The organism is Paraburkholderia suaedae (assembly GCF_040812055.1).
Taxonomy (GTDB): Bacteria; Pseudomonadota; Gammaproteobacteria; order Burkholderiales; family Burkholderiaceae; genus Paraburkholderia.
The window spans coordinates 1-115343 of sequence record NZ_JBFOAH010000014.1; the positions used below are offsets into that span (position 1 = coordinate 1).

Consider the following 115343-nt stretch of genomic DNA (forward strand, 5'->3'; position numbering starts at 1 on the left):
GTACGCCTTCGCGCGCGAGCTGCGCATGGATACGCGGCGCCCCATACGTGCCGCGCGAGCTCGCATGTAGCGTGCGGATGTGCGCGAGTAGTTGCGCATCGCTACGTGTGCGCAACGCGGGCTGTCGCACCAGCCACGTGTAATAGCCACTCGTCGAGACGCCGAGCAGCCGTGCCATCATCGCAATGGGCCAGCGGGCCCGGTTCGCCTTCATGAATCCGTACCGCCCTTCGGTGGGACGGATCCCGTCTCCCTCGCGAACCAGGCTGCCGCGTGAGAGAGGATGTCGCGCTCCATCTTCAGTTGCCGGACTTCACGACGCAGCCGTGTGAGCTCCTGCCGTTCGGCTGTAGTCAGACCGTCATGCCGCACGCCTGTGTCGCGATCAGCCTGCGCCACCCAGTTGTAGATGGTCTGTGCAGTCGGCTCGAACTCCTTTTCCAGTTCCTCCGGCCTGCGTCCGGCCCTCACCAGGTCGACCATTTGCGCCCGAAATTCGGCCGGGTACGGGGTACGATGCTTGCCCATAATCGGCACCTCCTTCTCCAAAGGATAGATGTCCGTTTTTCTGGGTCAACTTCAGCTCCGACCAACAACTGTGTCTTCCCCTTATTGGCGTGCAAATTTGGAGAACGAGTGGGTTTCATTGCTTATGTTTTGCGTGCAAACGGTTTTAAAGTTGGTGCGGTTCATTAAGGAGTCCGACTTCAACGTCATTTGATGAAGCGCATCATCGAGCTGAGCGAATCAGAGAGGCATGCCTTGGAGCGTTCTTGAATCATCGACATGGAGCTATCCGCACGTGCGTGCCGCCGCAGTCCTGCTGCTGGTCAATGGATTGGGCGACCCCAGGGCCGCTGCCGCGCTGAAAACCCTATCGGCCGCCGTGCGGAGGAAATGTTCTTGTTTAATCGCGACCGGTCTTCGCTGATAAAGACCTCAGCCAGGTACTCCGCAACGCTTCAAGCCAACAGCCAAATGGGCAAGCTGCCCGGCTCTTACGGTACCCAATTCAAAATCAATTTCACTTGAACACTTGCATGACTTAAGCTAACAACCGTGGATGCGAGTATGCTCCGTCGGTATCGCGGAATTGACGATTCGCAACCGCGCCAGCTTCTCTACCGCTCGGGGCCACGTTAGTTGTAACGTTGTCGTAATTCTATTTTTTCAAGTATTTTTTGGAACTTGACAGACGACGAAGCCTCAGTCAATTTGAACTGACCAGTACTAGAAGCCAAGCGCATTGAGGCAGCGCCGGTCAAGCAGTTGAACCTGTAGCGGGCCAGCGCGCCTTTACGGATCATTGCTTTCCTATTGAGCTTCATTCCGCTGGCTTCGAGAATCGGGCCCACTTTGGAAAAGGGTTCTTCGCCCCGTTGGCCGTTTCATGCAGGTGCCAGAATTTGCGCAGCGTCGTCCCCTCCGGCTCCGCGGCGAAACGTTCCGCGTGTGCCATGCCCACATGATCCAGGTCACCTGCATGCTCGGACGTCTCATCGGCGTTCAATGGCGGCTCTGCTATACTCGTCCGACAATTGCCGTAACCTAGGCGGAGCGCGCTGTCATGAGCGTCCAGCGAATCATGCGTGTCATCAAACGGCTCTCACTCGTGGCGCTCGCGCTGTTGAGTCTCTCGTTCGCCGCGCGGACATCGGCCGACGACAATGCGACCGCGCTTAGGGCCAAGTACGACACGCTCGCGCTGCAGCTCAAGTTGAACGTGTTCCATCGCCCGATACATCTGGACTCGGAAGAAACTCAGAACACACTTAGGGGCGATATCTACGCCGTCGTCGACTATCCTTTCGCGGCCGTCAACAGTGCATTCAACGACCCCCAGAAAGGCCCCGCGAACTGGTGCGAAGTGCTGATACTGCATGAGAACACGAAGTATTGTCATGCCGCGTCAGACAGCAGCGGCCAGATCATCAGCATGAATGTCGGCAAGAAGACGGAGCAGGAGCTCAGTGACACGTTCCGCGTGCAGTTCCATTACCGTTCGGTGGTGACAGGTTCCGATTACTTCCAGGTCGAGCTGAGTGCGGCGAACGGACCGCTTAGTACCAGGGACTATCGCATCGTGCTCGAAGCCGTCGACATCGGCAACGGGCGCACCTTCCTGCACCTCAGCTATTCGTACGGATTCGGCATGGCCGGACGCATCGCGATGAAGACCTATCTCGCGACCTTGGGCAGCGGGAAAGTCGGCTTTACCAAGTCATCGAACGGCGAATACATCGGCGGGGTGCGCGGCCTCGTCGAGCGCAATACGGCGCGCTATTACCTTGCCATCGACGCATATCTGGCTTCGCTTGCCATTCCTGTCGACAAACGGGTCGATCAACGCTTTGCGACATGGTTCGATGCAACGGAGCAGTACTCGCGTCAATTGCATGAGCTCGACCGCCAACAGTATCTGGATATGAAGAAGAACGAATATGAGCGCCAACAAATAGCGCAATAGATGAACGGGGGTCCGGATGAAACATGGACCACTCGAAGATAGTCCGTGTACTCCGCTTTGAGAGCTGGTCACAATGCGGGACGAACCCGTACGGTGGCAAAGCGCTGCCTTCGCGCCAGGTTGCGGTTTGCCAGGCGTTCACGGGTAACTGCATAGCCAGCTCATTCACCACGATCGGTCCGAGGCCGGGCGTACGAAGGTGCCTCGCCTGATTCGCAAGCACTTCGACGGCACATCGCTGCCCGAACACCGAAGGCCAGACCAACGGCTTTATGAAAGCTCTCAACAGCCCGTTTCAGCCGACCAGGCGACGTGCGCGCGACTATGCCAACTTCGCCACCATGCGCACGGGCTGTTCCTGATCGCTGGCAAGCTCAACTTCCCGCCGATGTACCCGCATGCCGCGTAACGCATTCAAGGTTTCGCAGAGCCCGCAATTCTGACCGGTCTTATATGTTTCACTGGTCGGAAATTTTATGATCGGCTCCGAAACCGGAATTACATTAGCCTTACGTTTCTTGACCTGTATCGTATTTGTCGCCCACTTGAATTCTGGACATTTAATCTGGATCCCAGCGATTCTTCTCATTGCTGTGTGGGTTGCCTGATCAGGAAAGGAAATTCGAGGCTTAACCGGTTTCAGTGCGGGCGGGGCAACTGCATGCCCCGAATCCTTCAGTCAATTAACGTCTTTTAAGCATAACAAATAGGATTGCTAATGAAAATAAATCGCTCTGGCGTAATCGCTGCGGTCGTTGCAATGGTTGCGGCCTTGCCGATGGCCTCGCATGCTGCCGACGGCACCATCACCTTCAACGGCTCCATCACTGCCCAAACTTGCAGTATCAGCGGTAACGGGTCCGGCTCGTCGAACTTCAATGTGACGCTGCCGACCGTGTCCGTATCGTCGCTGACCCTCGGAGGCCAGCCTGCTGGCCGCACGCCGTTTGCCATCGCGCTCACGGGCTGCTCGCCGAATACAGGCAATGTGCACACGCTCTTTGAAGCGGGTCCGACGACCGATGCCACCACGGGCAACCTGATGTTGAACGCGGGCGGCGCTAGCAACGTCGAGATCGGTCTGCTGAACGGCTCGGACCTCTCTCCGATCAAGGTCGGCTTTGCCGATGCGTCGCAGAACTCGCAGTCGGTCGCTATCACCGGTGGCACCGCAACCCTTCCGTACTACGCCCAGTACGTGGCAACCGGCGTACCGACTGCCGGCGCCGCCAATTCGAGCGTGATGTACACGCTCGTCTATCAGTAACGCGTTGCAGAGATGTGCTGCGGAGCGAACCTCCGCCGTTCCGCGCCATTTCCGCTTTCCCGCAATTAACGACCCGCCATGACATGAAACAAACGATCAAGACTCTTCTGGCTACCGGTGTGCTCGCGCTGGGGTTGGCGAGTGCCCTGCACGTCCAGGCTTCCGTTGTCATCGCCGGCACGCGGGTCATCTACAACGCCGCGGATACCGAGCAGACCATCAAGCTGACCAACGACGGTAAATCGCCGGCCTTGACGCAGGCCTGGCTGGACAAGGGCGATCCCAAGGCTGCACCGTCTGCCATCGATCTGCCCTTTACCATCACGCCGCCGTTTGCACGCATCGATCCGGGCAAGGGACAGACCTTGCGCATTCTGTACACCGGCGAGCCGTTACCGCAGGACAAGGAATCGGTATTCTGGCTCAACGTCCTTGAAATACCGCCCAAGCCGGCTGCCAATGAAGCCGACGTCAACAAGCTGCAAATGGCGATCCGCTCGCGTATCAAGATGTTTTTCCGTCCTGTTGGCCTGAAAGGCAGCGCGGACGAAGCGCCTGCGCAGATCACGTGGCGTGTGATCAAGACCGGCAAGGGCGCCGCACTGGAAGCCCACAATCCGACGCCTTACCACGTGTCGTTCGCAGCGCTGGAACTGACAGGCGAAGGCAAGACCGCGAAGTTCGACGACGGCGGCATGGTCGGGCCAGGCGAAACCCAGGACTTCCCGCTCTCGGGCGAAGTGTTCCAGGGCGCTGACGCCAAGGTGCGCTACCGCGCCATCAACGATTTCGGCGGTCCAGCCGAAGGCGAGACCGTGCTGAACGCAGCGCCGCAAGTGAAGTAGTTCACTGGCAGTCGGCTTTGTCCGGCTGCCCATCTCTACAGGGCACTTCCCAACGAAAATGCTGCGCGAAGCGGCAGGGAGGGGGTTTTTCTGAAGCTTGGAGTCGGCGGCCGTGCACCAAAAACAATATCCTCCCTTTCCTTCACAGTTGTCGCCTGTCAGTGCGGTGGTGTCGCTGCTGTTCATCAGTGTCGGCGCGTGGGGTGCGACCTCCGGTGCGGCGGCTTCCACCCAACTGGCCGAAGTCGAATTCAGCGATCAGTTCGTTCAGCAGCCGCCAGGCGCCGCGCATGTCGACATCAGTCGCTTCAATAAGGGCAACGTGACGCTGCCGGGCGACTACCGGGTCGATCTGTATGTGAACGGCGCCTGGCTCGGCCGCTCGGAGGTACAGCTGCGCCAGGTGAGCACCGATAGCAACGACGTGCAGGCGTGCTTCGATCGCGCGCTGCTGGAACACATCGGCGTGGACCGGACGAAACTGCCGGCTGAGACGGCCGCCCGTCTGGCGACAGGCGGCAATGCCTGTCTGACGCTGCCTTCACTGATCCAGGACGCTACCGCAGCATTCGACAGCGGGGAACTGCGGCTCGATGTATCCGTGCCGCAAATAGCGCTCGCCCGCACGGCGCGCGGCTATGTCGAACCGCGCTACTGGGACGACGGCGTGCCCGCCGCCATCATGCGTTACAACGCAAGCGCGGACCATTCCGATTCCTACGGGACGAGTTCCACCGAGAGCTATGTGGGACTGAATGCCGGCATCAACATTGGACCCTGGCGGTTTCGCCATAGCGGCAGCCTGACCTCAGGTACCACGGGAGGCACCCATTACCAGAGCATACAGACCAACCTGCAGCGTTCGATCGCGCCGCTGAAGAGTCAGCTGACCATCGGCGACGCGTTCACCGATGGCGCGGTGTTCGACAGTGTCGGCTTGCGGGGCGTGCAGCTGGCCAGCGACGATCGCATGTACCCGGAGTCGCAGCGCGGCTACGCACCGATTATCCGCGGCATCGCCAACAGCAACGCGCGCGTGCAGGTTCTTCAGAACGGCAACCTCCTCTATGAAACGACGGTGGCGCCCGGGGCGTTCGAAATCAACGACCTGTACCCCACCGGCTATGGTGGCGACCTCACCGTGGTGGTCCACGAAGCCGACGGCAGCGTCCGTACTTCAAAGGTGCCGTATGCGGCCGCCGTGAACGCGCTGCGCCCCGGCGTGACGCGCTTTAATGCAGCGGTGGGTCAGTACCGCAACCCGACGGTGGGCCTCCATCCGTTGCTGTTCCAGGGCACGTTCCAGCATGGCTTCACCAATCTGATCACAGGCTATGGCGGCGTGGTCGCGACAGACGGCTACATGGCCGCGCAGTTCGGCGCCGCACTGAATACGGATTTTGGCGCCTTCGGCTTCGACATCACCCAGGCCGCCACGCGCCTGAACAATCAGCCTGACCGCAACGGCCAAAGTCTTCGCCTGAGCTACAGCAAGCTGGTCGAGCCGACCAACACCAACCTGGCGGTGGCGGCTTACCGCTACTCTAGCCGCGGTTACCTGGGACTCGCCGACGCCATGGCGTTGCGTGATCTCGATCAGCGCGACATGGGCCTTGCGGCTAACAGCATCCAGCGCGGCCGCCTGCAGATCACGGTAAATCAGGCCCTGCGCGCGGGCTATGGGTCGTTTTACCTAACGGGGTCCACGCAGAACTACTGGAACCGCAGCGGCACGGACACGCAACTGCAGGCGGGCTACAACAATAGCTACAAGCAACTGAACTACAGCCTGGCGCTCTCGCGCCAACTGGACGTGACGACGCACAAGTGGGACAACCGGGTGATGCTAACCCTTGGTATTCCACTCGGCGCGGCCCACGCGCCCTACTCGTCCACCTCGCTGCAGACCGGCGGGAAGTCGGGCACCACCGTGCAGCAAGGCGTCACAGGCACGCTCGGCGCAGACAGTGCGTTTGCATATGGTCTGAACGCGGGTCACAGCAGCGGTGGCGACGCGAGCAGCAACACCACCGCGGGCGCCAACGTCTCGTACACGTCGCCGGTCGCCACGTTCACAGGCAATGCCAGCAAGAGCAGCAACTACACGCAGGCCGGCTTTGGCGTGAGCGGCGGTGTCGTCGCGTATTCGGGTGGCGTGGCCTTCACGCCAATGATGGGCGATACGCTGGCGATCGTGGAGGCCCGGGATGCGGCCGGCGCGCGGCTGGCCAACAACACTGGCCTGCGCGTCGACCCGTGGGGTCACGCCGTCGTGTCCACCCTGAGTCCGTTCGCCAGTAACCAGATCGAGATCGATCCGAAGGGTCTTCCGCTCAATGTGGAATTGAAGTCGACTCAGCAGTCGGTCGCGCCGACCGCGGGGGCCGTGGTCCGGCTCAAGTTCGAGACGGAGAACACAAGGCGCGCCGTGATCTTGCGCATCAGGACTACCGACGGCAAACCGGTGCCGTTCGGCGCGCAGTTGACCAGCGAGCAAGGACAGAATGTCGGCACCGTCGCGCAGGCAGGGCGGGGCATTGTGCGCGGCCTGAAGAGCGACACCGGCCGCCTGCTCGTGACCTGGGGCGACGGCGCAGACGAGCATTGCGGCGTCGATTACTCGTTGCCGAAGCCGGATATGAAAAGCCGCGCTGCGTACAGCGTGGCCGATGGGGTGTGTCGATAGTGGAGCATCGCGGCGGGATATTGCAGAGCCGGTAGGTGACGGGCGGCCGAACCGGACTGCCAACATCACCTGAGAAGTACGGAACAGGTCGTTTAACGTAATTGAATGCGTCGTATGGAGATCATGATGTCGAGATTGACTGGTTTGCTTTGCCTGCTTCTGGCACTGTTGTTACCCACGACGGGATGGGCCGCGTGCACCGGCACGCCGCCGAGATTTCCTATTTACTCCCAACCTAGCGTGCCTGCCTTCGATCCGACCGTGCCGAACGGTACGATCCTGTGGTCCTCTCCCGCGCTCGCCGTTTCGTCCACCACGGGGGCTGCCTCGTGCAACCCGTTCGGTACGATACTGCAGACTGGTGTCGGCACCTATAACAGCACCTACCAGACGTTCTCCACCAATGTCCCCGGCGTGGGAATAAAGCTGATGGACGCGAGCCGTAATACGATGCCGATCAGCAGTACCGCATGGTCGAACACAACAGGCGCTTTCAATACTGGCTTTGTGTTCTTTGTCCAGATCATCAAGACTGGGCCCATTACCGCCGGTGGCTCCATCAGCGGGAATATCCTTCAGTATTCCGCACAATCGGGAACATACCCGATCTTTTACGTCTACTTCTCCGGTCCGATTGTCATCAACCCGACCATACCCACTTGCTCGGTGACAACACCGGCAGTCACGGTGCCTTTAGGCAGCGTTGCACAAAGCACGTTCACCGGTGTTGGGTCGACCTCGCAGGCGAAATCGTTCAACATCGGACTGAACTGCGCGGGCGGAGCGGCTAATGTAACGGCGAGTGTCTACACGACTCTCACTGACCAGAACAACCCTGGAAACGTGTCCAACACGCTGTCGCTCACCTCGTCCTCGACAGCCAAGGGCGTCGGGGTTCAGGTACTGAACGGCGGTACTGTCATCAGCTTCGGGCCGGATTCAGCCGTAGTAGGGAACACTAATCAGTGGGTGGCCGGTCAGACTGGCAACGGCGGCTTTATTATTCCGCTGACAGCCCGCTATGTGCAGACCGCGTCTGCCGTGACAGCCGGAACGGCAAACGCGCTCGCCACATTCACAATGGGCTATCAGTAACCTGTGCTCCTGTCTTGCCGTGCGGCACTGACGGCCGGCGTGACCGGGTTCAGAGTGATGGACTCAACGAGGCGAGCACAACAGTTCAGGGAACGATGTCGCTGTGTCACGACGCGCTGTGAGCGCTGCCTGATCCGGGCAGCCGCGCATCAAGTCGGAGAGAACACGACCGCAGCGACGTCGTCCATGTGCGTGAAGCTGCGGAAGAATCGGTACGTCGTACCTTCTATTTCCATCACGTTCATTCCCGCGCGAGTCGTGTCGAGGATTTCGTTGGCAAGCGATGCTGTCAGCGTGCCACGCCGCTTCAGGTCCGCGCGCGGGCCCGATGCGTCTCCCAGATAGAGTGTCGCGGTATCGCTTGCGTGGCGCATCACGATCAGGCTCGCGCCCGCGTCGAGCGACAACTCCAAATACTCGGCCAAAGTCAGCAACGCCTCCAGAGGAACTCGCTGGCCGGTATTCGCCCCGGATGGATGGATCATGTTTTCCTCCGTCGCGTTGAACAACTGCCTACAGTCGCAAGCCAGTAGAAGTCGCCAGATGGAATGACGCTTCGGCGCTCGGCTTCGTCGGCGGATTTCACGCGATTATGTTCCATTCGATGCTCCTCTACCGAACGCCGTGACCGCGTCGACGACGCGCGTTGCAGGAAATGGCGCCTGGCGTCGACCGCATCGGGAGTCCCACCGGAACCGCCGTGCCGCAAGACGCCATGCTGCATGATGCACTTTACGCCTCCCACGTCGTCGTCACCCGACTTCTTAACCGTCGCGCGACAGTGACGCAGCGGCAGCGGCAGCGAACGCGGGCCGAACCGAGGCGCCCCCCCTTGACGTCGTCCGACGAGAGTAAGTCCAACGACCGCGTCTAGCGTCCGAATACTTTCCAGCCGCGCAGCGTGATTGCGCGACGCTTGCGGTCGGCCTTCTGCATCCGCCAGCGGTGACCAGAATACGCTTTGACGGGCGCTATTCGCAGACGTACGCATGACAGCTTGCAACCGATCGCGCATTGCGAAGTCACGGCATTGAACGGCTCGTTTCGATCCTCTACCGGAACGCCATTTGCTATCGATGCGACGTCGACGGTTCTTCGATACAGGCGTCGACGTCGACTCTCTCAGCACAGTCGGCGGCCTTGCCCGCAAGCCGCAAATAGGCGGCGGCGAGGCGTCGAAGGTCGTCTTCGGAGGCGTCCTCGATGCCGATCAACTGATTGTTCGCGGCGCGATGCGAAGCGAGCAGCTCGTTGAGCTTCAGATGCACGGCCGCGCTGTCCTTGTTCTGGCTTTGCTGGATCAGGAAGACCATGAGGAATGTGATGATGGTCGTGCCCGTGTTGATGACGAGCTGCCAGCAATCGGAAAAGTGAAAGAGCGGCCCCGTCACGGCCCACAGGAGCACCGTCATCGCTGCAATACCGAAAGCGACCGGCGAACCGGCAACGCGGGTTACAGAGCATGCGAATGCATCGAACGCTCGCGTGACGTCGCGGGTCCCCGAGTGGCTATGGGCTAAACCGGAAGCGGCATCAGCTGCAGCGTGGGCCCCGGTGCCAAGGCTGTGTGCGTAGGCGCGGTTTTCATCTTCTCGCATTACTTGCCTCCGGTAATAAGTAGTACGGAGCTCCAACGACTAGCTAAGCCACAGCACAAATCGTGCCGAACCCCGCATGGACGCTGCCGAGGATACCGGTTTTTGAATTGCGTGAGATGGTCGGAATCCGAACGCAGCGAAGACGCAGTTCATCGCCAATCGCGACACAAATCGTCTTTCGCAGGTCTTTCGGGTTGAGCTCACCAGCACCGGATACTTAACTCAGGTACGCGGCTTGCTCCATCCGCGCTCAGCGTTTTTCCAATTCACCGCCTACTTATCGCCTCGCAAAAGGACATAACACATGCTTGCCACTCGCCCCTGCACTGCAACTTGCGTCGTCGACGGCACGCCGGTCATCCTGACCTTCTATCCCGACAAGGGCTTGTTGCGGATTGCCGATCCGTCGGGTGCGTGCATCCGGGAGACGCGCTGGCATGCGTCGTGGCGCGCGTTGCTGGATGAATTACGCGGTTACACGGAGGGTGATGGGGTCGGCCGGCAGCATATCGCCGAAGTGGTACAGCGTCTGGCCGAGCGCACAGGGCACGCGGCGACGCCGGCCGCCGCCATCACGTGAATCGAATGGCGATGGGCGCTATTCTGTCCAGCGTCGCGCTCCACTCGTGGGGGTCAGTGACCGAAATACATCCTGCACTGCGCGCCAGAAGCGCAAAGGTCGCCGTGCCGCGCGCCCCCCGATTGCGATTGCCCCGCGGCCACGCCGCCGTAAGAGGTCAGCGCCGCTTGTGCACGACCATCCATGCCGCCAGCGGGTTCGCCGTACGACATGTCTGTCGTGGCCTGCGCCGACTCGTTCGCGTCCCGTTGCATCAACTCATGGGCCGACATGCCGGCACCCGGCTGGCCGTCCGGTGCCATGGCATTGGCGGTTCTCGGCGCGAGCAGCAGCAACGCGCTCGCGACTACCATCAATAAACGTACTTTCATGTCCAGACTCCTCGAATCCGGCGCAGCAGTTCCCGTCCTCCTGAAGAATCGATCCGCGAAAAGCCAGCTCGCCCAAAACGGGCCGAGGAACAAGTCGATGCCGATGCACAACTGCCGCGAACGGATCACCGAACCAAACGAGTCTTTGACTGCCAATACTGCAACCGAGGTCGAACGACGTTCCCCATGCCAGGTTAAATCGGTCGCCGCAGGCTGGCAGCGCGAATGTCTGCTCCGCTATTCCTTTATAGTTCGCCCGTCCCGGATTTCAATCCGGGGGTCCCCGGGTGGCGAGGCGGGCTATTCCGTTCGATAAACCGCATTCGTGAAGAAAATCAGTGGTAGCGGTGCGTGCATTGCCCGCACAGTGCGTTATGATGCTGTCATAACGTAAAAAAGCGGTGAGCGCATAACACCGGCGAGAGACGGAGCGTGGACGTGAGACCGCCGTTCGCAATCCGTGCATTGTCACCTCAGTTGTTACCGTTGGGCCTCAAGGCTTATCAGCCTTTTCCGCTGTGCGGCGAATCGCTGGCTATTCACTGGCCGCCGCGGTGAGCCGGATAGGCGGCGTGATTGGGCATAAACTGTAGCGCGATTTATGGAGCAACGTTTTTAACGCGGCTCATGGATTTTCCTCCGAACGACAACCCCACCGCGGGCCGGCCCCATTCATACGGGATCGACGCACCGCAACTTTAGCTTGCAATCTGTAATTGACAGAACGCTGGACGTTTTAGAAGGACGAATATCATATGGACGAAAGGAAGCGAGATAGCATCATTGCGTATCTCCGCCATCGCATGGAAGAGTTTGGCATCAAACCGGAAGATGTCGCTGCCGCGCTGGCGTCCGAGCCGATGGCCCAAAAGGCGCAGCGCTACCGCAGCGCGACGGGCGACAGTTGGGACGGCCAGGGCGAAATGCCCCAATGGCTGAAACAGGCGATCAGCGCAGGTCAATCCATCGACCACTTCGAATTGACAGCCAAACCGGCCCCTGCGCCGCAGTCGAAAAAACACGTGGACTGGAAAAACGATCCGTTTGCGGGAAGTCCGCTTGCGCGGTCCCACAATCGCTAAGTCATCAGGCTGTCGAGCCGTTGGCTCATCAGTCAGCCCCCGCATTTTCCGGTCGCATATCGCAGGTTTCGCATGCCCCCTGACGCGCGCACGCGAGGGTCGTCGCGTGGGCCGTGCCGGCGAATCGCGTCCTTCGCAGTCAACATGGGTGCACGTCGCCGCGCCGTACGGCCGGCTTGAATAGCGCAATGACGCGTCGGCTGGCACCAACCGGTCATATGGTTAGGAATGGTCGGGGCGCCCGAATTCGCAACGGAAAACACCCATGCGATGCACTGCGGCGTCTAGCCGATATCGGTTGACGCAGCGCTCGAATGAGCGGGAGCTGAACTCAGCGACTCGTTAGCCGAGCAATGGCGCTCGTCACTCACGCGTCGCAGCTGCTGGTCCTGTCCTGTGAGGAGGCGTTCGTCGGGCCGACCGTTGCGGCACCCGTTGGATCTTCGACCAGCGGGTTGGCGGGGCCGCCAACGCCGCAGCGTGCATCGCTAGCGGGCAACACAGGGCAATCCTCGTTGCAGGCACCGCCGCCATGCCCAGGCGGATTCGCAAATTGCGGCAGCGCAATAAGCGCGCTGACCTGGCGCACGATCTGCCAGAACATTTTTTCGAACAGTCGCGCGCGCTCGTCGTCCGGCATGCCGTCCACGAGGGGATCGGCAACGCTCCAGGTGAGCAACGAAGGCGCGCCCGGAAACGCGGGCACATGATGTTCGCCGACAGATTCGTCCAGCGCGACGACCAGGTCCATTCGCGGCGCCCATTCGCCAGTAAATTCCAGCCAGCTTTTCGGGCTCAATGCGTCGCGCACCGAGATGCTCAAGCGCAATTGCGCGACCGCCAGCGGATGAACCCGCGCGGCCGGCTCCGGCCCCGCGCTAAAGGCTTCGAACCGGTGTCCGGCCAGTTCGCGCAGCAAAGCTTCGGCAATGATGCCGCACGCTGAGTTGTCGCGGCAAAGAAACAGCACCTTATATTTTCTGGTCACGCTCACCCCGCCGCCGTGTTTTCTTTTTGCTTCTGGGTGCCATTGTGCCGACCCAGTCTTGCGCACCCGTGACACTACGATGTCTTAAATAGTTACGCCACGGGAATTTTCACCAACGCTTGTCGATTCGCGCGAGCAACGCCGGGAATCGTATTCGCCGCCGCGTCTGAGGGACGGGCATCTTACATTATGCTGTCAGCCTCGGACGAGGGGCGCATAGTCCATCCACGCAATGCATCGCAGCACGTCCAGACCGGCGAATGTTCGCCCGGCCATTCCCCAGAGCGTTCCAGGCCCTAATCCGGCTCGCCGTGAGCGCGTCCCCGCCAGAGCGGCCAGCACCGCGATATTGCCAGTGTCACGCCGCCATTCACTCGGAACCCATCGCAGCCACGCGACAACCCATTTGCGCGGGCAACGCGACGCAGTATTGCGCGCAGGCCGGTTTATTGCGCCGCTGTTCGGGGTCACACTTCAAGCACCTACCTTTATGTCGGCGCACGACGCCCTTCGTCACGGACCCCTCGATGCTGAACAGAAACGCCATCAGTTCCGGCGCCTACCTCGAAAGTTTCGATTCGCTGCCCAAGGACATGCTGTGGACTCAGGCGCAGATCGACGCGTCGCTCGCGCTGACCATGCAGCAGCGTCCACATGAAGGCGACGTATGGGTGTTCGCTTACGGCTCGCTGATGTGGAATCCGATCTCGGACTTCGATAGCCGCCGCATCGCGACGCTGCACGGTTGGCATCGCAGCTTCTGTATCCGCCTGATCGCCGGGCGCGCCACGCCGCAGCAGCCGGGGCGCATGCTTTCGCTAGAACCGGGCGGCAGCACGGCCGGTGTGGCATTGCGCCTGTGCGGCGAGACGCTCGAAGAAGAATTGCGCATTCTCTGGATCCGCGAGATGGTGACGGGCGCTTATCGCCCAACGTGGGCGCCAGTCACCCTCGACGACGGCACCGAAGTCCGCGCAATCGCGTTCGTCGCCGAGCCCGCCGACTCGCAATACGAGGGCGATGCGCGCGCAGCCGCGATCGCGCCGTGCATGGCCGTCGCTGCCGGGCCCTTCGGCACCAACGCGGAGTACGCGTTCAAGCTGCAAAGTGCGTTGGCGGACTGCGGCATGCACGATCCGTATGTCGACGAGCTTGCGGGCGAGCTGGCGCGAATCATCGGCCAGCCCGCGTGAAGCGTCAGAAACGCAGACTGTTCAGAAATTGAAACCAGAGGCCGCCGAGCGCGCCGGCCGGATGCGCGTCGGCGGCGGGTTCGTCGTGGTTCGCAGGCGTCGCCTGGTTCGTGTGCTTCGCGCGCTTGCCGGGCTCGGCGTCAGTGGTGGCGTGGTTGACTGCGCCCGTGTCGGCCTGGGGCGGCATCTCGGCGTCTTCGCCCGCACCGACGGCATTGGCAGGATCGGTCGCGGGTGCTGCTTTGCCAGCCACACCCGCCTTCGCCGCCTCGCGCCGCGACGCCTGCAGCGCCGCTACGCTGTCCGCGATCTGCGCCGCCCGCCGTGGCTCGCATTGCCGCCCGAGCAGCACGCCGAACAGCACGTCGCGATTATGGCCTTCGTCGGCGAAACGGATCGCGACCGACACCATCTCCGCATACGCCGCTTCGTCGGCCGCGCGTGCCGCTGCCGCGCGCTGCGCCTGCGCCTGCTGTTGACGCTCACGCTGCGCTTCCCAGTGGCGCATCTGTTCCGCGTACACCGCGTCGTACACCTTGCGCTGCTCGGCGTCGGAGAGGATCGCGTACGCGTCCTTGATTTCCTGGAACGCGGCGTGCGCGGCCTTCTCAGCGCCGTGATTGCGGTCCGGATGCCACTTCATCGCGGCCTTGCGGTAAGCCCGCTTGATTTCTTCGTCGGTGGCGTGCGCGTGCACGCCGAGCGTTTCATATAGGGTCGTCATTGCTTGCCAGATCTCGCCGGGAATCATCGCGGACCATCGTAGCATGGGAAAAGCGGCCTTTCGTCAAGCGGCGCGCGCCAGTGCCGCTGCAACGACATAAAAAAGCCTCGCCACCGAACCCGCAAGGCCGAGTCCCATGTTAAGGCGTGCCATGGAGGAGACCTAATCATCGTAACCGGCGCCCGTCCCGCGGCCAAACAAGCGTTCGCCAAATGCTTATCGGGGGCGGCTCGATGTACTTTGCAGCGCAACGCGCCCGCACGCGGTCATTGGCGCGGTTATATGGTTAGAACCAGAAGTCGCTTAGCCCCGCGCCCGGCGGTCGTTAAGATGACAGTGAAAGCCGGTTCGTCCCGGCCCGCTCTACGCGCAGTTCCGCGCCAGCGTGCCGTGAGCCGCTACACAAGGAGTATTTCGTTGATCCGATTCGATCATCAGCGCCGGCCGCTCGTCGTCGGCATCGGCGGCACGACCCGCGCGGCTTCGTCGACCGAGCGCGCGCTCGGCTTGGCGTTGCGCGGCGCCGAGGCCGCCGGAGCGAACACGCGGTTGTTCGGCGGCACCTTTCTGCATAGCCTGCCCCACTATGCGCCGGAACAGCCCAACCGCACCAAGGAGCAGCTCCAACTGCTCGACGCGGTGCGCCACGCGGACGCGCTGATCATCGCGACGCCCGGCTACCACGGCGGCGTGTCCGCCCTCGTAAAGAACGCGCTCGACACGCTCGAAGAACTGCGCGGCGACGCGCGTCCGTATCTGGACGGCCGCGCGGTCGGCTGCATCGTAACCGCGTATGGCTGGCAGGCCGCCGGTTCCGTACTGCTCTCACTGCGCTCGATCGTCCACGCGTTGCGCGGCTGGCCGACGCCGTTCGGCGCGGGCATCAACACGCTCGAAACGCGCTTCGACGCCGCCGACACCTGCTCCGACACAAAGGTCGTCGATCAACTCGCGACCGTCGGACAGCAAGCCGCGCAATTCGCGCTGGCGTTCATTGCGCATCGGGCGTCGAGCCCGCCGTCGGCCGGCGAGCGTCTCGGTGAGGCGGAACCGGCGCGCCTGCTTCACGCGGTCTGATCGAGCGCCGCACCCGCGCACTTCTCACCGACGCTCCGCCCAACATGCGTTTGACCGCTCGGGCGGCCCACCGCGGCGGCATTCGCGCAAACCGTGCGGGACATAACAGACCGCTTGGCCGCCCCGCTGATAATGTCTCGACACAGCGAACGATACGGTCCGGGCTCCTGAAGAGCGCTCCCGAACCCCGCTGATTGCCGATTAACTCACGACGAAAGATGGGTCCGCCCGCTATGCGGCGCGCCCTACGCTTGCCCCTACTCGCCGTGATCGAACGTCCGGCGGAAGGGGTCCGCCCCGCGCACCGATTTTGTTGCAACGCACGCGGGCACACTGACAAGTCGATAACATGAACTCACCTATGCGCTACAAGGGGTACGAGGTCGCGCCGGCCGCGCAACTGCTGCCCAATGGCATGTTCGCCGCCAATCTGACCATTGAGAAAACTTCCGCGAACAACGGCAAGGCCTATTCGTTCGACGCGCTCGATTATTTCTTCGACGAAGAAAATGCGCTCGCCTACGCGTGCCGATGGGCACGCGTGTGGGTCGACAATCACCAGTGACGTGCTTCGCGTCCAACGGCGCGAGGGCGGTGCTCGTGCCGTGAAAGCGCCCCGCGTGAACCTGAAAGCAGTCGCCCGTTAGCGGCGGCTGCGTTTGTCATCGGCTTTCGGATCGCTGTGCCAGAATAGGCGGCATCATCAGTACGTCGTTTGCACGCCCCCATGTCCTACACGTCGAACGATTTTGCCGAAGCATACAGCCCATGCTCGCGGTTTTCGCGCGGCCGTTGCGCGGCTCAGGCGCGGCACGCACGCGCGCACCGCGCGCGAGCGTCTTGCTCCGGCCACCCGGCGTCTCGTTTCGGCTGAACTTGCCGTGCTGCGCGCATCGCCGACCGCACTCGCGCCGGCAACACACCCGAGAACAAGGAAACGCCGCCATGACCTGGACTGTCGATGAACAACTCGCGCTGAGCGCCACACAAGCGGTCGCTGCGATCCAGTCCGGCCATCTCACCGCCACCGACTACGTGGGCACCCTGCTCGCCCGCGCCGCCGCACTGTCGAGCCTGAATGCGCTCACCACGCTGGACCTCGCCGGCGCGCTCGCCGCCGCCGCGCGCATCGACGCGCTGCCAGCCGCGGCGAAAGCGCAAATGCCGCTTGCCGGCCTGCCGATCGTCGTAAAGGACAACATCAACACGGCAGGTTTGCAAACCTCGGCGGGCACGCCCGCTCTGGAAGGCTTCATCCCGTCGACCAACGCGCCTTCCGTGCAACGGCTCATCGATGCGGGGGCGATCGTGCTCGGCAAAGCAAACATGCACGAACTGGCGTTCGGCATCACGAGCACGAATTTCGCCACGCATGCCGGGCCGGTGCGCAACCCCTACGATCCCTCGCTGATTCCCGGCGGCTCGTCCGGCGGCACGGCGGCGGCGATCGCCGCGCGCATCGTGCCCGCGGGCCTGGGCACCGATACCGGCGGCTCGACGCGCATTCCCGCGGCGTTGACCGGCGTCGCGGGGTTCCGGCCGTCGGTCGGCAACGGCGGCGCCGAGCGGCGCTATCACGATCCTGACGCCGTGGTGCCGATCAGTCACACGCGCGACACCGTGGGGCCGATGGCGCGCACCGTCGCCGACCTCGCGCTGCTCGACGGCGTGATCACGTCGGCCGGCGCGCTACCGGTGCTCGCGCTCAACGGCCTGCGCGTCGGCCTGCCGGCGCCGCTGTGGGAAGGCCTGGAGCGCCAGGTGGATGACGTCGCGCGCGCCGCGCTGATTCGGCTCGAAGCCGCCGGCGTCGTGTTCGTGCCGGTGCCGATGAGCGAACTGGAAGAGCTCAATGCGATGGTCGGCGGCCCCGTTGCAATTCACGAAGCGCGCGACGACGTGCTGGCCTGGCTCGTCGCCAACCATGCGCCGGTCAGCACGGTGGCCGAACTGGCCGCGCGCATTGCGAGCCCCGATGTGCGCGCGATCTACGACAGCGTGCTCGCCGACGTGCTCGGTGCGCATTACGCGGCGGCGCTCAACCACTGGCGACCGCGCTTGCAGCAATACATGGCCGCGACGTTCGCCGCCGAGCGCCTCGACGCGCTGCTGTTTCCCACCACGCGCCTGACGGCGGTGCCGATCGATGACGTAAGCGGTTCGTCCACGGTTTCGATCGACGGTGCGCCACCGATCGATACGATGCAAGCGTTCGTGCGCAATACCGATCCCGCCAGCACATCCGGCATTCCCGGGCTGTCGCTGCCCGCGGGCATGAGCGCGAGCGGGTTGCCGGTGGGCCTGGAACTGGATGGGCCGCTCGGCTCCGACCGGCGGTTGCTGGCGATCGGCGTCGCGTTCGAACAGTGCCTGGGCGGGGTCCCCGCGCCGATGCTTTGACGCCGCCTGTTGCGCCCGAGCTGCCGTACCGCCTCACGCCGACAACAACTCCCTTTGACCACGCAAGCCAAAAAGTGCCGATGAGGACACCTACATCTACCCGCGCCCACGCGCAAAAGCACCCGCACAACCAGCCGCCAGACCACTCACACACGCAGCGAACTTTCATTGGCCGCGCCTTCAGTCTGGCGGTCATGTCAGTTGTCCTATGCAGTGCCGCAGCATGCGCGGACCTCGCCAAGATCGATTCGAACGCGCTGTGGAAGATCGTCGACCTACGCTGCGTGCCGTCGCAGCAGGCCACCGGCACGCCGGGCCAATGTGCCAAGGTGGATCTCGACAAACGTTACGTCGTCCTTAAGGATATTTTCGGCCGCTCGCAGTATCTGCTGATTCCGACCGACCGCATCACCGGCATTGAAAGTCCGCTCGTGCTCGCGCCGCATGCGCAGAATTACTGGGTCGACGCTTGGGACTCGCGGCATTACGTCGAGACGGCCGTCCACCGCGCGTTGCCCGACGATCAGCTCGGACTCGAAATCAACTCCGCGTATCGCCGCTCGCAAAACCAGTTGCATATCCATATCGACTGCCTGCGCCCGGACGTCAGCGCCGTACTCGCGAGTCATGCGAAGGACACGCCCGATCAATGGCGCTGGCAGACGATCGACGGCGATCGCTACCGGATCATGCGCGTGAGCTCGCTGGCCGGTGCCGGCAATCCTTTTCACGTGGTCGCGCGCGACAATCGCGGTGCCGCGGCGATGGCAACGCAGACCATCCTCGTGACGGGCGCGGGACGGGACGCGGACGCAGACGGCTGGCTGATAGTGAACAGCGGCACCGAAGTCGGCGCCGGCACCGGCTCGGCCGAAGCGCTGATGGACCACGCGTGCCGCGTGGCGGACGCCAATTGAGCCGGAGCGGCGCTCGCGTCGCGAGCTGGATGGCCTGTTCGGCGGGTGCCGGCTACCCAGGCTTGCGCGGACGTACCGGTTTCCAAATCTCGCCGCCTCCCGCGACGCTGGGCATTTGATCGCAAGTGCCGGTTCTCCCACACACCCCAACGGCGCGATTTGTCATCCTTATGGCTCGGGTGTCGTAGGGGAGTTCGCCATGCCAGTTTATCTCGATGAGGGGTTCCGGCCTTGTGTAACGGAACGCGCAACGGTCGCCTTCCGCGTGTGCCGCGACGATCGCGCGCAGATTTTCGAAGTCAGCGCGGACGCGTTGATCGCATTTTGCGGTGCTGCCAGCACGCGCAAGCGCGATTTGCTCGTCGCCTTCGAAGACGCGCAACAGGAGATTCTCTCCGTCGCCTCGCAAAAATGGACCGTGAGACCAAGCGAGCCGGTGCCGCTCGGGCTCGACGAGTTCCGTAGGGTCAGACATTAGCTATGTCAGAATCGCGCCATGACCTGGATCGCCGCCCTGCCGATGTACAACGTCACGCCCGCGCTCGACCTCGAATGGCGCGAATGGCTCGACGACGTGCTGCGCCGTGTCAAGCCGGGATGCCGCATCGTCGAACCGGACGAGGAGTTGCACGGCTTCTGGCGGCGCCCCAACCTGCTGCTTTCGCAAACGTGCGGCTACCCGCTGATGCGCGGTCTGCACGAGCAGGTCCAACTGATCGCGACACCGCGCTTCGACGCGCCGGGCTGTGAGGGCGCGCATTATTCGAGCGTGCTGGTGACGCGCGCGGACGCCCCGTTCGATACCCTCGCGGCCTTGCGCGGCGCGCGTGCCGCCTACAATCAGGAAGACTCGAATAGCGGCCTGAACGCATTCCGTCACGCGGTCGCGCCACACGCGCGCGCCGGCATGTTCTTCAGCAAAGTGCTGCATACCGGCTCGCATCTCGGCTCGATGCGAGCGGTAGTGGAGAATCGCGCCGATGTCGCCGCGGTCGATTGCGTGACCTTCGCTTTCATCGGCGACGTGATGCCGGAACTGGCTCGCCGGGTTCGCGCGATCGGCCGGACGGCGGCCTCGCCGGGTCTGCCGCTGATCGCCTCGGGCACCGTGCCGCCGGCTACGATCCGTGCGCTGCGCGAGGCACTGAACGAAACGCTCGAAATCCGCCCCGAGCGCGCAAAACGCCTGCGTTTGCAGGGCTTTTCCGTGCTGCCGCTCGCGGACTACGCGCGCATCGAGCAGCTCGAAAACGAGGCGCGCGCGGCCGGCTACGCGCGCCTGGGTTGAGCCGCGCAACCCGCCAATCTACTGCACGTCCAGCACCAGCAACTGTGCGCCGTCGGCCACCTGGTCGCCGACCGCGTACAGCACTTCCGACACAGTGCCGGCCGCCGGCGCTCCGATCGTATGCTCCATCTTCATCGCTTCCATCACGAGCAGCGGCGTGCCCTTCTCGACCACGGCGCCGGGCTCGACCAGCACCGCGATCACCTTGCCCGGCATCGGCGCGGTCAAACGGCCTTCGGCGCCTTCCGCGTCGGCCGCATGCGCGAGCAGGTTCTGCCACTCGAACGCGAGCGCTGCACCGAGGCAGAACACATGAAACGTGTCACCGTCGACGAACACGCGGCCTGTGACGCGCGCGTCGCCGAGCGTCGCGCGGAACTCGTGCGCGCCCGTGCCCTGCGACCACGAGAACGCTTCGCGCACGCCATCGTGTTCGAGCGATTGCGCGGCCCCGTCGCGCGCGAACGACACCATGAATGCGTGTTCGTTGCCGCCGCTCGTGTCACTCCCGGCGCCGCCCCGGTAGTCGCTGCTGTCGCCGACAGCGCGCCAGCCCAGCGTCTGCGTGTAGCCGCCGTTCAGACGCCAGTGCGACAGCGCGTCCCATGGCGACGCGCCGTGCGCCGTGCCGCCCTCGCGCGTGAGCAACGCGGCGCACGCGAGCGCGAGCGCTTCCTTGAAGGGCTTTTTGTGCGGCGCGAACAGCGCGTCGTGATGCCGCTCGATCAAACCGGTATCGAGATCGCCGCTGGCAAAGGGCGCGCTCGCGACGATGCGTTGCAGGAACTCGACGTTGGTATGCGGTCCGACCACCTCGCACGCATGCAGCGCACGGCTTAAGCGCGCGAGCGCTTCTTCGCGGGTGGCGCCGTGCACGATCAGCTTGGCGATCATCGGGTCGTAGAACGGCGTGATGGTGTCGCCTTCGCGCACACCGCTGTCGATGCGCACCGGCGCCTTGCGGCCCGGCTCACCGAGACCGGCGGCATCGATGGCGAACTCAACGCCTTCGGGCATACGCAGATGCTTGAGCGTACCCGTCGAGGGCAGGAAGCCGCGCGCCGGATGCTCCGCATAGATGCGCGCCTCGATTGCGTGACCGTCGAGCTTTAACTGCTGCTGGGTGAGCGGCAGCGGTTCATCGGCGGCGACGCGCAATTGCCACGCCACGAGGTCCTGGCCGGTCACCATCTCCGTGACCGGATGCTCGACCTGCAAGCGCGTGTTCATCTCCATGAAGTAGAACTCGCCGCTTCCGGTCATGATGAACTCGACCGTGCCGGCGCCGACGTAGTTCACCGCGCGCGCGGCGGCCACCGCCGCTTCGCCCATTGCGCGCTTGATCTCGGCACTCAGCCCCGGCGCCGGGGCTTCTTCGAGCACCTTCTGGTGACGCCGCTGCACCGAGCAATCGCGGTCGAACAAATACACTGCGCCACCGTGACGGTCCGCGAATACCTGAACTTCCACGTGACGCGGCCGCGTCAGATACTTTTCGATCAGCACGCGGTCGTTGCCGAAGCTGCTCGCCGCCTCGCGCTTGCACGAGGCGAGCGCGGCCGCGAAGTCCTCGCTGCGTTCAACCACCCGCATGCCCTTGCCGCCGCCACCCGCGCTGGCCTTGAGCAGCACCGGGTAGCCAATTGCATCGGCCTCGCGATGCAGCAGGTGCGGGTCCTGGTCGTCGCCGTGATAGCCGGGCACGAGCGGCACCGCGGCGGCCTGCATCAGCGCTTTCGCAGCGGCCTTCGAGCCCATCGCGGCGATCGCCGGGACCGGCGGTCCGATAAACACAATGCCGGCCGCCTCGCACGCCTTCGCGAATTCTTCGTTCTCCGACAGGAAGCCGTAGCCCGGATGCACCGCCTGCGCGCCGGTGGCGCGCGCGGCTTCGATGATGCGCCCAACCCGCAGATAACTTTCCGCCGCCGTCGAGCCGCCGATGTGCACTGCCTCGTCGCACGCGGCCACGTGTTTGGCGTTGGCGTCCGCGTCGGAATAGACGGCCACGCTCGCGATGCCGAGCCGCTTGCAGGTCGCCGCAACGCGGCATGCAATTTCACCACGGTTGGCAATGAGGATCTTGTTGAACATGAGTGTCTCGGTGAGGTGTGCTGTTCGGCGTGGTTATTCTGATCGAGGCGCTGCGCGCCGCGCAAATGAACGCGGCACGCGCGTCAGTTGCGCCAGGCCGGCGTGCGTTTTTCGAGGAACGACGCCACGCCTTCGCGCCCTTCGGCGCCCGCGCGCGTGCGCGCGATGCGCGCCGCCGTGTCTTCGATCAGTGCATCGGTCAGCTCGCGGCCAGCGATGTCCTGCACAAGCTGCTTGCACGCGCGCACCGCTTGCGGGCCGTTCGCGCAGAGCGTTTGAGCAAGTTGTTCGACCGTGGCGTCAAGCTGCTGCGCCTCGACCGCTTCGCTGACGAAGCCCAGGCGCAGCGCAGTCGCGCAATCGAATGCTTCGGCGGTGGTGAAATAGCGGCGCGACGCCTGCTCGCCCAATGCGCGGATCACGTACGGCGCGATGGTCGCCGGAATCAGTCCGAGCCGCGCCTCGGACAGGCAAAAGCGCGCGCTCTGCACGGCCACCACGATGTCGCACGCCGCGAGCAAGCCCATGCCCCCCGCGTATGCGTCACCGTTCACGCGCGCGATCACCGGCTTGTTGCAGCGATACACCGACGACAGCATGTTCGCCAGCAACATCGCGTCGGCGCGGTTCTCGTCGTCCGAGTAACCCGCCATTTTTTTCATCCAGTTCAGATCGGCGCCCGCGCAGAACGCCTTGCCGTTCGCGGCGAGCACCACCGCGCGCACGTCGTCGCGCGCATTGAGCGCCGTGAACGCCGAAGTCACTTCCGCGATCATCGTTTCGTTGAACGCATTGCGCACGTCGGGCCGATTCAGCGTGACCGTGGCCACCTGACCGGCGATTTCCAGATTCAGTGTTTGGTATTGCATAAGTCGCAGCTCCCGCGCCTCGTCGCGCATCGTCACATTCTGAACACGCCGAAACGCGTGTCTTCAAGCGGCGCGTTCATGCTCGCCGAGAGGCCCAGACCGAGCACGTCGCGCGTTTGCGCCGGGTCGATCACGCCGTCGTCCCACAAACGCGCGCTCGCGTAGTACGGGTGGCCCTGATGTTCGTACTGGTCGCGGATCGGCTGCTTGAACGCCTCTTCTTCTTCGGCGCTCCACGAGCCGCCCTTGCCTTCGATGCCGTCGCGCTTGACCGTGGCCAGCACCGAGGCCGCCTGCTCGCCGCCCATCACCGAAATGCGCGCGTTGGGCCACATCCACAAAAAACGCGGCGAATACGCGCGGCCGCACATGCCATAGTTGCCCGCGCCGAACGAGCCGCCGATGATCACCGTAAACTTGGGCACTCTGGCAGTGGCCACCGCCGTCACCATCTTCGCTCCGTTGCGGGCGATACCTTCGTTCTCGTACTTGCGGCCCACCATGAAGCCGGTGATGTTCTGCAGGAACACGAGCGGGATCTTGCGCTGGCAGCACAGCTCGATGAAGTGTGCGCCTTTGAGCGCCGACTCCGAAAACAGAATGCCATTGTTCGCGATGATGCCCACCGGATGCCCCCAAATGTGCGCGAAGCCGGTGACGAGCGTCGTGCCATAGCGCGCCTTGAATTCGTCGAAAGCGGAATCGTCGACGATGCGCGCGATCACCTCGCGGATATCGAACGGCTTGCGGGTGTCGGCGGGAATCACGCCGTACATGCTGCGCACGTCATAGCGCGGCGGCTTGGGCTCCTGCAATGCGAGCGGCGTGTCCTTCCTTCTATTCAGATTGCCGACGATGCTGCGTGCGATCGCCAGCGCATGCGCGTCGTTTTGCGCGAGATGATCGACCACGCCGGACAGACGCGTATGCACGTCGCCGCCGCCGAGGTCTTCCGCGCTGACCACTTCGCCGGTCGCGGCTTTCACGAGCGGCGGACCGCCTAGAAAAATGGTCCCTTGATTCTTCACGATGATCGACTCGTCGCTCATCGCCGGCACATAGGCGCCGCCCGCCGTACACGAGCCCATCACGACGGCGATCTGCGCAATGCCTGCCGCCGACAGATTCGCCTGGTTGTAGAAGATGCGGCCGAAGTGATCGCGATCGGGGAACACGTCGTCCTGATTCGGCAGATTCGCGCCGCCCGAGTCGACCAGATACACGCACGGCAAACGATTCTCCGCGGCGATCTCCTGGGCCCGCACGTGCTTTTTCACGGTGACCGGATAGTAAGTGCCGCCCTTGACCGTCGCGTCGTTGCACACGATCACGCACTCATGCCCGGCGATCCGGCCGATGCCGGTGATCACGCCCGCGCCCGGCGCGTCGTTGTGATACATGTTGTATGCGGCGAGTTGCGAGAACTCGAGAAACGGCGTGCCTGGATCGAGCAGTTTCTCGATACGCTCGCGCGGCAACAGTTTGCCCCGGCCGGTATGTTTGTCGCGCGCCGCCTGGCCGCCGCCCAGCGCGAGCTTCTGGACTTTCGCGCGCAGATCGGCGACCAGCGCTTCGAGCGCTGCCGCGTTGGCGCGAAAGTCGTCCGAGCGCGGGTTCAGCTTTGATTCAATTATCGGCATTCGTGCTTCCTCCTGTCGATGCCAGTTAGCGCTTTAGCGCTTACTGGCATCCCATGCTTCGCGGTCGATGCGAGTTGGCGCTTTAGCGCTTACTCCGATCCCATGCAACGCGGTCGATGCGAGTTAGCGCTTTAGCGCTTACTGGCATCCCATGCAACCTTCTGCCGCTTCTTCCAGACGCCGGCGCCCGACGCGCCCGACGCGGCCGCCCCCGGTCACCTCAAAGCGTTTCGGCAAACAACTCCCGACCGATCAGCATGCGACGAATTTCGCTCGTGCCCGCACCGATTTCATAAAGCTTCGCGTCGCGCCACAACCGCCCGACCGGATACTCGTTGATATAACCATTGCCACCGAGAATCTGAATCGCTTCGCCGGCCATCCACGTAGCCTTTTCCGCGGTATAAAGGATCACGCCCGCGCAATCCTTGCGCACCTGTCGCACGTGATCGTTGCCGAGCGTATCGAGTTGACGGCCCACCGCGTACAGATACGCGCGGCATGCCTGCAGCGTGGTGTACAGATCCGCCACCTTGCCCTGAATGAGCTGAAACTCGCCGATCGACTGCCCGAACTGCTTGCGGTCGTGGATATACGGCACGACCGCGTCCATCACCGCGACCATGATGCCGGTTGGTCCGCCCGCGAGCACTGCGCGTTCGTAGTCGAGGCCGCTCATCAGCACTTTCACGCCACCGTTCAATTGGCCGAGAATGTTCTCTTCCGGCACTTCGACGTTTTCGAACACCAGCTCACCCGTATGCGAGCCACGCATGCCGAGCTTGTCGAGCTTTTGCGCAACCGAAAAACCCTTCATGCCCTTCTCGACGATAAACGCCGTAATGCCGCGCGAATTCGCTTCAGGGTCGGTCTTCGCATAGACGACGAGCGTGTCGCAATCCGGACCGTTGGTGATCCACATCTTCGTGCCATTGAGCACATACCGGTCGCCCTTCTTCTCGGCGCGCAGCTTCATGCTGACGACATCCGAGCCCGCGTTCGGCTCGCTCATGGCGAGTGCGCCGACATGTTCGCCGGACACCAGCTTCGGCAGATATCGATGCTTTTGCGCGTCGGTGCCGTTGCGATGAATCTGGTTCACGCACAGGTTCGAATGCGCGCCGTACGACAACCCGACCGACGCGGACGCGCGCGAGATTTCTTCCATCGCGATCATATGCGCGGTGTAGCCCATGTTCGCGCCGCCGTATTCCTCGGAGACCGTCATGCCGAGCACGCCGAGGTCGCCGAACTTGCGCCACAGGTCCATCGGGAATTGGTCGGTACGGTCGATTTCCGCGGCACGCGGGGCAATTTCCTTGGCGGCGAATCCCCCGATGCTGTCACGCAGCATTTCGATTTCTTCGCCGAGCGGGAACTGCAAACCGGGCAGATTGCGCATTGCTGTGTCTCCAGAGTTCGTTGACGGCCGGTCGGCTTCGTGGGCCTCGGCAGGTCCGCGCGGGTGGTGGCGTCGTCCCGGTGGCGGTTTATACCGCCGCCGCGCTCCACCACGCGCGAGAAGTTTCAACGCGCATTTCACGCCAGATTGACGTATGCGTCAATAGGTATTTTTGAGTGTTACTCAGAAAGCGTTCAAAACTCCTCCCGACGCAGCTTTGCGGTTAAAATCGCGGTGATCAGCGCTATCTGGCCGATTGGGCTTGCTTGACGCGCTCCAGCCGCGCCACAAAACTGAACTCTACTCATATGACGGTTGCCGTGAAGGCCGAGTTACCCGCGTCGCGCCGCCAGCCAGCCGGGCGCAAATCGCAGCAACGCGTGAAGGAAATTCTTCAGGCGGGGCGCGACGTTTTCTCCGAGAAAGGCTACGAGCGCGCGACCACCGCCGAAATCGCGCAGCGCCTGGGCATTTCGGAGGCGACCGTATTCAGCTATTTCCGCGGCAAGCGCGAGCTATGCGCGCGCGTGATCGGCGACTGGTACGACGAGATCATCGGCGCAATCGAGGCGGGCTTGCCGCGCGACGGCAGCGTGCGCCAGCAGTTCGCCTTCATCGTGCGTACACACTTGCGTCTGATGCTGGTGAACGGCACCGATCTCTGCGCGCTGGTATTGTCCGAGGGACGCGCGCGTCATCACGAATTGAGCGAGGCGTTGACCGAGTTGCAGCGCAGCTATACCGCGCCGTTGATGCGCGTGTTGGCGCAAGGCCAGCAGAGCGGACAGATTCGCACCGACATGCCGCTGCGTCTATTGCGCTCGATGGTGTTCGGGCCGATGGAGCATGTGCTGTGGGACGCCACGCTGACGAAGCGGCGCATCGACATCGACGCCACCGCCGATCAGTTGATCGACGTGCTGTGGACCGCGCTCACGCCGCCGGACCTGGCGGTGAACGCGCTGCAGCGGTTCAGGGTGGAAGTGGCCGAGGCCAACCGGCGTTTCGAAGAAGCTGCGCGTCGCGCGCCGGGTGCGACGCGCGACGCGTAGCGAGCCATGTTGCACGCTGAGCCGCCAGCACGATTTCCAGCCTCTGTCGCGCGGCCGAAAAAAAGCTAATCTACCAGTTCCCCTGGCTCCTGCCAGAAAGCGAATCCACGGCAATGAAATGCGCCGGGTTGATATTGCGTCTCACCGTTACGTGCCTGGTTGTGTTAGTAGGAGTTGCCATCGTCCAGGATCGTTTTATCTACTTCCCTGAGAAGGCTGCAACCGAGGACCTCGTCTCCAGCGGACTTCGCGCCTGGCCGACACCGGAGACGTTTCGAGGCCTCGTGGCCGAGCCCGCCGGATCGGTGCGCGCCACCGTCATCGTCTTTCATGGCAATGCGGGGCATGCCGGACACCGTTCGTTCTACGCCGCAGCGCTCACGCGACTCGGGCTGCGCGTGATCCTCGCCGAATATCCAGGCTACGGACCGCGCGACGGCGTGCCGGGCGAAGACAGTCTGGTCGCTGATGCCCAACAGACCATCGCGCTCGCGCATCGGCTCTATGGCGCGCCGCTGCTCGTGATCGGCGAATCGCTCGGGGCCGCAGTGGCGGCCGCGGCCGGCTCGCGTGAACGCGATCAGACCGCCGGCTTGCTGCTTATCACGCCATGGGATCGGCTCGAGCATGTCGCCGCTTATCACTATCCGTGGTTGCCCGTGAAGTGGCTGCTGCGTGACAGATACGACAGCGCGGCTCACCTGGCGTCGTTCGGCCGCCCTGTGCTCGTCGTGGTTGCGGAGCGCGACAGCATCGTCCCGCCGCGCTTCGGCGAAGCGCTCTACAACTCGCTCGCCGAACCGAGACAACTGCTCGTGGTGAAGGCGGCAGAACATAACGACTGGATGGGCCGCGTCGACGAAACCTGGTGGCGGAAGGCGATCGGCTTCCTGCTCGCGCCTTCGCATTGAACTATGGATCGCGCTGCGTCAGTGTTCCCTCGGGCTAGATCTCCACGCGCGCGCCGACTTCGATCACACGGTTGGCCGGCAGCTTGAAGAAGGCAGCGACATTACCGACGTTATGCAGCATCACCGCGAAAAGCCGTTCGCGCCATAGCGCCATCTGGTGTCCAGGCTTCGGCACGAGTGCTGCGCGGCTCAGGAACCACGACGTCTCTAACGGCTCGAACGCGAGCCCTGCCGGCTTGCACATTGCAAGCGTCCGCGGCAGATCGACTTCATCCTTGAACCCGTAGCTCATCGTCAACTGGTAACAGCCGGGGCATAGCGGATGAATCATCACACGCTCGCTGTCGGGCACCCACGGCACCTCCTTCGTGACCACGGTCAGGAATACCACGCGTTCATGCAACACCCGGTTGTGGAGCAGGTTATTGACGAGCGCATGTGGCACAGCATCCGGGTGCGGCGTCAAAAAGATCGCAGTACCGCCCACACGCACCGGCGAGCGCTCGAGCAACGATGTCAGGTAAGGTTTGAGCGGCGTCTTGCCGGCGCGCACGCGTGCTTCGGCGGCCATCATTTCCCAGCCGCGGCCCCACGTCGCCATAATAGTGAACACCACCGCGCCGATCGCGAGCGGGAACCAGCCGCCCTCGACAATCTTCAGGAGGTTCGCGGAGAAGAACATCGCGTCGATAATGAAAAAGAACACCGTCGCGAATACGCAGAGCAGCCAGTTGTAATGCCATGCGTACCTGACCACGAAGAAAGTCAGAAACGTCGTAATCAGCATCGTGCCAGTGACGGCGATGCCGTATGCGGAGCCGAGCGCTGTCGACGAGCGAAAGCCGAGCACCGCGGCGATCACGGCGGCGAGCAGTGTCCAGTTGATGCCGGGCACGTAGATCTGGCCGATTTCCTGCTCCGACGTGTGGACGACGTTCATCCGCGGCAAAAAGGAGAGCTGCATTGCCTGCTTGGTCATCGAGTAAGTGCCGGAGATCACGGCCTGCGAGGCGATGACGGTCGAGACCGTTGCGAGCACGATCATCGGGAACACGGCCCATTGCGGGAAAAGCCGATAGAACGGGTTTGACAGCGCGCCTGGATTGACGAGCAGAAGCGCCCCTTGACCGAAGTAATTGAGCACGAGCGAAGGCAACACGACGGCGAACCATGTGACGCGAATCGGCCGCTTGCCGAAATGGCCCATGTCCGCGTAGAGCGCTTCGGCGCCTGTCAGCGACAACACCACGGCGCCGAGCGCGATGAACGCAAGCGAGCGGTGATGCATGCAAAAGCCGAGCCCTTGCAACGGATTGAGCGCGACCAGAATGACCGGCGCCCTGGCAATATTAACGAGCCCCACCAGGCCGATCACGACGAACCAGACCACCATGACCGGCCCGAAGACCGCGCCGATGCCGCTCGTGCCGCGCTTCTGCATGACGAAGAGCGCGATGAGCGCCGCCAGCGTCACCGGAATCACGTAGGTTTTCAGCGCCGGCGCCGCAACCTCCAGGCCTTCGACGGCGCTTAGCACCGAGATCGCCGGCGTGATCACGCTATCGCCGAAAAAGAGCGCGGCGCCCATCACGCCGACGACGAGCAGCGTACGGTGCAGCCGCGGCCGCGTCGCGACCGACGAAGCGGCGAGTGCGAGCAGCGCCATGATGCCGCCCTCGCCGTGGTTGCTCGCGCGCAGGATCAGCACCACGTACTTGAGCGAGACAATCACCATCAGCGACCAGAAGATCAACGAGACGATGCCGACGATATTGAATGCGTTAAGCGGCAGCCCATTGTCCGGAGCAAACACAGTCGACAGTGTGTACAGCGGACTGGTGCCGATGTCGCCATAGACGATGCCGAGCGCGGCAAGCGAGAGTGCCGGGAGGGCCGGCCGGTGCCGATCGGGCTCACCAAGCCGGTGGGCACCGGGCGTGGGGGATACGGAATGTCCCATGTCTCGCTCCTGGTTCTGTGGCGCGTCAGCGCAACGGCCGCGTGGGCCGCCGTGCCGCTGCGCGCCGTCGTTCATTGCTGTGTCAGGGCGCGATCAGGTGCCGCCTGAGTTGCCCGTCGATCGCGGCTTTGGGCGTTACGGTTAGAGGAAGTATAGGAACTGCCCGCCAAAACGCCGCGCGCGCGGTCTGCTGGCGCTCATCGCTCGAGGCAAATCGGGCCGCATTCAATCATTCGACGGATACCAGTTCGACGCGAGCCGGATTGGCGGCCGCCTGGAGCGCACCGAGACAGCGGATGATGAGCCGTCTGATGCCGCCGATGCAACAGCATCCCAACACGCGGGCAAGGCTAATGCGCCATCTGCAGATCCGCTATCGTCGCCGCCAGAAAACGCGCCGCCTCACCGCCCGTGACGACCCGATGGTCGAATGTCAAACTCAGCGGCAAGATCCGATGCACGGCGGGAACGCCCGCTGCCGCCACGACCTGCTCGTGAATGCGGCCGGCGCCGAGAATCGCGACAGTGGGCGGCACAACAATAGGCGCCGCATATTTACCGGCGATCATGCCGAAGTTCGATAGCGTGATGGTATTGCCGCGCAGTTTTTCCGGTGGAATCCGGCGTGCGCGGATGTCGGCTCGCATCCGGTCGAGCCCGCCGCGCAGATCCGCTGCATCGCGATGCGCGACGTCGCGCAACACCGGCACGAACAGGCCATCCGGCAGATCGACGGCAATACCGAGATCGATCTTCTCCAACACGTGGCGCCGCCCCGTGTGTCCTTCGAACCATGCATTGAGCCCCGGTTCGGCGCGGCATCCGGCCACCAGCGCACGGATCAGCCGGATCGTGACATCAGTATGCGGCGGCCATGCATCAATGTCGGCGTCGTCGATGACGGTCGCCGCCGCCACTTCGCTCTGCGCGCGCGCCATGTTCTGCGCCATCGCGCGCCGCACGCCACGCAGCACTTCGGGCGGACCGAGCTCGGCAAGGACCTTCGCGACGCGCTGCACGTCAGCCGCCGTGACGACACCGTCCGGCCCCGATGGCGTCACCATCGCCAGATCGATATCCAGCTTGCGCGCGAGCGCTCGCGCCGCGGGGATCGCCTTGATCACGCCGACACCCGCACCGATGCCGCCGCCAGGCGCCGGCGGCGCTTCCGGCACCACATGCTGGCCGACTTCCACGTGGCCGACCACGGTGCCGGCATCGGCTTCGTCCCCCTCTCCTTCGAATGCGGCGAGCGGCGCGCCCAGATGCACGACGTCGCCCGGCTGGCCGAACAGCTTCGCGATACGGCCGGATTGAGGCGATGGAATCTCGACGATCGCTTTCGCCGTTTCGACCGACAACAACGGTTGATCCGCGCGAACCTCCTCGCCGCTGCGCACGTGCCACTCGACGATCTCCGCTTCCTGCAGGCCTTCTCCGAGATCGGGCAGTTTGAATACTTTCATGGCTTCAGGAGGCCTCCAGAGTCTGCCTGGCCGCGGCGACGATACGCTCCGTGCCCGGCATATATTGATTCTCGAGTCTGTACAGCGGCACCACCACGTCATATCCGGTGACGCGCTGCACCGGCGCGAGCAGCGAATACAGTCCGCGCTCCGCGATATTGGCGGCAATTTCCGCGCCGAGCCCTCCGGCGCGCGAGCCTTCGTGCACGATCACACAGCGTCCGGTTTTCGCCACCGACGCGAGAATGGTGTTCATGTCGAGCGGTTTGAGCGTCGCCACGTCGATCACCTCGGCCATCACCCCTTCCTGCGCAAGCAGATCGGCTTGCGGCCTGCACGTCCTGCAATGCTCCGCCCCAACTCACGATCGTGAGGTCCGAGCCAACCCGCAACGTCAAGCAACTGTCGAGCGGCAGCGCTTCGCCGTTATCTTCCACTAGTTGCCTGAAGAGCCGGTAGAGCCGCGTCGGCTCGAAGAAGATCACGGGGTCCGGGTCGCGAATCGACGCGAGCAGCAAACCATACGCGCGCGCAGGAGACGACGGTGTCACCACACGCAGTCCGGGTATGTGGGCGAACAATGCTTCAGGGCTTTCGGAATGATGCTCCGGCGCGTGAATCCCTGCGCCGCAGGGCGCACGGATCACGAGCGGGCACGTCAGCCGTCCGCGGGTTCGATGCCGCAGCCGCGACGCGTGATTCAGAACATGATCGATGGCCGGATAGATGAATCCGCTGAACTGGATTTCCGCGACCGGCTTTAGGCCCATCGCCGCCATGCCGATCGCAGTGCCGGCGATCCCGGTTTCCGCCAAAGGCGTATCGATCACCCGCTGCGCACCGAATCGCGCCTGCAGCCCGATCGTCGCGCGGAACACGCCGCCGTTCACGCCGATATCCTCGCCGAGCAGCACGACGGCCGGATCGTGCGCCAGTTCATAGGCGAGCGCCTGATTCAGCGCTTCGACCATGTTCAGATCAGCCATGGCGGTTCCCGCCAGGCGGCGCAAATCGCTGCGCCATCGCCAGTTGCTCACGCATCGCCAGCGGCAAGCTTTCGTACAGATGATCGAACATGGCGGAGGTGTCCGGCGGCGGTATCGCCAGATATGCGTCGACGGCCTGCTCGACCTCTGCAAGACACGCGCGGCCCAGCTGCTCGTCCTGTGCCTTGTCCCAGAGGTTCGCGCGCATCAGGTAAGTTCGCAAGCGCAGCAACGGTTCGTACGCCCATTGCTTGCTGATGAGCTCGGCGTCGCGATAGCGTGTCGCGTCGTCGGCTGTCGTGTGATCGCCGAGGCGATAGCTGAGTGCTTCGATCAGCGTCGGGCCATCGCCGCGGCGAGCCTTGGCGAGCGCCGCGTGGACCACCTGGTGCACCGCGATGACATCGTTGCCGTCGACCTGCAGCCCGTCGATTCCCGCAGCGATTGCTTTTTGCGCGAGCGTTTGAGCAGCGCTCTGGCGGTTGCGTGGCACGGAGATCGCCCACTGGTTGTTATTGACGACGAGGACAAGCGGAGCCCGCCAGACACCGGCCATGTTCATGGCTTCGTAGAAATCGCCTTTGGACGTGCCGCCGTCGCCGACTATCGCCACCGCGACGCGCGGTTCATGCCGCAACTGGAACGCGTACGCCGCGCCGGCGGCATGACATACCTGCGTGCCGATCGGCACGCAGTTCGGGAAATCGTGGCGGGGCCCGCTGAAATCGCTGCCGCGTTCGTCGCCGCCCCAATACAGCAGACTTTCCGTCATCGTGACGCCGCGCAGCAATTGCGCGGCGTGATCGCGATACGAAGGAAACAGCACGTCGTCAGGCTGCATTGCGCTGGCCACGCCGACACCGATCGCCTCCTGGCCGACTGACGACGCGAAGGTGCCGAGCTTGCCGGTACGCTGCAGCGCAACCGCCTTCGTGTCGAACGCTCGTGTCAGCACCATCGCGCGGTAGAGCGGAATCAGTGCCGTCGGGTCCCGTGCAAACGCAGGCAACGGCTGAGCAGGCTCACCGTCGGGGCCAAGGTACTGCGTGTAGCCGATATGAAAACTGGCAGCCGTGGTCATGACCGCCCTCCATATTCATTCAGATATCGTATCCGTGCGGGAGTTCACGCGCATGAGCGCTACCGCACGAACACCGCTGCCCCGGGCAGTCATACCGCAGCGCGTGCGACCCCGCTTGTGGACAATATCGGCGTGCACGACAGGCTACTTGGCTCGCCTCGTGATTCAGAGGCGGCAGCTTAGGCGGGCAGAAAAACTGAACCTAATGCACGATTGTCGCGTTGCACCATTGGAGGAGGGGCGCGCGCCATCCATCGAGTTGGCGCCGTGTGGGTATTGCGGCTCCGCGTATGCCTGCCACGACCGATACCGGTACCGATACACGAGAAGCGCCTCGCACAGCCGCTTTTGTTCGCGCGCAACTTATGTCACGATAAAAGCCTCGATTCGATGTCCGTCATGACTCGCACAATGCGCGCACCGACGAACGGCTGCAGTCGCGGACAAGGTACGAAGCGTGGCGATGAACGACTTCAACGTGCCGGACACCACCTCAAGAGCTTCGAAACAGGCGGCTTGGACTTCGGCCCCGCGTCGTCTGTTGGCCCTCCTGTTCATCGCGCTGATCTTTCCACCGGGACGAGCATCCACTGTTGCTGCCGAGGAGCGCGCCATGACTCTCACGCTGACGTCGTCAGTCTTTCAACAGAACGGGGAGATTCCCCGACACCATACCTGCCAGGGCGCCGATGTTTCCCCGCCGCTCGCGTGGTCCGGCGTGCCCTCGAACGCAAAAAGCCTGGCGCTGATCGTCGACGACCCTGATGCGCCGGACCCGGCCGCACCGAAAATGACCTGGGTACATTGGGTGCTTTACAACATCCCGCCGACGACAACCGGCCTATCCGAGGGGGCTGCTGCGGGCCGATTGCCGCCCGGCACGCTGGAAGGCACCAATGACTTCGGACGCGCTGCTTACGGGGGCCCGTGCCCGCCAGTGGGACGCCACCGCTATTTCCATAAGCTGTATGCGCTCGACACCGCGCTGCCCGATCTGAAAAGCCCGAGCAAGGCGACGCTCGAAAAGGCCATGCAGGGGCACGTACTGGCGCACGCCGAACTGATCGGCACCTATCAGAAGCGGTGAGCGAAAGCGTTGTTGCATAACTACGTGTGCAAACAAGCGCGAAGCCGGATTGGGAGAGGGGCAGCGCTCGCGGCCCGACCCCTCCGTTTCCCGACGAACCACGTGTGCCGGTGTCCAACCAGGTATCAATATGATCCCCGTCGCGATCACCATCGGTACCCAGGGTAGCGCGGGGGCGTAAGCTCAACGCCGGGCGCTACCCCACTGGCACCAGTCGCGACGGTAATCCAGCCGTGCAAACAGTTTCCGGCGCGTTTGCTCCCGGTGATAGTGAGCGGCGACGAACGCTGTTGCCGTCACCAGCACGAATGACCCTACGACGATTGCCACTGCTTCACTCATCGGAACCTCCATTGCTGATGTCTCGGGGTTCACTGCAGGTGCTGCCCTCCGTTGATCGCAATGTTGGCGCCGGTCACGAAGCCCGCTTCGCGCGAGCACAGGTACAACACGAGTGCGGCAACTTCGTCCGGCTGCCCTAGCCGGCCGACCGGAATCTGCGGAATGATCTTCGTCTCGCGGATGTCCTCGGGAACCGCCATCACCATCTTCGTCGCGATATAGCCGGGCGAGATCGTATTGACAGTGACGCCCTTTTTCGCGACCTCGAGTGCCAGCGATTTCGTGAATCCATGCATGCCGGCTTTTGCCGCCGCATAGTTGGTCTGGCCGAAGCCACCCTTGGAGCCGATGATCGACGAGATGTTGATGATGCGGCCCCAGCCGCGCTCGACCATGCTCTCGCACACCGGCTTGGTCATGTTGAACACCGAATCGAGGTTGGTCCGGATAACCGCGTCCCAATTGACCTTGTCCAGTTTTTTGAAGCTCGCGTCGCGCGTGATGCCGGCGTTGTTGATCAGGATGTCGACCGGTCCGACTTCAGCTTTGATCCGCGCCATGCATTTATCGCACGAGTCGTAGTCGGCGACGTCGACTGCGTACGCACGGAACTGTCGTCCGTCGGCTTCCATGCGTGCGTGCCACTCGTTCGCACCGGTGTTTCCGGACGAATAGGTGACTACGACCGAATAACCGGCGTCATGCAACTTGATGCTGATCGCCTCGCCCAATCCACCCATCCCACCCGTTACTACCGCAATCTGCTGTGCCATCGAATCGTCCTCACAAATACCGGCGGCGTGCTCGTCCGGAGCCACACCGCCTTCAGTCAAAAACTGCGATGCCTTGAAATGCCGGATTTTTTCCTAAGTAAATAACAGGACTCCTACATACAGATTGAAACCGATAACGCGGGCGTCGCTGCCCGCGTGAGCCTTAGTGCTTCGAGCTCGCGACTACCGAAGCCGACTCGGCGGCACTTCGTTTGACGGCCTTGGACGCTGAGACCGTAACGACTTCGAGATTGGTCTCGGCCATCTCCACGGCCTGCTGACCCGTCTTCTGCAGCGATTCGCACAGCGCGGTGGTGGCGCTGATCGCGGACTTCCATGCGGCGATCGCCGCTTCGGAACCCGCCGGAGCACTCTTGGCCGCTTCTTCGATGAATTCCTGCACGCGTGCGTTATACCGTTCACACTGCGTCTGTGCCAGTTGCGCGACCTCAGCCTGCGTGGTTGACGCGATGTCGAAGAGTTGACGGCCGTATGACAGTGATTTCTCCGCGAAAGGCGCGGTGAAACCAGCTTGCAGCGTGATCCACTGCTGCGGGTCCGTTGTACCAGGCGCCTTTGTCAGGCTCTCCTGCGACTCCGCCAGCGTGGACTTGATGACCTGCAGGTTCAGTGCGAACAGTTTTTCGACGCCTTCAAAGACCTTGCCGGTCAATGCAAACAATGCGTCGAGGCCGACTTTCTGCGTCGCGGCGATTTGCTCGGGACTCGATAGAGCCATTATTGAAATTCCTCACGATTGAGTCCGCCGCGCGAAACCCCGCTCGATCGGATGTAGCACGGCGAATGGCAATGATGGATAGACCGAAGCGCAAGCACGCCTGTCAGGCAGCATACGTCGCGAATACTTCGGAAGGTCGTTACAGCAAGAGGCACTGGACATTGAAGTCCAGCACAAGCTACTTCGTTTATTTTTTTATTTGGCGCGCTCGCCGCGTGATACAGCGGCACACGCGGGAATTCCCTTAACGCCTACGCGCGACGGCCTTGAGAATGGAAGCGCCTTCGCTTGTGACACGAGGACGTGGGTGGCCCGACGCCAACCTTTCGAGCGATATGAGTTGACGCTCCAGCAGTGTGTCGAGTTCGGCGCGACCCAGTTCGATCTGATCTGGCGCGTCCTTAATCAGCATGAGGGTGGCGAATTCATGGGGACTCAGCATATCGTCTCCTCGATTTAGTTTGCGCCGCGCAAGCATTAATTACCCACTCCGCGACGGACTGGCAGCAAATATTTCCTTGCGTATGAAAGTCAAACTGCAGGAAACCTTACAAAGACGTCATCATAACCTCGGCATTATTAATTGCAATATGCAGCGCACTTTTTTGTTTCGTCTGCTTATTCACTGGCGTCAAAAGGCGCCTCGTTGTCGTTGACATACCGGGAGGAATTCGATGGACGCCTTGATGGGCGGGCCCGCGAGACCTGGACGCATTGGTGATCTCGGGTCCAAGGCCAATTAATGCCACAGCGCGGAGGTATAATTATATGTGAATGCCGTGTTTGCAGGTCAACCGGGCGTGCTTTCTGCGTGGGGCGTGTGTGACCGATACTCGAAATATGCTTATTACCACGCGCGCGAGTCGCTTGTTTCTAATTCAATGAGCATTTATTTGTCCGACTGTCGGGAGCCGTTGCGGGGCACGACTGACCTTTGTGGCGACGCGACCATCGATGAAACGCTCTGAAGTCGTCGTTGCCGCGGCGTCCGTATGGATCAAATCGGCATTAGGGAATACCTTAAGCGCCGTCCACAAAAAGGAAGCAACGCGCCCGTTTTTCACGATCGTCGTTTTAATTGGGACCGCACCTTGACCAAGGCTTGCCGCATGGAACGGGGGGCAACCACCGGCAGGACCCGCTCCCGGAAGCGGCCAATGAGGCAATGTCAGCGCGCCGCCCGTGCGTGCTACACCTTGCCGTTCCCTACCGAACTTGCCACCGTCCCCGCACCTGTCAGTGTCGCCGTCGGCGGTTAATCGCTCAGTATCCCTAACGAGTATTTGGCTTGACCTGATACCTGAACTTCGCCGGGAATGCTGCGTTGTCTTTCACATCAGCGTTAGCGCCCGGGGCCCGTTGCGCTGCGGCCTTCAAATCAGCCTGGGTTGAAAGCAATCCGGCGCGAACGTACCACGGCCCCCTGTCCTGCTGTGCATCAGGAATCTGTGCCTCGGCGAGGGTCCGCTGGCCCATCGACTTAAAGCCGTTTCGTTCCCGATTTTTGGGGAATGGAAAGCGTCTGCCGAGCGGGCGCGCGTCCGCTCTCGCGATTTCAGTTTGACTCTGCGATGCAGAAAGCCTTCGTCTTGTGTAACTCGCGACCGCAGCCGCCCCGTGCTCGCGGCCGATGCCTGAGTCCTTGAAACCGCCAAAAGCTTCATTGCCGCATCAAGCCGGTTCGCGCCGATACTTCTGACATCGGTTATCTTTTCTCTCCTCGCTCCTGCTTTTTTCGTTTTTAATTTTTACGACTTGTTGGGTGCCACACTTGGCTCACGCGGGGCTGCGCGCGAAAGTGTGCGGCAGCCTGCGCAACCCAGGCATTCTTGTAACGATAAATCTAAGAGGAAATGCCGAAATGAACGGTTTCGATACGGCGATTCAGACTTTCCTGACGCACATCGCTTTTACCTCGATCATGCTTAACCACGCGATCAGGGTAATTGCGGACCTATATACGTTCAAGGGCTTCGTGCTCGTACCCATTTTGTGGTGGATATGGTTCAAGCCCGGCCAGGACATTGGAACCGTGAAATGGTCATCGCGACGATTGCAAGCGGCCTCATGGCGCTCGCCATCGGCAGGCTTCTCGCCCATTACCTGCCATTTCGGGTACGGCCGATCTACAACCCCGAGCTGCACCTGAACTTTCCACCAGCCGGTCTGCGAGAGGCGGTGCTGCGAACCTGGAGTTCCTTTCCGAGCGACCACGCGATGCTGTGGATGTCGGTCGCGACAGGAATCTTCCTGGTGTGGCGCCGCGTCGGCGTGCTCGCGCTTTTGTACACCGCGATCTTCATATGCCTGCCGCGCATTTACCTCGGCTTGCACTATCCGACCGACATACTCGGGGGGGCGGCGATCGGGATTATCATCGCCCGGGCAATGACTCGCGACCCCGTTAGAACGCGTTTTGCAGCGCCGATTCTGCGATGGATTCACAGATTTCCCGGACCCTCCTATACGTTGGCGTTTCTCTTGTGCTTCGAATTGATCACCCAGTTCGACGAAATCCGACTGCTGGGGCAGTCGCTTTCCAAAGCACTGTGATTGCCCGTGCCCCTCGCCCATTCGCTCCGATCCAGTCTCCGCTACTATTGGCAAAACAGATGTACCGGCAACTTGCAGGTCACGCCTGGATTGTCGCAAGGTATAGCTGTTAACGTCGGCATCGACGCCGCAGCGCCGCAAGGCACATCAGAACGACGAGGAAAACTGGCTATGGCAACGCCCACAAAACCGCGCATCCGGGTTGGCATTGGAGGCTGGACCTATGCGCCCTGGCGCGGCGTCTTTTATCCGCAGGACCTCACGCAAAGCCGCGAACTCGAATACGCGAGCCGCCAGATGTCGACCATCGAAATCAACGGCACGTTCTACGGTTTGCAAAAGCCGGCGAGCTATGAGAAGTGGTATCAGGAAACGCCGGACGATTTCGTCTTCTCTCTGAAGGCGCCGCGCTACGCGACCAACCGAAAAGTGCTTGCCGATGCGGGCGAAACGATCGAACGCTTCTTCTCGAGCGGGGTGCTGCTGCTCAAACAGAAGCTCGGTCCGATCAACTGGCAATTCGCGCCGACCAAGAAATTCGATCATGAGGATTTCGAGGCTTTTCTGAAACTGCTGCCCGCGACCATCGAAGGCCAGAAGCTCAGGCATGCCGTCGAAGTGCGCAACGACACGTTCAAAACGCCGGACTTCATCGCGCTGGCACGCCAGTACAAAGTCGCGGTGGTGCTGGCCGGCGACAGCGAGTATCCGCAAATCGCCGACCTCACCGCGCCGTTCGTGTATATGCGCATCATGGGCACAACCGATAAGCAGGCCATAGGCTATTCGGCCAAAGCGCTCGACGCATGGGCCCACCGCGCGCGCCAACTGGCCGCCGGTGCGACGCCGGACGACCTCGAAACAGCCGCCGAGCCCCCGGCCAAAGCCGCTCCGCGCGACGTCTACCTGTACGTGATCAGCGGCTTCAAGGAACGCAACCCGGCTGCGGCGATGGCGCTAATCGGCAAACTCTGAGTTTGGCGCAATCCCCGGCACCTCTGGCGGATGTCATAATCGCGCCAGCGAATCGGTGCGCACCTGATGCGAATGCTGCGCGCAACGCACAGTGCAGCGGCAACGCCCGCCCGACACCGACCCCACGCAGCGTGCCCTCACCATCGAGGCGACGCCGCCGACCTAACATCACGCCCCGGAGAATATTTTGAGCGCCATCGACAATCCTTTGCACGACCAGGAAGTCGGCTCGGCCGACGCCACCCAGGACACCACGCGCATCGACGACGTGCGGATCGGCGCAGTTCGTCCGCTGATTTCCCCCGCACTGCTGCAAGACGAGTTGCCGGTGCCGCTCGCCGTGCAGACGCTCGTCGAGAAAACGCGTGTGGAAATCGCCGACGTTCTTCATGGCCGCGACGACCGGCTCGTGATGATCGCCGGTCCCTGCTCGATCCACGACCATGACCAGGCAATCGAATACGCCCGCAAACTGAAGACCGCAGCGCATACGTATCAAGACGATCTGCTGATCGTCATGCGCGTTTACTTCGAGAAGCCGCGCACGACGGTCGGCTGGAAAGGCTATATCAACGACCCGCGTCTGGACGGCAGCTTCCGCATCAACGAAGGTCTGCGGCGCGCGCGGCAATTGCTGCTCGACATCAACGGTCTGGGACTGCCAACGGCTACCGAGTTCCTCGATCTGCTCAGTCCGCAATACATCGCCGATCTGATCGCGTGGGGCGCCATTGGCGCGCGCACGACGGAAAGCCAGAGTCATCGGCAACTGGCTTCGGGCTTGAGCTGCCCGATCGGTTTCAAGAACGGCACCGACGGTGGCGTGCAGATTGCCGCCGACGCGATCGTCGCGGCGCGCGCGAGCCACGCCTTCATGGGCATGACGAAAATGGGCATGGCCGCGATCTTCGAAACGCGCGGCAACGACGACGCGCACGTGATCCTGCGCGGCGGCAAGAAGGGGCCGAACTACGACAGCGCGTCAGTGGACGCCACCTGCGCGGCGCTCCGGTCAGCAGGTCTGCGCGAACAGGTGATGATCGACTGCTCGCATGCGAACTCGGGCAAGTCGCATCTACGGCAACTGGAGGTGGTTCAGGATCTGGCCCAGCAACTATCGCAGCGCGAGCGCCGCATTATCGGCGTGATGCTCGAGAGTCATCTGGAAGAAGGCCGCCAGGACTTGAAGGCCGGGGTGCCGTTGCGACACGGCGTGTCCATCACGGATGCCTGCGTGAGCTGGGCGCAAACCGAGCCGGTGCTCGACACCCTGGCCGCCGCAACGCGCAAGCGCCGCGCTCGCTGAGCGCGCTTGACGAGCCGCTACCGCAGTCGGGGCAACCCCCGCCAAGGGGCCACCAAGGTTCAGGCACACGCGCCGCGCCAGCCGCCGATCAATGCAGCCTGCCGGCGTTGGACAGCGCGTGATGCCTCGCGCCCGATGCATGGCTCGCCGCGCGCTTCACGGCGCACGTGGATGCTCCGGCGCGAAGCGCGTTGCATTACGACGCGTTGACGGCTTCCTTGAACGCCTTCCCGGCGGTGAACTTCACCGTCTTGGCAGCCGCGATCTGGATCTCGGCACCCGTCGACGGATTGCGGCCGACGCGGGCTGCGCGCGCGCCGGTCGAGAAAGAACCGAAACCGACCAGTTGCACCGTATCGCCTCCCACCACGGCCTTGGTCACCGCTTCGACGATCGCGTCGATGGTTTGGCCGGTGGCCGCTTTGCTTTCGCCGGTCGCTGCGGCGACTGCATCAATCAGTTCCTGTTTGTTCATAGCACTTCCCGTATGGTAATCATGGAACCGGCGCCACATCTGTCGCGCCGGGACCGACACACTAACGCATAGGCGCGCGTTAGCGCAAACCTTCGGTGTAAGGCTTGTATCACCCGCCCAGAGCCAATTTGACGATTTTTCGTCGCAATCTGCCATGAAAAGCGCGCGCCGACGTGCTTTTGGCGCGGTTCACATGCTTGCATCGCATCACAATCCGTTGCAATTTCAGTGCTTTAGCGGTGATCGACGGTAATCGGACGCCATTCGTCCCACTTTATGTTCGACTGCGACGATGGCTCGTTGGCAGGCACAATGTCAGTAGAAATCGACAATTCGGCAGGAGTAAAAAATTGAAATTTGGCCGTCTTGCAACAGGTGCCGCCCTGCTTGCAGCCCTGTCCGCGGAGGCTCCAATAGCGTTCGCCGACGAGATTGCGGGCTGCGCGATCCTGGTCGGCGCGAGTTCGGCCTCGACATCGCCCGGCGGCTTTCAGATGCGCGACGGCGAACCGGTCGACCTCGTTAGCGGGGCGAAGGTGGTCCACGGCAAGCTGCTGATGTTCAGCGACGGCCCGGTGTTTCACGCCTACTGGCAACCCGACCACAGCCCCGAAAAGTACGTGCTCGCGAATGCCGGCGTGAATACCGTGCGGCTCGTTTCCACGCCGCCGCAAGGCACGCCGGCCGCAAACGGGGCACCCGGTACCGCCGTCCCGCCACAACGCGTACTGTCTTGCCCCGCGCTTTGAGCCGAAGAAAAGTGCAGGGGCCCTGCCGTGCGCAACGCAGCAACGGCCTCCACCCCCGTCTGCCCGGTCGGAGCCTCCCGCTGTCCCCTCCATTGAAACGCTTCTCAAGGTCCCCAATGCGCGGCCGATATATCAGGTTGCGTGCGCACTGCAAACGTGAAAGGAATGCGAATGGTTGGGCTAGCGACGTTAAGGAAAGCACTATCGGTTGCCGAGGGCGACCCGGAACTGGTGCGTTCGCAGGTTCAGGCATCCAGCCACCAGATACCGCTGCTTTATTTCATTCTGATCGTCAACACGACGGCCGTCGCGGTCACGCATTTGCGCAGCGCGCCGGCATGGTTATCTCTCTATGTGCCCGCCGCGCTGTGCGCGCTGTGCCTCGTGCGTTGCGCGCGATGGTGGCGCGTCCGGCATCGTGTGCTGACCTACGACAAAGCGGTGTCCGAAGTGCGCAAGGTAATCTGGATTGCCGGCATTTTCGGCGTCGCGTTCAGCGTGTGGTCGCTTCTGCTGTTTCCTTACGGCAATAGTTTCGAGCAGGCGCAGGTCGCGTTCTACATGGCGACGACGCTGGTAGGCTGCGTATTTTGCCTGATTCATCTGCGTGCGGCCGCACTGCTTCTGCTTTCAATCGTTATCCTAAGCTTTTCGGTTTTCCTCGTTTTCACGGGCTATCCGGTGTTTATCGCGATGGCGGTCGACATGACGCTGGTCGGCATCGCTCTGGCCGTCGTCATTCAGCTTTATTGCCGCACCTTTTCCGATGCGCTGCACGCGCAGCGCCAGCTGCAGGCAAGCCAGCAGAATACCCAGCGCCTCAGTGACGAGAACTTCCGGCTTGCCAGCATCGACAGTCTTACCGACCTGCCCAACCGACGCAGCTTTTTCTCGTCGCTGCGCGCCATGTCGGAGCAGGCGCTCGCCGCGGGCACGGGCTTCAATGTCGGACTGATCGATCTCGACGGCTTCAAACAGGTCAACGATGTCTACGGGCACGCGAGCGGCGATCTCGTATTGCAGGAAGTCGGCTTGCGGCTGCTCGCGCTCGCCGACCCGGGCCTGTTCTTCGCGCGTCTGGGCGGCGACGAATTCGGCGTGATCGTTCAGGACAAACGCACGAACGAGATGCTGCTTGCCGTGGGTCAGCGCATCTGCGAAACGCTTGGGCAGCCGTATCGCGTGGGCGGCAACGTCGCCAAGCTATCGGGCACGATCGGCTGGGCCGCGTTTCCCGAAGCGGGCACGACGGTCGCGCAAGTGTTCGAGCACGCCGATGCCGCGCTGTATTTCGGCAAGGAAAGCCGGCGCGGCTCGCCGGTCATCTTTTCGACCGAACACGAAACGCGCATCCGGCGTTCGAGTCTGCTGACCCAGGAGCTACGCCATGCCGAGCTCGAAGCGGAATTGTTTTTGGAGCTACAACCCATCTACAACCTGCTTACGCACCGCCCGATTGGCCTCGAAGCGCTAGGGCGCTGGCAGAACCCGCGGCTCGGCATGGTCACGCCGGAAGAATTCATTCGGATTGCCGAGCGCAGCGAACTGATTTTGCGCGTCACGGAAGTGCTGCTGTGCAAGGCCCTCAACGAAGCCGCGCGCTGGCCGCCCGAGCTGTTTCTGTCGTTCAACCTGTCCGCGATCGATATCTCCACTTCGGCGCGCGCCCGCCGTCTGATCGACATGGTCGCGACGAGCGGCGTGCCGCCGCATCGCGTGACGTTCGAGATCACGGAGACCGCCGTCACGCGCGATTTTGAACAGGCGCGCCGCTCGCTCGCGATGATCAAGCAAGCTGGCTGTCGCGTATCGCTCGACGACTTCGGTACGGGCTATTCGAGCCTGAGCTACGTGCACCGCCTGCCCTTCGATACGATCAAGATCGACCGCAGCTTCGTGACCGACGTGGACTCGAACAGCGCGTCGAAGAAGATCGTCAAGTCGGTGCTCGACCTGTGCGGGAACCTCGGGCTCGAATGCGTGGTGGAAGGGCTCGAAACGGCGCCGCAAGCCGAGGTCGTCAAGGGGCTCGGCGCGCGCGCCGTGCAGGGCTACCTGTTCAGCCCGCCCATGCGCGCGGACGCCGTGGCCGGCTACCTGCAGGGGGCTTGGGAAGACGCTTTGGCGGGGCAGACGCAGCGGTAAGCTCCCGGCGCCGGCGCAGGTCCGTGCCCATGCGGCGCTTGCCGCATATGCCGCGCCGCCGCAATGCAGCTCGCCGCGAAGCTACGATCCGGCTGTGCAAGGGCCGCTTCAGCGCGGCGTACCCGGGTACTCCAGCTTCGGATACCAGTCGCAGCCACGGCCGCCCGGCGTCATGTCTAGCACGGTCCACAGCGGCATGAGGTCCGGCGCGCCGCGCGGGTCCGATCGCGCCTAGTCCCAATTCCTGCACGTCAACGCGAGCATTCCGGTGCGCACCGATAGCCTCTACCCCATCCACCATGACAAGGTCATGATCGTCGTTGGCGCAGCGGTCCAGACCGGCTCTTTTAATTACAGGCAGGCTGCGGCGTCTCGCAATAGCGAAAATGCGCTCGTGCTCGCCAGATGCATCGCGAGCCGATCCAGTCGACGCTAACCGCGCTGCGTCGTCGCGCAGTTTCTTGAGGGATCGACGACCGAATGGGCGCCACCCGCCGCCAGGGTTTTCCCTCCTTCGCCGCACCAGAAAATATCCTAGTATCAGTGAGTTAAAACTAACTAACTCATCAATTAGTCCGGTTTCCATGGCGCAAGTCACTCGTTCCCGAATGGGTCGCCGTCCTCATCCGCAGGACTTCGACGCCCGCGAACATCTGCTCGATGTCGCGGTGGCGCTGTTCGCCGAGCGCGGTATCGCCAACACGACGGTCGCACAAATCGCGGCGGCGAGCGGCGTGACGTCCGCGATGGTGCACTACTGGTTCCAGACTCGCGAAAAGCTCCTCGACGCGTTGTTCGAGGAAAAGCTCGTCGCCGCGTTCGGCGCGATCTGGGACCCGGTCGATCCCGAACACGGCGAACCGTTCGCGCTGACGCAAGGCATCGTCAAGCGCATGTTCGACGTCACCGAAACCATGCCGTGGCTGCCGTCGCTATGGCTGCGAGAGATCGTCAACGAAGGCGGTCTGCTGCGCGAGCGCGCGTTTGCGCATATCCCCGTGCAAAAGATCGCCGCGTTTGGTCAGAACATCGCGCGCGGCTGCGCATCGGGTCAGCTGAACCCGCAGCTCGAACCGTTGCTGCTGTTCAACTCGGTGCTGGCCCTCGTGATGCTACCGCAGGCAACCGCCAGGATCTGGCAGCACCTGAATCCGCGCACCTCACTCGATCGTGCGGCGCTCGAACGCCACGTCGTCGCGCTGCTCACGCAGGGCATGAGCGCAACCACGGCGGTCAAGACCAGCGCCAAGGCCAGGACCCGGGCGACGTCCACCGCACGCCGCGCGAAAGGAAAGCCGTCATGATTGCGTCCGCCAGTTCATTCGGACGTGTCGCGTTGCTCGCACTGTGCATCGCGGGCGCGAGCTGTTCGCAGCAACCGGCGAACACGTGGCAAGGCTATGTGGAAGGCGAGTTCCTGTACCTCGCGTCTTCGCAGGCGGGACAGTTGACCGAGCTCGCGGTCTCGCGCGGGCAAACCGTCGCGCAGAGCACGCCGCTCTTCGCCCTCGAAGCGCAGAACGAAACCGACGCCGTGGCGCAGGCCAACGAGCAACTGCGCTCGGCCCGCGCCCAGCTTGCCGACCTTGGAACCGGCAAGCGTCCGCCGGAAGTCGATGTGACGCGCGCACAACTCGTACAGGCCGAAGCGGATGCCGCGCGCACAGCTTCCCAGTTCCGCCGCGATCAACAGCAATTCGGCGCGGGCGGCATCGCGCAAAGTCAGCTTGACGACTCGCGCGCGAACGCGCTGTCGAGCGCCGCGCATGTGCGCGAGCTCCAAAGCCAACTCGCCGTGTCGCGTCTGCCTGGGCGAATCGAACAGATTCGCGCGCAGCAGGCGCAAGTCGATGCGGCGCAGGCCCAACTCGGCCAGGCCCAATGGAAGCTCGATCAGAAAAGCGTGCACGCGCCGCACGCGGGCCTCGTGTTCGACACGATGTATCGCAGCGGCGAATGGGTGCCGGCGGGCAGCCCCGTCGTGCGCATGCTGCCGCCGGAGAACGTCAAGGTGCGCTTCTTCGTGCCGCAGGGCGTGGTCGGTTCGCTCGCGCCGGGCCGTCGCGTATCGATTCATTGCGACGGTTGCGCCGCCGATGTGCCGGCCGTCCTCAGCTTCATCTCGGACCAGGCGGAGTACACGCCGCCGGTGATCTTCAGCAACGAAAGCCGCGCGAAGCTCGTGTTCATGGTCGAAGCCAGACCGCAGACCGCCGACGCGCCGAAGCTGCGGCCCGGCCAGCCCGTCACGGTCACGCTGCAATGAGTGCGCCCTCGCCGCCCCCCGCCAACGCCAGCGACCCCGTGTACGCGATCGACGTGCACGGGCTGAACAAGCATTTCGGCACCAAGCACGTGGTCAACGATGTCACTATGCGCGTGCAGCGCGGCGAGATTTTCGGCTTTCTCGGCCCGAACGGGAGCGGCAAGACCACCTGCATCCGCATGATGTGCGGACTGCTGAGGCCGGACTCCGGCGGCGGCACGTGTCTCGGCTACGACATCGTGCAGGACAGCGCGCAGATCAAGCGGCGCACCGGCTATATGACGCAGCGCTTCTCCTATTGGGAAGATCTGTCGATCCGCGAAAACCTCGACTTCGTCGCGCGCATCTACGAGATGAAGAACCGCCGCGAGGCAGTGGATCGCGCGCTCGAACAGCTTGGCCTGCAAAGCCGTGAGAAGCAACTGGCCGGCGCGCTGTCGGGCGGATGGAAACAGCGTCTCGCGCTGGCCGCGTGCATGCTGCATGAACCGGAACTGCTGCTGCTCGACGAACCGACCGCGGGTGTCGACCCGAGCGCACGCCGCGACTTCTGGGAAGAGTTGCACCGCCTCGCGGCACGCGGCATCTCGGTGCTCGTCAGCACGCACTATATGGACGAAGCGGAACGCTGCCACAAGCTCGCTTATATCGCGTACGGCAAGCTGCTCGCGCAGGGCACGTCCAACGAGGTCATCGACTCGCAAGGGCTCGTGACGTGGGCCGTGTACGGCCAGAATCTCGTCGAGCTCGGCGACCGGCTGCGCCGCTCGCCCGGCGTCGAGCAGACCGTTGCGTTCGGCTCGTCGCTGCACGTGAGCGGTCCGGACACGCCCGAACTCCACGCCACGATCGACCAGCTGGCTCATTCGGACCCAGCGTTGCGGATCGAACCACAGGAAACCGGCCTCGAAGACGTGTTCATCTTCATGATGAACCGCTCTACCGACAATTACGCCACTCTTTCCGCGGGCAAAGCACCGTGAATTCCGCGCGCCGCCTTCCACGCTTTTCGCTGATGCGTTGGTGGAGCATCGTGCGCAAGGAGTTTTTGCAGCTAAAGCGCGACCGCATCACGTTTGCGATGATGATCGTGCTGCCGATCATGCAGATGGCGCTGTTCGGCTTCGCGATCAATACCGACCCGAAGCATCTGCCGACCGCGGTTCTCGCCGCCGATCACAGCGAGTTCACGCGCAGCTTCGTGACGGCGATGCGCAATTCCGAATACTTCGACATCGTGTCGACGCTGCCCGATGAAGAGTCCGGCCGCCGGGCGCTCGCGCAAGGCAAGGTGTTGTTCGTGCTGAACATTCCCGTCGGCTTCACGCGCGAGCTGGCCAAGGGCGCGCGGCCATCGCTGCTCGTCGAAGCCGACGCGACGGACCCGACCGCGGTGGGCACCGCGCTTGGCGCGCTGCCGTCGATCGCCCAGTCGGTGTTGCAGAAGGACCTTACGGGTCCGCTGTCGACGCTCGCGGTCGGCCCCGCCGCTTTCGACGTTCAATTGCACCGGCTCTACAACCCCGAAAGCCTGACCCAGTACAACGTGGTGCCCGGTCTGATGGGCGTGATCCTGACGATGACGATGGTGATGATGACGGGCCTCGCGATCACGCGCGAACGCGAGCGCGGCACGATGGAAAATCTGCTCGCCACGCCGGTGCTGCCGCTCGAAGTGATGACCGGCAAGATCGTGCCTTACGTGGCGATCGGTCTGGTGCAGGTCAGTATCATTCTCGCGGCGGCGCGCTTCGTGTTCAACGTGCCGTTCGAAGGCGGTCTGATCGCGCTGTATCTGTCCGCTCTACTGTTCGTCGCGGCCAATCTGACGATCGGCATTACGCTGTCGTCGCTCGCGCAGAACCAGCTGCAGGCGATGCAGCTGACGATGTTCTATTTTCTGCCGAACATCCTGCTGTCAGGTTTCATGTTCCCGTTTGCGGGCATGCCGAAGTGGGCGCAGTACATCGGCAACCTGTTGCCCCTCACCTACTTCAACCGGCTCGTGCGCGGCATTCTGCTCAAGGGCGTCGGTTGGGCCGACATGTGGCCGCATGTGTGGCCGCTGCTGATCTTTCTGTTCGTCGTGATGGGTATCGCCGTGAAGTTCTATCGACGCACGCTCGATTGAGGAAGGCCTGCAATGTGTTCCGCTCTTCGCTTGCGCGACGTGGTTTTTCATCGCGCGACCGGTTCGTCCCAGCGATCCGCCATGCGTCGGCTCGCCGCCTTCTGCGCAAGCGCGGGATTGTGCGCGTGTACGGTCGGCCCGGATTTCCATCGGCCCGACGCGACCAGCGTGTCGAGCTACACGGCCGCGCCGCTTGCGGCAAGCACCGTCGCAGCCGATGGTCCCGGCGGCGCCGCGCAACGCTTCGTGCCGACCGATGGGCCCGGCGACGGCTGGTGGCGTGCTTTCGGCTCGCCGACACTGAACGCGCTCGTGCAGCAGGCACTCGACGACAGCCCGACCCTCGCGCAAGCCCGCGCGAAACTCGACGAAGCGCAACAGGACTATCGCGCGCAGGCGGGCGGCACGCTATGGCCGCAAGTCGATGCAAACCTGTCGACCACGCGCGAGAGGATCGATCCCGAGGCGCTCGGCTTCGGCCAGCTGACGCAGGGCCGCGCGTTTGCGCCCTTCACGCTGTATAGCGCGCAGGTCACGGTGTCGTACACGCTCGATCTGTTCGGCGCGAATCGCCGCGCGCTCGAAGCGGTGGCCGCGCAGGTCGACTATCAGCAATACGAACTCGAAGCCGCGCGTTTGACGGTCGCGGGCAACGTCGTGACGGCGGCGATCCGGCGCGCGTCGCTTGCGCGGCAGCTCGCACTGACCGAAGCGCTGCTCGCGAACCAGATGCAGCAGCTCGATATCGCCGAACGACGCTATCACGCGGGCGGCATCTCCGAGGTCGATCTGCTGAGCCAGCGGACGCTCGTGCAGCAAACCCGTGCGACGGTGCCGCCATTGCGCACACAGCTCGCACAAACCGATCATCAGCTCGCGATCTATCTGGGACGCGCGCCGGCGGAATTGAGCGCCGCGCCCGAGCTCGCCACGCTCGACCTCGATACCCTCGTGCTACCGGCCGACCTGCCGCTGACCTTGCCGTCGACGCTCGCGCAGCAGCGGCCCGACATTCGCGCGTCCGAGGCGTTGTTGCATCAGGCGAGCGCAAATATCGGCGTCGCGACCGCTAACCTGTATCCGCGCATTACGCTGTCGGGCAGCGCGGCGACCGAACGCATCAACGTGTCCAATCTGCTGACGGGTTTCAACGTGTGGAATTTCGGCGCGGGTCTGACGCAGCCGCTGTTTCACGGCGGTGAACTGCTGGCGCGCAAGCGTTCGTCGGAGGCGGCCTACCAAGCGGCGCTCGCGATGTACAGGCAAACCGTGCTGCAGGCGCTGCAACAGGTCGCCGACGCGCTGCGCGCGCTCGATCAGGACGCGATTGCGTTGCAGGCGCTCGACGCCGCGCAGCGCAGCGCGCAACACAGCGCCGGTATCGCGAGTCAGCGTTATGCGGCGGGCGGCATCAGTCAATTGTCGCTGCTCGATACGCAGCGCCAGGAATTGCAGACCGGACTCGATCGCACCAAAGCCGCCGCGCAGCGTTATGCGGATACCGCCGCGCTGTTTCAGGCGCTCGGGGCGCGGCCGTGAGTCATCGGTTCGTCAACCTGCGCCACTACTGCTGAGCGTCATCGCAGGGCACGCAGTTCATGGATGGCGCAGCACGCCATGAACCTGCGAGCCGGAAAGCCGCGAAACTAGCAACCCCTTGACGGCCGCCTGAGCGCAAACTTAAGGGCTATCGGAGCCGTTAATGTGAGCGGCTAACGTCGGTTCGCCCGATCCCGGCTAATAGCGCACCCTACCCCGTCCCGACTTGCCCAGCCATAAAGCTCAGCGCCCAATCCCGAGAGCAGCGCATTTGCTGCTGCTTCCGACGACGCGTGATTCCGGCCACCAACCAGGTTTGTCGAAATGCGAGTCCGGTGGTTACGAGTCTGCGTTTGCCGCCATCGCAATGACACGTTGCGCCATCCGGATGTTGGCATAGTCGACCAGTTTGCCATCGACCTGAACGGCTCCACGTCCCTCGCGCTCCGCTTCAACGAGCGCCGCCACGACACGCTGAGCTTCGCATAGTTCGTCGTCGCTCGGAACAAACGCGCGGCGCGTCGCATCGATCTGGCAAGGATGAATGACCTGCTTTCCGTCGAACCCCATTGTCGCAGCCTTGGCAGCCAATGACGACGTCAAAGCGCCATCACGAAACGCTCCGCAGGGCCCATCGATTGCTCTGAGGCGGTAAGCCCGCGCCGCGACCAGGATACGTATCATCGGATAAGCCCACATATCGAGCGCCGTGCTCGAGTAATCGCCTTGCGCAGAGCGCGAAGTCAGACGGTATTCGGGATGTGAAAGCCCGATATCAACACCTTTTGCCCCAATCGATGCTGAAAAGTCGCCTACGCCAAAATGCAGCGACTCGATCAGTTCCGAATGTCCGGCGATCTGCTCGCAGTTCGCAAGCCCGAGAGCCGTCTCGATCATCACTTCGAGACCGATCGGCGTCCTCCGACGTCGGCCATGGAGGTGGATCAATCCGACGACGCTGTCCACGTCACCCGTACACTCAACCTTGGGAATGAGCAGCGTGTCTAGCCGCGGCGCGAACGTCAACAGCCGTGCCACCTCCCTTTCGATGGTCGCGCTAGCCGGCACATTGACGCGCACGCTTACAGTCTTTTTCCCCCAGTCGAGCTCGTTGATCGCCGCGATAGCGCCGAGGAGTGCGGCGTCCTTTTGAGCTTGCGGCACGGCGTCCTCCAGGTCGAGAAAGACCGCATCCGCCGCACTACGGGCAGCCGATTCGACCATCCGGCGCTGATGGGCCGGTACCGCAAGGAAGGTTCTTGTTACTCGCATGGGACTATGGTCCTTGTACGGTGGGCGGATGGGTCAGGCGATACGCAGGCGGGACGGATGCAGTCCCAGCTCGCCGAGGATGTCGTCGGTATGTTCGCCCAGGTCGGGCACGTTTTTCATCGCCGGGGACAGTCCGTCAATAATCATCGGCGGCAGGAAAACCTCAAGTGGACCCTCCGGACTCCCGATGGACGTCACCCGCCCGCGTTCGTGCAGTTGCGGGTGCGCAAGGAATTCTTCGACTGTGTTCATGCAGGCATTGGCGATGGCCGCCCGTTCCAGAAGATCCCCCAGCTCGACGCTCGTCCATTTGGCAAAGTACTGGTTGATCAATGCTTCAAGAGCGTCGCGATTGCGCACGCGATCCGGGTTGGACGCGAAGCGCGGGTCGGTGCGAATCGTCGCATCACCCAGCACTTTTTCGCAAAAGCTCCGCCACTCCCTTTCGTTCTGGATTCCGAAGAAAACCGTCTTGCCGTCGCCTGCGGTAAATGGCCCATATGGTGCGATGGTTGCGTGGCGCGCGCCGGAGCGTTCGACCGGCTTGCCGCTGTCGCGCGTGTAATATGCCGGGTAACTCATCCACTCGGCCATGGCGTCGAACAGCGAGACTTCAAATGCGGTGCCTTTGCCTGTCCGCTCGCGGCGATAGAGCGCGAGCAAAATGCCGTTTAGCGCATACATGCCGGTTGCGATATCGACGATAGACAAACCGCACTTTGCCTGATCATCGGGTGTGCCGTTGATCGACAGGAAGCCGGTTTCGCACTGAACAAGCAGGTCATAGGCCTTCTTCTTCGCATAGGGTCCCGTCGAACCGTAGCCCGAGATATCGCAGGCTATGAGGCGCGGATAGCGCTCGACGAGTGACCTGGCGTCGAGGCCAAGTCGCTTCGCGGCGCCGGGCGCGAGGTTTTGAATGAACACGTCCGCGCGTGGCAACAGTTCTTCCAGTACCTCCTGCCCGAACTCTGACTTTACGTCCAATGCCAGGCTTTCTTTTGAACGATTGGCCCAAACGAACTGACTTGACATGCCGTGCATTGCCTTGTCGTATCCGCGGGCAAAATCGCCGCTGCCGGGCCGTTCGATCTTGATGACGCGTGCGCCCCAATCGGCAAGATGCCGACTCGCGAGCGGAGCGGCGATCGCCTGTTCGAGCGATACCACGGTGATGTTATCCAGGGGAAGATTCATATCCGACGCTTTCTCAGTTGGTTGAGGACGGTCTAACGGGCTGCCTGATTGCTCGCGCCCGACTCCTTGAGAAAGTTTCCCGCAGGCGATGCGGCGTGTGAATCATCGATTTATGAATGCCGCGTTCGCAATCGAAGACTTGCGCCGGTGGTCTAACGAACCACTGAACGTAGCGAGTCGTTTCACGCAACCCGGTTCAAGGCGCGTCGCTCCAAAAAACTCGCCACGTTTTCGGAAACGGCGCGTGCAAGCGTCTCGACTGCAGATGAGCTCGCCCATGCCACATGGGGCGTCAGCAAAAGATTGTCCGGCTGACCGGTGACGAAACGATGCTGCTCGTGCGGTGGTTCCACCTGCAACACGTCAAGCGCCGCACCGGCGATGGTTTGCCTGAAAAGCGCCGCTTCAAGCGCACGTTCGTCGACGAGCGCACCGCGCGCCGTGTTAATCAGCACAGCAGTGGGACGCATCATCGAAAGCTCGCGTTCTCCGATCAGCCCTTCCGTGTCGACTGAGTAAGGGCAATGCAACGAGATCACGTCGCTGGTGGCAATCACAGTGTCAAATAAGGTGTAGCCTGGCCGCGCTTCGGTCTTGCCCTTGCGCTCGCTTAGCAGCACTTGCATACCCAGGGCTGTCGCTATTCGCATGACCTCCTTGCCGATCGCGCCCGAGCCGATCAGACCTAGCGTTGCACCGCGTATGTCGCGAATGGGCGCGCCGTGAACGCAAAACACCGGCGACGCCGTCCAGGCAGAAGACGCAGCCAACTGACTATAAGAAAGCATCTGCCTTCGCAACATGAAAATGCAGGCGATTACGTGCTCCGCAACACTCGATGCGGCATAGGCAGGCACATTGGACACCTGAATATCGTGTTCCCGGCAATAGGCCACATCTACGATGTCGTAACCGCTGGCCGCGATGCAGATGTACCTGAGGCGCGGAAGTTGCCGCAGCGTGTCCGACCGAAGCGGAACCTTATTGGTGATGGCGATGTCGGCGTCCGCCAGCGCGTCGATAAGCTCATGCTCGCGGGTGCTGGGTCGCTCCGTCCAGCGGTCGGATGGCCGGGGCCGAGGTACTGGTACAGGCAAGGTTGCGCTGTCCAGAAAGACTATATGGCTCATGTGAGTAGATATCTCCAACGTTCGGTTACGTCTGTCGCCCTTCCATCAGACCAGGGTGTGGAGATTGCAGATGGCGAACGAAATTCTGTGCGCAGCGTGGCAATGCATCGAAGTCACGGTAGCCGATCAGGGTTTCAAGCTTCGTCCATTCATCGCTGAGGGGGACGACCTTGTAGCCATAGCTTTCGTCGGGCGTTTTCACAGTGACGTCGGACATGACTGCGAGGCCGATTCCGGAGCGCACCATGGTGCGCATCGCATCGAAGCTCGTTACCTGCAAACGGACACGCAACTTGCGCTGCAAGTCTGCGGCGCACGACTGCATCATGCGGAACACCAGGCTGCCTTCGTGGAAGGCAATCAGATCGTAATCGAGCGTCTCGGCGAACGAGACTTCACTTCGGTCCGCCAGGGGATGCCGCAACGGCACCACGGCGACGAGGTTCGAACGTCTGAAAGGATGCACTATCAGTCCGGCCGTCGAGACGCCCGCCCAGAACACGCCCAGATCCGCGAGACCGTCGCGCAACGCACGAACGATGAACGGGCTGCTCCATTCTTCAAGATGAACGTCGATTTGCGGATAGGCTTCCAGGAAGGTCCGGATGGTCGGGCCAAGGAAACCGACGATCGCGGTGCTGTTGGCGAACACCCGGACTTCGCCCTTGGAGCCGTCGCCGAATTCACTCATCTGCGCGCGCATGCGGGCCATCACCAACATCATGTCCTTTGCGTGCGTCACGAGTTCGAGTCCAGCGGGCGTCGGCCGAACGCCCATGTTACGGCGTTCGAGTAATTGCACTCCGAGCGTGTCTTCCAGATCGCTAATCCGCTTACTGACGGCGGACGTCGCAATGAAGTGACGCTCCGCAGCGCGTGCAAAGTTGCGTTCTTCAACAACCGTCAGGAATATTTTTAACGTAACAAGATCAATCCGCATGCGGGGTCCATGTTGCTCCGGCAAGGCCAGAGTTGAGTGTGCAAGGCACGGCTCTGATAATCAGGCCTGGCCCACCCAACGTGTGCCCTCAGCCGTGGTTGAGAGTGATCGTCTTCAAGGTCGTAAAGCTCAACAGGCCCTCCATCCCCTTCTCGCGACCATACCCGCTTTGCTTGACACCGCCGAATGGCAACTCTATGCCGCCGCCCGCGCCGTAGCAATTGACGAACACCTGGCCCCCATGAAACGCGTGAGCAAGGCGCATCTGGCGGCCGCCGTCGCGCGTCCAGATACCTGCAACCAGGCCGAACGCGGTGTCATTCGCAAGATGAACGGCCTCTGCTTCGTCCGCAAACGGCATCGCAACCAGTACCGGGCCGAACACTTCATCCTGAGCCAGCGTGTGTTTGTGCGGTACATCACGCAATAGCACGGGCGGCTGAAAATAGCCACCCTGTGCCGCATTCTGCGCAAGCTTCCCGGTCGCCGCAACCCGGATGTTGTCGGCATCGGCCTTGGCAAGGAACGTTTTCACCCGATCGAGCTGGGTCGCGTTGATCAGCGGCCCGCAATCGTAGTTTCCTTCCGCAGGGCCGGCTGTAACCGCTTCGAAGCTGCGCGCGAGTCGTTCGATTAGCTCTTCGTAGCGCGAAGCCTGCACCAGCAAGCGGCTACCGGCGGAACACGTCTGGCCGCTGTTCTGCACAATGGCATTGCGAATGACCGGCAATGCGGCATCCAGATCGGCGTCCTCGAAGACGATTTGCGGAGACTTCCCGCCGAGTTCGAGCGTCACCGGGCAATGGTGCCTGGCCGCCGCCTGTGCGACGGCGGTGCCTGTCGCGGGAGAACCCGTAAACGAGATATGCGCGATGCCGGGATGTTCGGCGAGCGCGACGCCGGCTTCACGGCCGTAGCCCGTTACGATGTTCAGCACGCCTGCAGGTAGGCCCGCTTCGGCCGCCAGCTCGGCCAGTTTGAGATACGAGAGACAGGCGTCTTCGGCCGGCTTGACCACGCATGCGTTGCCTGCCGCCAGCGAAGCCGCGACGCTGCGTCCGAACATTGCGGCGGGATAATTCCATGGAATGATATGCCCCGTTACACCGTGCGGCTCCCGAACAGCCAACACCGTATGCCCCGGCAGAAAAGGAATGGTCTCCCCATGCAGCTTGTCGCAGGCACCCGCATAAAATTCCATGTAGCGAGCGCATGCGGTGATGTCGGCCGCAGCTTGCTTTAGCGGCTTGCCTGTGTCCTGCGATTCGATGCGCGTCAGCGTCTCGTGATTATCGAGCACGAGCTGGCCCAGTCGCGCGAGGATGCGGCCGCGCTCGACCGGACCGACACGTCGCCAGGTGGTGTCGAACGCGTTGCGCGCCGCTTTGACGGCGGCATCGATGTCGGCCGCATTGCCACGCGCAATGCGTGCAAATTCCTGGCCCGTCGACGGGTTGACCACGGCTATTGTGTCGCCGCTCGAAGAAGCCACCCATTGATCGCCAATGAAATGATGGGCTGTCGTCACGTTATTTCCCCTGTACTGAGACTTCGCGTTCCTGCCAGCGTTGGCCGGCGGCAAGAATTCCATTGTCGCTTTCGATGGGAAGCGGCGCCCAGTTGGTCGAACGCACGAAGTCGCCGCGCGGCTTTTCCACGTCACGAGGACGGTTTGCAACGCGGTTATAGGTGATGTAGGCCTGCCAGCGGTCCTCCGCCGACATATTGACGCCCGAGCCGTGGATGGTGAGGCAGTGGAACAGCACCAGCGCGCCCGCCTTGCCGACGATCGGCACCGGCGCACCGGACGTCTCGAGGATCTGCTTGATCCGATCGCGCTGTACCGCGCGTTGCGGCAACTGGTAAGCGGCCTGGCTATCGTCGTAGTAATGGTCCACGAGGCCCAATTTGTGGCTGCCGGGAATCATGTACAGCGCGCCGTGGATTTCCTGCGTATCGCTGAGCATGACCATCGCCGTCAGCATGTCGTTCTGGGGGTATCCATCGTGCACCCAGTAACCGAAGTCCTGATGCCAAAGCCAGCCTGTGCCCTCGAGCGCGGACTTGGTGTTGACCTTGGTATGGGCGATATACACCTCGTCGCTGCCAAGCGATTGCATCACCGGACGCAGCAGGCGTGGCGTGCGCGACAGTGCCCGATATTGCGGCGAGGCAACGGGTCCGTCGGTCTCGTGCACCCGAAAGATCGAACGTACCGCACCGGTGCGTTCCCGGAAGATGGAATCCGCCTCGATCGCGCACAAACGCTCGGTGTCCTCCCTGATTGCGCGCACTTCCTCACTGCTGTAGCAATTGGGAATAACGATAAATCCATCACGGTGGTAATCCGCAATCTGTTGTTTGCTCAGTTCCATCTCGTCTCCTTGTTTAGCCAAGCCAGCTACGAAGCAAGTCTAAAACAGCGGGCATCTCCTTTGGTTGTTCAATCGCGATGGCGGCGTTGCCAAGTTGAGAATGACCCCATCCCCCTGTTCTTGCATACTTGGCCTGCCCATTCGACCGAAAGCGATCAGATCCGGCCGCCGCAGACGAAAGCGTAGCGAAAAGCCGCCAACTCATTATGGAGCGAGACATGTCAATCAACACGCCAGCCGCCATGCCTTATGCGGAAGCACCGCTAGACGAGCGCAGTGTCTATTCGAAGGTATCGTGGCGACTCATCCCCTTTCTACTCATGTGCTACACAGCCGGCTACCTCGACCGGGTGAACGTCGGCTTCGCGAAGCTCCAGATGCTCGATCAGCTGAAGTTCAGCGAAACGGTCTATGGTCTCGGCGCGGGTATCTTTTTTATCGGCTATGTGATATTCGAAGTGCCTAGCAACATCGTCATGCACAAGGTCGGCGCCAGGATCTGGATCGCCCGAATCATGATCACATGGGGTCTTATTTCGGCGGCGATGGTGTTCGTTAAAACGCCGACCATGTTCTACGTCATGCGTTTCTTCCTGGGCGTAGCTGAAGCCGGCTTTTTGCCCGGTATTCTGCTCTACCTGACGTACTGGTATCCGTCGTCGCGCCGCGGACGCATCATTGCACTGTTCCTCGCTGGCATTCCCCTCGCCGGCATGCTTGGCGGCCCGCTCTCCGGTTGGATCATGCATGCATCAAGCAATGTCAGCGGATGGTCCGGATGGCAGTCGATGTTCCTGCTCGAGGCCGTGCCGTCGATACTGCTCGGCATCGCCGTGTTTTTTGTACTAGGCAACGATGTCCGCTCCGCCAAATGGCTCACAGAAGCTGAGAAGCAATTGCTCGCAGAGAACCTGGAGCGCGAGACCCCGGATGCTCAGGTGCATTCGCTGCGCGGCGCCTTCACCGACCCGCGCACGTGGATCCTGTGCGTCATGTATGCCTTCATCCTGATGGGCGAATACGGCGTTCTGTTCTGGATGCCCACGATCATCAAGGACACCGGCGTAACCGATCCGTTACAGGTCGGCTTGCTGACCGCGATTCCATACACGGCGACCGTCATTGCGATGTTTCTGGTCGGGCGGCATTCGGATCAGACACGTGAGCGCCGTTGGCATCTCGCGTTGCCTGGTGTCGTCGCGGCAATCGGCCTCGGACTCGCCGCGATGTATCCGCACAGCACCGTGATGGCCGTATGCGGACTGACGATCGGCAGTATGGGTGTCCTGTCGGTCGTCTCGCAGTTCTGGAATCTGCCGCCTGCTTTGCTTGGCGGCGTCGCAGCCGCCGCGGGCATCGCGCTCGTCAATTCTGTCGGCAACCTGGCCGGCTTCGTCAGTCCGTACATGCTCGGGTGGATCAAACAAAACACGGGCACTACGAGCATCGGCCTCTATATTCTTGCCGCAAGTATGCTCGTTGGCAGCCTGATTGTGTTCTGCTTCCCGTCGCGCCTGATTGATCGTTGAGAGCAGGCCTTTGCTGCGGCGCCAGGCCGCGCGCGCATGGCAGTCGTGACATCGTGTCTACCTTCAACGAACGCTCGAAACGGCGAGCTGACGCTGCGTCATTTCTCCCCTTCGAGCGTCGACAGTCCAGGCAATACGGGGCCGCAGCATGGAAATTGCGATTCGGGCGTCGCACCGATCGCGGCGTCCCTTTCGTCGCCGCGCGTTTGGCATACTCGGTGCTATCTTTCTTGCGTTCGACTTTCCGATTGCGCCGATTCTCCTTGGTTACGTCCTGGGTCCGATGGCAGAAGAGGACTTCCGTCGCTCTCTTCTGCTGTCGCATGGCGACCTTTCCGTATTTGTGCACAAGCCGATCAGCGCGGCATTCCTCGGCGTGTGCCTGCTACTGATACTCGGGCAGCTCGCATTGGCGCTGCGTCGAACCTGGACGAGCAGGAAGGAGCGTGAAGAAAGCAGGCTGCGGAATTCGTCGCGCGGGACCGGGCCCGCGCAAACGCACTCGTCATCTGGTGGCTGAGGCCGGGGCAATTTGGCCTGGAGGCAACCTGTATCAGACGGGAGGCCGCTTCCCTCCTCTTCATTACGCAAAGCGTCGCTATCGTCGGCGACGCTCCATCGGCGATTCGGATTGCGCTCAAGCGACGGTTTCAAAAAGAGTACGCCTGTGGGCAAGGAAGCCGAAAGGCTGCATGGGTCCAGTAGAAAGGGGCAAACCGGGCCCGTTGGACCTTCTTCGAACCCGGCTTGCAGGCGGCATCCGCCATAAACGCATGAGAAATGCCCTCATCCGCCTGGCTTCAGGACCACTTTCGTCCAGCCCTGGTCGCGCGAGTCGAAGTGCTGGTAGGCCTCCGGCGCCTTGCTCAATTCGATCTCATGCGAAACAATGAACGAGGGTTTCGCCCTGCCAGCACGGATCAAGTCCCGTAGCTGGCGGTTGTAGGCTTTGACATTGCACTGCCCGGTGGCGATATGCTGGCCCTTGAACCAGCACATTCCCCAGTCGAACGCGATCTCGCCCTTCCTGGCCAGGTCATCGGATGCGCCGGGATCCTGTGGCGTGAATACTCCGACAACACCGATGCCGCCGGTGAACTTCACCGATTGGACGAGATTGTTCATGGTCAGATTCGGAATCTCCTTTCCGGCGGGATCATGGCATTGATAACCGACGCACTCGCAGCCGACATCGGCACCCCGCCCATGGGTGAGCTCCATGACGCGATCGACCGGATTGCACTTGGAATCGTCGATGGCGACCGCGCCTATTGATTCCGCCAACTGGAGCCGGTCGGAATGGCGATCGACCACCATTACATTGCAGGCACCCTTGATCATCGCTGCATGCGCGGCCATCAGCCCGACCGGACCCGAGCCGTAGATGACGACGGCATCTCCCGGCCGCGTCCCGGCAAGCTCCGTGGCATGCCAGCCGGTCGGAAAGATATCGGCCACCATCACATAGTCGTTCTGCTTTTCCTCGGCGTCGGGAGGCAGCTTCAGGCAATTGAAATCGGCCCAAGGAACGCGCAGATATTCCGCCTGTCCGCCTTGATACGGCCCCATGTCGGCGAAGCCGAACGCTGCGCCTGCCATGCCCGGCTCAGGATTGGCGGCCAGACAGAATGCGGTCAATCCCTTTTCGCAATTGCGGCAATGGCCACAGCTGATATTAAATGGCATGCATACCCAGTCCCCGACTTTGAAACGCTCAACGGCCGGCCCTACTTCCTTGATCTGGCCGAGATTCTCATGCCCGAAAACCCTCCCCGTTTCAAAGTCGGTTCTGCCTTCGAACATATGCAGATCCGAACCGCAGATATTGGTGCTTCTAATCTGCACGATCACATCAGTCGGCCGCTCGATCTTGGGATCGGGCACGTTTTCCACGCTGACATCGCGCGGCCCTCTATAGACGACAGCTTTCATCATGTTTCTCCGGTTACACGCATGCCTGTCTGACCCGCCCCTCGATTACCGGGATCCGTGAGTCGGACCGGACAGCGTTACAAGATGACCCTCCGCTGATGCCGCCAGGCGTCGTACTGGTTCTGAACACCGGCGCGTTGCCAGACGGTCCGACCGAGTGCTAGACCGTCATTTTCGGCGTCTTTGACGTCGTCCCAGTGCTATCCTTCCAGCCGCGGAGGGTTCTCTCCATCGGATAAGCCGGCCGGTTCGCACGGGCATGCCTTGGGGCAGCAATGCATATTCCAGACGAAGGGCAATGCAGGACGCGAGGCGTATATCTGTGCAATTCCGCGCGCTTCGCGCGGCACATCGCAGTGTCCTCATTAAGCAGCAGCCCGCCCGCATCCCGCCGGTCAGATGCGTATAACCAAACAGGCCGGCAGTCGTGTGGTCGCAGACTCTGTCTGCGACATCTTTGTTTCGACTGGTCCGCTCGCAGACGGAGAAGTTGCCACGCTTGCCGGCATTCCGTCAGGGCGGCATGTTCAGGCTCCGTGCGCCGTTGTACGACGTAGCGGCGATTGCGGCGTGGTCGATGGGCATTGAGACGAAACGGCTCGCGCTCGAAACACTCCTATGCCGGGTGCGAACGGATCCGGCCGGACTTCGCGTGACCATCGACGCCGTCCGCTAGATTGACGCTTACTCTGCCATCACGGCAATCAGCCACTATTCAATAACCCGCCGCACGTCGGCGAGCGGATGCTCCCGGGTCTTCCACGGCACTCTTGTCTGCAGTTGAGACAGTCCACTCCTGCCATGTGACGAAGCGGTTTTTAGCATGGCCCGATGACATGCCGCGTTCATCGATGTCTGGGCAACGCGAAGTACTGGCGGATTGCGGCGAAGCATGAGAGAAACGCCTGCTTGCGGCGCGCGTCGCGAAAGCCGCACAGCATTCGGCAAACTCCAAACGCGCGAGCAGCAACATGAGAACGAACAGCGCAGGTTAGCGAAGCAATGTTGTCAATTCAATGGCTAAACCGCTGCCCCCACGAGCACAGTCCAGTGACAACATTCCTTCGTTTTACGTCCGGAGAGGGCATCGGGCTATATGTTCTTGCCGCGAGCATGATCGTTGACAGCTATCTCAACATAGGAAGTTGTAATGGAGCGGACCTCGCGCTCTATTTGCCAGGGGAAACAGGGGCTTACTTCGCCCAGATCTCAGCGACCGTCGGCTCCGCTAACGGCATGGATGAACGCGGCGGATATCCCCGGCAAGGCGAGGAAAGTGCTGGAAACTGACTTGAGCTTCGCTGGCATGACAGGCTTGATTCGCGTGCCAATGGAACGCGAGAGTGCCTACGGTATGCGCGTGGTTTGGATTCCGGCGCGCACGGCCGCAGGCTTAACGTCCCGCTCGGCCTGTGACCTACGACGGCAAATCCGCCAGTCGCCCGATCCACAGACCTTCCGGTGCGTTCCGCTCGAGGAAGATGTTGCTGGCGAAGTCCGGGTTGCGCTCAGGAAAGTCTTCGCGGTAGTGACCGCCGCGACTCTCACGTCTGGCAAGCGATGCCGAAGCCATCATTTCACCGACCTGGATCAGGTTCGCCAATTCGATGCCCCGCATGAGCTCAGCGGGCGTGCCGATCACCGTATCCTGAAACAACTGGTCTCGCGTCTCTCTGCACATCCGCCTGAAGGTCTGAAGCCCGGCTTCCTCGCGCACGATCAGCAAATACCGGTTGGCACTCTCCTGAATCCGTGCTTTCAGTTCGCCCACCGTGTACCTGCCCCTTCGGCGCAATTGCGTGGCGACCGTGTGATTGTCGTCCAGGGACCCGGTAGTCGCGCGGTGCGTTATCTTTTTCGCTCGTTCGGCCGCAGCGAGGCCCGCGCGGCGGCCGAAGACCTGGCACGTCAAGGCCATATTGCCGCCGAGACGGTCGGCGCCATGTGGACCCGCTGCCACCTCACCCGCAGCGAACAGACCCTTCAGATTGGACTGAGCGTTTTCGTCGATGTATAAACCGCCGTTGATCGCATGCGCGGAACAGGTGATCTGCACTCTGTCGCGATAAAGGTCGACGCCGTGCTCCTTATACCATTGGCAGGTCAGCGGCCACATCCTCGCAATGTTGCGGCTCCTGTCGGCCAGTATCGATTCGAGATCGCATCCGACGAAGTCTAGAAACACGCCGCCTTCAACGGTGCCGCGGCCATCGTTGAGTGCCTTCTGAATCGAAATTTCGACGTAGCGCGAGATGTCGCTTGAACTGAATGGAAAGTGCCGCTCTTTTTGCCGAATGACATCAGCCTGAGCGAGCCCCGCCGGCAGATAGTCAGGGACGAACGCCCTGCCATCGCGGTCGGTGAGATTCGGGTGCGCGTCCCACAGGTAGTTGCCGAACAGGTTGACAAAAGGCGTCAGCACGCTCACACCGGCCTGCATGAACTCCATGTTGACCAGTCTCGCGCCCGCGCGGTAAGCCATTGCATAGCCGTCGCCGGTGATGTCCGATGGGTAGAGGTTCTGGGCGAACAGTTGACTTGCACCGCCGGTGGTAAGAATCGTCGACTTGGCACGGATCAGCACCGGGTTCCCATCCGAATCGATCGCGTAAGCGCCGAGACATTCGCCGTCCTGCGAAAGCAGGTCGACTAGCATCAACCGGTCCATGACCTTGATACCTCGCCGGGACGCTTCAGTCCCCAGCGATTTCACGATGGGTTTGAAATGCTCATGAATCACATGCGAGCGCGGCCTGGAAGAAAAGCATGCGCGAAAAACCAGGTAGTGATCATCCTCGCGCTCGAACTTTACGCCGTACTGTTCGAGATAGCGCAGGGAGTCCTGCGCTTCGTTCGCGAGAATCGCGCTCAAGCGCGGGTCGGCCATGCCTTGAGCGGCATGCAGGATATCGGCGAGAAAAACATCAGGATTGTCGCTGGGATCCCCTGCTCCGTCCGGAACATTGAAGGCGCCTACTTCGGCTACGCTATGAAACGTAGCGCCGCTTTTGCGAAATTCGCCTTTGATCACGACCAGCACGTCAGCGCCGCTGGAGTCTGCCTCGAGCGCAGCCCGCAACGCAGCGCCACCGCTGCCAACAACGAGCACATCCGTACTGATTTCCCTGTACCTGTCACTCATGCCTGCTTCTCCTGTTTTGATCGACACGCGCGGCACGCTCTCCGCATGGACGGCTTCATCCTCGCTTCACGCAACTCCGCCTTTTGCCGCGTCCGCGGCAATGGTCTCTGCATCGTTGGCAACGCCGATTACGCCGTCCGCCAGCAACGAGTCGATCATCGGCCGGCTCATTCCCAACCCTGACAGGATGTCGATCGTGTGCGCGCCCAATCGCGGCGGCGGCGTGCGGATAGACGGGGCGCTGCCGTTGTAGCGCACCGGGTGATTGACGAGCGTCACCGGGCTGCCGGTTGCACCTTCGACTGTCTCGAAGCTCTTCAAGTGGCGCACCTGCGGATCGGCGACCACCTGTGCATAATCGTTGACGCGCGTGTGCCAGACATGATGCCGTTCGAAGAGTGGCAACCAGTGCGCCGTCGTGTCCTGCGCAAGCCGGCGCGCAAGCAGGCCTGAGATTTCCTGCTGCGCGTCGAATGCACGTATCGCGGGAATCCGTTCCTTTTCCGGTATCTCAAGGATCTGATAGATGAGGTCGAGAGGACTCAGCGACAATCCGATGAAACCGTCCGCAGTCGCGTAGATGCCGTACGGTGCGGGGAAGTACCAACCTGATACACGCCCCGCCTGTCGCACGTCGTCATGGCCGTCGCCGTTCAGGAAACACGTAAGAGACTCCTGTTGCAGATCGAGCGCAGCCGCCAGCAAGCTAACATCGACCCGGCAGCCCTCGCCCGTACGCTCACGGTTGAGCAGTGCCGTCAGGATACCGTTCGCATACAGCGCAGCGCCGTGATGATCGACAACTGACACGCCCACCGCACGCGGACCGTCGTGCCGGGTTCCCGTGATTGTCGCGATACCCGACATGGCCTGAATGATCAGGTCCTGCCCCGGCCGGCTGGCATAGGGTCCATCCGGACCGAATCCCGAGCCGGACGCATAGATGATGTCCGGCTTGACTGCCTTGAGTGCCTCGTAGCCCAATCCCAGCTGTTCCATCACGCCGGGACGGTAATTCTCGGCGACCACGTCGACTTCAGGCAGCAAGCTCATGACGATGTCGATCGCCCGCGGGTCCTTGAGATTGAGCGCCAGACTGCGCTTATTACGATTACCCATCAGAAGCAGCATCGTCTGTCCATCGATGGCGCGGTTCGCGCCGCCCCACTTGCGCTGAAATGCGCCGTCGACAGGTTCGACCGATATGACGTCGGCCCCGCAATCGGCGAGGTGCTGCACGCCCAAAGGCCCCATCAGAAAATGATTGAAGCTGAGAATGCGGATACCATTCAGCCCGTTCATGCAATCTCCGTTACGTCGTGAGTCCGGCTTACTGGTGAGGTAGACCAAGGCCCTACTGAACTCCGCGTCGGCCCTCGACATTCGACAGACCGCGGCGTGGATACCTGCATCGATGCCGGTCAGAACTAAAGGCAAGCGTTGCCCACCGCCGTCGTGAGGCGTATGCGCGACGCACCAGTGGTCAGCGCCCCTTGAAGTGCGGCGGCCGTTTTTCGACGAATGCGCGGTGGCCTTCGGCGCGATCCTCGGTCTTGAACACGTCGAGATTCGCCTGATGCTCGCACTCCAGGCCTTGTTGAAGGTTCGTCTCGAACGCATCGAGCACGGCGCGCTTGGCCAGCCGGACCGCGAGCGGCGCGCGGGCGGCGATCAGCGACGCGATCTCAACAGCGCGCGCGATGCTGCGTGCCGGCGGTACGACCTCGGTCACAAGTCCGTGGCGCTCGGCCTCGGCTGCCGTCAGCGGCTCGCCGGTGAGCACGAGCTTCATCGCCAGGGTCTTGCCGAGCACCCGCGGCAGGCGCTGGGTGGCGCCATCGCCCGGGAGCGCGCCGATGACGATTTCTCGCTGCGAGAAGGTCGCGTCGTCCGCCGCGACGACGATATCGGCCAGCATCATTAGCTCGTGGCCACCACCGATGGCAAAGCCGTTGACTGCCGCGATCAGCGGCTTCGGAAACGTTTCGATCGCCTTCCAGCTCGCGAGGCGCACCGGGTCCGCATACGCTGCGACCCCACGCGCCGCCATGTCGGCAATATCCGCCCCCGCGCTGAAGAAACGCTCGCCGCCGGTGAGCACGACAGCCCTGACGTCATCGCTGATTTCGGCTGCCGCGAGCACCCGCGCCAGTTCCGCCAGCAGCGGCACAGACAGCGCATTGCGCTTGTCGTGATGATTCAACGTGATCAACCAGACGAACTCACCTGGTTGTTCCAGCTTCAGGTACTGCAGGTCCTCGAATGCGGCCAGCGGGACCGGCGCCGCGCCGCTTCGCTCGATGTGAGCCGTGTTCATGATGAGCCTCTCGGTAATTCGATCGCTTTTCGCGTGCGAACAATCGACGCACATAGGGTCGTGGAGATTGAGCCAGTGGCGTGTAGCCGACGACGCATCGTCCTCGTGTTATTTGATTGCCAGCAGGTTCGGCAGGAAGCGTGGGATATGCGGGAAGACAATGATCAGCAGCAGGTCGACCGCCAACGCGAAGATGAACGGCAGGATCGCCCGAGTCGCTTTTTCGACGGACACGCCGCCGATGGACGCAGCCGTAAAGAGGCAAAAGCCGATCGGTGGAAGGTTGATGCCGATGGCCGAGTTGACCAGTACGATGACGCCGAACACCACTGGGTCGACATGCATCTGCACGACGAGCGGCAGGAACACAGGGATCACCACCGCGATACTCGAGATCGTTTCCAGTACCGTATGGGCTGCCAGAAGGAAGAGATTGATCAGGATCAGCAACACGAACGCGCTGGTCGTCACGGCGAGGAAGCTGTTGGCGACGTGCAGCGGGATCTGCGCCTCGATCAGATAGCGGCCGAGCACGAACGCGAGCCCGAGAAGAAACGATACCCGCGTGGTATTGATAGCCGTGCGCGTGAGTATTTCCCTGAAGTGCGACAGCTTGAGCGACTTGAAGACGAAAGCGCTCACCAGCGTCACATAGACCGCCGCGACAACGCCGGCCTCAACCGGGGTGAAGACGCCGCCGAGAATGCCGCCCAGAATGATCACAGGAGTCAGCAGTGCCAGGCTCGCCTGTCTGAACGTGGCCCACAGCCGCGCGGCGGAAAACGCTTCGACCGCCGTATAGTTCTGGCGCACGGCAGTGACGTAGTTCACGAGCATGAAGGAAACCACCACCAGCAGCATCGGCACGATCCCCGCGACGAACATCGTGCCGACCGACACGTTGGCGGTGTACGCATACACCAGCATGCTCATCGACACGGGCGACAGCAGTCCGAGCGAGCCCGCTGCCGACTGCAGCGCCACTGCGAACGCGCGTGAATAGCCCTGCTTGACCATCCCCGGAATCATGACCGAGCCGATCGCTGCGGTGTCCGCAGTCGCCGAACCGGAGAGGTCGGCGAAGAACATGCTGGCAACGATCGTCACCTGCCCGATGCCACCGCGCATGAACCCGACAAGCGCCTGCGAAAAGTCGATGATCCGGCGCGAGACGCCGCCGGCATCCATGATGGCGCCAGTCAGCATGAAGAACGGGATGGCCAGCAGGCCGACGTTATTCAGGTTCGCAAACAGTTGCTGCGGAATCACCAGCAGCGGGGTTCCATTCAGCGTCAATGCAATCGTCGCCGCAATGCCGATGCAAATGGCCACCGGTACACCCAAGCCGAGAAATCCGGCGCCTAGAGCGAGTGCCCACATGTTGATTCACCTCAGATATGTTCGGAGACGCCCTGCAACAGAGAGGGCCTCGTTTGCGCGCCGGGCGCGAGATGGGAAACCGCGATTCGCACCGCGGAATGAAAGACCAGCAGCGCGCCGCAGACGGGAATCGAGAGATACGGGTACACCATCGAGACCGGCAGAGAGGTCGCCGTTTCGGAGCCCATCAGCTCCAGCATGTCGCCGCCATACATGACGAACACCACGCCGAGCCCGAGGACGATACAGTCGGTCAGGTCCGCCAGTGCCTGCGCGAAGGCGGGCGGACAACGATCGGCCAGCACCCGCACCTCCGGATGAACCCGCAGCTTGGCTCCTGCCGCTGCACCGAGACACGTGAGCCACACGAACAGATAAGCCGCGAGCTCGTCGGACCACGACAGCGAGTTGTGCAGGACGAAGCGAAAGACCACCCCGAGGCCGCCGACGAGCACCATTGTGAGAAGCAGTCCACCGCATAGGAACAGCGTGATCTTCAGGACCAGGTCGTCGATCAGCAGCAGATTACGGGCAAGCTTTTCCATCGCACTCTCCCTTCATTTCGAAGCGACAGCGGACTTGTCGGCCGCCTCGATTTCCTGATAAAGCGCCTGGCCATCGGGAATGTCGCTGAGCAGGCTGTGGCGCGCCCTTTCGGTCGCGGCGACCCACGGCGCTGTGTTGATCCCGCTCACCTGGGTGCCGTTCTTCTTCATCGTGGCGAGCGCGTCGTCGTATTCGTGCTTGTATTCCTTCACGTCATAATCCGCGGCGACGGCGGCAGCGGCCTGAAACGCCTTCTGTTCGTCAGGCGAAAGACGCGTCCAGGCGCTCTTGCTCATTGCCAGCACGACAGGCAAGTAGTTCACATGGGTCAGGTAGTAATGCTTGGCGACATCGGAAAATTTGTCCTGAATGAACTGCTCCGGGGAGGTATCGCCGCCGTCGACCAGACCCTGCGAAAGCGCCAGAAATAACTGGTTATAAGGCAGCGGCGTCGGGTTTGCGCCCAGTGCCTTATAGCCCGCGATATAGCCGCGGCTCTGCATCACTCGCACTTTCATATCCTTCATGTCACCGAGCGAGCCGACCGGCTTTTTCGTCGTGAACAGATTGCGTTCGCCCACCGACAGCCAGGTCAGGCCGATCATGTTGGCCGCCGGCATCATGTCGAGGAACTTGCGGCCGACGGGTCCTTGCAGAACCCGGTTGGCGTCGTCGATGCTGCTGAAGAGATAAGGCGTATCGAAGATCTGCCACTGCTTGATCGTGTTGCCGATCGGCGCCTGGGCTGAAATCATGAGCTCCTGGGTACCGGTGCGCAGCGCTTGCGCCATCTGCACTTCGCCGCCGAGCTGTGACTGCGGGAAGACCTCGATCTTGACCTTGCCGTGGGTTCGCTGCGCGACCTCCTTCGCGAACACCTGGGCAGTCAGCTGGTAGTGGTTGTCTGGAGCGAGCGTGTGGCCCAGCTTCATGACGATCGGCTCGTCGGCACGGGCAACGCTTGCGACGACGACGCCTGCTGCGAGCAGCGTACCCACCATCACGGCGCGTCCTGCGCGGCGCGCGCTAAACAATGATTTCATTTCGTCTCCTTCCGTACTGGAATGTAGTTTTCACGCCGCATCAGGCCGATCCGTCTGCAGGCGCTTCAAGTATTCGCGAGTGCACGCAACGGGCGTTAGGACCGGTCGGCCGATTTCTTGTACTTTTTTACGGCGTCTTCGGTAGCAAGCGTTTCCCGGACTGTCTGGCGATTTATCCGGCGCACACGGGGGAAGACCCTTGGCGATACTGACGAAGGGCTGAGCGCGGGCTATTCGCGGGCGCCTTGCGGATCGCGTGAATACTGAAATCACTACGTGCGTGCGGTCAAAAAAGTCCAAGCATTCCTGCAAACCGTCCTAACGGTCGGCAACCCGCACTGATTAAATTTGAGTCATGCCCGCCGGCCCCAATCAACAAGGAACAGGCCGGCTTCTCAACCCACACTCACTGTCAGAACCACCATGGCCAAACGCCCGCACATGGATTGTTACGCGGTCGGCGACACTGCCGATTTCGCCAAGACCGTAACCGAATTCGATATCTACGGCTTCGCCGGGATCGTGGGCGATTTCTATGCCGTGCATTTGAACGAGGAATTCGCCAAAACCACGCGCTTCGAGAAGCGCATCGCGCAAGGATGTCTGTCGGTCGGCTTCTTATCGACTGTGATGGGCTATATGGCGCAAAAGGCGCCGAGCCCCGGTGCGGTTTCTTATCGCTACGACATCACGTTCAACGCGCCGGTATTTATCGGCGACACGGTCACTGCCCGGCTCACGCTGCGCGAGAAGGACGACGATCGCAACGTATGCGTGTTCAGAGCAGAGGTCACGCGCCAGGACGGCACGGTGGTCGCATCTGGCGATACCTATCTGAAGGTGCTGTAACACAGCGCACTGCCTTTAATCTCTCCCGCTTTTCACAGAGTCGAACATGCCGCATTGGTTAAACGAACAACACACCGCGATACGAGACGCCGTGCGCCGTTTCGCGGAAAACGAAATCGCTCCTGTCTCGGAAGAGCTTTGGGAAGCCGAAGCCTTTCCTTACGACATCTGGAAGCGTGCCGGCGAGCTCGGCTTCGCCGGCCTGCCCTATCCGGAGAGTTGGAGTGGCGGCGGTGGCGAATGGCTTTCCTATGTGATCGTGCTGGAAGAACTCGCACGAGTGGATTGCGCAATCGCCAACTCGCTCATGGCCAATTCGACGGTCGCGAGCCTGCTCTCCAACTATGGCACCGATGAGCAGAAGGACCGCTATTTGCGCCCTATCCTCGACGGCCGCAAGGTCGGCGCGATCGGATTATCCGAGCCCAACGCGGGCTCCGACGCGGCCAACATCGCGACGCGTGCAACCCTGGACGGCGACCGATGGATCATCGATGGATCAAAGACCTTCATTAGCAACTCCGGCACGGATGTGACCGGACCGGTCGTCATCGCCGCGGTAACGGGGACGCGCCCTGACGGCCGCAAGGAAATTTCCAACTTCATCGTGCCCGACGGCACCACCGGTTTCAGCTACGGGCGCAAGCTGCGCAAGATCGGCTGGCGCGCATCGAGCACCTACGAGTTGTACTTCGAGCGCTGCGCGATCCCGGCCGCCAATCTGCTCGGCGAACGCGGTGCGGGCTTGCGACAGACGCTCGCCCAGATCAGCACGGGCCGAATCCTGATCGGCGCGCTCGCGCTAGGCATCCTGCAAGGTTCGCTGGATCGGTCGATCGCGTACATGAAGGAGCGGCGCGCATTCGGCAAGCCGATCGCCGAGTTCCAGGCGCTGCAGTTCAAGATCGCCGACATGGCAGCCCACGCGCATGCCGCGCGGCTGATGCTCTACGATGCCGCCGCGCTGAAAGATGCAGGCGTTCGCTTCGATCAGCAGGCGTCGATGGCCAAGCTCTTCGCCACAGAGCGCGCGATGGAGGCGGCCCATCAGGCGTTGCAGATACATGGCGGCTACGGCGTGATGAGCGAGTACCCGGTGTCGCGCGCATTCGGCGACGCCAAGGTGCTGGAGATCGTCGAGGGGACCTCGGAGATTCAGAGAATGATCATCTCGCGAAACCTGCTTGCCTGAGCCATCAGTCAAACAGATACGGACACGCGAGGCAGGAGACAAATCATGCTGGAAGGCATCAAGGTGTTAAGTTTTACTCACTTCTTGCAGGGCCCCGCGGCCGTGCAGATGTTGGCCGACGTCGGCGCCGACGTGATCAAGATCGAACCGCCGGGCGGCGCATTCGAGCGCAGTTGGACCGGCTTCGATGCGTATGTCGAAGGGGTGAGCGTGTTCTTCCTGCTCGGCAATCGCAATCAGCGCAGCATCTCGCTGGATCTGCGCGACGAGCGCGCGAGAGAGATCGTCTGGCGGCTGATCAAGGAAGCGGATGTGCTGATCGAAAACTATCGGCCCGGCGTCCTGCAGCGCATGGGGTTCGGTTACGACGATGTCCGGGAGGTCAACCCGCGGCTCGTGTACTGCTCGTGCACCGGCTATGGGTCATCGGGACCGTATCTCAAGCGGCCGGGGCAGGACCTGTTGCTACAGGCCATCAGCGGCATGACGATGCTCTCCGGCGAGGCCGATTCCCCGCCCACGCCAGTCGGATCGGCGATCGTCGACCAGCACGCTGCGGCGTTGGCAGCCTTCGGCGTCGTCGCGGCCTTGCAGGCACGCGAACGAACCGGCAAAGGCACGCTGGTCGAAAGCAATCTGCTCAACGCGGCGCTCGATCTTCAGATCGAGCCGTTCACCTACTACCTGAACAAGGGGCCACTCTGGCCGCGCACAAACCCGCCGACCGGCAGCCGGTTCCATCCGGCGCCCTACGGGATTTACCGGACTCTCGACGGTTGGATCGCGGTTTCGCTGACGCCCACTGAGAAGCTGGCGGCGGCCTTGTGTCAGCCCACGCTCGCCGGGTTTTCGCACCCAAAGGACAATGTGCGCCGCCGCGACAAATTGAACCGCATCGTGTACGACGTGCTGACTACGCGCACGACGGCCGACTGGATGACGACCTTCGACGAGCACGACATCTGGTACGCGCCCGTGAACGATTACGATCAGGTCGAGGCCGACCCTCAAGTGGCACACAACCGCATCATCATGGAGGTCGACCATCCACAGGCCGGGCCGGTTCGTTTGCTCGCGCATCCGGTTCGATACGACGGCGCAGCACCACCGCTCACCCGTCAGCCGCCGCGCCAAGGCGAGCACACCCGCGAAGTGCTCGCCGAACTGGGCTACGAGCCGCACGAAATCAATACGCTGGTCGAAGCCGGCACGGCGCTGACCGAGCGGAGAACCGCATGAACACGCATCTGAATCAGAGCCAGGAGATGCTGCGCTTTGACGATATCGCGATTGGCCGCTGCCAGGTCCTCGTGCGTACCATTTCGGAAAGTGACGTGAACGCGTTCGGCCATCTGTCGGGTGACCTGAATCCGCTGCACATGGATCAGCACTTCGCGGCCCACACGCCGTTCGGACAGCGCGTGGCGCACGGTCTGCTGACCGCGGCGTTGGTGTCGACGACGCATACCGGGTTGACCGGTCCCGGCTTCGTCTATGTCGGGCAGGAGTTGCGCTTTCTCGGACCCGTCTTCATCGACGATACGATCAAAATCCATGTGACCGTGGTCGACAAGAAACCCGCCAAGCGCATTCTCGTGATGGACACGATGGTTCGCAATCAGGACGGCAAGCCGGTGCTGACCGGACTGTCGGCGCTGAAGGAATTGCGTTTCCGATGAGCTGACACACCTGCTGACGATCCGCACGCGAAACCCATCCTGTCCGGGTTTTCGACAACAGCCGTCACGCCGCTTTGCTAATTACAATGAGACTACTTTCGGTGCCGAACCGACGAAGGAGAAACAGCAGGCTCGACTTAGCTAAGGGGTCAACTGGCTAAGCGAGCCTGATAAGTGCGCTGGATGCAGGAGACAAATCAGATGCGTAGCGGTTGTGGTTGTGAGTTGCCGGTCTTCAAGATCGCCCACTACGAGTATGGGTCGCGAATCAAGTCGATCGATTTTCATCTCGCGCCTCTCGAAGATATGAAATCGACGTTGCCGTATCCTCATCGGCACGAGTTCTATCACATCGTCTGGGTCGAGTCGGGCAGCGGTCACCACATCATCGACTCGATTCGCTACGAGGTGCGGCCCAATACGCTGTTTTTCATGGCCCCCGGCCAGATCCACGATTTCGCGTTGTCCGAAGACACCATCGGGCACGCGATCAGTTTCTCGTCCGAATTTTTCGCGTTCAAGGTGCAGAACCGCCATTCGCAGACCGAGATTCCCGTCTACGATTTCGAGCGAATTCCGAACACGGTTTATATGAGCGACGCACAGGCTCAGGACCTTCGCCGTGTGCTCGATGGAATCAATGCGGAATACCAGGGTGAAGAGGCAGGCTACGAGGACGTGATCTGGTCATATTTGCGGGTTCTGCTAATCAAGTCCGCGCGCCTGGGCGGCGACGCCGTCACCGAGGTCAATTCGTCGCGTAGCGTGCTGTTGTCGCGACGCTTCAAGAGCCTGCTGGAAAAACATTTCACCACGATCCACGACGTCGCCCGCTACGCATGCCTGCTGAACGTCACGGAACGCGCATTGAACGATGCAACGCGCCAGGCGCTCGGCAGCACTGCGGCCAAGCTGATTCGTGAACGCGTGATGCTGGAAGCGAAGCGTCTGCTGCTGCATTCCGAGGTCAATGTGGCGGAGATCGCAACACAGCTTGCCTTCGACGACCCGGCCTACTTCAGCCGATGTTTTCGCAAGCATACGGGCCGCTCGCCCATCGACTTCCGCCGCAGCCTGGAAAAACTGAGCATCTGAAGCAGTGGCACGACACACGCCCGGTGCGAGTAGAAAAGTCCAACATAAGCCGCACTTCGTCCTAACTCTCGGAACCGCCGCACTCCTAGAATTTGCGTGTCCCCGTCACTCGGGAAACGTGAAAGCAATCAGGAGAGAAAAGGCGTGAATACTTCGTATCAAGATCAAGGGTTGTCCTCTGAACGGTCCGCCCTCTTCACCGGTATCCTCGACCGCATGGCGGCCAAAGTTGCAGAGGACGAGCCGACGCTCGGCGTCGAATTCCCTCAGATCACGGCGACCGATGGAAAGTGGGTGCTGCTTCCGGCGTCGCTGTCCGCAGGCTACAGCGGTTCAGCCTGGAGCCACGGCAACTGGTTTTGCGGGTTCTGGGTCGGACTTCTGCTGACGTCGTATTTGCACACCGGTCAGCACAAATACCTCTCGTGGGCCCGCGAGCGCATGCGCCTCGTCGCCCAGCGAGCGCAGGACCCTAACACGCACGACATCGGCTTCATCTTCGACAGCAGCGCGGTGCCCGGCTATGAAATCACCCGCGACCCGTGGTACGCGCAAATCGCAATGGAAGCCGCGGACAAATTGCGCGCCCGTCTTGTCACCACGCACAGTGGCGCCTATCTCGCTTCCTGGGGCCCGCTCGACGATCCGCGCGGACGCAGCGCCTCAGCTATCGACACGATGGCTAATCTATCGTTGCTTTACTGGGCGGCGAACCATTCCGGGGACGGCAGTTATCGCCTCGCCGCCGAAGCGCACTCCGTCATGACCGCGAAGGCGTTTATCCGCCCCGACGATTCGACTTACCACGCGGTCGAGTACGACGTGACAACCGGTGTGCGCCGGCGCGGCTACACTTTTCAGGGCGCATTCGACGAATCGGCGTGGAGTCGGGGCCAGGCGTGGGCCGTCTATGGCTACGTGAACACGGCGCGTGAAACCGGCAAGCGCGTCTGGCTGGATCTTGCAGGACGCCTGGCGGCGTACTATCTGCGCCGGCTCGATGGACGTCTGGTGCCACCGTGGGATTTCGACGCCACCGGCGCGGACGCGGAAATCAAGGACACGGCCGCAGCAGCGGTGATGGCGTCAGCGCTGATCGAGATGGGCCGTCTGCATCCCGATCCTGCCGGGGCGGTTCGCTGGCGCGAACACGGACTTGCGATGCTCGAAGCTCTGTGTCGTGACGAGTTTGCCCACGAACCTGCGCAGCGCGGACTCCTGAGGAATTCCTGCTATTCGAAGCCGCACAATGAAGGCGTCGACGGCGCGACGATGTTCGGCGATTTCTTCTTCGCCGAAGCGCTGAGTCGCGTGATGTTGCCAGGCAAGCTTCGGCCCGGCACGCAACGCGTATCGCTCGCCTGAAGCGCCCCTCCCTCGCGGTTCGCAACCCTCGCTAGCCAGTCCGTCCATGATATCGAACGAACTTCCGCATTTCGTACCTGCTGACCTACCCGATGACCTGCTGGTCGGACGCATCTGGCGAAACGCGCCGATCGACGGGCCGTCGGTCGTCGTTGTTCGTGCCGGTCAGGTCTGCGCTCGGCCCCGTCGAGAACATCGGCCACGCATTGCTCGCGCCATGCGATCTTCAGGCCATCAAGGCATGCGGCGTGACCTTTGCCGTGAGCCTGCTCGAACGGGTCATTGAAGAACAGGCTGCGGGCGACGCGACGCAAGCCGACACGGTGCGCGCGACGATCGCGCAACTGATTGGCACTGATCTCTCCAGGATTCGCCCGGGCACGCCGGCTGCCGACAGTCTGAAGCGGGAACTGGAACGGCGCGGTGCATGGTCGCAATATATGGAGGTCGGCATTGGGCCTGACGCAGAGGTGTTCACCAAGTCGCAACCGATGTCGGCAGTCGGTTACGGCGCCGACGTTGGGCTGCACCCGGCCTCCCGCTGGAACAATCCCGAACCGGAAATTGTGCTGGCGGTAAACAGCCGCGGAACGATCGTCGGTGCAACCCTCGGCAACGACGTCAATCTGCGCGACATCGAGGGGCGCAGTGCGTTGCTGCTGGGCAAAGCGAAAGACAACAACGGCTCATGCGCGATCGGTCCTTTTATCCGGCTGTTCGATGATCGCTTCACGATGGACTCGGGGCGGGCGGCCAGCGTGTCGCTCAGGATAGAAGGCGCGGACGACGGATTCATTCTCGAAGGCGTGAGCCACATGCGCGAGATCAGCCGTGACCCAGAGGAACTCGTCGCCCAGACTGCCGGCCCGCATCACCAGTATCCCGACGGCTTCATGCTGTTCCTCGGCACTCCCCCCTCGACCGCACTGCTGCCATGGTGGGCCGTTCCTGTGGCATAGCAGCCGGATCGTTTTGCGCTCACCGCGACAAGGGATGCGGCGAGTGCGCGGACGCACGCGCGCCCAGCGCTGCGGCCGCCTCATCTTCCGGCTCTGCGTACAGATCCCGCTTGAACGTCTCGGCGAGGAAAAACGCGCACACCAGGCTCAGCAACCCTGTCGCCGCGATATAGATCGAAATGGGCAGCGTCTGGCCATACGTCGCGAACAGATAGGTGGCGATCAATGGCGTCGGTCCTGACGTGATGATGCCGGCGATCTGATACGGCAGCGAAGCACCCGTATAGCGCACCCGCGTCCCGAACAGTTCCGCAAACCACGTCGATTGCACGCCGTACACCGACGCCTGGCTCAACGCGATACCGCAGACGTACGCCACGAAAATCAAGGTTGGATTGCGTGTCTCAAGCAACGGAAAGAACGCGAATCCATAGATCGCCACGAACACCGCGCCGAGCATGAAGACGGTCCGGCGTCCAATAACGTCCGACAGTTTGCCGAACAGCGGCAGCGTGATCAGTGCAAACGCGCAGCCCACAATGATGGCGTTCAGCAGCAGTCCACGCGACAAGCCGAGCCGCGTCGTTCCGTATACCAGCACGAACACGTTGATCACGTTGAAGGTGATGTCGACCGCGAAGCGCGTGCCGATCGTCAGCACGAGGTCTTTCGGATGCCGGCGCAGCAATTCGATCAGCGGCGCCTTCACGACCTGCTTGCTCGCCTTGATCTGCTCGAATACCGGCGACTCCATGACGCGCAGGCGGATGAACAGGCCGACCGCGATCAGCGCGACGCTCAGCAGAAACGGGAGGCGCCATCCCCATGAATAGAACGCGTCTGACGGGAGACTCGAGACGGCTTTGAACACCGCGGTCGAGAGCATCAGTCCGAGCGGCACGCCCAATTGGGGGAATGCGCCGAAGAAGCCACGTTTCCTGACCGGCGCCGTTTCGACCACCATCAGCACCGCGCCGCCCCATTCGCCGCCGACGCCGAGCCCTTGCAGGAAGCGCATCGCGACCAGCAGGATCGGCGCCCAGACGCCGATCGAGGCGTAAGTCGGCAGCAGGCCGATCACGAAAGTGCCCACGCCCATGATCGTCAGCGTCGCGACGAGCGTCGCCTTACGTCCGATGCGATCGCCAAAGTGCCCGAAAAACACGGCGCCGAAGGGCCGTGCGAGATAGCCGACCGCAAAACTGCCGAACGCCGCGATGGTGCCGACCATCGGATCGAACGAGGGGAAAAACAGCTTGGCGAAGACCAGCGCCGAAGCGGTGGCATAAAGAAAAAAGTCGTACCACTCGATGGCGGTCCCGACCACCGAAGCGACCAGCACACGGTTGACGGCCGAGCGGCTGATAACCGGCGCGTTGCCGGATGAAACGGGCGATATGTTCATGTCTCCTCCCTTCTCTGGGAATCTATGTTTTGAACTGCTGCGGGTCGGCGGCGTGGGTCCCCGCCCGCAGTTGCGATCAATTCACTGCGCTCACCAGTGCAGTTCCATCGGGAACTGGTCGAGCGTTTCGACGCCGCCCGAAGTTAACCGCACGATACGTTCCGTGCGCAAACCGCCGACGTTCGGCACCGTGATCGTCGCCTTCAGGGTAAAGACCATGTTTTCCTGGAGCACGGTCTTGTTGCCCGGCCCGATCCACGGCGCTTCTTCCTCCGGGTCCATGCCGGTGCCGTGACCGGTGCCATGGCCGCGCGCTTCGCTCGAGTATTGCTCGTAGTTCGATTTCACCAGCGCCTGCTGGATCACCGCGTTCAGTTCCATGGCCGCCATGCCCGGACGCGCGGCGGCCAGCCCTGCTTCAACTGCGCGCGCCGCTGCGGCGACGATCGCCATCTTTTCGGGATTCGCCGGACCGTAGGTGAAACCGCGTCCGCCATCGGCCACGTACCCACGATAACGCGCACCGATGTCGGTCATGATCAGGTCGCCCGGTTGCAGGATGCGGTCGGTGGGGCGCGCCAGGTTATAGGCCGAGCGCGGACCGGATTGCACCATCGAATCGAACGCGGTCCGGTCCGCTCCTCCCGCGAGCATCGCACGGTCAGCGATCAACGCGAGTTCACGCTCGGTGTAGGGACGGCCGTCCGCGAGCGCGTCGCGAATCGCGGCCATCGCCGAATCGGTCAAGGCGGCGGCTTTGCGCATCAGCGCGACCTCGGCCTCGCTCTTGATCGCCTTGATTTCGGCCAGCACCATCGTCGGCTCGAGCTTCAGTTCGCCGAGACCGGCGTTCAGGCGCTGCAACAGGTCCGCGGGGATATAGGCGGCGCCGGCGAGGCCGACCGTGCCGCTGCGGTGCCGCGCCGAAAATGCCTGCACCTGTTGCGTGACTTCACGCAGGCTGCGCACCTCGAACGCGGTCACGCTCGTCGCGTAATCGAAACATTGATCCGACACGAACAGCACGGGATCGCCGTCCACCGGCAGCAGCAGGATCGCGTTGGCAATGTCCGATACGCCGTCGAGCGGGCGGAATTCGGTAAAGTAGCCGATGTTCGCGCCACGCCAGCAATCGCCGAAGGCGAGCAGGCCGACCAGGCCCGCCTTGTCGAGTGCGCTGCGGACCTTGGCGACGCGGCCGAGGAACTCGTCGGTAGTGATGCCTTCCGGCGGGATGTCTGCGGTACGGATGTTCATTGCTTCTTCGTCTCCTGTGCGGCTGCATGCGGATGCTGGATGCAGCCGGTCTCGATACCCATGGTGGGAAACCGCCCGCCTTGGAATGCAGGGCGTATGCTCCATAGTAGAATCGATCGATATGCTTTTATAATGAAAAATAGCGCAAAATATATATCGATACGGAATACATGGAGACGACATCGTGACCTCGGCCAATCCTCGGGACAACGGCGCGGGGGCCATCGCGACGGGCCGCTTCGACCCCACGCGCCTCAAGACTCGCCAATTGGCCCTGATCGTTCAGCTCGACACCCACCGCTCGGTATTGCGCGCGGCGGACGCCGCGCACATGACCCAACCCGGGGCGACCAAGTTGCTGCGGGAACTGGAAGAGACTATGGGTGTGCCGTTGTTCGAGCGGCATCCGCGCGGTGTCGAGCCCACCTGGTACGGCGAAGTGCTGATCCGCCATGCGCGCAGCGTGCTGGCGGAGTTGCGGCACGCGTACGACGAAGTGTCCGCGCTCAAAGCCGGCCTGACCGGGCAGGCGATGATCGGCACCGAGGTCACGGCGGCCACCAACCTCGTGCCGCAGGCCGTGGCGCTGCTGAAGAAGCGCTTTCCGCAGATTCGCATCAACATCGAGATGGAGTTCAGCGAGGTGCTGGTGCAGCGTCTACAGGAAGGCAAGCTGGATATGATCGTCGCCCGAATCCGCAATCCGGACGATCTTGCGGAACTGCACTACGCCCCGCTCGCAGAAGCGCAGCACGCGCTGTTCGCACGCGTTGGCCACCCGCTCGTCAAGCGCAAGACTCTGAGCTGGAACGAACTGGCGCCGCAAACATGGATTCTGCCGCCCAAAGGCAACGTCATGCGCAATCAGTTCACGCAACTTTTTCTCGAAAGGCAGCTCGCGTTGCCGACGGATGTGGTCGAGAGCTCATCGCTGCCTGTCATCACGAGTCTGCTGCAGATGAGCGATATGATCGCGCCGCTTGCGCGTGAGCCGGTGCGGCCGTATTGCATTGCCGGCGCGCTCGAACCGCTCCCGTTCGAACTCGATCTGAAGCTTGGACCGGCGGGCATCGTCACCCGGCGCGGCGACAGGCTCTCGCCGGGTGCGCGGGCGATGCTGCAAGCGCTGCGCGAGGCCGCCGGATTCGACACCCAAGGCCCCGACGCCGACAGCGACTGACTTACCGCAACGGGACTCAGCGCGCGCCGTCCACCGCGACGGTTGCGCCAGGTTGTAGTAGCCATTCATGAGCCGGCTCGTTATGTACGTGCCAGGCGCGGCGCGGACCGGCCATCACATTCAGGTAGTAGAGGTCGTAGCCGTGCGCGGCGGCAACCGGGTGATAGCCGCGCGGCACCAGCACGACATGCTTGTCGTACGCCGCAAGCGTTTCGTCGAGACCGCGGTCGTCGGTATAGACGCGCTGAATCGCGAAGCCCTGAGGCGGCGAGACGCGGTGGTAATAGGTTTCCTCAAGATAGGTCTGCTGCTCGCCATCGTCGGTATCGTGCCGATGCGGCGGATAGCTCGACCAGTTGCCCGCCGGCGTCACCGATTCCACCATCAGCAAGCTCTCCGCCGGCTCGGTTTCCGGAAGGATGTGGCGCACGTGACGCAGATTGGCGCCAGCGCCGCGGGTTTCCTGCTTGACCTCGTCAGGTGCAATGAAGCGCGGCGGCAGACCGCCCTTCGCGGGCGCGGAGCAAATTCCGAGTTCGACGTCGTCCGTGGCCACGATCGTGTAGCGCGTATGCGGCGGCACGTACATGGACCACGGCGCGCCATCGAACGGCGACATCCGTGCGCCGATCTCGCGGCTCGCGAGTCCTTCGCAACCGACTATTGCGTGCCCCTTGACGAGCACGATCACGACTTCGCGATTGCCTGTATCCTGCGTGACCGTGGCGCCGACCTTCAGGTCGAAAACATCGAAGCCAACGTATTTCCAGCCGGCGCTTGCCGGCGTGATATGGATGATCTGGCCGTCTTCGGCATGCTTTGACGGTTTGACGAGCAGCTTGCTCATGTTTTCCTCCGGTTGTTCAGGACTGCTACTCGACAGAACGCGGCGGTCGCTGCGACAACGTGCATGACCTTAAGCGGTACAAGCGTTCATGGCTTTGACGACGCCTTGTGCGCGAATCGCTGCCAGATGGCGTGCGACTTGCGCGACGAAGCGCGGCTGTGCACACAGATCGCATCCGAAAATCGACTCGATTTCGAACAGTGTTTCTACCGCATCAACGGCATCCGCGTGCCAGGTCGAGCGGACCGCCTCGGTCAGCGTGTCGGCCAGGGGATCCGCGATCGCGTAGGTGCGCCCTGTCTCGTCCTGACCGCTGAGGTACGCTATCCAGCCGGCCAGCGCAAACGCAAGACGTTCGGTCGGCGCGCCGCTTTTCAAGTTGGCGCGCACGCTTTCCAGCCAGCGCTGTGGTAGTTTCTGCGAGCCGTCGGTCGCGATCTGTTGCAAGCGGTGATCTAGCGCGGTGTTGCGAAAACGCGTGAACAGTTCAGCGCGATAGCTAGCCAAAGCGGGGCGCGACAGCGTCGGCTCCACCTCGTCGCGCAACATGCTTTCGACAAAGTTCAGCACGGACGGCGCACCGATCGCCTGATCGACGGTGTCATAGCCGATCAGCGACCCGAGGTACGCGAGCACCGAGTGCGCGCCGTTCAACATCCGCAATTTGGCCTGCTCATAAGGACGCGCGTCACCCACGAGCGTCGCGCCTGCGCGCTCCCACGCCGGCCGCGGTCCCGCGAAGCGGTCCTCGATCACCCATTGCGAAAACGGCTCGGTCATCACCGGCCAGGCATCGTCGGCGCCGAGTTGCTTCGCTACGCGCGCGCGATCGGCCTCGGTGGTAAGCGGCACGATCCGATCCACCATGGTATTGGGAAATGCGCCCTCCCGCTCGATCCAGTCGGCCAGCACAGGATCCGTTTGGCGCGCGAACGCCAGCGTCAACGCGCGCATCGTATCGCCGTTGGACGGCAGGTTGTCGCACGACAGCACGGTAAACGGGCCCTGACCAGCCGCGCGGCGCAGCGCCAGCGCACGCACGACGAAACCGATCGCGCTACGCGGCGCGGCGGCCTCGCGCAGATCATGGGCGATGTCGGGATGATCGAATTGCAACGCGCCGCTGGCCGGACTGCGGCAATATCCTTTCTCTGTGATCGTCAGGCTGACGATATGGCAGCGCGGATCGGCCATCGCATCGAGCACGGCGGCGGGCGATTGCGGCGCGACCAGCGAAGCGATCAGCGCACCGACTACCTGCACCGACTCCGCGGTGCCGTCGCGCACATCTACGGCATACAGATGATCCTGCGGAGTGAGCGCCTCCGACGTGTCCGCATGTCGCAACGACACACCGACGATGCCCCAGCGGTGATCGCCCGCGCGCAACGTGTGCTCCGTGTACACGGCCTGGTGCGCGCGATGAAACGCCCCGAGGCCCAGATGGACAATGCCCGGTGCGAGGCTCGCGCGATCGTAGCCGGGAACGACGACCTCGCCAGCAGCGCTCGCCGCCAGCGAAGGCAAGGCGGCGTTACTCAGCCGCATGATCGGCCGGATGTTTGGCGAGCCCTTCCCAGATGCCGTTCAGGTAGACCGCACCCAGCGCGCGGTCGAACAGCCCATAGCCGGCGCGGCCCGTTTCGCCCCAGATCATTCGCCCATGGTCCGGCCTTGCATAGCCTTCAAAGCCGGTTTCGAAATAGGCCTTGACGATTTCCGCCATGTCGAGCGAGCCGTCGGCCGAGCGATGCGAGGTCTCATGAAAGTCGCCCGCCGCATTGGTCTGCACGTTACGCAGGTGTGCAAAATGAATCCGGCCGCGCCCGCCGAACTCGCGCACGAGTGCCGGAATATCGTTCTGCAGGTCCGCGCCCAGCGACCCCGAACACAGCGTCAGGCCATTGGCCGGATCGTCGACGATAGCCAGCACGCGCTGCAGGTCCGCACGATTCTTCACGATGCGCGGCAGCCCGAAAATCGGCCGCGGCGGATCGTCGGGGTGGATCGCCATCTTGATGCCGGCTTCTTTGGCCACCGGAATAATCGCGCGCAGGAAGTAGTCGAGATTGGCCCAGAGACCGGCTTCGTCAAGCGCTTCGTAGTCGCGCAACAGGGCTTTCAATTGCTCGGGCCGATAGCTCGCGTCCCAGCCGGGCAGCTGGATACCATGGCTGACGTCGAGCTCGCGGATCGCTTGCGTGTCGAACGCGAGCGTCGTCGATCCATCAGGCAGGGGCATTTCAAGCGAGGTGCGGGTCCAGTCGAAAACCGGCATGAAGTTGTAGCAGACCACCTTCACACCGCAGGCGCCGAGGTGACGCAGCGTCTGCCCGTAGTTGGAGATGAACGCGTCGCGCGTCGGTTTGCCGAGCTTGATGTCCTCGTGCACCGGCACGCTTTCGATCACTTCCAGCGTCAGGCCGTGAGCCTCTATCTTCTCTTTCAGCGACAGGATCCTGTCGATCGGCCACACCTCGCCCACAGGCACGTCATAGATCGCCGAGACGACCCCGACCATGCCGGGGATCTGACGGATGTAAGCGAGCGGCACGGGGTCGGTCTCGCCATACCAGCGAAAGGTCATTTTCACGTTCAGGTCTCCTCCTCACACGCTCGCCGCGCCCTCAATGACGCTGCGTATCAGTGAATGGTTTGTTCGGCCTTTCCGCGCTGGTCCAGCGCGGCGACGCGGCGTATCGACGCCGGGCGCCTGTCGGGTCCACGCGGGGGAGCAGTCAAGCCTCTGCATACTAACGACGATCGCCATGCCTTTATAATGAAGAAAAATGCTCTATGTATATGATTATGGAATACCTGAACTCGCGGCATCACCGAGGCAGCTGTCGAAGTTCCCCCCGTGCGCCCACGCGTTCCCAAGCGTCCATGTCTTCAGCACACGGCCGCACATACGGCAGTTCGTTGATCGCGCTCGAACCCCAAGCCCCCGGCAGCAGCACCACCGTCGAAGCGAGCCGCAGCGCGATCATCCCGCAGAAGCCGGCAACGACAGCATGCGCCGTGATGTTTCGCACGGCGTCGTCGCAGGCGTGCTGGGCCACCATGTACGAGCTCGTGCCGGGCCGGCATCTCAGTGGCGTGAGCAGGAGAGCGACCATGGCCGAGGAATAATGGGTCGTCGCCGATCGTTTACTGTGTCCGACGGGGATGCGGTGACGCAAGAGATGGCGTAATGAAATCCATGCTCGGCGTATTGGACCTTATTGCCGGCGTGGATTCATAAACTTGAGTGGGCCGATCCTGATTCCGGCCAGCGTGGACCCGGGCAAGGTTCCATCGCCCGACGGGCCAATCTGAATCGGCGCGGACTCTCGGAGTGAGCATCATGAACGTGCGCAGAGTGCGCCGGCTGTTGCTGGTATTGGCGGCGTCGGCCGCCGGTGGCGCCGCCATGGGCCACGGCGGTGGCGGCGGTGGTTGGGCTGGCGGCGGCGGCTTCTATCACGGCGGCGGCTGGGGTGGCGGCGCGCCCGTGGGTCACGGCGGTGGCTGGGGTGGTGGCGCGGCCCAAGGCCACGGCGGCGGCTGGGACGGCGGGCACTTCCACGACAGCCACTTCCACGACAGCCACTTCCACGACGGCCACTTCCACGACGGCCACTTCCACGGGGGCCACTTCCACGGGGGCTGCTGCCACGTGGCGGTCGGCTTCTTTTTCGGCCCGGGCTTCGTCTATGGCTATCCGTACCCGTTCTACCCCTATCCATATTCGTACTACTACCCCTACTGGCCTGTGACGGCCGGCGCATACCCGGCCGATGCGACCCAGTACATCGAGCAAGGGCAGGATGGGCAGCCGGAATCGGGCAGAGGCGTCGCGCCGCAAGCGGCCTACTACTATTACTGCGCCAGACCAGAAGGCTATTACCCTTATGTCAAGGCGTGTCCCGGCGGATGGGCGCGGGTGCCAACGGAACCGCCAGACGGTTGAGTGGGCGTCGAACGAACGACACGGGCGTTGCTTCGGGTCGCCGAGATCCTTTGCCGAGCACCTCCATTCACCACACGGCAGACGTCGAGCTGATCGGGTCCGCGAGGTGAGCGGTGCCGATCGGATGAATTGGGCTGAGCTCCATGCCCGCGTCGATCTCCGCGGCGCTCGCCACGCCCTCGGCCAGCACGAAGGACGGCTCGTTGATCATTGACACGAGGATCCTGGTTGTTCGGCGTGTGTCGATCAGTAACCGCCGCCTGAGGAATTGGTTGAACTGCTAGACGCGCCGTTGCCGCCTTGATTCATATCACCGCCCGCGGCCGCGGATCCTGAAACCGCGGCCATTCCGAGGCAAACGAGACACGCAAGAACTAGCCGAAGCCGCTTCATGGTCACTCCTCGTGGGGAAGCTCGCAGGAAATCCCGTGGAGGAATATCCAGCGAGGCATTAACCGCGCTATTACCGAAGATGCTGAACCGCCGGTGCATGGCGGACGCGTCGCGCGGTTCATCGCGAACGCAGGCGTCGACATAGTCATAAACGTGGCGCTCCGGCGCCTTATTCCCCGTGCGTAACAATGTGGTGCTGGGCCGATTCGCACTCAGGACCGCGGTTTATATCCGGACGCTCGGCGTGTGTGTGTTTGTGGCCGCAGCGATGGCTGCGGCTTTTTTTCCGAGGCTTTTAATGCAGCTCTTAATGCCGGCGCCCTTCCGCATCCACTTGGCAGGGCCTGCGCGAAAGAGGAATAGATTCCCCGACCCAATCGTTTAGATCACATACCATCCGATGGCACACTTCGATGGGAACTCGACTACACCGTCATTCGCTCTGCTGGGGCAATTCACTGGTTCGTTCGCTGGTTGCGACGCCATGTGTAATAGCGGCGATCGCGGGGCGCTACGACGCTGCATTCCGCCGCATTTGCCAGCGGTACGTGACTGCCTTGGAGGGCGTTGTCCTTGCCAGGCAACTGTGGCGTTAGACGCCAAACCACGAACATGCCATGGAAAACAAGGAAGGCGGTCAGGTCCGCAACCATCTTTACGTGCCTCAGTGCTATCTCGCGGGCTTCGCCCATAACTGGGGCAACAAATCACTGCTTTATATCGTTGACTCGACAGTCACGGAAGCCTTTTTCACGACGCTGCAAAACGTCGCGGTCGAACGTGATTTCGACTGGATCGAAACTGGCGGTGAGCATCTTCAACTTTTCGGTTCGAGCTATGCGGAGTTTGAGTCGAAACTAAGCTCCGCATTGGTCCGTACTGATGCCAAGGGGGACTTTCAGAATGACGCCGATCGCGCGATCATTCTCCGACTGGTTGCCCTGCTGGCTGTACGCAATCCGGGCCGCAGTGAGGCCATGCGTCACTTTAAGGAACAGGCAATCCGCAGGCAGATGGAAACTGCCGTTGCAAATCGTCGGCGTTGGGAATCGCAGAAAAGAAAGGCTGCCGAGGCCGGCGTCGAGGGCGCGGCAGACCTCACCTACGAGGAAATCACGGAGTTTGTGAAGCGGGGCGACTATACCATCGCAGCGCCCACGACTGGATACGTTGAACAGGAACTCAAGTCCCTGATGACGGTGTACAAGCTCCTGAATCGACGTAGCTGGTTTGTTGCGAGGGCTGCGCCTGGATCAGGTGGGTTCGCGACTTCGGATCGCCCCGTCACGCTATGCTGGGATGATAAAGAAATGGAGGGCGGATTCTACCCTCCGGGGTTGGGACTTAAAGGTACGTCAGTGTTTTGTACGCTTTCAAAAAGCCTGGTCATCCGCGGGCGATTCGATGACCGCGTTGATGCGATCGAACTGCCAGCCGATGCGGTCGCCGGTATCAATTCGCGGACAATTTTTTATGCGGACCGACGAATCTACGCGGAGAATGATAGGTTCCGGTTTTTAGACCAGCACTTTGTTATGCGCTATGGATTCGATCTATTGTCTATGTTGCTGGGACCATGATGGTGGCTGTTAAGCCTTGACTGTCACGTGGGGCTTTCCCTGCGCGAGCGGCACGCGCCAGGCTTAAGTCAAGATCGCGCGCAACGTGCATGAACGAGTCGAACCGGCGCCGAGAGCGCGGCGCGACTGTCGACAGCAAGCTGCGAACAGCCGTGTGAGACATAGACAGACTCCATTTCTGCGAAAATCCGAACGCATGGGGTGAGCCCCGAATACTTCCGCGTCCGCGCCATCAGAAGATCCCGGTGAAAGTGTACGTGATCAATAAGTCGGCGCTGGGTCCGTTTATTGCGTGTCCGTAGTTTCTTCTTCACGGACGCCGTCCCGAACGCTTAGACAACCCCGATAAATGGACGACATTGACCCACAACCTGCCGCATTCAGCTCTGTCTGGCTCAGGCTCTGGGCTGAATCCACCCAGGACTATTCGATCTTCGCCGTCTCGCCCGAAGGCATTGTCCTGACCTGGAACCCCGGCGGCGAACGCATCCAGGGCTATCGGCCTCACGAGATTATCGGACAGCCCTATTCCGTCCTCTTTTCCGAGGCGGACCGCGCTGCGGGTACCCCCGAGACAGCGCTACGGGCCGCGGCCGAGGCCGGACGATATGCCATCGAGGGCTGGCGCCTGCGCAAAGACGGGACGCCGTTCTGGGCAAACGTCGTCATAACGGCACTGCGCGACAGCCGGGGGCAGCTTATTGGATTCGGCAAGGTGATCTCCGACGTCAGTGACAAAAGGACCGCCCACGACGCGGTACTCAGAAGCGAACGGAGCTTCCGCCTGCTGGTTCAGGGTGTCACCGACTATGCCATCTTCATGCTCTCGCCCGATGGGCACATCACCAGCTGGAATTCGGGCGCACGGCGGATTAAGGGGTACACCGAAGGCGAGATCGTTGGTTCGCACTTTTCCCGGTTTTACACCCCCGAGGATGTGGCAGCGGGTGTCCCTTTCCGGGGACTAGAGACGGCCAGACGGGAGGGCCGTTTTGAGGCCGAAGGCTGGCGCGTACGGCGCGACGGTAGCCGATTTTTCGCGCACGTCATTATCGATGCCATCTATGAGGATGGACAGCTGGTGGGATTTGCAAAAGTCACGCGGGACATTACCGAGCGACGGCGGGCAGCCCAGCTACTTGAGCAAACGCGGAGCGAACTGTTCCAGGCGCAGAAGATGGAAGCGCTGGGCAAACTCACGGGCGGTGTGGCACACGACTTCAATAACGTTCTGCAGGTGCTGCGGGGCAACCTGGAGCTGCTCGAAGGCAGGCATGGCCGCGATCAATGGAGCGCCGAGCGGCTCCGTAACGCGATCGACGCAGTGGACCGCGGCGCGAAGCTCGCATCGCAGCTGCTTGCATTTGGTCGACAGCAACCTCTTGCCCCGGTCGTTGTCAATCCTGCGCGTCAGCTCCGATCGCTCGACGACCTCCTGCGACGGGCGCTGGGTGAGTCAATTGAGATCGAGTCCGTAGTGGCGGGGGGGCTGTGGAATACGATTGTCGACCCGAATCAGTTTGAAAACGTGATCCTCAACCTCGCGATCAATGCCCGCGATGCAATGCCCGATGGCGGCAAGCTCACTCTTGAGCTTTCGAATGCGACGCTCGACGACGAATACGTGTCCTCGGTTCCCGACGTCGCCGCCGGCCAGTATGTGATGCTGGCCGTCACGGACACCGGAACCGGCATGAGCCAGGAGGTGATGGCCCGCGCTTTTGATCCGTTTTTCAGCACGAAGCCCGAGGGTCGAGGTACGGGGCTGGGCCTGAGCATGGCGTACGGCTTCGTCAAGCAGAGCGGCGGGCACATCCGCCTCTACAGCGAGATCGGCGAAGGAACGACCGTCAGGATCTATCTGCCGCGTTCGTCCGGCGCGGCAGTTGAAACCAGAGCGGCCACGCCCGCCGCTTTGAAGCACGGCAACGAGACGATTCTGGTCGTGGAGGACGACCTGAAGGTTCAGTCGACGGTCGTGGAATTGCTTTCAGGCCTCGGCTATGCGGTGCTCAAGGCCAACGACGCCGAGCAGGCGCTGACCGTCGTGGCGAGCGGCGTGCACATCGATCTGCTGTTCACCGACGTGGTGATGCCAGGTGTCCTGCGCAGTCCCGAAATGGCTCGGAGGGCAGTTGCGATGTTGCCGGGGCTGAAGGTTCTTTTTACTTCCGGGTACACACAGAACGCCATTGTGCACGGCGGCCGACTGGACCCGGGTGTGGAGCTGCTGAGCAAGCCATACAGCCGTCAGCAACTCGCCGCCAAAGTGCGGCAGGTGCTCGGCCCTAGCGATAAAAAGGCGAGCGAAGCGGGCGCAGCCGGAAACCATGCGGGTAACGGGCCTGGGGCAGCCGGAAACGGGGGCGGCCTGCGCATCCTGGTCGTGGAAGACGACGCCGCGTCGCTCGAGGCAATCTGCGAACTGTTGGCGCTGGTCGGGATGCGTCCGCAGGGCGCGGCAAGTGCGGCCCAGGCGCTGAACGCGCTTGACGGAAACGACTTCGATGTCCTGCTCACCGACGTCGTCATGCCAGATATGTCAGGCACCGAGCTGGCGCGACGCGCGTTTGCCATCCGCCCGGAACTTCGGATCATTTTCGCTTCGGGAAACGCTGTCCCGGACCACGAGAGGTTCGGGTTCGAATGGTCGGCGCTGCGCAAGCCCTTTACGCTTGATCAGTTGCTTGTCGCCCTTCAACCGACCAGCAGGCGACCGGCCAGCCGTTCTGCCGGTGATGCACAGTCCGCGACGACCGACAAGGCGAGCGAAAGTACTGGTTGAGGAATCAAATGGCTGGCCTACGAATCGCCGGTCAGCTCGATGGCGTCGTGAATACGGCGGGTCCGCTCTCATCAAGAGACGTTCGCGATGCAGCCGCAAAGGACCGCTCATGGCCGGCAGTACGCGCTCGGTATCTGGTGAATTAGCGGCCGCACGGTTCCGATCGAACTGCGTCGGCATGCGGCCGATGAGGGCTTTGCCAGATCTCAGTTTGCTCGGCGATTTCCAGCGCATCGTCAACTAAAGCCCCCGTTATAGCCCTTATGCGTGAACGCCTCCGCGACCTGCGCTTTCTTTTATCACGAGCTTGAACTCGTCCACACGAACAGCCGATAATTCGTCGTTCCAGACGTAGAAAATGCTGCGCCGGTTCGATGATGTTCGATGAAATCACTGCATCGTCGCTGATTGGTGGATCGCTGCGGCAACAAGGTCAGCGACTCGCTATTCCCGGTGAACCGCGCCAGCTTCGTGATTCACAGCGCGATACATGCGGCACGTGAGGATGCGCAGTGTGTTCTGCACACCCATACTCGGGCAGGCGTAGCAGTAAGCGCGCAGAAGGCGGGAGTCCTGCCGATCTCGCAGCAATCGACCATCGTGCTGGCATCGCTCGGGTATCACGACTACGAAGGCATTGCGCTTCGCGACGACGAGAAGCCTCGCCTGGCGGCGGACCTCGGCGACGCGAGGTTCCTGATGCTGAGGAATCACGGATTGCTGACCGTGGGACTGACGATCGCCGATGCCTTCCTCGCAATGTACGGCTTCGAGACAACGTGCCAGATCCAGCTTGACGCTCTGTCAGGCGGCAGCGAGTTGACGGTGGTTGACGCTCAGATCATCGAAAGCGTAGAAGAGGCGGCACGCCATCAAACAGGAGGACTGGGCGGTATGTTCGTTTGGCCGGCTCTGCTGCGCAAGCTTGACCGCAGCGACGACAGCTATCGGACATAACGGACGCCCGATCGGCCGCTCTCTTGCACTTCAAGAAATATGGAACCACCGTCAGCGCACGCCTACAGCGCTCAATGGCGATGCACCATCCGCTACTTGCCCGGCGCCTCGGGCGTCTTTGGCACACGCCCCATCAAATAAAAGTCGTCGTTCGGCCGCATCGAAATGACGTTGGCCATGCGGTTGGACAAGCCGAAAAACGCGGTGATTGCCGCGATGTCCCACACGTCTTCGTCGCTGAAGCCGTGCTTGCGGAGCGTCTGAAAATCGGCTTCGCCGACCGAGCCCGATTCGCGGCAGACCTTGAGCGCGAAGTCGAGCATCGCCTTCTGGCGCGGACTCAGATCCGCCTTGCGATGGTTGACGGCGATCTGGTCGGCGAGCAGCGGCGCCTTCTCGTAGATGCGCAGAATCGCGCCGTGCGCGACCACGCAATACAGACACTGATTCACCGCGCTGGTCGCGACCACGATCATCTCGCGCTCGCCTTTGGTCAGGCCGCCTTCCTTCAGCATCAACGCGTCGTGGTACGCAAAGAAAGCGCGGAATTCGTCGGGGCGATGTGCCAGCGTCAGAAACACGTTCGGAACGAAGCCGGCTTTCTCCTGCACGTCGAGGATGCGCGCGCGGATATCGTCCGGCCATGCGCCAGGCTCCGGCACGGGATAGCGGCTGATGGGCTGAGCATTTGCCATGCGATGTCTCCGTTATGTCAGTGTGGGCATGAAGTTGATTGTAGCAACGGGGCCCACGCCCCGTGAGGCGTGCTGACGCCAGCCGCGCGGGGCGTTGTGCTCGACAAACGCCGACATCGACGCCGCTATCGTCTAGACTTTCTGGTCAAGGGGCGTGTGCCGGACAGCGGCGAGCGTCGGAGTCATCGCAGTGATCGAGGGAGCCATCATGTCAGACGTTTTGCGCGGCGCGCGGGCCACCGTCGTCAAAGTGCGGCCCGACCGGGAGATCGCGACGACCCAGCGGCTTCCCTACTTCGTGGGTATTTCCGCGGGCACGGCGGGCAGTACGGGCTTGTCGATGTACATGGTGGTGGTGCCGCCCGGCGGCCACGCCGAGCCGCATTTTCACGCGGACTACGAAACCGCGATTTACCAGCTCGAAGGCAGAATCGAGACCCGCTATGGGCCGGGTCTGCGCGACTCGGTCATCACGGAAGCGGGGGACTTTCTGTTCATTCCTCCGGGCGTGCCCCATCAGCCATTCAATCTCGACGACACCACCGCCGCGCGAGCGATCGTGGCGCGCAACCATGCGGACGAGCAGGAACGTGTGGTGCCGTATGACCCGGCGGTGGATGCCTGAGCTGACGGGAGGCATTGCCGCGGTTCGAATGCGCAGTTGGCTCTCGCAGTTGGCTCTCGCGGTTGGCTCTCGCAGTTGGCTCTCGCAGTTGGCTCTCGCAGTTGGCTCTCGCAGTTGGCTCTCGCAGTTGGCCCTTGCGATTGGCCCTTCAGCACGCCGCAAACCAGCCCCTGCGAACACGATGGCCAGGCGAATCTGAGCGCCACCGTCCGCGTGTGCCCATCGCTTCCACCACCCGGCAAACGTTCCGTCCCGCGCGGCCCTTCTCGCTGCGTGCTTTCCCCACTTATGCTTAAATCCGCTTTCCGAAGCGACGCGCGCACCGTTTCACTCGGCCAGCGGCTCCTGTCGTCCAGGCGCGGAACATGCGGCGTGTTCGCCAAACGCCGGTGCAGGTCCGGCGATTCGATATCCGATTTCATTGACTTCCACTGCATCTCAGGAGCGCGGTCGTGTGGCATTTTCCGGTTGCTATTCCACCCTCGCTGGTCGTATGGGCCGTCTTCATGAGCGTGCTCGTCACCCAGCTCGGCCTGCCGCTTCCGGCGGCGCCGATGCTGATCTTCGGTGGAACGATGGCCGCTATGGGACAGACCTCGTATGTCGACGTCGTAGGCGCTGCGGTCGGCGCGACGCTGATCGCCGACTCGCTGTGGTTTTTCACCGGACGCGCATATGGCCGGCGCCTTTTGAACTATCTGGTGCGCTTCTCGTTGTCGCTGGACACGACCGTTCGCGTTACGCGCAACACGTATGAACGCTACGGCGCGCCCATTCTGACCGTCGCCAAATTTCTGCCGGGCCTAGGCTTGGTCTCCGCGCCTTTGCTCGGCACGACCGCCATCAGCGTCGGCGTCTTTCTGTGGTGGGACCTGGTTGGCGCCACGTTGTGGGCCAGCGTGTGGGTGATCGGCGGCGCCGCCTTGCACCATCAGATCGTGCAACTGCTACTCCTCGTGCGACAAAACGGCGGCACGATATTCGACGCGTTCGCGGCGATCTTCGCAGCCGCGCTGCTCTACCGTTGTGTGCGCCGCTGGCAGTTTCGCCGCTGGCTCGCGCATACGCGCATCACGCCGGACCAGCTCGACGCGATGATGAAATCCGACGATCCGCCGCTGATTTTCGATGCACGTCCGCCCAGCGTGCGCGAGCAAGAGTCGCACCGGATTGCCGGTGCGCGGCGGCTGGATCTCGATTCACCGGACCCGATTCCTCCCGAGTTGCTCGAGCGGCCGATTGTCGTCTATTGCGTGTGTCCCAACGAAGCGACCGCCAAGCGCATCGTCAGCCAGCTGCATCGCAAGAATATTCACCATATCCGCGCGCTCAAGGGCGGGCTGGACGCCTGGGAGAAACGGGGCTATCCGGTCGAGCCGTTGCCGCCCGACTTCCATACCGCAATGGCGCATTTGACCGAGGATAAAGGCGGTGAAGGCGAATACACGGTGCGCGCGAGACTGGCCAAGTCGTCGCGTTGATCCGCGCGACGATGCGTGCACCAGGCGGCGACACGCTTGCGGCGCGCGTGACGGCTTCCGGCGATGCGGTCATTGGCCATTCCATGCGCACGGCCTTCCGTGCGGGCCAGTACGCATTTTGAACGCATTTTCAATATTCCAGGCAACCCATCCATCATCGCGTCGCCGGATTATTTCAGTAAAGCATTCCTAAACATAAAAATACGATGCTCATTTAAAGAGCGCGCTGATTCACCCGACACAATCGGGAAAGTCCCGATCAATCTTTTCCGAAAGGGATTGACTGCCTTATTGGCTGGTATATGCTGACTATCAGGCGGTCGTCGCGCGCGTCGCTCAACGCTTTGCAATGCAGCGAATTTAGCTCGCGCAGTTCAAGACGATCATCCCGGTGGCCTGTTTCCTGATCCTGTTGCGGATTTCGAGCAGGCCGCGCAATGCTTCAACGTCGCCAGTCGAGTGTAATCGTGAGAGTCCGAGGCCCTTTGGTGAGATGGAACCGCAGTGACGCGCATGGTTTGCGCGCTGACAGCGCCATCCCCAACGGCAGCAGCGGCAGCCTTGCGTTCCGCCGCTTCCTGTCTGTCTTCCCGATCCTGTCGCGCCGTTCGGTTCGACGTCGTAACGCCACTTCCGCACGCGCGTTCATTGCGGTGCGTACAGACGAAGTCGCTTCGCTGCTGCCGTAGCGCCTTCCACTTTTTCTCCGTTCGATTCGTCCGCGTGGCCAAGCATCCGCATTGGCGTTGGCATCAGCGCGCGCTTCGCAGCCGCACGTTCGCGTCTGCGGTGCTGTGCCGCCTGTGAACGTTCGCCCTTGGTGTGCCTGCGCCTTTGCGCCTTTGCGCTGGTGTGGTTGTGCCGTTGTGCGGCGCGGCTGCGTAGGCGGCGAATCAAGATCGAATGGCTCATTCCGTTAGCAGTCGCGGCCGCCTTGCGTTGACGACGCACGCCAGCACGATCCCGAGATCCTGCGTTTTGCGCGGCAATCGGATTGTGTCGCGCCATGATTAACTGTTTTTATATCGTGCCTTCCGACGCACGCCAACATATTTCGTTATGCGAACGAAACGCTTGATCGGCATCACCGTCGACGGTCGGCTGTTCACCGGCAGTTATTCGAAGGTTGAGCCTCGTCGCTATGCGGGCACACTGCACGACGCCGCGCGCGACGCCACATGGGCCGGCTGTGGCGCAGCATCAGCCGCGACGCATGCCCAAGCGTTACCCACGCTAAAACAGAGAGAACAATCATGCAAGACATCGACGAATTTCTGAAAAAGCACCACGTCACCGAAATCGAAGCCATCATTCCCGATATGGCCGGGATCTCGCGCGGCAAGATCATTCCGCGCAGCAAGTTCGAGTCCGGCGAGTCCATGCGCCTGCCGCAGGCGGTGATGATTCAGACCGTCACTGGGGACTATCCGGCCGACGGTTCTCTGACCGGCGTCACCGACCCGGATATGGTGTGCGTGCCCGACGCCAGCACGATCCGGATGATTCCGTGGGCGGTCGATCCCACCGCCCAGGTGATTCACGATTGCGTCCATTTCGACGGCACGCCGGTGGCCATCTCGCCGCGCCGCGTGTTGCGCCGCGTGCTCGAACTGTACGAGGCGAAGGGCCTCACGCCGGTGATCGCGCCGGAGCTGGAGTTCTACCTGGTCGACATGAACCGCGACCCCGACCTGCCGCTGCAACCGCCGATCGGCCGCACGGGTCGTGCGGAAACAGGGCGCCAGGCGTATTCGATAGAAGCCGTCAACGAATTCGATCCGCTCTTCGAAGACATCTACGAGTACTGCGAGGTTCAGGAACTGGAAGTCGACACGCTGATTCACGAAGTGGGCGCCGCGCAGATGGAAATCAACTTCATGCACGGCGATCCGTTAAAGCTCGCCGACAGCGTGTTCCTGTTCAAACGCACGGTGCGTGAAGCGGCGCTGCGCCACAAAATGTACGCAACCTTCATGGCCAAGCCGATGGAGGGCGAACCGGGCTCGGCCATGCATCTGCATCAAAGCCTCGTCGACGCAGAAACCGGCCGCAACCTGTTCACCAGCGCCGACGGCAAGCCGACTTCACTGTTCACGAGCTACATCGCCGGCTTGCAGAAGTACACGCCGGCACTCATGCCGATCTTCGCGCCGTACATCAACTCGTATCGCCGCCTGTCGCGTTTCATGGCCGCGCCGATCAACGTCGCGTGGGGATACGACAACCGCACGGTGGGCTTTCGCATTCCGCATTCGGCGCCGGCTGCGCGCCGCATCGAAAACCGCATTCCGGGCGTGGACTGCAATCCGTATCTGGCGATCGCCGCGACGCTGGCCGCGGGCTACCTTGGCATCGTGCAGCAACTCGATGCGACCGAGCCGCTGCTCAGTGACGGCTACGCATTGCCGTACCAGTTACCGCGCAATCTGGAAGAAGGCATGACGCTGATGGCCTCGTGCGAGCCGCTCGCCGAAGTTCTCGGGGACAAGTTCGTCACAGCCTACCTTGCTCTGAAAGAAACCGAATACGAGGCGTTTTTCCGAGTCATCAGTTCATGGGAACGCCGGCATTTGCTGCTGCACGTGTGAGGCGGGGTCGAAGAAAAGGCCCGGTTTCAAGACGTGATTCACCCATGCAAAAGCAAACGGGAGGCAGTATGAACTACGGAACAGAACAAACCGCATCCATTCCATCGGTGCGGCATGGCGAATCTGCGCAATCCGCCCTGAACGCGAGGCCCGCGCGCAGCACCGCCGAATACCGCTCGCTCGACGCCGCGCATCACATTCATCCGTTCTCGGATATGAACTCGCTCAATCGCGGCGGCAGCCGCGTGATCGTCAAAGCACAAGGTGTGTATCTGTGGGACTCGGAGGGCAACAAGATCATCGACGGCATGGCAGGGCTGTGGTGCGTGAACGTCGGCTATGGCCGCAAGGAACTCGCCGACGCCGCGTACCGGCAAATGCAGGAACTGCCCTACTACAACACGTTCTTCAAGACCACGCATCCGCCCGTCATCGAACTGTCGGCGTTGCTCGCGCAACTGACGCCCGAACCGTTCAATCACTTCTTCTACTGCAACAGCGGTTCGGAAGGCAACGACACAGTGCTGCGCATCGTTCACCAGTACTGGGCGTCCCAGCGCAAGCACGCGAAGAAGGTCGTGATCTCGCGGGTGAATGGCTATCATGGTTCGACCATCGCGGGCGGCACACTCGGCGGCATGCGTTACATGCACGAGCAGATGCCGTCGAAGGTCGAGAATATCGTCCATATCGACCAGCCCTACTACTTCGGCGAAGCGCAAGCCGGTCAAACGCCGGAAGAATTCGCGCTCGCTCGCGCGCAGCAACTGGAAGCGAAAATTCTCGAAATCGGCGCGGACAACGTGGCGGCGTTCATTGGCGAACCGTTTCAGGGTGCGGGCGGCGTGATCTTCCCGGCCGCCACCTATTGGCCGGAGATTCAACGCATCTGCCGCAAGTACGACATTCTGCTGGTCGCCGATGAGGTGATCGGCGGCTTCGGCCGCACCGGCGAATGGTTCGCGCATCAGCACTTCGGCTTCGAGCCGGATCTGCTGACACTGGCGAAGGGCCTGACGAGCGGCTATGTGCCGATGGGCGCGGTCGCACTGCATGAGCGTGTCGCGCGAGCGATCATCGGCAGTGGCGACTTCAATCACGGACTCACCTATTCCGGCCACCCGGTGGCAGCGGCCGTCGCGCTCGCCAATCTGACGCTTCTGCGCGACGAGAAGATCGTCGAGCGCGTGAAGAACGACACCGGCCCGTACTTCCAGAAAAAACTGCGCGACACCTTCGCCCATCACGCAATCGTCGGCGACATTTGCGGTGCGGGTCTGGTGGCCGGCCTGCAACTGGCGGAAAACCCCAACGCGCGCAAACGTTTCGCCAACGGCGGCGAAGTCGGCACGATCTGTCGCGACTTCTGCTTCAACGGCAACCTGATCATGCGCGCCACCGGCGACAGGATGCTGTTGTCGCCGCCGCTCGTGATCAGCCGGCCGGAGATCGATGAGATCGTGTCCAAAACCAAAGCCGCCATCGACGCAACCGCGCAGCACTTCGGTATTGCGTGAGCCGTGCTGACGCGTCGTCTGAAGTTATCCGGCATCTTTGCCCATCGCGGCGGCGCCTCGCGCGGCGCCGCGATGCCACCCGCGGCCGCGAACTCGAAGACCGGCCGCTTTACTATTTGCGATCGTCCACACCATACTGTCATCTTGTTCGTATCCCGCTTTCGAGGAGCCGTAGATGACCGTTCAACTCACTCGCGAATTCGCGTCCCGATTCGCCAACCTCGCGCTCGCTCACCTCACACGCGAGTATCCGAATAAACTGACCCATTCGCTCGCCGGGCCGCAGGACGTGCAAGGCCCCCGCGCGCTGCATCCCATTTTCTACGGCAGCTACGACTGGCATTCGTGCGTGCACGGCTACTGGCTGATCCTGCATTTGCTGGAGCGCTTTCCCGACCTTCCCGAAGCCGCGCGCATCGTCGCAGTGGTCGACGAGCATTTCACCGACGCCAACGTGGCGGGCGAACGTGCGTATCTCGAGCTGCCGCATAACCGGGGGTTCGAGCGGCCGTATGGCTGGGCCTGGCTGCTGGCACTCAGCGCACAACTGGCCTCGCTTACGCGCCCGGAAGCGGCGCGCTGGTCAAAAGCTTTTGCACCGCTCACCGGGATCTTCGTCGAACGCTTCGAAGAATTCTTGCCGAAGGCGACCTACCCGCTGCGCGTGGGGACGCATTTCAACATGGCCTTTGCGCTCGCTCTCGCGCTGGATTTCGCGCGGCAGACTTCGCGCGACTCGCTCGAAGCGCTGCTGGTGAATACCGCCGAGCGCTGGTTTCTGAACGACGTCGCCTGTCAGGCGTGGGAGCCCGCCGGCGACGAATTCCTGTCCCCTTCGCTGATGGAGGCCGAATTGATGCGGCGCGTGCTGCCGCCGGCGCAGTTCGTCGACTGGTTCGGACGCTTTCTGCCGGAGGTCGGCGCGAAGAAGCCGGCGACGCTATTCGAGCCGGCCACCGTGACGGACCGCAGCGACGGCAAAATCGCGCACCTGGACGGGCTGAACCTGAGCCGCGCGTGGTGCCAGCGTTCGCTCGCGCGCGCGCTGCCAGCCGGCGATATCCGCCGCACGGTGTTGTTCGAGGCGGCCGAGCATCATCTGCAAAGCGCGCTGCCCCATGTAGCCGGTGATTACATGGGCGAGCACTGGCTGGGCACGTTCGCGACGCTTGCGCTGGAGGCTTGAATAAAGCGAAGTGAAAGGCTGAACGGTTACGGCGCCGCGAGCGCGCAACGGTTGCCAGGGCAGAACCGTTTCACGCTGCCAGCGCCGCCCATTCATTCGCAGCCGATCGCGCGCCGCAACCGCACATCAGCCGGTTCGCGAACCGGCTGATGCGTCATTGCGCGATGATCTTCTTCGGCTTCGGCGGCGCTTGCATCTTGCTGTACTGGAATGCCGGCGTCGCCTTCAGTGCCGCCTTGGTGGCGCCGGCCAGATAGAAATTACCGCCGCGAATGTCGAGCGCGGCGATCGGCACCGCCACATCGTGCGATGCGACGCCGAGAAAGCCACCAGCGGCCACGATTGCCGCGGACAGCGAACCGTCGGGTGCGACCACGAGATCGACCACCGTGCCGATCTTCTCGTTCTGGTCGTTGTACACGGCCTTGTTCAGAATGCTCTTCTTCACGCTCCAGCCGCTCAGCAGCGCGTTCGACTGCTCGACTGTGACGCTCAGCGGCTGAGTGCCGGCGACTTGCGCCTGAGCGCCGATGCTGAGCGATGCCATTACTGCTACTGCGACTGGAACAACCAGCTTACCCAATGTCATATGTTTTACTCCGTTCGTGGTGGGCCTGGGAGGCACATGCTGCGCCAAGGGGAATCGTTGCGGAACCCATCATACCGACTGTACGGCACGGTTGCAGTCAAGGGGTGGTACTTCTATCGTCGCCACCGCTCGCTGGCACACAGCGGTAGAATCGCGCGAGCAATGATAGCCGTCTAAAACTGGAAGCAAAGCGTGCGAACCGAAGGTGCAAGTTTGACTGAGCTCGAACAGGGTTTCATTTTGACCCGACATTGGCGGGACACACCCGCCGGCACCGAAATCGAGTTCTGGCTGGCAACCGACCGCGGGCCCCGCCACATCCGGCTACGCCCTCAACCTTCGGTGGCATTCATTCCCGCCGAACAGCGCGAGCGCGCCGCGGCCATCCTGCGTCGCGACGCGCCGCTCGATCTGCGTCCGCTCGAACTGCGCGACTTCCAGCATCGGCCGGTGATGGGGCTTTACTGTCCGCAATACCGGCAACTGACAGGCTTCGAAAAACGCCTCAAGCAAGGCGGAGTCGACGTCTACGAGGCCGATATCTTCCCGCCCGAGCGCTACATGATGGAGCGCTTCATCACCGCGCCGGTGTACTTCGGCGGCGAGCCGCAAAGCAGCGGGCCGCTGTTGAATAGCGAGTTGAAGCCGGCCACCGGCTATCGTCCGCCGTTGAAGCTCGTCTCGCTCGACCTCGAAACCAGCGCGCACGCCGAGCTTTATTCGATTGCACTGGAAGGCTGCGGACAGCGCCAGGTCTATATGCTCGGCCCGCCAAACGGCGATGCAAGCGCACTCGACTTCGACCTCGAATACTGCGAAACCCGCGCCCAGTTGCTCGAAAAGCTCAATGTGTGGATGGAGCGGCACGACCCCGATGCGATTATCGGCTGGAATCTGGTGCAGTTCGATCTGCGCGTGCTGCAGCAGCATGCCGAGCAGTATCGCGTGCCGCTGCGCCTGGGCCGCGGCGGTGCGGCGATGGAGTGGCGCGAGCACGGTCTCACGCGCAATCACTTTTTTGCGGGCGCCGCCGGGCGCTTGATCATCGACGGGATCGAGGCGCTGCGCTCGGCGACATGGAGCTTCCCGTCGTTCAGTCTCGAATACGTGGCGCGCTCGGTGCTCGGTGAAGGCAAGTCGATCGACAACCCGTATCAGCGCATGGATGAAATCCAGCGCCGCTTCGACGAGGACAAGCCCGCGCTCGCGCAGTACAACCTGAAGGACTGCGAACTGGTTACGCGCATCTTCGCGAAGACGGAGCTGCTACCCTTTCTGCTGGAGCGCGCCACCGTCACCGGATTGCCCGCCGATCGCAGTGGCGGATCGGTCGCCGCGTTCACGCATCTGTATATGCCGCGCATGCATCGGCAAGGCTTCGTCGCGCCCAATCTCGGCGATGTACCCGGCGCCGCCAGCCCCGGCGGCTTCGTGATGGATTCGCGCCCCGGTCTGTACGATTCGGTGCTCGTGCTCGATTACAAGAGCCTGTATCCGTCGATCATCCGCACGTTTCTGATCGACCCCGTCGGTCTGGTCGAAGGCGTGCGCAACCCCGCCGACGACGCGTCGGTGCCGGGCTTTCTCGGTGCCCGCTTTTCACGCACGCGTCACTGTTTGCCGTCCATCGTCGCGCAGGTATGGCAAGGCCGCGAGGCAGCCAAACGCGAGCACGACAAGCCGCTTTCACAAGCGCTGAAGATCATCATGAACGCGTTTTACGGCGTGCTGGGTTCCACCGGTTGCCGCTTCTTCGACCCGCGGCTGGCGTCGTCGATCACGATGCGTGGCCACGAAATCATGCACACCACGCGCGAGCTGATCGAGGCGCAAGGTTACGAGGTCATCTACGGCGACACCGACTCCACCTTCGTGTGGCTGAAACACGCGCATTGCGAGCAAGAAGCCGCGTGCATCGGCCGCGCACTGGTCGAGCGAATCAACGCATGGTGGCGGCAGAATCTGCACACGCGCTTTGGGCTCGACAGCGCGCTCGAATTGCAATTTGAGCGGCACTACCGGCGCTTTTTCATGCCGACGATTCGCGGCGCCGAGGAAGGCAGCAAGAAACGCTATGCGGGACTCACCGTATTGCCGGACGGCGGCGAGGAGATCGTCTACAAAGGGCTCGAAACGGTGCGCACGGACTGGACGCCGCTCGCGCAGCAGTTCCAGCAGGAACTATACGGGCGCATTTTCAGGCAGCAGCCGTATCAGGATTACGTGCGTGGTTATGTGCGCGACACGCTCGAAGGCAAGCTCGACGATCAGCTCGTGTATCGCAAGCGCCTGCGCCGGCCACTCGGCGCCTACGAGCGCAACGTGCCGCCTCACGTACGCGCGGCGCGCGTCGCCGATGAGTTCAACCGGGCGCAGGGACGCCCGCTGCAATATCAGAACGGCGGCTGGATCAGCTACGTCATGACGGTCGCCGGTCCCGAGCCGCTGGAGACACTGCGCTCGGCGATCGACTACGAACACTATCTGACGCGACAATTGCAGCCCGTCGCCGATGCCATTTTGCCGCTGCTGCGCGATGATTTCACGACGCTGATGTCGGGGCAAAGGCAGTTGTTCTGACGCGCTGCCAGCCTGGGGGATCACGCCAATCGAGTCAGCAGCGCTCGTGGTGAGCGAGCGCCCGGGCCGGCTTCTTTAGCGGCTAGCAGGCGAGCTTCGGATCATATCGAGGTGCGGAACACGGCCACGGCGTCATTCAACTCCCGGCTCTGCGCTTCGAGCGAAACGGCGGCAGCCGATGCTTGTTCGACCAGCGCCGAATTGCTCTGCGTCATTTCCTCCATCTGGGTGACGCTCATGTTGAGGAGCTCGATGCCTGCCGTCTGTTCGCTGGAGGCGAGACTGATCTCCGTCATGATGGCGTTCACGCGCCGCACCGCCTGCACCACTTCGTCCATCGTGGCGCCGGCGCGGGCGACGAGCATGCTGCCGTCTTTGACCTTGACGGTCGAGTCGCCGATCAACTCGTTGATTTCTCTGGCCGCTGCCGCCGAGCGCTGCGCGAGGTTGCGCACCTCGGCGGCGACCACCGCGAAGCCGCGCCCCTGCTCGCCCGCGCGGGCCGCTTCGACAGCCGCGTTCAACGCCAGAATGTTGGTTTGAAACGCGATGCCTTCTATCACGCCTACGATGCCGACGATCCGGTTCGAGCTTCCCGAGATTGCATCCATTGTCGCAACGACCTGGTTCACCTCCTGACCGCCGCGCGACGCGATGTCCGACGCGCCCGTGGCAAGCTCCACGGCGCTGCGCGCATTGTCGGCGTTCTGACGGACTGTGGCTGTCAACTGTTCCATGCTGGCTGCCGCCTGCTGCAGCGACGCTGCATGTTGTTCGGTACGCGCCGACAGGTCCACGCTGCCGCCAGCGATCGCGCGCGCGTCGTGCACGATCGCTTGCGTGCTCGAGCGCACTTTCTGAACCGTCTGCACCAGGCTGTTTTGCATGTTCTTCAGCGCGTCGAGCAGATAGCCCATTTCGTTGTGGCGCTGCACGGCGATCATGCCGGTCAGGTCGCCATCGGCAATACGGCCGAAGTGGTCGACGGCCATGTTGATCGGCTGCACGATCGCCCGCGCCAGGGTTCGCTGCGCCAGCACGCCGATCAGGAGCGCAAGCGCACCGGTTACGCCGAGCGCCCACAGCATGACGCGAAACCGCGCCTCCGCCCGCTCGAAGCGCCTTTTCTCGCGTACCACCTGATAGTCCTCGAGCGCCGTCAGCGCGGCCTGATAGTCGGCGAACAGCGCGGCCGGCGCCTCGCGCTGCGTCGCGAGGAAATCGACGAGGTTGTCGTCGTCGAGCTGTTTCAGCGCGAGCTGGAACACCTGCTTGAGCAGTTGCTGGCGCCTGGCGTTTAGTGCGTCGAACAACGGCTGTTCCGTGCTGTCCGGCAAGTGCAGTGCACGGTAAGCGTCCAGTTCGCGGTTGCTCTCATCGAGCAAGACATGCAATTGCGCGATGGCAGCTTTGGCCGGTTTGCCGGCGCTGATGATCTGCTCCGTTTCGCCGAGACCGCCGCGCAGTTGCAAAAGACGTTCGGAACTGGTCTTCAGGTGCAGCAGCGACGCCGTATCGTCCTGATACATGTCGCGCAATGCAGTGCTGCTGTCGTACAGGCCGCCGATGCCGGCCACGATGACGAGCGTCAGCAGCAGCGTGTAACCCGCAATCGTCGCGGCCAACCCACCGCGGATGGTGATGTTTCTGCGCATAGGCATGAGACCCGGGCAGGCAGCGGCGACGTGCCACCTGCTGCGGGTCCGTTCCTCCGGATAGCAATGATCGAGCGGTGAAAGGAGTAATTGATCGGAAACCGACTCACAGCTTTACGGCGGGAACGCCGCCGGAGATTTGCGGCAATGCGACATTGAAATAGCGAATTGCGACAGGCGAAGGCCGTGCTCGCTTGCCGGGTTCAGCTCGGTAAGCCGGGGATGACGTCCGCAGCGGTGCTCGCGATTGGCATAGAGGACTCGGCGCTCCATTCGAACTGGCTTTATCTGGAGATCTTTTTCGAGCTCGATGCCTTTCGTGCGGAGGCCTATCAATCCGATCGCCAGCATCACGATCAGCATCGCGCACGCGATGAACACGAACACGCCGGTCTTGCCGAACTGCTTCAACACGGCCGCGCCGAAAACGGTGGCTTCTTCAGCGTAGCCTTAAAAAGCGTTGACAGACCCACTCCGACACTATATTGTGAGCTTTGAAATATTCAAGAAGCCTGATTGCTGATCATCATTTTCCGCCTCTTCTGCGCGGTACTCGCTATCCTCTCCTCTTCCTTGAAGTTTTTGTCGCTCCGCAACGGAGCCATTATTTTTATTTCAAGGAATTTTCATGGATACCGGTACTGTCAAGTGGTTCAACGATAGCAAAGGCTTTGGCTTCATTACTCCTGATGCTGGCGGCGACGATCTCTTCGCTCATTTCTCGGAAGTTCGCGGCGACGGTTTCAGGACGCTCGCAGAAAACCAGAAGGTGAGCTACGAAACAAAGCGCGGCCCGAAGGGTATGCAGGCCGCGAATATCTCGCCACAGTAATTCATTTCAAGGGCCGGTCTACCGGCCCTTTTCTTGTCTGCCTGACCAGGCTCTATTTACATTTGCTGAAATGTTTCTACATCTTGTCTTTGCGCGAGCGGGACAGGATGACTCGGCTCGGCATTTCGAAGACCTGGTCCCTCCCGCCTCTCTGAATTCCCAGCGCTGCGCCCAAGCAAAACGATTTTAAGCGACACCGAATGCTCGGTGCCGCTGGTCAACTATTCGGGAAAGAAAATGAAAAATATTGAGTATGCCGCTGCCTCATTGGCGAACCGGGGTTGCACATGACCCATTTCCCGCTTTTCGGCAAACGACTGACCTGGGCGACGGCCTTCCTGCTTATAGCGCTGACGGCAGGGTGCGATGGCGGCTCTTCGGGCACCGCTCTCGCTCCGGCAACGGGCGCGACTCAGGACGCGACCCGGCCTGCCGTAAGCTCTGCAGTGCCGTTGCCCGGCGCCACAGGCGTGGGGACGACGACACAGATCACCGCGACCTTCGGCAAAGACATGAACCCGGCAACGATCTCCTCGTCGAGCTTTACTGTAACCGGTTCGGGAGGCGCGCCGATTGCGGGCACGGTGAGTTACATCGTAGGCGCGAAAGCCGCAGTGTTCGCTCCCGCGAATCCGCTGCCTGTAGACACCGCCCTTACGGCAACGATATCCACCGCTGCGCAGGACCTGTCGGGTAACTCATTGGCGAGCAACTTTGTGTGGACGTTCACCACGGGGGCCACCCCGAACGTGACCCCTCCGACGGTATTGCTCAGCGTTCCCGCAGCGGGCGCGACAAATACCGCCCTGAACACCCACATTGCGGCTACGTTCAGCGAGGACATGGATCCTTCAACGATAACGGCGACCAGCTTCACGTTGACTGGATCAGGCGGCACACCGGTAGTGGGCACAGTGTCTTACGCAGTGGGCGCAAAAAGTGCGGTCTTCACCCCGACTGCGCCGGCGATCCTCACTGCGGGAACCGTCTACAACGCTACCGTTACGACGGCGGCCAAGGATCTTTCCGGCAATGCCCTCGCGAACAGCTTTGCATGGTCTTTCACCACGGGAAGCAGCACCAGCAAGACGCCGCCATCGATCGTGTCGACCAACCCGGCTAACTCCGCAACTGGCGTTTGCACGAATAAGTCGGTCAATGTCACTTTCAGCGAGGCAATGGACCCGTCGACCCTTAATACGGCGACTTTCACCGTCGCGGCCTCCGCCGCACCGGGCACGCCGCTGGCGGGTACCATTGCCTATAGCATCCCGGGTAACGTCGCGACCTTCACTGCATCCAGCACACTGACAGCCAATGCGAGCTATGTCGCTACGGTCACGACCGGCGCAAAGGACCTCGCAGGTAATGCCCTGGCCGCCGCTTTCGTGACCAATTTCACAACGAATTCCTCCCTGTGCACGACAGCGCCCGCTCTCGGAGGCGCCCAGCCTTTCGGCTCGTTCGGCGGTAATGCCACGGTCACGAATGCCGGACTGAATACGGTCATTCACGGCGATCTGGGTGTGAACGCCGCTTCAACGAAGATAACGGGACTGCACGACTCCGGCGGCAACGTCTTCACGGTGACGCCTGACAATAACGGTCTGGTGACCGGCCTCGTGTACACACTGACCGCACCCCCGGGTTCGGTCGCAGGAGCTGCCGTCTCGCAGGCAAGCCTGGATGCGACGAAAGCGTTCAACGCGCTCTCACCGGCCACATTGCCGGGTGGCATCAATGTGGCCGATCCGGCGCAATGTGCAAGCTGCGGCGGGGCTGGCGGCGGCGCAGACGAGCTGGCAGGCCGTACACTTCCGCCAGGCGTGTATCGTTCAGCCTCGGGCACCTTCGACATTGGCGGAGCGGGACGCACCACAGCCAATCTGACGCTGGATGCCGGCGGTGATGCCAACGCTGTGTGGGTCTTTCAGACAGCGGCAGGCACGGGCACCTTGAATGTCGGGGTGACCGGACCGGCTACACCAGCGGTGCCGATCCAGGTATTGCTGGCGAACGGCGCGCAGTCAAAGAACGTGTTCTGGTATGTCCCGGCGGGTGCTGTTATCGGCACGGGGTCCACGATGACCGGAACGATGTTGTCCAACGCATCGATCACCCTTTCGACGGTCGGAGGAATTCCGCCGACCGCGGTCGTCACGACGCTCAACGGTCGCGCGATTGCGTTGACTGCCGCGGTGACAATGGTCAACACGGTGATTAACGTTCCTGCACCATAGGCATGGCATGCCGGCGCCGCGCTTAAGAGGCTGCGCGGTAATCCGGCGGGCGTACCGATCTGGTCTGGAGGCGCGATTCTCCACGTTGTAACCCTGCGTTATTACGCTGCGCCTCCCTCCTAACTTGTGAGAGTTAGATCCATGAACAAAATAGTCCTCGCACTCGTCGTCGCCGCTGCTTCGCCCGGCACGGTGGTCCCAGCCTCTGCCGCTTCGCGTCACCACGCCTGTCACGGGGTGAGCGTGCGTCACGCACTGGCACTACCGCTGTCGCTAATCGATTCGAAAGCGTTCCAAGCAGCCTTTCAGGATGAAATAAATGAAAAACAATATCGTACCTCTGCTCATCGCCGTGATTTTGACCACCCCATCTGTTACTGCCTTTGCTCAGCAATGGCACCAGGATCCTCGAGGCGCGACTCAAGATCACGGCCATCCGGGTGATCAGAGAGATCGCGCTGATCAGGAAGGTGTGCATGCCGGGCAACACGATCACGGTTGGCACGGGAGCCAACAGGCCGATAGCCGCGACGGCGGCCCGATCCCCCATAGGGATTGGCACAGGGGCGATCGGCTGCCTGACCAGTACCGTGATCGTAACTATGTCGTCGATGACTGGCACGGACACGGGCTTCGCCAGCCTCCGCGTGGATACCATTGGGTTGGCGTCGATGGCGATTACGTGCTCGCGGCGGTGGCAACCGGCGTGATCGCCAGCATTCTGCTTTCACCGCAGCGATAACTCTCTTTCCCGGTTCGTTTGATCGACCGCGTACGGTGGTTGAGCGAGTAGTTGATCGCCTCGGCCATCTCCTACTTCTTCGACAGCTTGGCGAGCGTGCCTTTCATCCACGTTTCGATGATGGCGAGCGGACGCCCGCTTTTCTGCTGTCGCACCCGCCGCCGTTCGTCTGCTGGTATTCCGCAAATAGTGGCTGCGATGCCATATAAGCTAGCCGATCACGTCGAGCACTTCCTTCGTTGACGGGGGCAATCCGGGCGCTCAAATATTACTCTTATGAAACACGCAGCTGAGGCATGGCGTGACGTTTAAGGTTGCCCAATTAGCCATCGCCCCTTTACATAACACCTGCTCTCAGATCCACGGCCGTCCGCGAGCGGCGAAAATCGACCCACAAGGGCCAGTCGGCCAAAACTAGCGACCGACAGCTTGGCCGCGCGTAAGAGACAGTCGGACGCACGTTTATGCGGCACAGTCCCGACAATTGCCCAGTGGAGGTCTACACGCGGCGAATCTAGCCAGAAGTCCGGCTTCCAGAGTTAAAAGACTAGCGCGGTTTCTCCAAAAGCGAGCGCCACACGGTGCAAAAATTGAACCCTGCGCTGCCAGGTTAAAACGACGAGCAGCGCCGACGCCCACTTGTATCTGAGCGCCAGTGTTATCCGTAGTAAGCGTAGCCCTGAGTGCGCGCGGAGTTGTGCCGACGCGTGCGACGCCGGACAATTCACGGCACCAAGTGCCATTGAGGGATCGCTCGCGACGCCGTGGACCAGTTCGGTTAAGACTGCTGAAGGTCCGGTAGTTACCGGTCAATGACGATTCTGTAATCAACCGGCAAGCATGCCGCCATCTGCCCGATCCAATAATGACCGCACGGTCTTAACGCCAACAAGGTGCGCTCAGGTGCAGTCTCTAGAATCGCCCGCCAGCCGGTCGCAATGTTGGGCGGATCGTGAACGTCCTCCTTGACTGCATTACCGTTAATGTCGCACGTAAAAGGCGCCGGTGTCGCCGGGCCTTCTTGCCGCAGACGATTTGGTTGTTACCGAATAGCTGGATTCATGAAAGCGAGCGCTCGCGCCGTTCCTGGCTACGGACCTTGCTACTGCGTCACAGTCACAAGAATTGGCACGGGAATAGCATTGGATAGCCAGGGTCGCGAGCGGAATGGTGAAATTCGTGGAAAATGGTAACTCGACAGACGAATCTCGCGGCGGAACGAGGACATGCGGTTTTATTGCTAATGACCTTAGGTTGGTAAGAGATTGACACCTCTCTCGATATACGTTCTCACTTACAATAGTGAACGGCACTTAGACAAGGTCCTGGCGGCCGCAAAGTGCGTGGCGGATGATCTACTGGTTGTAGATAGCGGCAGCAACGACGCAACGTTACGAATCGCTGCCAGATACGGTGCCAGAATAGTGCACCGAACCTTTGACAATTTTCGGGCACAGCGACTTTTTGCCAACAGCTTATGTTTACATCAGGCTGTGATGTTTTTCGATAGCGATGAAATCGCCAGCGACGCACTGATTCATGAAGTAATGGCGCTAAAAGTATCGGGATTTTCGCACGACGCATATGCTGTTCGCCGCGACTGGCTAGTAAGGGGCAGGGTCGTCCACGCTCTCATGCCCGCTGGTTGTCCTGATTACCCCATCCGCATATATCACCGGGATAAAACGGATTTTACGGAACACAGCGTTCATGAAACTCCCATCGGCTATGAAAGTGTTGCGCGCATCGAATCCCCCGTGGTCCACCATACCTTTGAGACTAAGTCCGAGCTGATGCGTAAGCTTGATCTATACACCGACCTGGCCGCAACCGATTTACTCGACAGAGGGAAGTGGATTGGCGTGCTTTGGCTTAAGCAGTGGATCAGTCCCGTCGGGGCGTTCGGAAAATGGTATATCCGTCGGGGAAATTGGCGCGACGGTCGAGTGGGATTGACATTGGCGTTGTACGCCTCCACATACACACATCGTAAATATCGCAAAGCGCTTCTGATTATCAATTCCTGACTAACCCAAATTGGGAATGACCGGTATCGAGTGCGATTCGCAATAAAAGTTCCTAGACGCGCCCTGCACTGTGGTACGTCGAAAGTCGACGAGTACCCTTGTGTCTAGAAAGCCGCAGTTGGCCGAACGAAACGGCGAATAGCGAAGAAGGATCGTGAGTACGTATCGGCAGCGAAACCCGACGTTCGCAGTCGCGGAGGTCCGAATGGCAGCCAAGCACCTGAAGCCGCCTCATGAACTGCGACAGCTGGACGTCAGCTTGGGCCGACGAAGGAACGTTCGTCTTTGATAATCGGATGGCCGGTTCCGGCGCGGAGCCGCCGCCTGAACTTCCCGCCGACGACACATGTGAACGGCGGTCTGTGGCCGATTGTCGTCGGATGAGCGCGCGAGCCGGGAATGCGTAGCAGTCGGCTGATGCCCAAAGGGGACAGTTTTGTATGCTACAGATTTGCTACAGCAAGGGTAGCAATCCATATCTGACGGGCGTTGCGCCTGTCATTCCACCCCCTGAACTATCGCCGCCCGAGAAGACCCGGCAAAGTGACTTTGAACGGCTCAGATCGGCCGATACTGTTGAAAAAGTCGAAGCGTGGCTTTTTCAATTCGCTCGCAACAAAATCGACCTCTCAGATCGCCCTGCAAACCGCTCGCGAACACCGGTCAAGGGTAAGAAGACCCCTGAAAACCTCGCGACAGAGACGGTCAGCGACATTTTCAACAGTATCGACCCGTTGCGGACCTTCGCAGGACTTGTGCGAACGTCCGTCGAACGCGCCTGAAAGCGGCCATCCATTTCGCTTTGGAGGCCTGCCACTGGCCGGCAAGCGACACGCGCGGACCCTTGTAGCACTTTCGTCTGTTTCTCCATCCGTAGGGCGTCGTCTACCACGATCCGGGCTACCGAGTGCTTCTCAAGGCCAACGGGCTTTGCGCAGGGACATCAGCGCGCGTGAGTTAGAACAAGGAAAACTGCCCACGCGAGCGAGACCATCGCGCAGCTCCAGAGAAGGATCGCCGCCAAGGCATCGCGACTGATCTTCGGAACCTTGGGATTCTCGGCAGCCCGGCTATTCTTGATGTTAAGCCTGCGGTCCTGCGTCGTGCTTTCATGAAATCTCGACGGAGCCATGATCATCGCAATGATCGCCGTGCGGATGATGCAGGTGGCCGTCGACCAGGTAATCGACATGATCGCCATGCGGTACTGGCTCGTGTCCGCAGCCTGGACCATGGACATGGCCCGATTCATGGCCACCGCAATCTGATGTACATTGGTCCGGATTTACCGCACTGACCTCGATCTTGTGTTCGTCTACATGATCGCCGTGCGGATGGTGCAAATGACCATCGTGCAGGTAGTCTACGTGGTCGCCATGCTTAATTGCGGTGTGTCCGCAGCCTGGGCCATGCTGATGTTGATGGTTGGCGTGATGGGGTTCGTTGCATGTACTCATGCTTGTCTCCTTTGTCCGCTTGGCCGCACCAACGGCCGCCTGTGTACTCTTCATCGACGAGGACTTCAACGCGTCGAACCAGCCCGGCGGGCAGTCGCGCGCCACCAGGACAATCGCGTGGCTCGCTTAGCGTAAAGATACTCCTTCCCGCTACGAAAATCAGATGCATGACTTCCGTGGAGGCGCGAGACCGTTCAATGAGTGAAGCACATACTTCTGCGGGTTGTTTATATGCCGTTCTTCAGACTGAAGTCTGGCCCAGAACCGACGTTCGCCGGTTTTACGTGAATGACTCAGTTTGGCCGGGTCGAGGCACTGCCACCGGCAATTCGCTCGCCAGAGACCGGCCATTGAGCGAGGGTGAACGAGACCTTGGCTATTCAAATTGGATGGCGACCTCGACCGGCAGCTCGTGGCCCAGAGTGTGTCAAAACGCCTGGCTGCTGGGAATTGACGAGACCGTCTCCCGGAGCGGGATTTGACGGTGAACTGCGCGAACGCAACGTCAAGCGACATGAAACAGATACGTCAAACTGCTGCCGCGGTTCGATCACCCCGCCGGTTCACGCCCGCATTGCCTTTACCACCGTTTCTGCGCCGAGCAGCCTGATCACCCGCTTCATGTTGTACGCGTGCACGTGCAAGCTCATTTCGGTACTTACCCGCTCAATCGTTCTTGTCAGAAAGTGCGTTGCACCCATCCACGCCTTGAGCGTGCCGAAGGGATGTTCGACAGTCTGTCTTCGGATCCGCATCATGTCGGGGTTATGGTCAAGTCGAGTCTGCATCTCTTCGAGCCCCTTCGTGCTCCCAGCGTGCCACCCGGCGTTGAGGGCCCGGCGTGCAGTGCGCCTTTAGCGACTCCAATACTTACTGATCTTCAGGCCGCGCTCAACGCCCGAGAATCGCCAGATGAGCCGCTCACCTACCGGACACCGATATTCGTTCATCTTTGCGTTGTAAATGAAGTCTTCCTTGCCGAAACGACCAGGCGCGTATCTCCTCGCTCTTGTAGTAGCCGCGATCCGCAACCGCGGTGAGCTTGTCGATGCCCATGTACGGGCGAGCTTTGCCATCGACGTCAAATGATCACGATCAATGCCGTTATTGGTAACGACGTGCGCGACGATCAGATGGTGCTTCCTGTCAACCGCCGTCTGGACGTTGTAGCCTACGACTCCGGTTCCTCGGGTCTTCATTGAACGGGCATCCGGATCCGTGAGCGATATCTGTCCGTCCGGTGCTTCCTTCAGCTTGGCCTCGATCTCCTTGAGGCTTCGCATCTGTTCCTTCAAGGCTGCAATCTTCTCTTGCAATCGCTCTGTTCTGGACTTCGCGACGGCAGGCTCCTGACGGTCTGCCGTGTCCATCGCCTCGAGATAGCGGGCGATACTTGACTCGATGTCGCGCATGCGTCGTTCGAGCTTGGCACTCGGCAGGCTTCGGCCCGGACTGACCCCGCGGCCAAAAGTCCGCCGCTCCGCAGCGGGCGCCCGAGGATTATCGGCTTAGGGCGGCCTGGGCCCGTTGAAGCCACTTGCTGTTATGTTCGCGGGCGTGGCGTGGCCAATGCCTGGCATCCTGCACAATCTCAGCGTAAAGTTCGCGCGCACGCTGGCGGTCGGCTTCGTCGCGCTGCGCCGCTAGCCAATCGGCGTACAGGCAACGCGGTGCAGCGTCGCTTGCGCTCGCGAGCGCAATCTCGAACGCGGCGCGTGTGCCTGGCGCGCCAATCGCGGCCAAGGCCCGTGCATACAGCAAGGCAGGCTCCGGCTGCCGGCGGGTGAGAGGATGGGCGGCGAACAGTTTTTCCAGCGCGTCCTGCGTGGCCGAAGCATTGCCGTCGGCAAACTGCGCACGCGCCAGCCCTTGGAGTAAAGCCGGATCGGATGAGAACGGCCCGCTGGCCGCCGCTTGGTAATGCTCCAGGGCTTCGCCGGAATTTCCTGCATCGAGCAGCGCTGCAGCCAACCGCATGCGATGCGCGACGGTCGGCGCGCGATCGAAATCGGTGCGCGCCTCGCGCACCGCTCGGTTGGGATCGACAAGCTGCGAGATAGCCCTCGTTGCCGCCCTTGCCCCACCCGACTGGCGCAGGGAGGGCAAGTAAATGACAAAGAAGTAGACCGCACTGCCAAGGCCAGGGAAAAGAAACAGGATCAGCAGCCAGTACATGTTCTGCTGGGTGCGCACGGCATGCACCGCAAAAAACAGGGCGATGATGACGTAAAGGCTGATTCCGAAGATGCGCATTTAGGAGAAGGTCAGTTGCGGGGCGTTGCCGACGGTACGTCAGTGAAACGGCAGAGCGTTATTGTGACAGAAGCGCGCTGCCATGCCTCGTAGCTCAGCGGGACCCTTCCCGCGACCTGGCAGTTAGCCCGGCCCGCCAGACAGCGGATGCCTATCATCCGGCCAACGCGTTCAGACCGGGCATCGGCCTTTGCGGACGTCCCGGTGCCGCTCCTGGTGAGCCAACTACAGAAGGTTGCTTTCCTGCCATTCGGACCTTTGCGGTCGCGAATAACTGGTCTCATCGCCAGCGAATGCGTACTCTCGACCGAGGCCGAAATGCTTGCATCGTCGCCGCGTTTACCCCATTCCTTCACTTAAGTAGTGCGACGCTGACGCAAGCGCTCGTAGAAACGCATCCTTGGCGTTTATCCGATGCATACATTTCGTGCCGTTTTCGCATCCAAAACACCTCGGCGTGTTCCTACAAGCGCTTGCAACAACCGTCTACGAAAAGAACGCGAACGGTAAGAGTGCTGCGACATAGACAGCGACTCCGACCTCCGGATAGCCTGGGCTAAATGCCAACATTGCCAGAATGCTCGCGGTTACTGCAAGTCCGAAGCACCAGCGGCGCCGAATTCGACGGCCAACGACTACGCCTGTGCACGCGCCTGTTGCGCCCACACTTTCCGCTGCAGTCTCGTATTGACGAAATCTCAACCGAAGCATGTTGAACCTCACTCTTTGACCATTAGATTCTGTCAGCAACCGTATAAAGAATTTCTAAAAGTGGAAGTGGTGCGACCGGCCTCCGCTGACCCACTAAGGCCCTTGAGCCTACCGATAACGAGCGGCTGTTGTTCCGCCGGAGCGGACTTTTGCATCGAAACCGGGTCCATTCATTGTGGAAATTGGCTTGTAAGCCGCGCGAATGGAGCCGATCGATGTGTACGCGTTGCATTTACGCCATCAACGCCTCGCATCTCGACAACTCCCTCCGATACCCTTACGCAAGCTAGCCGCGGTTCATTTTGATTACGCGCGAAACCTGCCCAACTGTGAAGCTGCTCTTGTGAGCATATGGCGCACAATCAAGAGGCGCAGTCAGTGATTCGCTTACGGAAAACTGGCCAACGTAGCGAAACAAGTCAGCCTCGAGCTTGATGAAAACAGGGATCGCCTCGGCCTGCCTTGCGAGCGTTTTTCCGGCGGCACGCGCTGCAACACCGCCGTTACAGATGATGACGGGACGCCCAGGTGCGGCTGTGCCGACGATTCCGCCGGCTGACCGCGCGAGGCAAGCCCATCAATATCACGGTCGTGGCTATTGCCCGCGAACTGACGGCGTTCATCTGGGACATCAGTCGACTGGCAATGGCGCTTGCAATACCTCGCGGCAAACCGCCCGCGGCCTGTGTGTGATTTCCCGAACAACGGAAGTTTCCTGAAGGCGGCGCAGCCCGGCATCTGCAGCGCC

Annotated in this window: 96 protein-coding genes and 12 pseudogenes; 58 read left to right on the plus strand and 50 right to left on the minus strand. The window is 61.9% G+C overall.

Translation table 11 applies throughout. The features are described from left to right. Together ABQJ48_RS19340 and ABQJ48_RS19345 are read right to left on the minus strand one after the other, a co-directional pair. A partial coding sequence (locus tag ABQJ48_RS19340; RefSeq protein ID WP_367839619.1) for an IS3 family transposase occupies nucleotides 1–214 on the minus strand: 214 nt, incomplete at its 3' end. After that, the gene (locus ABQJ48_RS19345) at nucleotides 211–528 is read right to left on the minus strand and encodes a transposase (RefSeq protein WP_367839620.1); all 318 of its coding nucleotides are present in this window, start codon (nucleotides 526–528) and stop codon (nucleotides 211–213) included. The genes ABQJ48_RS19340 and ABQJ48_RS19345, both read right to left, overlap by 4 nt. A 1039-nt stretch (nucleotides 529–1567) precedes the next feature. Here ABQJ48_RS19345 and ABQJ48_RS19350 point away from each other — a divergent pair. The 5 genes from ABQJ48_RS19350 (at nucleotide 1568) to ABQJ48_RS19370 (ending at nucleotide 8360) form a co-directional block, all read left to right on the plus strand. Then, complete coding sequence (locus ABQJ48_RS19350) at nucleotides 1568–2467, plus strand: hypothetical protein (protein ID WP_367839621.1); 900 nt, start codon at nucleotides 1568–1570, stop codon at nucleotides 2465–2467. A 718-nt stretch (nucleotides 2468–3185) separates the two neighbouring features. After that, on the plus strand, nucleotides 3186–3734 hold the full coding sequence (locus tag ABQJ48_RS19355; RefSeq protein WP_367839622.1) for a fimbrial protein: 549 nt from the start codon (nucleotides 3186–3188) through the stop codon (nucleotides 3732–3734). Between the two features lie 83 nt (nucleotides 3735–3817). Beyond that, nucleotides 3818–4579, plus strand: coding sequence for a fimbria/pilus periplasmic chaperone (locus tag ABQJ48_RS19360; protein ID WP_367839623.1), 762 nt, complete (start codon nucleotides 3818–3820; stop codon nucleotides 4577–4579). A 112-nt stretch (nucleotides 4580–4691) separates the two neighbouring features. Then, nucleotides 4692–7265, plus strand: a complete 2574-nt coding sequence (locus ABQJ48_RS19365; RefSeq protein WP_367839624.1) for a fimbria/pilus outer membrane usher protein — start codon at nucleotides 4692–4694, stop codon at nucleotides 7263–7265. A gap of 114 nt (nucleotides 7266–7379) precedes the next feature. After that, on the plus strand, nucleotides 7380–8360 hold the full coding sequence (locus tag ABQJ48_RS19370; RefSeq protein ID WP_367839625.1) for a fimbrial protein: 981 nt from the start codon (nucleotides 7380–7382) through the stop codon (nucleotides 8358–8360). A gap of 149 nt (nucleotides 8361–8509) precedes the next feature. On the opposite strand, the gene ABQJ48_RS19375 is transcribed toward ABQJ48_RS19370, so the two are convergent. Both ABQJ48_RS19375 and ABQJ48_RS19380 read right to left on the minus strand, forming a co-directional pair. Continuing rightward, on the minus strand, nucleotides 8510–8845 hold the full coding sequence (locus ABQJ48_RS19375) for a hypothetical protein (RefSeq protein WP_367839626.1): 336 nt from the start codon (nucleotides 8843–8845) through the stop codon (nucleotides 8510–8512). Nucleotides 8846–9430: 585 nt separating this feature from the next. After that, a complete protein-coding gene (locus ABQJ48_RS19380) occupies nucleotides 9431–9958 on the minus strand; it encodes a low affinity iron permease family protein (protein WP_367839627.1) in 528 nt (175 codons plus the stop codon). A 304-nt stretch (nucleotides 9959–10262) separates the two neighbouring features. Here ABQJ48_RS19380 and ABQJ48_RS19385 point away from each other — a divergent pair, with 304 nt between their 5' ends. Beyond that, entirely contained in the window at nucleotides 10263–10538 is a 276-nt protein-coding gene (locus ABQJ48_RS19385; protein ID WP_367839628.1) for a hypothetical protein, read from the plus strand. Between the two features lie 53 nt (nucleotides 10539–10591). Here the strand turns inward: ABQJ48_RS19385 and ABQJ48_RS19390 are convergent, their stop codons facing one another. Further along, nucleotides 10592–10909, minus strand: a complete 318-nt coding sequence (locus ABQJ48_RS19390) for a hypothetical protein (RefSeq protein ID WP_367839629.1) — start codon at nucleotides 10907–10909, stop codon at nucleotides 10592–10594. Nucleotides 10910–11664: 755 nt separating this feature from the next. On the opposite strand from ABQJ48_RS19390, the gene ABQJ48_RS19395 reads away from it, so the two are divergent. Beyond that, a complete protein-coding gene (locus ABQJ48_RS19395; protein WP_367839630.1) occupies nucleotides 11665–11991 on the plus strand; it encodes an H-NS histone family protein in 327 nt (108 codons plus the stop codon). A gap of 367 nt (nucleotides 11992–12358) precedes the next feature. On the opposite strand, the gene ABQJ48_RS19400 is transcribed toward ABQJ48_RS19395, so the two are convergent. Further along, complete coding sequence (locus ABQJ48_RS19400) at nucleotides 12359–12979, minus strand: arsenate-mycothiol transferase ArsC (protein WP_367839631.1); 621 nt, start codon at nucleotides 12977–12979, stop codon at nucleotides 12359–12361. Nucleotides 12980–13506: 527 nt separating this feature from the next. On the opposite strand from ABQJ48_RS19400, the gene ABQJ48_RS19405 reads away from it, so the two are divergent. Further along, entirely contained in the window at nucleotides 13507–14172 is a 666-nt protein-coding gene (locus tag ABQJ48_RS19405) for a gamma-glutamylcyclotransferase (protein WP_367839632.1), read from the plus strand. A gap of 4 nt (nucleotides 14173–14176) precedes the next feature. Here the strand turns inward: ABQJ48_RS19405 and ABQJ48_RS19410 are convergent, their stop codons facing one another. Continuing rightward, complete coding sequence (locus ABQJ48_RS19410; RefSeq protein WP_367839766.1) at nucleotides 14177–14896, minus strand: J domain-containing protein; 720 nt, start codon at nucleotides 14894–14896, stop codon at nucleotides 14177–14179. 417 nt (nucleotides 14897–15313) lie between these two features. Here ABQJ48_RS19410 and ABQJ48_RS19415 point away from each other — a divergent pair, with 417 nt between their 5' ends. The 6 genes from ABQJ48_RS19415 to ABQJ48_RS19440 all read left to right on the plus strand — a co-directional run bounded on the left by ABQJ48_RS19415 (nucleotide 15314) and on the right by ABQJ48_RS19440 (nucleotide 20578). Then, nucleotides 15314–15973, plus strand: coding sequence for an NADPH-dependent FMN reductase (locus tag ABQJ48_RS19415; protein WP_367839633.1), 660 nt, complete (start codon nucleotides 15314–15316; stop codon nucleotides 15971–15973). A gap of 349 nt (nucleotides 15974–16322) precedes the next feature. Continuing rightward, entirely contained in the window at nucleotides 16323–16538 is a 216-nt protein-coding gene (locus tag ABQJ48_RS19420; RefSeq protein WP_367839634.1) for a transcriptional regulator, read from the plus strand. A 380-nt stretch (nucleotides 16539–16918) separates the two neighbouring features. Next, nucleotides 16919–18373 (plus strand): indoleacetamide hydrolase, encoded by a 1455-nt coding sequence (gene iaaH / locus ABQJ48_RS19425; protein ID WP_367839635.1) that lies wholly within the window; start codon nucleotides 16919–16921, stop codon nucleotides 18371–18373. A gap of 194 nt (nucleotides 18374–18567) precedes the next feature. Then, the gene (locus ABQJ48_RS19430) at nucleotides 18568–19290 is read left to right on the plus strand and encodes a CDP-diacylglycerol diphosphatase (protein WP_367839636.1); all 723 of its coding nucleotides are present in this window, start codon (nucleotides 18568–18570) and stop codon (nucleotides 19288–19290) included. A gap of 199 nt (nucleotides 19291–19489) precedes the next feature. Then, on the plus strand, nucleotides 19490–19768 hold the full coding sequence (locus ABQJ48_RS19435) for a DUF1488 family protein (protein ID WP_367839637.1): 279 nt from the start codon (nucleotides 19490–19492) through the stop codon (nucleotides 19766–19768). 18 nt (nucleotides 19769–19786) lie between these two features. After that, a complete protein-coding gene (locus ABQJ48_RS19440; protein ID WP_367839638.1) occupies nucleotides 19787–20578 on the plus strand; it encodes a phosphate/phosphite/phosphonate ABC transporter substrate-binding protein in 792 nt (263 codons plus the stop codon). An 18-nt stretch (nucleotides 20579–20596) separates the two neighbouring features. On the opposite strand, the gene ABQJ48_RS19445 is transcribed toward ABQJ48_RS19440, so the two are convergent. The 4 genes from ABQJ48_RS19445 to ABQJ48_RS19460 all read right to left on the minus strand — a co-directional run bounded on the left by ABQJ48_RS19445 (nucleotide 20597) and on the right by ABQJ48_RS19460 (nucleotide 26583). Then, nucleotides 20597–22672 carry an acetyl/propionyl/methylcrotonyl-CoA carboxylase subunit alpha gene (locus tag ABQJ48_RS19445; RefSeq protein WP_367839639.1) on the minus strand — a complete coding sequence of 692 codons (2076 nt, stop codon included), beginning with the start codon at nucleotides 22670–22672 and terminating at the stop codon, nucleotides 20597–20599. A gap of 83 nt (nucleotides 22673–22755) precedes the next feature. After that, a complete protein-coding gene (locus ABQJ48_RS19450) occupies nucleotides 22756–23541 on the minus strand; it encodes an enoyl-CoA hydratase/isomerase family protein (RefSeq protein ID WP_367839640.1) in 786 nt (261 codons plus the stop codon). A gap of 32 nt (nucleotides 23542–23573) precedes the next feature. Beyond that, on the minus strand, nucleotides 23574–25181 hold the full coding sequence (locus tag ABQJ48_RS19455; protein WP_367839641.1) for a carboxyl transferase domain-containing protein: 1608 nt from the start codon (nucleotides 25179–25181) through the stop codon (nucleotides 23574–23576). 220 nt (nucleotides 25182–25401) lie between these two features. Next, on the minus strand, nucleotides 25402–26583 hold the full coding sequence (locus ABQJ48_RS19460) for an isovaleryl-CoA dehydrogenase (protein WP_367839642.1): 1182 nt from the start codon (nucleotides 26581–26583) through the stop codon (nucleotides 25402–25404). 308 nt (nucleotides 26584–26891) lie between these two features. On the opposite strand from ABQJ48_RS19460, the gene ABQJ48_RS19465 reads away from it, so the two are divergent. Together ABQJ48_RS19465 and ABQJ48_RS19470 are read left to right on the plus strand one after the other, a co-directional pair. After that, the gene (locus tag ABQJ48_RS19465; protein ID WP_367839643.1) at nucleotides 26892–27635 is read left to right on the plus strand and encodes a TetR/AcrR family transcriptional regulator; all 744 of its coding nucleotides are present in this window, start codon (nucleotides 26892–26894) and stop codon (nucleotides 27633–27635) included. Nucleotides 27636–27748: 113 nt separating this feature from the next. Continuing rightward, the gene (locus tag ABQJ48_RS19470) at nucleotides 27749–28546 is read left to right on the plus strand and encodes an alpha/beta hydrolase (protein ID WP_367839644.1); all 798 of its coding nucleotides are present in this window, start codon (nucleotides 27749–27751) and stop codon (nucleotides 28544–28546) included. Nucleotides 28547–28580: 34 nt separating this feature from the next. Here the strand turns inward: ABQJ48_RS19470 and ABQJ48_RS19475 are convergent, their stop codons facing one another. The 4 genes and pseudogenes from ABQJ48_RS19475 to pdhA form a co-directional block, all read right to left on the minus strand. Continuing rightward, nucleotides 28581–30506 carry a potassium transporter Kup gene (locus ABQJ48_RS19475; RefSeq protein ID WP_367839645.1) on the minus strand — a complete coding sequence of 642 codons (1926 nt, stop codon included), beginning with the start codon at nucleotides 30504–30506 and terminating at the stop codon, nucleotides 28581–28583. Nucleotides 30507–30856: 350 nt separating this feature from the next. After that, nucleotides 30857–31972: a dihydrolipoamide acetyltransferase family protein gene (locus ABQJ48_RS19480; RefSeq protein ID WP_367839646.1), complete on the minus strand. Its 1116-nt coding sequence runs from the start codon at nucleotides 31970–31972 to the stop codon at nucleotides 30857–30859. Nucleotides 31973–31976: 4 nt separating this feature from the next. Continuing rightward, nucleotides 31977–32958, minus strand: a pseudogene (locus ABQJ48_RS19485) (alpha-ketoacid dehydrogenase subunit beta). Continuing rightward, the gene (gene pdhA, locus ABQJ48_RS19490) at nucleotides 32951–34039 is read right to left on the minus strand and encodes a pyruvate dehydrogenase (acetyl-transferring) E1 component subunit alpha (protein ID WP_367839647.1); all 1089 of its coding nucleotides are present in this window, start codon (nucleotides 34037–34039) and stop codon (nucleotides 32951–32953) included. Before pdhA ends, ABQJ48_RS19485 begins: the two are co-directional and overlap by 8 nt. A 613-nt stretch (nucleotides 34040–34652) precedes the next feature. On the opposite strand from pdhA, the gene ABQJ48_RS19495 reads away from it, so the two are divergent. Beyond that, nucleotides 34653–35126, plus strand: a complete 474-nt coding sequence (locus tag ABQJ48_RS19495) for a YbhB/YbcL family Raf kinase inhibitor-like protein (RefSeq protein ID WP_367839767.1) — start codon at nucleotides 34653–34655, stop codon at nucleotides 35124–35126. Between the two features lie 183 nt (nucleotides 35127–35309). On the opposite strand, the gene ABQJ48_RS19500 is transcribed toward ABQJ48_RS19495, so the two are convergent. The 4 genes from ABQJ48_RS19500 to ABQJ48_RS19515 form a co-directional block, all read right to left on the minus strand. Further along, nucleotides 35310–35468, minus strand: coding sequence for a hypothetical protein (locus ABQJ48_RS19500; protein WP_367839648.1), 159 nt, complete (start codon nucleotides 35466–35468; stop codon nucleotides 35310–35312). Nucleotides 35469–35497: 29 nt separating this feature from the next. After that, nucleotides 35498–36241: an acetoacetyl-CoA reductase gene (gene phbB / locus ABQJ48_RS19505; protein ID WP_367839649.1), complete on the minus strand. Its 744-nt coding sequence runs from the start codon at nucleotides 36239–36241 to the stop codon at nucleotides 35498–35500. A gap of 163 nt (nucleotides 36242–36404) precedes the next feature. Beyond that, the gene (locus ABQJ48_RS19510) at nucleotides 36405–36980 is read right to left on the minus strand and encodes a phasin family protein (RefSeq protein ID WP_367839650.1); all 576 of its coding nucleotides are present in this window, start codon (nucleotides 36978–36980) and stop codon (nucleotides 36405–36407) included. Nucleotides 36981–37224: 244 nt separating this feature from the next. After that, nucleotides 37225–37422 carry a hypothetical protein gene (locus ABQJ48_RS19515; protein WP_367839651.1) on the minus strand — a complete coding sequence of 66 codons (198 nt, stop codon included), beginning with the start codon at nucleotides 37420–37422 and terminating at the stop codon, nucleotides 37225–37227. Between the two features lie 1419 nt (nucleotides 37423–38841). Here ABQJ48_RS19515 and ABQJ48_RS19520 point away from each other — a divergent pair. From ABQJ48_RS19520 to ABQJ48_RS19530, 3 genes and pseudogenes are all read left to right on the plus strand, one after another. Further along, nucleotides 38842–39533 (plus strand): annotated as a pseudogene (locus ABQJ48_RS19520) (phosphatase PAP2 family protein). A 171-nt stretch (nucleotides 39534–39704) separates the two neighbouring features. After that, nucleotides 39705–40508 (plus strand): DUF72 domain-containing protein, encoded by an 804-nt coding sequence (locus tag ABQJ48_RS19525; RefSeq protein WP_367839652.1) that lies wholly within the window; start codon nucleotides 39705–39707, stop codon nucleotides 40506–40508. 187 nt (nucleotides 40509–40695) lie between these two features. Next, nucleotides 40696–41814: a 3-deoxy-7-phosphoheptulonate synthase gene (locus tag ABQJ48_RS19530; RefSeq protein WP_367839653.1), complete on the plus strand. Its 1119-nt coding sequence runs from the start codon at nucleotides 40696–40698 to the stop codon at nucleotides 41812–41814. Between the two features lie 196 nt (nucleotides 41815–42010). Here ABQJ48_RS19530 and ABQJ48_RS19535 read toward each other — a convergent pair whose 3' ends face one another. After that, nucleotides 42011–42289 carry an HU family DNA-binding protein gene (locus ABQJ48_RS19535; RefSeq protein ID WP_006049832.1) on the minus strand — a complete coding sequence of 93 codons (279 nt, stop codon included), beginning with the start codon at nucleotides 42287–42289 and terminating at the stop codon, nucleotides 42011–42013. A 350-nt stretch (nucleotides 42290–42639) separates the two neighbouring features. Between ABQJ48_RS19535 and ABQJ48_RS19540 the strand changes: the two genes are divergently transcribed. Both ABQJ48_RS19540 and ABQJ48_RS19545 read left to right on the plus strand, forming a co-directional pair. Continuing rightward, nucleotides 42640–43038, plus strand: coding sequence for a hypothetical protein (locus ABQJ48_RS19540; RefSeq protein WP_367839654.1), 399 nt, complete (start codon nucleotides 42640–42642; stop codon nucleotides 43036–43038). 171 nt (nucleotides 43039–43209) lie between these two features. Then, entirely contained in the window at nucleotides 43210–45183 is a 1974-nt protein-coding gene (locus ABQJ48_RS19545; RefSeq protein WP_367839655.1) for a putative bifunctional diguanylate cyclase/phosphodiesterase, read from the plus strand. 108 nt (nucleotides 45184–45291) lie between these two features. Here the strand turns inward: ABQJ48_RS19545 and ABQJ48_RS19550 are convergent. After that, a pseudogene (locus ABQJ48_RS19550) lies at nucleotides 45292–45405 on the minus strand (DUF899 domain-containing protein); the annotation flags it as partial. Between the two features lie 40 nt (nucleotides 45406–45445). On the opposite strand from ABQJ48_RS19550, the gene ABQJ48_RS19555 reads away from it, so the two are divergent. The 6 genes from ABQJ48_RS19555 to ABQJ48_RS19580 all read left to right on the plus strand — a co-directional run bounded on the left by ABQJ48_RS19555 (nucleotide 45446) and on the right by ABQJ48_RS19580 (nucleotide 51119). After that, entirely contained in the window at nucleotides 45446–45619 is a 174-nt protein-coding gene (locus ABQJ48_RS19555; RefSeq protein WP_473094160.1) for a phospholipase D-like domain-containing protein, read from the plus strand. Between the two features lie 172 nt (nucleotides 45620–45791). Further along, nucleotides 45792–46487, plus strand: a complete 696-nt coding sequence (locus ABQJ48_RS19560) for a TetR/AcrR family transcriptional regulator (RefSeq protein ID WP_367839656.1) — start codon at nucleotides 45792–45794, stop codon at nucleotides 46485–46487. Next, entirely contained in the window at nucleotides 46484–47449 is a 966-nt protein-coding gene (locus ABQJ48_RS19565; protein ID WP_367839657.1) for an HlyD family secretion protein, read from the plus strand. The genes ABQJ48_RS19560 and ABQJ48_RS19565 overlap by 4 nt, the downstream gene beginning before the upstream one ends. Next, on the plus strand, nucleotides 47446–48432 hold the full coding sequence (locus ABQJ48_RS19570; protein WP_367839658.1) for an ABC transporter ATP-binding protein: 987 nt from the start codon (nucleotides 47446–47448) through the stop codon (nucleotides 48430–48432). Before ABQJ48_RS19565 ends, ABQJ48_RS19570 begins: the two co-directional genes overlap by 4 nt. A 32-nt stretch (nucleotides 48433–48464) precedes the next feature. Next, on the plus strand, nucleotides 48465–49580 hold the full coding sequence (locus ABQJ48_RS19575) for an ABC transporter permease (protein WP_367839768.1): 1116 nt from the start codon (nucleotides 48465–48467) through the stop codon (nucleotides 49578–49580). Between the two features lie 12 nt (nucleotides 49581–49592). After that, entirely contained in the window at nucleotides 49593–51119 is a 1527-nt protein-coding gene (locus ABQJ48_RS19580) for an efflux transporter outer membrane subunit (protein WP_367839659.1), read from the plus strand. Between the two features lie 339 nt (nucleotides 51120–51458). Here the strand turns inward: ABQJ48_RS19580 and ABQJ48_RS19585 are convergent, their stop codons facing one another. From ABQJ48_RS19585 to ABQJ48_RS19610, 6 genes are all read right to left on the minus strand, one after another. Beyond that, a complete protein-coding gene (locus ABQJ48_RS19585; RefSeq protein ID WP_367839660.1) occupies nucleotides 51459–52391 on the minus strand; it encodes an HpcH/HpaI aldolase/citrate lyase family protein in 933 nt (310 codons plus the stop codon). Nucleotides 52392–52424: 33 nt separating this feature from the next. Further along, nucleotides 52425–53588, minus strand: a complete 1164-nt coding sequence (locus tag ABQJ48_RS19590) for a CaiB/BaiF CoA transferase family protein (RefSeq protein WP_367839661.1) — start codon at nucleotides 53586–53588, stop codon at nucleotides 52425–52427. A 182-nt stretch (nucleotides 53589–53770) separates the two neighbouring features. Then, nucleotides 53771–54718 (minus strand): D-2-hydroxyacid dehydrogenase, encoded by a 948-nt coding sequence (locus tag ABQJ48_RS19595; protein ID WP_367839662.1) that lies wholly within the window; start codon nucleotides 54716–54718, stop codon nucleotides 53771–53773. A 25-nt stretch (nucleotides 54719–54743) separates the two neighbouring features. Continuing rightward, the gene (locus ABQJ48_RS19600; protein WP_367839663.1) at nucleotides 54744–55658 is read right to left on the minus strand and encodes a LysR family transcriptional regulator; all 915 of its coding nucleotides are present in this window, start codon (nucleotides 55656–55658) and stop codon (nucleotides 54744–54746) included. Nucleotides 55659–55746: 88 nt separating this feature from the next. After that, nucleotides 55747–57186 (minus strand): aldehyde dehydrogenase family protein, encoded by a 1440-nt coding sequence (locus ABQJ48_RS19605; protein ID WP_367839664.1) that lies wholly within the window; start codon nucleotides 57184–57186, stop codon nucleotides 55747–55749. Nucleotide 57187: 1 nt separating this feature from the next. Continuing rightward, nucleotides 57188–58033 carry a phytanoyl-CoA dioxygenase family protein gene (locus tag ABQJ48_RS19610; protein ID WP_367839665.1) on the minus strand — a complete coding sequence of 282 codons (846 nt, stop codon included), beginning with the start codon at nucleotides 58031–58033 and terminating at the stop codon, nucleotides 57188–57190. A gap of 218 nt (nucleotides 58034–58251) precedes the next feature. Here ABQJ48_RS19610 and ABQJ48_RS19615 point away from each other — a divergent pair, with 218 nt between their 5' ends. Next, nucleotides 58252–59562, plus strand: a complete 1311-nt coding sequence (locus ABQJ48_RS19615) for an MFS transporter (RefSeq protein WP_367839666.1) — start codon at nucleotides 58252–58254, stop codon at nucleotides 59560–59562. A 786-nt stretch (nucleotides 59563–60348) separates the two neighbouring features. On the opposite strand, the gene ABQJ48_RS19625 is transcribed toward ABQJ48_RS19615, so the two are convergent. From ABQJ48_RS19625 to ABQJ48_RS37860, 3 genes and pseudogenes are all read right to left on the minus strand, one after another. After that, on the minus strand, nucleotides 60349–61494 hold the full coding sequence (locus tag ABQJ48_RS19625; protein WP_367839769.1) for a glutathione-independent formaldehyde dehydrogenase: 1146 nt from the start codon (nucleotides 61492–61494) through the stop codon (nucleotides 60349–60351). Nucleotides 61495–61869: 375 nt separating this feature from the next. Beyond that, a pseudogene (locus ABQJ48_RS37855) lies at nucleotides 61870–61995 on the minus strand (glutathione-dependent formaldehyde dehydrogenase); the annotation flags it as partial. Between the two features lie 214 nt (nucleotides 61996–62209). Further along, nucleotides 62210–62438, minus strand: a pseudogene (locus tag ABQJ48_RS37860) (hypothetical protein); the annotation flags it as partial. Between the two features lie 106 nt (nucleotides 62439–62544). Between ABQJ48_RS37860 and ABQJ48_RS19630 the strand changes: the two are divergent. Beyond that, a complete protein-coding gene (locus ABQJ48_RS19630) occupies nucleotides 62545–62784 on the plus strand; it encodes a hypothetical protein (protein ID WP_367839667.1) in 240 nt (79 codons plus the stop codon). Nucleotides 62785–62911: 127 nt separating this feature from the next. Here the strand turns inward: ABQJ48_RS19630 and ABQJ48_RS19635 are convergent, their stop codons facing one another. The 6 genes from ABQJ48_RS19635 to ABQJ48_RS19660 all read right to left on the minus strand — a co-directional run bounded on the left by ABQJ48_RS19635 (nucleotide 62912) and on the right by ABQJ48_RS19660 (nucleotide 69922). Then, nucleotides 62912–64636 (minus strand): FAD-binding protein, encoded by a 1725-nt coding sequence (locus ABQJ48_RS19635; RefSeq protein ID WP_367839668.1) that lies wholly within the window; start codon nucleotides 64634–64636, stop codon nucleotides 62912–62914. A 66-nt stretch (nucleotides 64637–64702) separates the two neighbouring features. After that, the gene (locus ABQJ48_RS19640) at nucleotides 64703–65938 is read right to left on the minus strand and encodes a CaiB/BaiF CoA transferase family protein (RefSeq protein ID WP_367839669.1); all 1236 of its coding nucleotides are present in this window, start codon (nucleotides 65936–65938) and stop codon (nucleotides 64703–64705) included. A 181-nt stretch (nucleotides 65939–66119) separates the two neighbouring features. Then, a complete protein-coding gene (locus ABQJ48_RS19645; protein WP_367839670.1) occupies nucleotides 66120–67007 on the minus strand; it encodes an enoyl-CoA hydratase-related protein in 888 nt (295 codons plus the stop codon). 54 nt (nucleotides 67008–67061) lie between these two features. Further along, nucleotides 67062–68333: a TRAP transporter large permease gene (locus ABQJ48_RS19650; protein ID WP_367839671.1), complete on the minus strand. Its 1272-nt coding sequence runs from the start codon at nucleotides 68331–68333 to the stop codon at nucleotides 67062–67064. 11 nt (nucleotides 68334–68344) lie between these two features. Then, entirely contained in the window at nucleotides 68345–68878 is a 534-nt protein-coding gene (locus tag ABQJ48_RS19655; protein WP_367839672.1) for a TRAP transporter small permease, read from the minus strand. A 12-nt stretch (nucleotides 68879–68890) separates the two neighbouring features. Further along, nucleotides 68891–69922 (minus strand): TRAP transporter substrate-binding protein, encoded by a 1032-nt coding sequence (locus ABQJ48_RS19660; RefSeq protein WP_367839673.1) that lies wholly within the window; start codon nucleotides 69920–69922, stop codon nucleotides 68891–68893. A 423-nt stretch (nucleotides 69923–70345) separates the two neighbouring features. On the opposite strand from ABQJ48_RS19660, the gene ABQJ48_RS19665 reads away from it, so the two are divergent. From ABQJ48_RS19665 to ABQJ48_RS19695, 7 genes and pseudogenes are all read left to right on the plus strand, one after another. After that, nucleotides 70346–70771, plus strand: coding sequence for a MaoC family dehydratase (locus ABQJ48_RS19665; protein ID WP_168666765.1), 426 nt, complete (start codon nucleotides 70346–70348; stop codon nucleotides 70769–70771). A 46-nt stretch (nucleotides 70772–70817) separates the two neighbouring features. Further along, on the plus strand, nucleotides 70818–71963 hold the full coding sequence (locus ABQJ48_RS19670) for an acyl-CoA dehydrogenase family protein (RefSeq protein WP_367839674.1): 1146 nt from the start codon (nucleotides 70818–70820) through the stop codon (nucleotides 71961–71963). A 45-nt stretch (nucleotides 71964–72008) separates the two neighbouring features. Next, the gene (locus ABQJ48_RS19675; protein WP_367839675.1) at nucleotides 72009–73202 is read left to right on the plus strand and encodes a CaiB/BaiF CoA transferase family protein; all 1194 of its coding nucleotides are present in this window, start codon (nucleotides 72009–72011) and stop codon (nucleotides 73200–73202) included. After that, the gene (locus tag ABQJ48_RS19680) at nucleotides 73199–73642 is read left to right on the plus strand and encodes a MaoC family dehydratase (protein WP_367839676.1); all 444 of its coding nucleotides are present in this window, start codon (nucleotides 73199–73201) and stop codon (nucleotides 73640–73642) included. Before ABQJ48_RS19675 ends, ABQJ48_RS19680 begins: the two co-directional genes overlap by 4 nt. 201 nt (nucleotides 73643–73843) lie before the next feature. After that, nucleotides 73844–74737, plus strand: a complete 894-nt coding sequence (locus ABQJ48_RS19685; protein ID WP_367839677.1) for a helix-turn-helix domain-containing protein — start codon at nucleotides 73844–73846, stop codon at nucleotides 74735–74737. A 144-nt stretch (nucleotides 74738–74881) separates the two neighbouring features. Further along, nucleotides 74882–76102 carry a glycoside hydrolase family protein gene (locus ABQJ48_RS19690; protein WP_367839678.1) on the plus strand — a complete coding sequence of 407 codons (1221 nt, stop codon included), beginning with the start codon at nucleotides 74882–74884 and terminating at the stop codon, nucleotides 76100–76102. Nucleotides 76103–76148: 46 nt separating this feature from the next. Next, nucleotides 76149–77013 (plus strand): annotated as a pseudogene (locus ABQJ48_RS19695) (fumarylacetoacetate hydrolase family protein); the annotation flags it as partial. 67 nt (nucleotides 77014–77080) lie between these two features. Here the strand turns inward: ABQJ48_RS19695 and ABQJ48_RS19700 are convergent. After that, a complete protein-coding gene (locus ABQJ48_RS19700; RefSeq protein ID WP_367839679.1) occupies nucleotides 77081–78466 on the minus strand; it encodes an MFS transporter in 1386 nt (461 codons plus the stop codon). Nucleotides 78467–78556: 90 nt separating this feature from the next. Continuing rightward, a complete protein-coding gene (locus ABQJ48_RS19705) occupies nucleotides 78557–79723 on the minus strand; it encodes a M24 family metallopeptidase (protein WP_367839680.1) in 1167 nt (388 codons plus the stop codon). Between the two features lie 184 nt (nucleotides 79724–79907). Here ABQJ48_RS19705 and ABQJ48_RS19710 point away from each other — a divergent pair, with 184 nt between their 5' ends. After that, entirely contained in the window at nucleotides 79908–80903 is a 996-nt protein-coding gene (locus ABQJ48_RS19710; protein ID WP_367839681.1) for a LysR substrate-binding domain-containing protein, read from the plus strand. Between the two features lie 16 nt (nucleotides 80904–80919). Here the strand turns inward: ABQJ48_RS19710 and iolB are convergent, their stop codons facing one another. The 3 genes from iolB to uxuA form a co-directional block, all read right to left on the minus strand. After that, on the minus strand, nucleotides 80920–81750 hold the full coding sequence (iolB, locus tag ABQJ48_RS19715; protein WP_367839682.1) for a 5-deoxy-glucuronate isomerase: 831 nt from the start codon (nucleotides 81748–81750) through the stop codon (nucleotides 80920–80922). A 69-nt stretch (nucleotides 81751–81819) separates the two neighbouring features. Further along, nucleotides 81820–83298: a mannitol dehydrogenase family protein gene (locus tag ABQJ48_RS19720; RefSeq protein WP_367839683.1), complete on the minus strand. Its 1479-nt coding sequence runs from the start codon at nucleotides 83296–83298 to the stop codon at nucleotides 81820–81822. Further along, nucleotides 83285–84343 carry a mannonate dehydratase gene (uxuA, locus tag ABQJ48_RS19725; protein ID WP_367839684.1) on the minus strand — a complete coding sequence of 353 codons (1059 nt, stop codon included), beginning with the start codon at nucleotides 84341–84343 and terminating at the stop codon, nucleotides 83285–83287. Before uxuA ends, ABQJ48_RS19720 begins: the two co-directional genes overlap by 14 nt. A 293-nt stretch (nucleotides 84344–84636) precedes the next feature. Here uxuA and ABQJ48_RS19730 point away from each other — a divergent pair, with 293 nt between their 5' ends. After that, nucleotides 84637–84882 (plus strand): hypothetical protein, encoded by a 246-nt coding sequence (locus tag ABQJ48_RS19730; protein WP_367839685.1) that lies wholly within the window; start codon nucleotides 84637–84639, stop codon nucleotides 84880–84882. 214 nt (nucleotides 84883–85096) lie between these two features. Beyond that, nucleotides 85097–85702 (plus strand): hypothetical protein, encoded by a 606-nt coding sequence (locus ABQJ48_RS19735; RefSeq protein ID WP_367839687.1) that lies wholly within the window; start codon nucleotides 85097–85099, stop codon nucleotides 85700–85702. 18 nt (nucleotides 85703–85720) lie between these two features. Here the strand turns inward: ABQJ48_RS19735 and ABQJ48_RS19740 are convergent. Next, nucleotides 85721–85928: pseudogene (locus ABQJ48_RS19740) on the minus strand (3-hydroxyacyl-CoA dehydrogenase family protein); the annotation flags it as partial. Nucleotides 85929–86712: 784 nt separating this feature from the next. Here ABQJ48_RS19740 and ABQJ48_RS19745 point away from each other — a divergent pair. From ABQJ48_RS19745 to ABQJ48_RS19760, 4 genes and pseudogenes are all read left to right on the plus strand, one after another. After that, a complete protein-coding gene (locus ABQJ48_RS19745; RefSeq protein WP_367839688.1) occupies nucleotides 86713–87675 on the plus strand; it encodes a DUF4238 domain-containing protein in 963 nt (320 codons plus the stop codon). Between the two features lie 349 nt (nucleotides 87676–88024). Next, nucleotides 88025–90460, plus strand: a complete 2436-nt coding sequence (locus ABQJ48_RS19750) for a hybrid sensor histidine kinase/response regulator (protein ID WP_367839689.1) — start codon at nucleotides 88025–88027, stop codon at nucleotides 90458–90460. Between the two features lie 109 nt (nucleotides 90461–90569). After that, complete coding sequence (locus ABQJ48_RS19755; protein WP_367839690.1) at nucleotides 90570–90704, plus strand: hypothetical protein; 135 nt, start codon at nucleotides 90570–90572, stop codon at nucleotides 90702–90704. 130 nt (nucleotides 90705–90834) lie between these two features. Continuing rightward, nucleotides 90835–91417 (plus strand): annotated as a pseudogene (locus tag ABQJ48_RS19760) (class II aldolase/adducin family protein); the annotation flags it as partial. Between the two features lie 92 nt (nucleotides 91418–91509). On the opposite strand, the gene ABQJ48_RS19765 reads toward ABQJ48_RS19760, so the two are convergent. Beyond that, nucleotides 91510–92112: a peroxidase-related enzyme gene (locus tag ABQJ48_RS19765; protein WP_367839691.1), complete on the minus strand. Its 603-nt coding sequence runs from the start codon at nucleotides 92110–92112 to the stop codon at nucleotides 91510–91512. Between the two features lie 208 nt (nucleotides 92113–92320). Here ABQJ48_RS19765 and ABQJ48_RS19770 point away from each other — a divergent pair, with 208 nt between their 5' ends. From ABQJ48_RS19770 to ABQJ48_RS19800, 7 genes and pseudogenes are all read left to right on the plus strand, one after another. Then, entirely contained in the window at nucleotides 92321–92737 is a 417-nt protein-coding gene (locus ABQJ48_RS19770; protein WP_367839692.1) for a cupin domain-containing protein, read from the plus strand. A gap of 452 nt (nucleotides 92738–93189) precedes the next feature. Then, nucleotides 93190–94218, plus strand: a complete 1029-nt coding sequence (locus tag ABQJ48_RS19775; protein ID WP_367839693.1) for a VTT domain-containing protein — start codon at nucleotides 93190–93192, stop codon at nucleotides 94216–94218. 467 nt (nucleotides 94219–94685) lie between these two features. Continuing rightward, nucleotides 94686–94907, plus strand: coding sequence for a hypothetical protein (locus tag ABQJ48_RS19780; RefSeq protein WP_367839694.1), 222 nt, complete (start codon nucleotides 94686–94688; stop codon nucleotides 94905–94907). Nucleotides 94908–95304: 397 nt separating this feature from the next. After that, a pseudogene (locus ABQJ48_RS19785) lies at nucleotides 95305–95397 on the plus strand (gamma-glutamyl-gamma-aminobutyrate hydrolase family protein); the annotation flags it as partial. 74 nt (nucleotides 95398–95471) lie between these two features. After that, nucleotides 95472–96806 (plus strand): glutamine synthetase family protein, encoded by a 1335-nt coding sequence (locus ABQJ48_RS19790; RefSeq protein ID WP_367839695.1) that lies wholly within the window; start codon nucleotides 95472–95474, stop codon nucleotides 96804–96806. A 68-nt stretch (nucleotides 96807–96874) separates the two neighbouring features. Further along, a complete protein-coding gene (locus ABQJ48_RS19795) occupies nucleotides 96875–98323 on the plus strand; it encodes an aspartate aminotransferase family protein (protein WP_367839696.1) in 1449 nt (482 codons plus the stop codon). Between the two features lie 175 nt (nucleotides 98324–98498). Next, nucleotides 98499–99509, plus strand: a complete 1011-nt coding sequence (locus ABQJ48_RS19800) for a DUF2891 domain-containing protein (protein ID WP_367839697.1) — start codon at nucleotides 98499–98501, stop codon at nucleotides 99507–99509. A gap of 154 nt (nucleotides 99510–99663) precedes the next feature. On the opposite strand, the gene ABQJ48_RS19805 is transcribed toward ABQJ48_RS19800, so the two are convergent. Beyond that, the gene (locus ABQJ48_RS19805) at nucleotides 99664–100098 is read right to left on the minus strand and encodes a PRC-barrel domain-containing protein (RefSeq protein WP_367839698.1); all 435 of its coding nucleotides are present in this window, start codon (nucleotides 100096–100098) and stop codon (nucleotides 99664–99666) included. A 213-nt stretch (nucleotides 100099–100311) separates the two neighbouring features. Here ABQJ48_RS19805 and ABQJ48_RS19810 point away from each other — a divergent pair, with 213 nt between their 5' ends. Beyond that, entirely contained in the window at nucleotides 100312–102678 is a 2367-nt protein-coding gene (locus ABQJ48_RS19810) for a DNA polymerase II (protein WP_367839699.1), read from the plus strand. A gap of 101 nt (nucleotides 102679–102779) precedes the next feature. Here ABQJ48_RS19810 and ABQJ48_RS19815 read toward each other — a convergent pair whose 3' ends face one another. Continuing rightward, the gene (locus tag ABQJ48_RS19815; protein WP_367839700.1) at nucleotides 102780–104333 is read right to left on the minus strand and encodes a methyl-accepting chemotaxis protein; all 1554 of its coding nucleotides are present in this window, start codon (nucleotides 104331–104333) and stop codon (nucleotides 102780–102782) included. A gap of 114 nt (nucleotides 104334–104447) precedes the next feature. Next, nucleotides 104448–104747 (minus strand): hypothetical protein, encoded by a 300-nt coding sequence (locus ABQJ48_RS19820; protein ID WP_367839701.1) that lies wholly within the window; start codon nucleotides 104745–104747, stop codon nucleotides 104448–104450. Between the two features lie 214 nt (nucleotides 104748–104961). Between ABQJ48_RS19820 and ABQJ48_RS19825 the strand changes: the two genes are divergently transcribed. The 5 genes from ABQJ48_RS19825 (at nucleotide 104962) to ABQJ48_RS19845 (ending at nucleotide 110956) form a co-directional block, all read left to right on the plus strand. Further along, a complete protein-coding gene (locus ABQJ48_RS19825) occupies nucleotides 104962–105165 on the plus strand; it encodes a cold-shock protein (protein WP_367839702.1) in 204 nt (67 codons plus the stop codon). A gap of 287 nt (nucleotides 105166–105452) precedes the next feature. Then, on the plus strand, nucleotides 105453–107405 hold the full coding sequence (locus tag ABQJ48_RS19830) for an Ig-like domain-containing protein (RefSeq protein ID WP_367839703.1): 1953 nt from the start codon (nucleotides 105453–105455) through the stop codon (nucleotides 107403–107405). A gap of 319 nt (nucleotides 107406–107724) precedes the next feature. Further along, nucleotides 107725–108147 carry an RcnB family protein gene (locus ABQJ48_RS19835; RefSeq protein WP_367839704.1) on the plus strand — a complete coding sequence of 141 codons (423 nt, stop codon included), beginning with the start codon at nucleotides 107725–107727 and terminating at the stop codon, nucleotides 108145–108147. A 1265-nt stretch (nucleotides 108148–109412) separates the two neighbouring features. Further along, nucleotides 109413–110174 (plus strand): glycosyltransferase family 2 protein, encoded by a 762-nt coding sequence (locus tag ABQJ48_RS19840; protein WP_367839705.1) that lies wholly within the window; start codon nucleotides 109413–109415, stop codon nucleotides 110172–110174. A 440-nt stretch (nucleotides 110175–110614) separates the two neighbouring features. Then, nucleotides 110615–110956, plus strand: a complete 342-nt coding sequence (locus ABQJ48_RS19845) for a hypothetical protein (protein WP_367839706.1) — start codon at nucleotides 110615–110617, stop codon at nucleotides 110954–110956. A 161-nt stretch (nucleotides 110957–111117) separates the two neighbouring features. Here the strand turns inward: ABQJ48_RS19845 and ABQJ48_RS19850 are convergent, their stop codons facing one another. The 4 genes and pseudogenes from ABQJ48_RS19850 to ABQJ48_RS19865 form a co-directional block, all read right to left on the minus strand. Next, entirely contained in the window at nucleotides 111118–111426 is a 309-nt protein-coding gene (locus tag ABQJ48_RS19850; RefSeq protein ID WP_367839707.1) for a hypothetical protein, read from the minus strand. A gap of 768 nt (nucleotides 111427–112194) precedes the next feature. Next, nucleotides 112195–113076 (minus strand): annotated as a pseudogene (locus ABQJ48_RS19855) (transposase); the annotation flags it as partial. A 55-nt stretch (nucleotides 113077–113131) separates the two neighbouring features. Continuing rightward, a complete protein-coding gene (locus ABQJ48_RS19860) occupies nucleotides 113132–113884 on the minus strand; it encodes a hypothetical protein (protein WP_367839708.1) in 753 nt (250 codons plus the stop codon). Between the two features lie 997 nt (nucleotides 113885–114881). After that, a pseudogene (locus ABQJ48_RS19865) lies at nucleotides 114882–115112 on the minus strand (hypothetical protein); the annotation flags it as partial. Nucleotides 115113–115117: 5 nt separating this feature from the next. Here ABQJ48_RS19865 and ABQJ48_RS19870 point away from each other — a divergent pair. Beyond that, nucleotides 115118–115288, plus strand: a pseudogene (locus ABQJ48_RS19870) (IS110 family transposase); the annotation flags it as partial. Nucleotides 115289–115343 lie beyond the last annotated feature (55 nt).

Coding starts and splice junctions, on each gene's coding strand:
- ABQJ48_RS19755 (WP_367839690.1), top strand. CDS start 90,570: ATGGCCGGCAGTACGCGCTCGGTATCTGGTGAATTAGCGGCCGCACGG.
- ABQJ48_RS19615 (WP_367839666.1), top strand. CDS start 58,252: ATGTCAATCAACACGCCAGCCGCCATGCCTTATGCGGAAGCACCGCTA.
- ABQJ48_RS19645 (WP_367839670.1), bottom strand. CDS start 67,007: ATGTGCGTCGATTGTTCGCACGCGAAAAGCGATCGAATTACCGAGAGG.
- ABQJ48_RS19790 (WP_367839695.1), top strand. CDS start 95,472: ATGCAAGACATCGACGAATTTCTGAAAAAGCACCACGTCACCGAAATC.
- ABQJ48_RS19455 (WP_367839641.1), bottom strand. CDS start 25,181: ATGCCGATAATTGAATCAAAGCTGAACCCGCGCTCGGACGACTTTCGC.
- ABQJ48_RS19355 (WP_367839622.1), top strand. CDS start 3,186: ATGAAAATAAATCGCTCTGGCGTAATCGCTGCGGTCGTTGCAATGGTT.
- ABQJ48_RS19545 (WP_367839655.1), top strand. CDS start 43,210: ATGGTTGGGCTAGCGACGTTAAGGAAAGCACTATCGGTTGCCGAGGGC.
- ABQJ48_RS19360 (WP_367839623.1), top strand. CDS start 3,818: ATGAAACAAACGATCAAGACTCTTCTGGCTACCGGTGTGCTCGCGCTG.
- ABQJ48_RS19495 (WP_367839767.1), top strand. CDS start 34,653: ATGACTCTCACGCTGACGTCGTCAGTCTTTCAACAGAACGGGGAGATT.
- ABQJ48_RS19560 (WP_367839656.1), top strand. CDS start 45,792: ATGGGTCGCCGTCCTCATCCGCAGGACTTCGACGCCCGCGAACATCTG.
- ABQJ48_RS19580 (WP_367839659.1), top strand. CDS start 49,593: ATGTGTTCCGCTCTTCGCTTGCGCGACGTGGTTTTTCATCGCGCGACC.
- ABQJ48_RS19850 (WP_367839707.1), bottom strand. CDS start 111,426: ATGAATCGGGCCATGTCCATGGTCCAGGCTGCGGACACGAGCCAGTAC.
- phbB (WP_367839649.1), bottom strand. CDS start 36,241: ATGGCACAGCAGATTGCGGTAGTAACGGGTGGGATGGGTGGATTGGGC.
- ABQJ48_RS19370 (WP_367839625.1), top strand. CDS start 7,380: ATGGAGATCATGATGTCGAGATTGACTGGTTTGCTTTGCCTGCTTCTG.
- ABQJ48_RS19635 (WP_367839668.1), bottom strand. CDS start 64,636: ATGAGTGACAGGTACAGGGAAATCAGTACGGATGTGCTCGTTGTTGGC.
- ABQJ48_RS19410 (WP_367839766.1), bottom strand. CDS start 14,896: ATGACGACCCTATATGAAACGCTCGGCGTGCACGCGCACGCCACCGAC.
- ABQJ48_RS19470 (WP_367839644.1), top strand. CDS start 27,749: ATGAAATGCGCCGGGTTGATATTGCGTCTCACCGTTACGTGCCTGGTT.
- ABQJ48_RS19660 (WP_367839673.1), bottom strand. CDS start 69,922: ATGAAATCATTGTTTAGCGCGCGCCGCGCAGGACGCGCCGTGATGGTG.
- ABQJ48_RS19515 (WP_367839651.1), bottom strand. CDS start 37,422: ATGCTGAGTCCCCATGAATTCGCCACCCTCATGCTGATTAAGGACGCG.
- ABQJ48_RS19670 (WP_367839674.1), top strand. CDS start 70,818: ATGCCGCATTGGTTAAACGAACAACACACCGCGATACGAGACGCCGTG.
- ABQJ48_RS19450 (WP_367839640.1), bottom strand. CDS start 23,541: ATGCAATACCAAACACTGAATCTGGAAATCGCCGGTCAGGTGGCCACG.
- ABQJ48_RS19745 (WP_367839688.1), top strand. CDS start 86,713: ATGGAAAACAAGGAAGGCGGTCAGGTCCGCAACCATCTTTACGTGCCT.
- ABQJ48_RS19440 (WP_367839638.1), top strand. CDS start 19,787: ATGACCTGGATCGCCGCCCTGCCGATGTACAACGTCACGCCCGCGCTC.
- ABQJ48_RS19765 (WP_367839691.1), bottom strand. CDS start 92,112: ATGGCAAATGCTCAGCCCATCAGCCGCTATCCCGTGCCGGAGCCTGGC.
- ABQJ48_RS19500 (WP_367839648.1), bottom strand. CDS start 35,468: ATGAGTGAAGCAGTGGCAATCGTCGTAGGGTCATTCGTGCTGGTGACG.
- ABQJ48_RS19565 (WP_367839657.1), top strand. CDS start 46,484: ATGATTGCGTCCGCCAGTTCATTCGGACGTGTCGCGTTGCTCGCACTG.
- ABQJ48_RS19700 (WP_367839679.1), bottom strand. CDS start 78,466: ATGAACATATCGCCCGTTTCATCCGGCAACGCGCCGGTTATCAGCCGC.
- ABQJ48_RS19665 (WP_168666765.1), top strand. CDS start 70,346: ATGGCCAAACGCCCGCACATGGATTGTTACGCGGTCGGCGACACTGCC.
- pdhA (WP_367839647.1), bottom strand. CDS start 34,039: ATGACCACGGCTGCCAGTTTTCATATCGGCTACACGCAGTACCTTGGC.
- ABQJ48_RS19465 (WP_367839643.1), top strand. CDS start 26,892: ATGACGGTTGCCGTGAAGGCCGAGTTACCCGCGTCGCGCCGCCAGCCA.
- ABQJ48_RS19435 (WP_367839637.1), top strand. CDS start 19,490: ATGCCAGTTTATCTCGATGAGGGGTTCCGGCCTTGTGTAACGGAACGC.
- ABQJ48_RS19720 (WP_367839683.1), bottom strand. CDS start 83,298: ATGCGGCTGAGTAACGCCGCCTTGCCTTCGCTGGCGGCGAGCGCTGCT.
- ABQJ48_RS19805 (WP_367839698.1), bottom strand. CDS start 100,098: ATGACATTGGGTAAGCTGGTTGTTCCAGTCGCAGTAGCAGTAATGGCA.
- iaaH (WP_367839635.1), top strand. CDS start 16,919: ATGACCTGGACTGTCGATGAACAACTCGCGCTGAGCGCCACACAAGCG.
- ABQJ48_RS19600 (WP_367839663.1), bottom strand. CDS start 55,658: ATGCGGATTGATCTTGTTACGTTAAAAATATTCCTGACGGTTGTTGAA.
- ABQJ48_RS19675 (WP_367839675.1), top strand. CDS start 72,009: ATGCTGGAAGGCATCAAGGTGTTAAGTTTTACTCACTTCTTGCAGGGC.
- ABQJ48_RS19730 (WP_367839685.1), top strand. CDS start 84,637: ATGTCTTCAGCACACGGCCGCACATACGGCAGTTCGTTGATCGCGCTC.
- ABQJ48_RS19685 (WP_367839677.1), top strand. CDS start 73,844: ATGCGTAGCGGTTGTGGTTGTGAGTTGCCGGTCTTCAAGATCGCCCAC.
- iolB (WP_367839682.1), bottom strand. CDS start 81,750: ATGAGCAAGCTGCTCGTCAAACCGTCAAAGCATGCCGAAGACGGCCAG.
- ABQJ48_RS19575 (WP_367839768.1), top strand. CDS start 48,465: ATGCGTTGGTGGAGCATCGTGCGCAAGGAGTTTTTGCAGCTAAAGCGC.
- ABQJ48_RS19345 (WP_367839620.1), bottom strand. CDS start 528: ATGGGCAAGCATCGTACCCCGTACCCGGCCGAATTTCGGGCGCAAATG.
- ABQJ48_RS19860 (WP_367839708.1), bottom strand. CDS start 113,884: ATGCGCATCTTCGGAATCAGCCTTTACGTCATCATCGCCCTGTTTTTT.
- ABQJ48_RS19420 (WP_367839634.1), top strand. CDS start 16,323: ATGAACTCACCTATGCGCTACAAGGGGTACGAGGTCGCGCCGGCCGCG.
- ABQJ48_RS19430 (WP_367839636.1), top strand. CDS start 18,568: ATGTCAGTTGTCCTATGCAGTGCCGCAGCATGCGCGGACCTCGCCAAG.
- ABQJ48_RS19460 (WP_367839642.1), bottom strand. CDS start 26,583: ATGCGCAATCTGCCCGGTTTGCAGTTCCCGCTCGGCGAAGAAATCGAA.
- ABQJ48_RS19405 (WP_367839632.1), top strand. CDS start 13,507: ATGCTGAACAGAAACGCCATCAGTTCCGGCGCCTACCTCGAAAGTTTC.
- ABQJ48_RS19835 (WP_367839704.1), top strand. CDS start 107,725: ATGAAAAACAATATCGTACCTCTGCTCATCGCCGTGATTTTGACCACC.
- ABQJ48_RS19480 (WP_367839646.1), bottom strand. CDS start 31,972: ATGAAAGTATTCAAACTGCCCGATCTCGGAGAAGGCCTGCAGGAAGCG.
- ABQJ48_RS19625 (WP_367839769.1), bottom strand. CDS start 61,494: ATGAAAGCTGTCGTCTATAGAGGGCCGCGCGATGTCAGCGTGGAAAAC.
- ABQJ48_RS19610 (WP_367839665.1), bottom strand. CDS start 58,033: ATGGAACTGAGCAAACAACAGATTGCGGATTACCACCGTGATGGATTT.
- ABQJ48_RS19595 (WP_367839662.1), bottom strand. CDS start 54,718: ATGAGCCATATAGTCTTTCTGGACAGCGCAACCTTGCCTGTACCAGTA.
- ABQJ48_RS19525 (WP_367839652.1), top strand. CDS start 39,705: ATGGCAACGCCCACAAAACCGCGCATCCGGGTTGGCATTGGAGGCTGG.
- ABQJ48_RS19800 (WP_367839697.1), top strand. CDS start 98,499: ATGACCGTTCAACTCACTCGCGAATTCGCGTCCCGATTCGCCAACCTC.
- ABQJ48_RS19380 (WP_367839627.1), bottom strand. CDS start 9,958: ATGCGAGAAGATGAAAACCGCGCCTACGCACACAGCCTTGGCACCGGG.
- ABQJ48_RS19395 (WP_367839630.1), top strand. CDS start 11,665: ATGGACGAAAGGAAGCGAGATAGCATCATTGCGTATCTCCGCCATCGC.
- ABQJ48_RS19680 (WP_367839676.1), top strand. CDS start 73,199: ATGAACACGCATCTGAATCAGAGCCAGGAGATGCTGCGCTTTGACGAT.
- ABQJ48_RS19570 (WP_367839658.1), top strand. CDS start 47,446: ATGAGTGCGCCCTCGCCGCCCCCCGCCAACGCCAGCGACCCCGTGTAC.
- ABQJ48_RS19830 (WP_367839703.1), top strand. CDS start 105,453: ATGACCCATTTCCCGCTTTTCGGCAAACGACTGACCTGGGCGACGGCC.
- ABQJ48_RS19770 (WP_367839692.1), top strand. CDS start 92,321: ATGTCAGACGTTTTGCGCGGCGCGCGGGCCACCGTCGTCAAAGTGCGG.
- ABQJ48_RS19655 (WP_367839672.1), bottom strand. CDS start 68,878: ATGGAAAAGCTTGCCCGTAATCTGCTGCTGATCGACGACCTGGTCCTG.
- ABQJ48_RS19350 (WP_367839621.1), top strand. CDS start 1,568: ATGAGCGTCCAGCGAATCATGCGTGTCATCAAACGGCTCTCACTCGTG.
- ABQJ48_RS19750 (WP_367839689.1), top strand. CDS start 88,025: ATGGACGACATTGACCCACAACCTGCCGCATTCAGCTCTGTCTGGCTC.
- ABQJ48_RS19375 (WP_367839626.1), bottom strand. CDS start 8,845: ATGATCCATCCATCCGGGGCGAATACCGGCCAGCGAGTTCCTCTGGAG.
- ABQJ48_RS19510 (WP_367839650.1), bottom strand. CDS start 36,980: ATGGCTCTATCGAGTCCCGAGCAAATCGCCGCGACGCAGAAAGTCGGC.
- ABQJ48_RS19845 (WP_367839706.1), top strand. CDS start 110,615: ATGCTACAGATTTGCTACAGCAAGGGTAGCAATCCATATCTGACGGGC.
- ABQJ48_RS19535 (WP_006049832.1), bottom strand. CDS start 42,289: ATGAACAAACAGGAACTGATTGATGCAGTCGCCGCAGCGACCGGCGAA.
- ABQJ48_RS19385 (WP_367839628.1), top strand. CDS start 10,263: ATGCTTGCCACTCGCCCCTGCACTGCAACTTGCGTCGTCGACGGCACG.
- ABQJ48_RS19795 (WP_367839696.1), top strand. CDS start 96,875: ATGAACTACGGAACAGAACAAACCGCATCCATTCCATCGGTGCGGCAT.
- ABQJ48_RS19705 (WP_367839680.1), bottom strand. CDS start 79,723: ATGAACATCCGTACCGCAGACATCCCGCCGGAAGGCATCACTACCGAC.
- ABQJ48_RS19390 (WP_367839629.1), bottom strand. CDS start 10,909: ATGAAAGTACGTTTATTGATGGTAGTCGCGAGCGCGTTGCTGCTGCTC.
- ABQJ48_RS19445 (WP_367839639.1), bottom strand. CDS start 22,672: ATGTTCAACAAGATCCTCATTGCCAACCGTGGTGAAATTGCATGCCGC.
- ABQJ48_RS19815 (WP_367839700.1), bottom strand. CDS start 104,333: ATGCGCAGAAACATCACCATCCGCGGTGGGTTGGCCGCGACGATTGCG.
- ABQJ48_RS19650 (WP_367839671.1), bottom strand. CDS start 68,333: ATGTGGGCACTCGCTCTAGGCGCCGGATTTCTCGGCTTGGGTGTACCG.
- ABQJ48_RS19735 (WP_367839687.1), top strand. CDS start 85,097: ATGAACGTGCGCAGAGTGCGCCGGCTGTTGCTGGTATTGGCGGCGTCG.
- ABQJ48_RS19585 (WP_367839660.1), bottom strand. CDS start 52,391: ATGCGAGTAACAAGAACCTTCCTTGCGGTACCGGCCCATCAGCGCCGG.
- ABQJ48_RS19590 (WP_367839661.1), bottom strand. CDS start 53,588: ATGAATCTTCCCCTGGATAACATCACCGTGGTATCGCTCGAACAGGCG.
- ABQJ48_RS19825 (WP_367839702.1), top strand. CDS start 104,962: ATGGATACCGGTACTGTCAAGTGGTTCAACGATAGCAAAGGCTTTGGC.
- ABQJ48_RS19475 (WP_367839645.1), bottom strand. CDS start 30,506: ATGGGACATTCCGTATCCCCCACGCCCGGTGCCCACCGGCTTGGTGAG.
- ABQJ48_RS19640 (WP_367839669.1), bottom strand. CDS start 65,938: ATGAACGGGCTGAATGGTATCCGCATTCTCAGCTTCAATCATTTTCTG.